Origin of the sequence: Kitasatospora sp. NPDC091276 (assembly GCF_040684355.1) — a bacterium.
GTDB lineage: Bacteria > Actinomycetota > Actinomycetes > Streptomycetales > Streptomycetaceae > Kitasatospora.
On record NZ_JBFBFU010000008.1, the window covers coordinates 1 to 115343 of the forward strand.

General features: G+C 72.6%; 88 protein-coding genes and 1 riboswitch (1 of these 89 running past the window's edge). Of the genes, 35 read left to right on the forward strand and 53 right to left on the reverse strand.

The features are described from left to right. The 15 genes from AB0O19_RS12110 to AB0O19_RS12180 form a co-directional block, all read right to left on the reverse strand. Nucleotides 1-1121, reverse strand: a 1121-nt coding sequence (locus AB0O19_RS12110) for a thiamine pyrophosphate-binding protein (RefSeq protein ID WP_363619253.1), incomplete at its 3' end; no start/stop codon positions are given. Between the two features lie 333 nt (nucleotides 1122-1454). Continuing rightward, on the reverse strand, nucleotides 1455-4388 hold the full coding sequence (locus tag AB0O19_RS12115; protein ID WP_363619371.1) for an EAL domain-containing protein: 2934 nt from the start codon (nucleotides 4386-4388) through the stop codon (nucleotides 1455-1457). Between the two features lie 549 nt (nucleotides 4389-4937). Next, nucleotides 4938-7979 (reverse strand): AAA family ATPase, encoded by a 3042-nt coding sequence (locus tag AB0O19_RS12120; protein WP_363619254.1) that lies wholly within the window; start codon nucleotides 7977-7979, stop codon nucleotides 4938-4940. A gap of 134 nt (nucleotides 7980-8113) precedes the next feature. Continuing rightward, nucleotides 8114-8272, reverse strand: coding sequence for a hypothetical protein (locus tag AB0O19_RS12125; protein WP_159398431.1), 159 nt, complete (start codon nucleotides 8270-8272; stop codon nucleotides 8114-8116). Nucleotides 8273-8529: 257 nt separating this feature from the next. Further along, nucleotides 8530-10041: an Asp-tRNA(Asn)/Glu-tRNA(Gln) amidotransferase subunit GatB gene (gatB, locus tag AB0O19_RS12130; protein ID WP_063347730.1), complete on the reverse strand. Its 1512-nt coding sequence runs from the start codon at nucleotides 10039-10041 to the stop codon at nucleotides 8530-8532. A gap of 77 nt (nucleotides 10042-10118) precedes the next feature. Next, nucleotides 10119-10394, reverse strand: coding sequence for a hypothetical protein (locus AB0O19_RS12135; RefSeq protein ID WP_350884604.1), 276 nt, complete (start codon nucleotides 10392-10394; stop codon nucleotides 10119-10121). Then, the gene (gene gatA / locus AB0O19_RS12140) at nucleotides 10391-11884 is read right to left on the reverse strand and encodes an Asp-tRNA(Asn)/Glu-tRNA(Gln) amidotransferase subunit GatA (RefSeq protein WP_363582136.1); all 1494 of its coding nucleotides are present in this window, start codon (nucleotides 11882-11884) and stop codon (nucleotides 10391-10393) included. Before gatA ends, AB0O19_RS12135 begins: the two co-directional genes overlap by 4 nt. 5 nt (nucleotides 11885-11889) lie before the next feature. After that, nucleotides 11890-12186: an Asp-tRNA(Asn)/Glu-tRNA(Gln) amidotransferase subunit GatC gene (gene gatC, locus AB0O19_RS12145; protein ID WP_030057414.1), complete on the reverse strand. Its 297-nt coding sequence runs from the start codon at nucleotides 12184-12186 to the stop codon at nucleotides 11890-11892. Nucleotides 12187-12349: 163 nt separating this feature from the next. After that, nucleotides 12350-14242 (reverse strand): bifunctional diguanylate cyclase/phosphodiesterase, encoded by a 1893-nt coding sequence (locus tag AB0O19_RS12150; protein ID WP_363619255.1) that lies wholly within the window; start codon nucleotides 14240-14242, stop codon nucleotides 12350-12352. A gap of 295 nt (nucleotides 14243-14537) precedes the next feature. After that, nucleotides 14538-16832 (reverse strand): NAD-dependent DNA ligase LigA, encoded by a 2295-nt coding sequence (gene ligA, locus AB0O19_RS12155; protein ID WP_363582162.1) that lies wholly within the window; start codon nucleotides 16830-16832, stop codon nucleotides 14538-14540. Nucleotides 16833-16854: 22 nt separating this feature from the next. Further along, complete coding sequence (locus AB0O19_RS12160) at nucleotides 16855-17865, reverse strand: methionine synthase (RefSeq protein ID WP_363619256.1); 1011 nt, start codon at nucleotides 17863-17865, stop codon at nucleotides 16855-16857. A gap of 34 nt (nucleotides 17866-17899) precedes the next feature. Then, nucleotides 17900-18589: an SDR family oxidoreductase gene (locus tag AB0O19_RS12165; protein WP_363582130.1), complete on the reverse strand. Its 690-nt coding sequence runs from the start codon at nucleotides 18587-18589 to the stop codon at nucleotides 17900-17902. Nucleotides 18590-18602: 13 nt separating this feature from the next. Continuing rightward, complete coding sequence (locus AB0O19_RS12170; RefSeq protein WP_363619257.1) at nucleotides 18603-19127, reverse strand: TIGR00730 family Rossman fold protein; 525 nt, start codon at nucleotides 19125-19127, stop codon at nucleotides 18603-18605. 288 nt (nucleotides 19128-19415) lie between these two features. Next, complete coding sequence (locus tag AB0O19_RS12175) at nucleotides 19416-20393, reverse strand: hypothetical protein (protein WP_363619258.1); 978 nt, start codon at nucleotides 20391-20393, stop codon at nucleotides 19416-19418. Nucleotides 20394-20883: 490 nt separating this feature from the next. Beyond that, on the reverse strand, nucleotides 20884-21396 hold the full coding sequence (locus AB0O19_RS12180) for an NUDIX hydrolase (protein WP_363619259.1): 513 nt from the start codon (nucleotides 21394-21396) through the stop codon (nucleotides 20884-20886). 143 nt (nucleotides 21397-21539) lie between these two features. Here AB0O19_RS12180 and AB0O19_RS12185 point away from each other — a divergent pair, with 143 nt between their 5' ends. Together AB0O19_RS12185 and AB0O19_RS12190 are read left to right on the forward strand one after the other, a co-directional pair. Continuing rightward, the gene (locus AB0O19_RS12185) at nucleotides 21540-21911 is read left to right on the forward strand and encodes a hypothetical protein (protein WP_363619260.1); all 372 of its coding nucleotides are present in this window, start codon (nucleotides 21540-21542) and stop codon (nucleotides 21909-21911) included. Between the two features lie 165 nt (nucleotides 21912-22076). Continuing rightward, on the forward strand, nucleotides 22077-22730 hold the full coding sequence (locus AB0O19_RS12190; protein ID WP_363619261.1) for a hypothetical protein: 654 nt from the start codon (nucleotides 22077-22079) through the stop codon (nucleotides 22728-22730). A gap of 46 nt (nucleotides 22731-22776) precedes the next feature. Here AB0O19_RS12190 and mnmA read toward each other — a convergent pair whose 3' ends face one another. Further along, nucleotides 22777-23913 (reverse strand): tRNA 2-thiouridine(34) synthase MnmA, encoded by a 1137-nt coding sequence (mnmA, locus tag AB0O19_RS12195; protein WP_363619262.1) that lies wholly within the window; start codon nucleotides 23911-23913, stop codon nucleotides 22777-22779. Nucleotides 23914-23964: 51 nt separating this feature from the next. Beyond that, the gene (locus AB0O19_RS12200) at nucleotides 23965-25146 is read right to left on the reverse strand and encodes a cysteine desulfurase family protein (RefSeq protein ID WP_363619263.1); all 1182 of its coding nucleotides are present in this window, start codon (nucleotides 25144-25146) and stop codon (nucleotides 23965-23967) included. A 282-nt stretch (nucleotides 25147-25428) separates the two neighbouring features. Here AB0O19_RS12200 and AB0O19_RS12205 point away from each other — a divergent pair, with 282 nt between their 5' ends. Next, entirely contained in the window at nucleotides 25429-26217 is a 789-nt protein-coding gene (locus tag AB0O19_RS12205) for an IclR family transcriptional regulator (protein WP_363619264.1), read from the forward strand. Here the strand turns inward: AB0O19_RS12205 and AB0O19_RS12210 are convergent. Continuing rightward, entirely contained in the window at nucleotides 26123-26782 is a 660-nt protein-coding gene (locus tag AB0O19_RS12210) for a trimeric intracellular cation channel family protein (RefSeq protein WP_363582106.1), read from the reverse strand. The two genes, AB0O19_RS12205 and AB0O19_RS12210, sit on opposite strands and share 95 nt — an antisense overlap. Nucleotides 26783-27408: 626 nt before the next feature. On the opposite strand from AB0O19_RS12210, the gene AB0O19_RS12215 reads away from it, so the two are divergent. Together AB0O19_RS12215 and AB0O19_RS12220 are read left to right on the forward strand one after the other, a co-directional pair. Next, nucleotides 27409-28614 (forward strand): cytochrome P450, encoded by a 1206-nt coding sequence (locus AB0O19_RS12215; RefSeq protein WP_363619265.1) that lies wholly within the window; start codon nucleotides 27409-27411, stop codon nucleotides 28612-28614. Beyond that, nucleotides 28611-29882 (forward strand): MFS transporter, encoded by a 1272-nt coding sequence (locus AB0O19_RS12220; RefSeq protein WP_363619266.1) that lies wholly within the window; start codon nucleotides 28611-28613, stop codon nucleotides 29880-29882. Before AB0O19_RS12215 ends, AB0O19_RS12220 begins: the two co-directional genes overlap by 4 nt. Nucleotides 29883-30002: 120 nt before the next feature. Here the strand turns inward: AB0O19_RS12220 and AB0O19_RS12225 are convergent, their stop codons facing one another. The 7 genes from AB0O19_RS12225 to AB0O19_RS12255 all read right to left on the reverse strand — a co-directional run bounded on the left by AB0O19_RS12225 (nucleotide 30003) and on the right by AB0O19_RS12255 (nucleotide 38401). Continuing rightward, nucleotides 30003-31046 carry a dipeptide ABC transporter ATP-binding protein gene (locus AB0O19_RS12225; RefSeq protein WP_363619267.1) on the reverse strand — a complete coding sequence of 348 codons (1044 nt, stop codon included), beginning with the start codon at nucleotides 31044-31046 and terminating at the stop codon, nucleotides 30003-30005. 34 nt (nucleotides 31047-31080) lie between these two features. Next, the gene (locus AB0O19_RS12230; RefSeq protein WP_363582098.1) at nucleotides 31081-32151 is read right to left on the reverse strand and encodes an ABC transporter ATP-binding protein; all 1071 of its coding nucleotides are present in this window, start codon (nucleotides 32149-32151) and stop codon (nucleotides 31081-31083) included. After that, nucleotides 32148-33158, reverse strand: coding sequence for an ABC transporter permease (locus AB0O19_RS12235; protein WP_363582096.1), 1011 nt, complete (start codon nucleotides 33156-33158; stop codon nucleotides 32148-32150). Before AB0O19_RS12235 ends, AB0O19_RS12230 begins: the two co-directional genes overlap by 4 nt. 100 nt (nucleotides 33159-33258) lie before the next feature. Further along, on the reverse strand, nucleotides 33259-35034 hold the full coding sequence (locus tag AB0O19_RS12240; protein WP_363619268.1) for an ABC transporter substrate-binding protein: 1776 nt from the start codon (nucleotides 35032-35034) through the stop codon (nucleotides 33259-33261). A 51-nt stretch (nucleotides 35035-35085) separates the two neighbouring features. After that, nucleotides 35086-36075: an ABC transporter permease gene (locus AB0O19_RS12245; protein WP_350884655.1), complete on the reverse strand. Its 990-nt coding sequence runs from the start codon at nucleotides 36073-36075 to the stop codon at nucleotides 35086-35088. A 442-nt stretch (nucleotides 36076-36517) separates the two neighbouring features. Continuing rightward, nucleotides 36518-37441, reverse strand: coding sequence for an enhanced serine sensitivity protein SseB C-terminal domain-containing protein (locus AB0O19_RS12250; RefSeq protein WP_363582090.1), 924 nt, complete (start codon nucleotides 37439-37441; stop codon nucleotides 36518-36520). Nucleotides 37442-37558: 117 nt separating this feature from the next. Continuing rightward, on the reverse strand, nucleotides 37559-38401 hold the full coding sequence (locus tag AB0O19_RS12255; RefSeq protein ID WP_363582088.1) for an enhanced serine sensitivity protein SseB C-terminal domain-containing protein: 843 nt from the start codon (nucleotides 38399-38401) through the stop codon (nucleotides 37559-37561). A 202-nt stretch (nucleotides 38402-38603) separates the two neighbouring features. After that, nucleotides 38604-38709, forward strand: a riboswitch (glycine riboswitch). A gap of 231 nt (nucleotides 38710-38940) precedes the next feature. Here AB0O19_RS12255 and gcvT point away from each other — a divergent pair. The 4 genes from gcvT (at nucleotide 38941) to AB0O19_RS12275 (ending at nucleotide 43500) form a co-directional block, all read left to right on the forward strand. Further along, nucleotides 38941-40062 carry a glycine cleavage system aminomethyltransferase GcvT gene (gene gcvT, locus AB0O19_RS12260; protein ID WP_363619372.1) on the forward strand — a complete coding sequence of 374 codons (1122 nt, stop codon included), beginning with the start codon at nucleotides 38941-38943 and terminating at the stop codon, nucleotides 40060-40062. Nucleotides 40063-40237: 175 nt separating this feature from the next. Beyond that, nucleotides 40238-40612 carry a glycine cleavage system protein GcvH gene (gene gcvH, locus AB0O19_RS12265; RefSeq protein ID WP_350884663.1) on the forward strand — a complete coding sequence of 125 codons (375 nt, stop codon included), beginning with the start codon at nucleotides 40238-40240 and terminating at the stop codon, nucleotides 40610-40612. Between the two features lie 94 nt (nucleotides 40613-40706). After that, on the forward strand, nucleotides 40707-41975 hold the full coding sequence (gene glyA, locus AB0O19_RS12270; protein ID WP_363582085.1) for a serine hydroxymethyltransferase: 1269 nt from the start codon (nucleotides 40707-40709) through the stop codon (nucleotides 41973-41975). Nucleotides 41976-42132: 157 nt separating this feature from the next. Further along, nucleotides 42133-43500, forward strand: a complete 1368-nt coding sequence (locus AB0O19_RS12275; protein ID WP_363619269.1) for an L-serine ammonia-lyase — start codon at nucleotides 42133-42135, stop codon at nucleotides 43498-43500. Between the two features lie 75 nt (nucleotides 43501-43575). Here the strand turns inward: AB0O19_RS12275 and AB0O19_RS12280 are convergent, their stop codons facing one another. Beyond that, entirely contained in the window at nucleotides 43576-44178 is a 603-nt protein-coding gene (locus tag AB0O19_RS12280) for an NAD(P)H-dependent oxidoreductase (RefSeq protein WP_363619270.1), read from the reverse strand. Nucleotides 44179-44317: 139 nt separating this feature from the next. Between AB0O19_RS12280 and AB0O19_RS12285 the strand changes: the two genes are divergently transcribed. Then, nucleotides 44318-45061 (forward strand): TetR/AcrR family transcriptional regulator, encoded by a 744-nt coding sequence (locus AB0O19_RS12285; RefSeq protein WP_363619271.1) that lies wholly within the window; start codon nucleotides 44318-44320, stop codon nucleotides 45059-45061. Nucleotides 45062-45235: 174 nt separating this feature from the next. Here the strand turns inward: AB0O19_RS12285 and AB0O19_RS12290 are convergent, their stop codons facing one another. The 5 genes from AB0O19_RS12290 to AB0O19_RS12310 form a co-directional block, all read right to left on the reverse strand. Further along, nucleotides 45236-46189 (reverse strand): EamA family transporter, encoded by a 954-nt coding sequence (locus AB0O19_RS12290; RefSeq protein ID WP_363582077.1) that lies wholly within the window; start codon nucleotides 46187-46189, stop codon nucleotides 45236-45238. 639 nt (nucleotides 46190-46828) lie between these two features. Then, entirely contained in the window at nucleotides 46829-47326 is a 498-nt protein-coding gene (locus AB0O19_RS12295; protein WP_244293363.1) for an ATP-binding protein, read from the reverse strand. A 290-nt stretch (nucleotides 47327-47616) separates the two neighbouring features. Beyond that, the gene (locus tag AB0O19_RS12300; protein WP_363619272.1) at nucleotides 47617-48855 is read right to left on the reverse strand and encodes an Ig-like domain-containing protein; all 1239 of its coding nucleotides are present in this window, start codon (nucleotides 48853-48855) and stop codon (nucleotides 47617-47619) included. A 296-nt stretch (nucleotides 48856-49151) separates the two neighbouring features. Then, entirely contained in the window at nucleotides 49152-50426 is a 1275-nt protein-coding gene (locus AB0O19_RS12305; protein ID WP_363619273.1) for an Ig-like domain-containing protein, read from the reverse strand. Nucleotides 50427-50602: 176 nt separating this feature from the next. Further along, nucleotides 50603-51877 carry an Ig-like domain-containing protein gene (locus AB0O19_RS12310; protein ID WP_363619274.1) on the reverse strand — a complete coding sequence of 425 codons (1275 nt, stop codon included), beginning with the start codon at nucleotides 51875-51877 and terminating at the stop codon, nucleotides 50603-50605. Nucleotides 51878-52158: 281 nt separating this feature from the next. Here AB0O19_RS12310 and glgX point away from each other — a divergent pair, with 281 nt between their 5' ends. The 3 genes from glgX (at nucleotide 52159) to AB0O19_RS12325 (ending at nucleotide 58208) form a co-directional block, all read left to right on the forward strand. Continuing rightward, nucleotides 52159-54366 (forward strand): glycogen debranching protein GlgX, encoded by a 2208-nt coding sequence (gene glgX, locus AB0O19_RS12315; protein WP_363619275.1) that lies wholly within the window; start codon nucleotides 52159-52161, stop codon nucleotides 54364-54366. Between the two features lie 168 nt (nucleotides 54367-54534). Continuing rightward, nucleotides 54535-56355 (forward strand): ABC transporter ATP-binding protein, encoded by a 1821-nt coding sequence (locus AB0O19_RS12320; RefSeq protein WP_363619276.1) that lies wholly within the window; start codon nucleotides 54535-54537, stop codon nucleotides 56353-56355. Then, a complete protein-coding gene (locus AB0O19_RS12325; protein WP_363619277.1) occupies nucleotides 56352-58208 on the forward strand; it encodes an ABC transporter ATP-binding protein in 1857 nt (618 codons plus the stop codon). Before AB0O19_RS12320 ends, AB0O19_RS12325 begins: the two co-directional genes overlap by 4 nt. A gap of 25 nt (nucleotides 58209-58233) precedes the next feature. Here the strand turns inward: AB0O19_RS12325 and glgP are convergent, their stop codons facing one another. Further along, nucleotides 58234-60915, reverse strand: a complete 2682-nt coding sequence (gene glgP / locus AB0O19_RS12330; RefSeq protein WP_363619278.1) for an alpha-glucan family phosphorylase — start codon at nucleotides 60913-60915, stop codon at nucleotides 58234-58236. Between the two features lie 1009 nt (nucleotides 60916-61924). On the opposite strand from glgP, the gene AB0O19_RS12335 reads away from it, so the two are divergent. From AB0O19_RS12335 to glgB, 4 genes are all read left to right on the forward strand, one after another. Then, complete coding sequence (locus AB0O19_RS12335) at nucleotides 61925-63880, forward strand: alpha-1,4-glucan--maltose-1-phosphate maltosyltransferase (protein WP_363619373.1); 1956 nt, start codon at nucleotides 61925-61927, stop codon at nucleotides 63878-63880. Then, nucleotides 63877-65601, forward strand: a complete 1725-nt coding sequence (gene treS / locus AB0O19_RS12340) for a maltose alpha-D-glucosyltransferase (protein WP_363619279.1) — start codon at nucleotides 63877-63879, stop codon at nucleotides 65599-65601. Before AB0O19_RS12335 ends, treS begins: the two co-directional genes overlap by 4 nt. Nucleotides 65602-65842: 241 nt before the next feature. Beyond that, nucleotides 65843-67333 carry a phosphotransferase gene (locus AB0O19_RS12345; RefSeq protein WP_363619280.1) on the forward strand — a complete coding sequence of 497 codons (1491 nt, stop codon included), beginning with the start codon at nucleotides 65843-65845 and terminating at the stop codon, nucleotides 67331-67333. A 109-nt stretch (nucleotides 67334-67442) separates the two neighbouring features. Then, nucleotides 67443-69827: a 1,4-alpha-glucan branching enzyme gene (glgB, locus tag AB0O19_RS12350; protein WP_363619281.1), complete on the forward strand. Its 2385-nt coding sequence runs from the start codon at nucleotides 67443-67445 to the stop codon at nucleotides 69825-69827. Nucleotides 69828-69875: 48 nt separating this feature from the next. On the opposite strand, the gene AB0O19_RS12355 is transcribed toward glgB, so the two are convergent. Together AB0O19_RS12355 and AB0O19_RS12360 are read right to left on the reverse strand one after the other, a co-directional pair. Beyond that, nucleotides 69876-70280: a type II toxin-antitoxin system VapC family toxin gene (locus tag AB0O19_RS12355; protein ID WP_363619282.1), complete on the reverse strand. Its 405-nt coding sequence runs from the start codon at nucleotides 70278-70280 to the stop codon at nucleotides 69876-69878. Continuing rightward, complete coding sequence (locus AB0O19_RS12360; protein ID WP_363582054.1) at nucleotides 70277-70558, reverse strand: type II toxin-antitoxin system prevent-host-death family antitoxin; 282 nt, start codon at nucleotides 70556-70558, stop codon at nucleotides 70277-70279. Before AB0O19_RS12360 ends, AB0O19_RS12355 begins: the two co-directional genes overlap by 4 nt. Nucleotides 70559-70736: 178 nt before the next feature. On the opposite strand from AB0O19_RS12360, the gene pta reads away from it, so the two are divergent. The 3 genes from pta (at nucleotide 70737) to pyk (ending at nucleotide 75623) form a co-directional block, all read left to right on the forward strand. Beyond that, entirely contained in the window at nucleotides 70737-72890 is a 2154-nt protein-coding gene (gene pta, locus AB0O19_RS12365) for a phosphate acetyltransferase (protein WP_363619283.1), read from the forward strand. Then, complete coding sequence (locus AB0O19_RS12370; protein ID WP_363619284.1) at nucleotides 72887-74101, forward strand: acetate kinase; 1215 nt, start codon at nucleotides 72887-72889, stop codon at nucleotides 74099-74101. Before pta ends, AB0O19_RS12370 begins: the two co-directional genes overlap by 4 nt. Nucleotides 74102-74195: 94 nt before the next feature. Then, nucleotides 74196-75623, forward strand: coding sequence for a pyruvate kinase (gene pyk / locus AB0O19_RS12375; RefSeq protein ID WP_363619285.1), 1428 nt, complete (start codon nucleotides 74196-74198; stop codon nucleotides 75621-75623). Between the two features lie 98 nt (nucleotides 75624-75721). On the opposite strand, the gene AB0O19_RS12380 is transcribed toward pyk, so the two are convergent. The 4 genes from AB0O19_RS12380 to AB0O19_RS12395 form a co-directional block, all read right to left on the reverse strand. Beyond that, nucleotides 75722-77170: a hypothetical protein gene (locus tag AB0O19_RS12380; RefSeq protein WP_363619286.1), complete on the reverse strand. Its 1449-nt coding sequence runs from the start codon at nucleotides 77168-77170 to the stop codon at nucleotides 75722-75724. Beyond that, complete coding sequence (locus AB0O19_RS12385) at nucleotides 77167-77808, reverse strand: DUF6114 domain-containing protein (protein WP_363619287.1); 642 nt, start codon at nucleotides 77806-77808, stop codon at nucleotides 77167-77169. Before AB0O19_RS12385 ends, AB0O19_RS12380 begins: the two co-directional genes overlap by 4 nt. A 132-nt stretch (nucleotides 77809-77940) precedes the next feature. Continuing rightward, complete coding sequence (locus tag AB0O19_RS12390; RefSeq protein WP_063347768.1) at nucleotides 77941-78603, reverse strand: DUF6230 family protein; 663 nt, start codon at nucleotides 78601-78603, stop codon at nucleotides 77941-77943. A gap of 719 nt (nucleotides 78604-79322) precedes the next feature. Further along, nucleotides 79323-80315 carry a tetratricopeptide repeat protein gene (locus AB0O19_RS12395; protein WP_363619288.1) on the reverse strand — a complete coding sequence of 331 codons (993 nt, stop codon included), beginning with the start codon at nucleotides 80313-80315 and terminating at the stop codon, nucleotides 79323-79325. A 365-nt stretch (nucleotides 80316-80680) separates the two neighbouring features. Here AB0O19_RS12395 and AB0O19_RS12400 point away from each other — a divergent pair, with 365 nt between their 5' ends. After that, nucleotides 80681-81424, forward strand: a complete 744-nt coding sequence (locus AB0O19_RS12400) for a TetR/AcrR family transcriptional regulator (protein WP_363619289.1) — start codon at nucleotides 80681-80683, stop codon at nucleotides 81422-81424. 21 nt (nucleotides 81425-81445) lie between these two features. Here AB0O19_RS12400 and AB0O19_RS12405 read toward each other — a convergent pair whose 3' ends face one another. From AB0O19_RS12405 to AB0O19_RS12415, 3 genes are all read right to left on the reverse strand, one after another. Continuing rightward, nucleotides 81446-83146, reverse strand: a complete 1701-nt coding sequence (locus AB0O19_RS12405) for a methylmalonyl-CoA mutase family protein (RefSeq protein WP_363619290.1) — start codon at nucleotides 83144-83146, stop codon at nucleotides 81446-81448. A 197-nt stretch (nucleotides 83147-83343) separates the two neighbouring features. Continuing rightward, nucleotides 83344-83685 (reverse strand): DUF3817 domain-containing protein, encoded by a 342-nt coding sequence (locus AB0O19_RS12410; RefSeq protein WP_350879572.1) that lies wholly within the window; start codon nucleotides 83683-83685, stop codon nucleotides 83344-83346. A gap of 77 nt (nucleotides 83686-83762) precedes the next feature. Continuing rightward, a complete protein-coding gene (locus AB0O19_RS12415) occupies nucleotides 83763-84302 on the reverse strand; it encodes a MarR family transcriptional regulator (RefSeq protein WP_363619291.1) in 540 nt (179 codons plus the stop codon). A gap of 493 nt (nucleotides 84303-84795) precedes the next feature. Between AB0O19_RS12415 and AB0O19_RS12420 the strand changes: the two genes are divergently transcribed. Continuing rightward, a complete protein-coding gene (locus tag AB0O19_RS12420; RefSeq protein ID WP_363582034.1) occupies nucleotides 84796-86433 on the forward strand; it encodes a M4 family metallopeptidase in 1638 nt (545 codons plus the stop codon). A gap of 443 nt (nucleotides 86434-86876) precedes the next feature. Further along, nucleotides 86877-88505 carry a M4 family metallopeptidase gene (locus AB0O19_RS12425; RefSeq protein ID WP_363619292.1) on the forward strand — a complete coding sequence of 543 codons (1629 nt, stop codon included), beginning with the start codon at nucleotides 86877-86879 and terminating at the stop codon, nucleotides 88503-88505. A gap of 116 nt (nucleotides 88506-88621) precedes the next feature. On the opposite strand, the gene AB0O19_RS12430 is transcribed toward AB0O19_RS12425, so the two are convergent. Beyond that, nucleotides 88622-89002: a DUF3817 domain-containing protein gene (locus AB0O19_RS12430; protein WP_350879576.1), complete on the reverse strand. Its 381-nt coding sequence runs from the start codon at nucleotides 89000-89002 to the stop codon at nucleotides 88622-88624. A gap of 221 nt (nucleotides 89003-89223) precedes the next feature. Between AB0O19_RS12430 and AB0O19_RS12435 the strand changes: the two genes are divergently transcribed. The 5 genes from AB0O19_RS12435 to AB0O19_RS12455 all read left to right on the forward strand — a co-directional run bounded on the left by AB0O19_RS12435 (nucleotide 89224) and on the right by AB0O19_RS12455 (nucleotide 92958). Then, nucleotides 89224-90021: a DUF2127 domain-containing protein gene (locus tag AB0O19_RS12435; RefSeq protein ID WP_363619293.1), complete on the forward strand. Its 798-nt coding sequence runs from the start codon at nucleotides 89224-89226 to the stop codon at nucleotides 90019-90021. 80 nt (nucleotides 90022-90101) lie between these two features. Continuing rightward, nucleotides 90102-90740 (forward strand): AIM24 family protein, encoded by a 639-nt coding sequence (locus tag AB0O19_RS12440; RefSeq protein WP_079135621.1) that lies wholly within the window; start codon nucleotides 90102-90104, stop codon nucleotides 90738-90740. After that, the gene (locus AB0O19_RS12445; protein WP_063347778.1) at nucleotides 90740-91390 is read left to right on the forward strand and encodes an AIM24 family protein; all 651 of its coding nucleotides are present in this window, start codon (nucleotides 90740-90742) and stop codon (nucleotides 91388-91390) included. Before AB0O19_RS12440 ends, AB0O19_RS12445 begins: the two co-directional genes overlap by 1 nt. A 203-nt stretch (nucleotides 91391-91593) precedes the next feature. Then, on the forward strand, nucleotides 91594-92403 hold the full coding sequence (locus AB0O19_RS12450) for an AIM24 family protein (protein WP_363619374.1): 810 nt from the start codon (nucleotides 91594-91596) through the stop codon (nucleotides 92401-92403). A gap of 39 nt (nucleotides 92404-92442) precedes the next feature. Next, on the forward strand, nucleotides 92443-92958 hold the full coding sequence (locus tag AB0O19_RS12455) for a MarR family transcriptional regulator (protein ID WP_350879579.1): 516 nt from the start codon (nucleotides 92443-92445) through the stop codon (nucleotides 92956-92958). 58 nt (nucleotides 92959-93016) lie between these two features. On the opposite strand, the gene meaB is transcribed toward AB0O19_RS12455, so the two are convergent. After that, nucleotides 93017-93973, reverse strand: coding sequence for a methylmalonyl Co-A mutase-associated GTPase MeaB (gene meaB / locus AB0O19_RS12460; protein ID WP_363371930.1), 957 nt, complete (start codon nucleotides 93971-93973; stop codon nucleotides 93017-93019). Nucleotides 93974-94052: 79 nt separating this feature from the next. After that, a complete protein-coding gene (locus tag AB0O19_RS12465) occupies nucleotides 94053-95261 on the reverse strand; it encodes an acetyl-CoA C-acetyltransferase (protein WP_363619294.1) in 1209 nt (402 codons plus the stop codon). A gap of 290 nt (nucleotides 95262-95551) precedes the next feature. On the opposite strand from AB0O19_RS12465, the gene mce reads away from it, so the two are divergent. The 3 genes from mce to AB0O19_RS12480 all read left to right on the forward strand — a co-directional run bounded on the left by mce (nucleotide 95552) and on the right by AB0O19_RS12480 (nucleotide 102369). Next, on the forward strand, nucleotides 95552-95995 hold the full coding sequence (mce, locus tag AB0O19_RS12470; RefSeq protein ID WP_363582154.1) for a methylmalonyl-CoA epimerase: 444 nt from the start codon (nucleotides 95552-95554) through the stop codon (nucleotides 95993-95995). 498 nt (nucleotides 95996-96493) lie between these two features. Continuing rightward, a complete protein-coding gene (locus tag AB0O19_RS12475) occupies nucleotides 96494-101332 on the forward strand; it encodes a hypothetical protein (protein ID WP_363619295.1) in 4839 nt (1612 codons plus the stop codon). Nucleotides 101333-101439: 107 nt separating this feature from the next. Next, the gene (locus AB0O19_RS12480) at nucleotides 101440-102369 is read left to right on the forward strand and encodes a hypothetical protein (protein WP_063347784.1); all 930 of its coding nucleotides are present in this window, start codon (nucleotides 101440-101442) and stop codon (nucleotides 102367-102369) included. 141 nt (nucleotides 102370-102510) lie between these two features. Here AB0O19_RS12480 and AB0O19_RS12485 read toward each other — a convergent pair whose 3' ends face one another. Next, nucleotides 102511-102822: a hypothetical protein gene (locus AB0O19_RS12485; RefSeq protein ID WP_363582022.1), complete on the reverse strand. Its 312-nt coding sequence runs from the start codon at nucleotides 102820-102822 to the stop codon at nucleotides 102511-102513. Next, entirely contained in the window at nucleotides 102819-103616 is a 798-nt protein-coding gene (locus tag AB0O19_RS12490; protein ID WP_363582020.1) for an alpha/beta hydrolase, read from the reverse strand. Before AB0O19_RS12490 ends, AB0O19_RS12485 begins: the two co-directional genes overlap by 4 nt. Before the next feature lie 92 nt (nucleotides 103617-103708). Here AB0O19_RS12490 and AB0O19_RS12495 point away from each other — a divergent pair, with 92 nt between their 5' ends. Continuing rightward, complete coding sequence (locus AB0O19_RS12495; protein ID WP_363619296.1) at nucleotides 103709-104713, forward strand: ABC transporter ATP-binding protein; 1005 nt, start codon at nucleotides 103709-103711, stop codon at nucleotides 104711-104713. Nucleotide 104714: 1 nt separating this feature from the next. Continuing rightward, complete coding sequence (locus AB0O19_RS12500) at nucleotides 104715-105482, forward strand: ABC transporter permease subunit (RefSeq protein WP_363619297.1); 768 nt, start codon at nucleotides 104715-104717, stop codon at nucleotides 105480-105482. A 5-nt stretch (nucleotides 105483-105487) separates the two neighbouring features. Here the strand turns inward: AB0O19_RS12500 and AB0O19_RS12505 are convergent, their stop codons facing one another. Continuing rightward, a complete protein-coding gene (locus AB0O19_RS12505) occupies nucleotides 105488-105811 on the reverse strand; it encodes an ATP/GTP-binding protein (protein WP_363371918.1) in 324 nt (107 codons plus the stop codon). Nucleotides 105812-106201: 390 nt separating this feature from the next. Here AB0O19_RS12505 and AB0O19_RS12510 point away from each other — a divergent pair, with 390 nt between their 5' ends. After that, nucleotides 106202-107362, forward strand: a complete 1161-nt coding sequence (locus AB0O19_RS12510) for an LLM class flavin-dependent oxidoreductase (protein ID WP_363619375.1) — start codon at nucleotides 106202-106204, stop codon at nucleotides 107360-107362. A gap of 120 nt (nucleotides 107363-107482) precedes the next feature. On the opposite strand, the gene AB0O19_RS12515 is transcribed toward AB0O19_RS12510, so the two are convergent. Then, on the reverse strand, nucleotides 107483-107875 hold the full coding sequence (locus AB0O19_RS12515; RefSeq protein ID WP_063347790.1) for an SCO5389 family protein: 393 nt from the start codon (nucleotides 107873-107875) through the stop codon (nucleotides 107483-107485). Nucleotides 107876-108355: 480 nt separating this feature from the next. Here AB0O19_RS12515 and nucS point away from each other — a divergent pair, with 480 nt between their 5' ends. After that, nucleotides 108356-109015, forward strand: coding sequence for an endonuclease NucS (gene nucS / locus AB0O19_RS12520; RefSeq protein WP_280676005.1), 660 nt, complete (start codon nucleotides 108356-108358; stop codon nucleotides 109013-109015). 4 nt (nucleotides 109016-109019) lie between these two features. On the opposite strand, the gene AB0O19_RS12525 is transcribed toward nucS, so the two are convergent. From AB0O19_RS12525 to AB0O19_RS12545, 5 genes are all read right to left on the reverse strand, one after another. Next, nucleotides 109020-111410 (reverse strand): ATP-binding protein, encoded by a 2391-nt coding sequence (locus tag AB0O19_RS12525; RefSeq protein ID WP_363619298.1) that lies wholly within the window; start codon nucleotides 111408-111410, stop codon nucleotides 109020-109022. Between the two features lie 347 nt (nucleotides 111411-111757). Further along, entirely contained in the window at nucleotides 111758-112078 is a 321-nt protein-coding gene (locus AB0O19_RS12530; RefSeq protein WP_363582008.1) for an STAS domain-containing protein, read from the reverse strand. A 388-nt stretch (nucleotides 112079-112466) separates the two neighbouring features. Next, nucleotides 112467-113336: a 3-hydroxyacyl-CoA dehydrogenase family protein gene (locus tag AB0O19_RS12535; RefSeq protein WP_350879591.1), complete on the reverse strand. Its 870-nt coding sequence runs from the start codon at nucleotides 113334-113336 to the stop codon at nucleotides 112467-112469. Between the two features lie 245 nt (nucleotides 113337-113581). Next, the gene (locus tag AB0O19_RS12540) at nucleotides 113582-114232 is read right to left on the reverse strand and encodes a response regulator transcription factor (protein ID WP_350879592.1); all 651 of its coding nucleotides are present in this window, start codon (nucleotides 114230-114232) and stop codon (nucleotides 113582-113584) included. Continuing rightward, nucleotides 114229-115343: the 3' portion of a histidine kinase gene (locus AB0O19_RS12545; protein WP_363619299.1), read on the reverse strand. 88 nt of this gene lie beyond the right edge of the window; 1115 of the gene's 1203 nt are visible here — the last part of the coding sequence; its start codon lies off the right edge, out of view; it ends in the stop codon at nucleotides 114229-114231. The genes AB0O19_RS12540 and AB0O19_RS12545 overlap by 4 nt, the downstream gene beginning before the upstream one ends.

A 115343-nucleotide genomic window follows, 5' to 3' on the forward strand; every position in this document is an offset into this window, starting at 1 on the left:
TCCCACCACTGCGAGTAGTCGCCCTTGTGTCCGGCGTCGAACTCGGCCTGGACGGCCACGATCAGATCGGCCAGCACCTCGCGGGCGTCGCCGACGATCGGCACGTCGGCGGGGCGGTTCTTGCCGATCTCGGCGGGGTCGATGTCCGCGTGGACGACCTTGGCGTGCGGGGCGAAGCTGTCCAGCTTGCCGGTGACGCGGTCGTCGAAGCGGGCGCCGAGGGTGAAGAGCAGGTCGGTCTTCTGGAGTGCGGTGACGGCCGGGACGGAGCCGTGCATGCCGGGCATGCCCAGGTGCTGCGGGTGGCTGTCGGGGAAGGCGCCGAGCGCCATCAGGGTGGTGACCACGGGTGCGCCGGTCAGCTCGGCGAGGATCCGCAGCTCGGCGGTGGCCTGCGCCTTGATCACGCCGCCGCCGACGTACAGCACCGGGCGCTTGGCGCCCACCAGCATCTTCGCGGCCTCGCGGATCTGCTTGGCGTGCGGCTTGGTGACCGGCCGGTAGCCGGGCAGCGAGAGCTCGACCGGCCAGCGGAACGTGGTGGTGGCCTGGAGCGCGTCCTTGGCGATGTCGACCAGGACGGGGCCGGGGCGTCCGGTGGCGGCGATGTGGAACGCCTCGGCGATCACCCGGGGGATCTCGGCGGGGTCGGTGACCAGGTAGTTGTGCTTGGTGATCGGCATCGTGATGCCGCAGATGTCCGCCTCCTGGAAGGCGTCGGTGCCGATCGCCTTGGAGGAGACCTGGCCGGTGATCGCGACCATCGGCACCGAGTCCATGTAGGCGTCGGCGATCGGGGTCACCAGGTTGGTCGCGCCCGGGCCGGAGGTGGCCATGCAGACCCCGACCCGGCCGGTGGCCTGGGCGTAGCCGGTGGCGGCGTGGCCGGCGCCCTGCTCGTGCCGGACCAGGATGTGGCGCACCTTGGCCGAGTCCATCAGCGGGTCGTACGCGGGAAGGATGGCCCCGCCCGGGATGCCGAAGACGGTGTCCGCGCCCACGGCCTCCAGCGAGCGGATGAGCGACTGGGCGCCGGTCATGGTTTCGACGACGTGCTGGGGAGCGGGAGCGTGGGCGGCCGTGGTGTCCCCGCGGCGGGGGGATGCGGCGTGCTCAGTCATCTGCCTGTCTCTTCTCGGAATGTGCCGGCCCGGTGGTTGCGGGCCCCGGTGGTGCGAGGGTGGGGTCCCGGTTGCGGGCCGATCGCCGGCTCTGCCCCAATCGTCCCGCTTCCTCCCCGGGAATCGGGGCGGATCGGGCGGTCGGGACCAGGGGTCTTGCGGTGGTGGAACAGCGTCAGTGCAACAAAAAACCCCTCGTGCCAAGGGCATGCGAGGGGTGGCGCGTCGGTCTGTCACAAGCGGGGCGTGTGAGCCCGCTCAGCCGACGCGCCCGCCAAGTACGAGAATTCGGGTGCGCATGGCAACGACCCTCCTCCTGTCCGGGGGCGCGTGTCAAGCAGGTGGGATGACCGTCTCGCCATGCGGACCCGACCCTGGACCGGTCGCCGCGCGGCGTTCGGGCAGGTCGGGGGCGCCGTGGTGATGCACGACACGCCCCCCGCCGCCCTCCCCGCGGCCACCCGTCCGGGCCTCCGCGGCCAGGTACGCGCGCCGGGCCGAGACCGAGCCGAGCGGCCTGGGCAGCGGGTAGCCCCGGCGCACCAGCGCCCGGCGCAGCCGGGTCTCGTCCAGCGGCGGCGCGAAGGCCGAACCCTGGCCCTGCCGGCAGCCCAGCTCCTGGAGCGCGGCGACCTGGCGGGGCAGGTCCACCCCCTCGGCGCCGGTGACCAGACCGAGGTCGTGGCCGAGCCGCAGGGCGTGCCCGGCGAGCGTGCGGCTGAGCGCGGACTCCCCGAGGTCCTGCACCAGCGTGCGGTCCAGCTTGAGGCCGTCCAGGGGCAGCCGGGCCAGCTCGCCGAGCGAGCCGCTGCCGGCGCCGTAGCCGGCCAGCACGGTGGTCACCCCGAGCCGGCGCAACGCGGCCAGCCGGCGGCCGAGTTCGTCGGCGAGCGAGTCCGGGCCCATCCGGGCCACCTCGATCACCAGCTCGCCGGCCGGCAGCCGGCTGTCGCGCAGCGCCGCGGCCACCGTCTCGTACAGACCGGGCGAGCACAGCCGCTCGGTGGAGAGCCGGACCGCGACCGGGACGGGCGCGGGGCCGCTGCGGCCGCGGCCGGACTGGCCGCGCCGGTTGGCCGCGGCCGTCACCGCCTCCTGGACCAGCCAGCGGGAGAACCGGGTGGCCGCGTCGCCGTGGTCGGCCGAGCGCAGGAACTCGGCCGGGGTGAGCAGCAGGCCGCCCGCCGAGCGCCAGCGGGCCTGCGCCTCGACGCCGGTCACCGCGCCGCTGGCGAGGTCCACCACGGGCTGGTGGAGCAGGGTGAAGCCGCCCTCGCGGACGGCGGCCCGCAGCCGTTCCTCCAGTTCGGTGCGGCGCTCCAGATCGGCCCGCATCGCGGGGTTGTAGAGCACCACCCGGCCCTTGCCCTCGGACTTGGCCCGGTACATCGCGAGGTCGGCGTTGCGCATCAGCTCGTCGGTGGCCGCCCTCGGGTCGGCGGCCGGGCCGCGTTCGGGGGTGCCGAAGGCGATGCCGATGCTGGCGGCGACACCGAGTTCGGCGCCGCCGATCCAGTACGGCTCGGAGAGCGCGACCCGCAGCCGCTCGGCGAGCTCCTGGACCTGGAGCCGGCCGAGCGGGCCGCAGACCAGCGCGGCGAACTCGTCGCCGCCGAACCGGGCGACGGTGTCCCCGCAGCGGACGGCCCCCTGGAGCCGGCGGGCCGCCTGCACCAGCAGTTCGTCGCCCACCTGGTGGCCGGCCGTGTCGTTGACCGCCTTGAAGCCGTCCAGGTCGAGGAAGAGCACCGCGACCCCGGCGCCGCCCTCGCCCTGCTGGCCGCGGGCGCCGAGGGCGGCCCGCAGCCGCTGGGCGAACAGCGCCCGGTTGGGCAGGTCGGTGAGCGGGTCGTGGAAGGCGTTGTGCTGCAACTGGGCCTGGAGTATCACGCGTTCGGTCACGTCCCGGCTGTTGAGGATCAGGCCGTCGCGGTGCCGGCTGACCGTCGACTCGACGTGCAGCCACTCGCCGCCGCCGGAGCTGATCCGGCACTCCACCCGGGCGGACGGCTCGGCGGTGCCCGGGGAGCGGTGGGCGGTGAGCCGGACCCTCGCCAGGTAGCGGCGGACCTCGGCGAGCACCCGGTCCACGTCCTCCGGGTGGACCAGGTCCAGCAGGTTGCCGCCGACCAGTTCCTCCGGGTCCCGCCCGTAGACGCCGAGCGCGGCCGGGGAGACGTAGGAGAGCACGCCGTTGGCACCGGCGATCATGATGACGTCGCTGGAGCCCTGCACCAGGGAGCGGAAGTGCGCCTCCTTGTGGGCGAGTTCCTGGGCGAGCGAGAGGTTGTCGAGCAGCATCACGCCCTGGCGCAGGATGAGCGCCAGGCCGACGGTGCAGGCCGCCGCGGCCACCACCCGGTCCAACTCCCGCCCGCCGAGGGCGTTGTAGAGGATCCCGGCGGTGCACACCGCGGCGGCCGCGTACGGGGTGAGCGCGCTGAAGGTGGTGGCCACCCGGCGGCGCGGCAGGCCTCCGGCCGAGGGGTGCTCGCGCAGCGGGCGGCGCCAGCGCGGCGACCACGGCGCCCAGGCCAGCAGCAGGCTGCCGGAGAACCAGCCGGCGTCCAGCAGTTCGCCCGAGCGGTAGCTGCTGCGCAGTTCCGGGGAGGTGAACAGGGCGTCGCACAGGACGGTGACGGCCAGCGCCACCATCGCGGTGTGCACGGCCGCCCGGTTGCCGTCGCGGCCGCCGAAGCGCAGCCCGACGACCAGGCTGACCAGCAGGATGTCCAGGACCGGGTAGGCCAGGTTGAGGGCCAGCCGCAGCGGCGAGCCGGCCTCGCCGGCGGCGATCCGGCCGAGCGCCAGGCTCCAGCTGAGGGTGAACAGCGAGCCGGCGATCAGCCAGCCGTCGAGCAGCAGGCAGAGCCAGCCGGCGGCCGACCGCGGGCGCTGGGCGAGCACCAGCACACCGGTGATGGCGAGCGGGGAGAACAGCAGGAAGGCGTACTCGGCGAGCGAGTCCTGCGGCAGCGGGCTGCGGGCGACCAGTTCGTACCAGCCCCAGGTGCCGTTGCCGCAGGCCACCATGAGCGAGGAGAGGCCGAACAGCAGCCAGGCCGGGCGGGCGCGCCCGCCGGCCGTGCAGCCGTACACCAGGCAGGACAGCGCGGCCGCGAGCGCCGCCGCGGCCAGGCCGAAGTCTCCCATGAAGATGGAGAGTTGGAATGAACCCCAGCCGGTGGCGGCACCCAGGGCGTAGGCCAGGCAGAGCGCGCCGAGGACGAGGCCGGGCAGCGTCCGACTCTCCCGGAGCCGGCACAGCGGGCCGCGCCGGCCGGGGGCGGACGCGCCGGCTGCGGCTGCGCCGGGCGTGGACGCGTCGGGCTCGGACGCGTCGGCGGGTGGCACGCCCGGCCGTCCGGCCCCGGGCAGCACCGTATCGGTGGAGCTCACTCGGCCTCTCCCCCTCCGGCCCGGGGCCTGGCGCCCCGGCCACGGGCCACCGGCCGCGCGCCTCTTGGCCGTACGCGGTGGCCTGGCGCCCCGTCAGGACGGAGGCCCAGGGGGTGGGCGGCCTTCCGGTCACCACACCGCACCGATGTTCCCGATCGGGACCCTACACCAAATCCGTCACTCAATGACACATGCACTCAACTTAGAGTAATGGCGACGGGGTGGGGAAATGCACCCGATTCCGGCGGATCGGCCCGGTTGGCGGCGGCGCGCGGCCGGGGGCTCACGCGGCGCGCACGGGAGCACGCGACGGCGCCCGGCCCCGGGCCACCCGGACCGGAGACGGTCGGGGGCCCGGCGCCGGGCGCCCGGGTCATCGGGAGGCCCGGGCCGGACACGGCCCAGGTCCTGTCCGGCCTAAGCCGGATCGTCCGGGAACAGCCGCAACCGGTGCGCCAGCGCCGCCGCCTCACCCCGGCCGGTGACCGCGAGCTTGCCCAGGATGTTGGAAACGTGCACGCTCGCGGTCTTCGGAGAGATGTACAGCTCCTCCGCGATCTGCCGGTTGCTCCAGCCGCGCGCCAGCAACCGGAGCACGTCCCGCTCACGGGGGGTGAGGCCGAAGGACTCCCCGACGGGCGGGGTCGCGGCCGGCCCGGCGGCCGGGCGCGCGGCCGCCACCGGGGTCAGCGTCAGCCCGGCCCGGTCGGCCAGGCCCGCGACCTCCGCCAGCAGCGGACGGTCGCCCCGGACGCTGGCCAGTTCCCGCGCCTCGCGCAGCAGTGCGGCCCCGGCCTCGCGCCGCCCGGCCAGCACCTCGGCCTCGCCGGCCCGCAGCAGGGCGACCGCCAGCGGGTACGGCAGCCCGGTCGGGCGCAGCGCGGCGACCGCGGCGGCCCACTGCTCCGGGGTGTCGGCGGCCTCGGCTCGGGCCAGTTCGCCCTCCAGCAGCCGGGCCCAGCCGTGGTGCACCGGCGCCCGCGGCCGCAGCCGGGCCGCCCGCGCGGCGATCGCGGCCAGCGCCTCGGCCCGGCCCGCCGCGGCCTCCGGCAGGCCCCGGCTGTCCGCCTCCACCGTGGCGGCCTCGACCAGCAGCGGGTACACGTCGGACTCGTGGCCGAGCCGCCCCTCCTCCGCCAGCGCGGCGAGCAGTTCCTCCCGGGCCTCCATCGGCCGACCGGCGAGCGCGGCGATCCGCACCGCCAGCCGGCTGATCGGCACGCTGTGCTGGAGCTGGCCGACCCGGTTGGCCGACCGGGCCTGCGCCAGCATGGTCGCCGCGCCGGCCAGGTCCCCGCGCAGCAGCGCGAGGTCGCCGCGCATCCGGTCCAGGAACTCGGCGTGGGTGCCGGTCAGGCTGGTCAGCTCGCAGGCGTCGAGCACCTCGGCGGCCTCCCGGATCCGCCCCAGGTCGGTCAGCGCCTCGGCCAGGTTGCCGGTCAGGATGGTGCCGATGTTGCGCAGCAGGCCGTTGCCGTCCGCGTAGACCAGGCCCTCGCGGGCCAGCACCACCGCCTCCTCGGCCCGGCCCACCCCGCGCTGCATGCTGGCCAGGTTGTTGACGCCGCGCAGCAGCAGGTCGGGCACGCCCAGCCGGCGGGCCGCCTCGACCGCCCCGGCCAGTTCGGCCAGCCCGCCGTCGGCGTCGCCGTGCACGTCGTAGCGCAGGCCGCCGAGCGTCATCCGGGCGTGCACCTCGACGGAGTGCGCGCCGACCTCCTGGGCGATCCGGATCGCCCGCTCGGCCAGCTCGATGTGCTCGGGGCCGGGCTTCTTGAGCATCGCCACCCCGGCGCCGAGCGCGAACACCTCGGCCTGGACGGCGGACGGCGGCAGGTGGTCGACCAGCCGGTGCGCGTGGAGGATCTCCTCGTCGTCGCCGGAGCGGCGCAGATTGCCCAGCATCCGGGCCCGGTTGATCCGGAACCAGGCCGCGCGCACCGGGTGCACGGCCTCGTCGACCAGCCGCAGCCCCCGCCTGGCGAGGCTCAGGCCGCGCTCGCGGTCGCCGCAGCGCCGGGCCGCGACCACCGCCTCGGCCAGCACGTCGACCAGCTGGATCCGGTCGCAGTCCCCGTCGGCGGTGCTGTGGTCGCAGGAGCCGGGCGGATAGGTCTCGGCCCAGTCGTACGGGCGCAGGGTGTGCGCCAGCACCTCCTCGGAGACCATGTCCCACAGTTCCAGGGCCCGTTCCAGCATGCCCAGTTGCTCGGCGAAGGCGTTGCGGCGGCGGGCCGCCCGGGCGGCGTCCAGGGCGGTCGGCAGGGCGCGGGCCGGGTCGTGCGCGTGGTACCAGTAGTTGGCCAGCCGGGCGGGCAGGGCGTCGCAGGAGACCAGTTGCGGCTTCGCCTCCACGGCGAGCGCGAACTTGCGGTTGATCCGGTGCCGTTCACCGGGCAGCAGGTCGTCCGAGACCGCCTCGCGGACCAGCGCGTGCCGGAAGCGGTAACCCTCGCCCTCGCCGTCCGGGCGCAGGATGTTGGCGCCGACGGCCGCCCGCAGCGCCTCGATCAGCGCCTCCTCGTCGTCGTGCAGGACGGCCGCCAGCAGGGCGTGCTCGACGTGCGAGCCGCCCTCGGCGGCGATCCGCACCACCCGCTGGGCCTCCTCGTCCAGGCTCTCCACCCGGACCAGCAGGATGTCGCGCAGCGAGTCGGTGAGCCCGGCGCCGCAGCCGTCCTCGAAGGCGGTGGCCAGCTCCTCGACGAAGAACGGGTTCCCCTCGGAGCGGCGGTGGATGCGGTCCACCAGCTTCCGGTCGGGGTCGGCGGTGCCGAGGATGCCGGCCAGCTGGGCGGCGACCTCGCCGCGGCCGAACCGTTCCAGCTCCAACCGCTGGACGGTGCGCAGCCGTTCGAGCTCGGCCAGGAAGGGGCGCAGCGGGTGGCGGCGGTGCAGGTCGTCGGAGCGGTAGGTGGCGACCAGCAGCACCCGGGACCGGTGCAGGGTGCGGACCAGGAAGGCGAGCAGTTCGCGGGTGGAGCGGTCGGACCAGTGCAGGTCCTCGACGGCGAACACGAGGGTACGCTCCGCGCCGAGCCGCTCGAACAGCCTCGCGGTGTGCTCGAACAGCCGGGCCCGGCCGTACTCGTCGTTGGGTTCGCCGTCGGCCTCGCCGAACTCGGGCAGCAGCCGGGCCAGGTGCCCCTCGCTGCCGGCCGCCGCGGCCTCCAGCTCGGCGCCCAGCGAGCGGTGCAGCCGGCGCAGCGCCGCGGCCAGCGGGGCGTACGGCAGGCCCTCGGCGCCGATCTCCAGGCAGCCGCCGAGCGTGGTGACCGCTCCCCCGGCGGCGGCCCGCTGCAGGAACTCCTCCAGCAGCCGGGTCTTGCCGACGCCCGCCTCGCCGCCGATCAGCACGGCCTGCGGGCTGCCGGAGCCCGCCCGGCGCAGCGCGTCGGTCAGTTCGGTGATCTCGCTGCCGCGGCCGACGAAGACGGGACTCACCGATATCTGCTGCATGGAGGCGAGCATGCCATAGCCGGAGGTGGCGGGCCGAGGGGTTATCTCCCCTGGCGAACGCCCGGAGGGGGAGGCGCTCCCCTGCTGCGCCTCCCCCTCCGAAACTCCCTCGGCACCGTCGTGGTGCCGGTCCGTCAGCATTCGCGCTGGCGCGCGGGGCGCCGCTGGAAGCGGGCGGCCACCGGACGCTGCCGCAGGCGGCGTCCCTCCTTGGCCTCCCGGACCAGGCGCTCGTGCTCGGCGCGGACGGCCAGCTCGTGGGCGTGCTGCTGGATGAGCTCGTACTCGATCACTTTCGGTTCCCCCTGTGGGTTTCACTGCGTTTCGCTGTCGAGTAAGAGCTTCCTCTCCCAGCGGGGGGTGCCGCATCGGAAGCCCTACCGATCTTCCGGGCCCCGGATGCCTTAGATCGGGGCCCCGGGAACGACCAAGGCCCGGTCTTACCTCGTTTTAGAGGTGAGACCGGGCCTTAGGCCTTACTTAGAGGGCCTTAGGCGCCTTAGATGCCTTAGGACCTCAGGCGAAGGCGCCCAGATTCTCTGGGTTGTGCTTACTGCCCCTCGACGGCGAGCCGCTCCAGGATCAGGTCCTTGACGCGGGCCGCGTCGGCCTGGCCCCGGGTGGCCTTCATGACCGCACCGACCAGCGCGCCGACCGCGGCGACCTTGCCGTCGCGGATCTTGGCGGCGATCGCCTCGTTCTCGGCGATGGCCTGGTCGACGGCCGCACCGAGCGCGGAGTCGTCCGAGACGACGGCCAGGCCGCGCTTCTCGACGACCTCGTCCGGCTCGCCCTCGCCGGCCAGCACGGCCTCGATGACCTGGCGGGCCAGCTTGTCGTTCAGCTTGCCCTCGGCGACCAGCGCGGTGACCCGGGCGACCTGCGCCGGAGTGATCGGCTGCTCGCTCAGCTCGGTGCCGGTCTCGTTGGCCCGGCGGGCCAGCTCGCCCATCCACCACTTGCGGGCCTGGTCGGCCGGGGCGCCGGCGGCGATGGTCTCCTGGATCGGCTCGACGGCGCCGGCGTTCAGCACCGACTGCATGTCCTTGTCGGACAGGCCCCACTCGGCCTGCAGCCGGGCCCGGCGCACCCGCGGCAGCTCGGGCAGGCCTGCGCGCAGCTCCTCGACCCAGGCGCGGGCGGGGGCGATCGGCACCAGGTCCGGCTCGGGGAAGTAGCGGTAGTCCTCGGCGTTGTCCTTGATCCGGCCCGAGGTGGTGCTGCCGTCCTCCTCGTGGAAGTGCCGGGTCTCCTGGATGATCGTGCCGCCGTCGGTCAGCACCGTGGCGTGCCGCTGGATCTCGAACCGGGCGGCCCGCTCCACGCTGCGCAGCGAGTTGACGTTCTTGGTCTCCGAACGGGTGCCGAAGGTCTCGGTGCCGTTGGGGCGCAGCGACAGGTTGACGTCGCAGCGCATCTGGCCCTTGTCCATCCGCGCCTCGGAGACGCCCAGCGCCTTGATCAGCTCGCGCAGCTCGGCGACGTACGCCTTGGCGACCTCGGGGGCGCGCTCACCGGCCCCGACGATCGGCTTGGTGACGATCTCGATCAGCGGGATGCCGGCCCGGTTGTAGTCGAGCAGCGAGTGGGTGGCGCCGTGGATGCGGCCGGTGGCGCCACCGACGTGGCTGGACTTGCCGGTGTCCTCCTCCATGTGGGCGCGCTCGATCTCCACGCGGAAGGTCGAGCCGTCCTCCAGCTGCACGTCGAGGTAGCCGTTGAAGGCGATCGGCTCGTCGTACTGCGAGGTCTGGAAGTTCTTGGGCATGTCCGGGTAGAAGTAGTTCTTCCGCGCGAACCGGCACCACTCGGCGATCTCGCAGTTCAGCGCCAGGCCGATCTTGACGGCCGACTCCACGCCGATCGCGTTGACCACCGGCAGCGAGCCGGGCAGGCCCAGGCAGGTCGGGCAGGTCTGGCTGTTCGGCTCGGCACCCAGCTCGGTCGAGCAACCGCAGAACATCTTGGTCTTGGTGCCCAGCTCGACGTGGACCTCAAGGCCCATCACCGGGTCGTACGACGCGAGAGCGTCCTCGTAGGAGACCAGGTTCATGACGCTCACAGCGTCCCCTTCACTAAAAGACTTGGGAGGTACGGGCCCGGCCGCCGCTCGCGCGGGGCCGGGCCGGGGCGCTCAGCTCAGCCCAGCAGGACGTCGTCGGAGCCGAGCTGGCGCAGCTCGCGCACCAGCAGGGCGGTACCGGTGATCAGCGCGGCGGCGCCGACCAGGGCGTTGACCAGCTTGAGGGTGTCGCTCTCCTCGCGGGCCTTCCGGACGTCCTTGACGACCGAGACCGCGCCGAAGGCGCTGGTGCCGATGGACAGCCACAGGCCCGGCTTGCTGTGCTTGAAGCCCTTCAGGGACGACGGTGCCTTGAGGGACGACGGGGCCTTGGCCTTCTCGATCTTGCTCACAGTGCCGGTGCCTCCTCCAGCAGGGTGTGCCCCCACTTGTCGTTGAGTGCGGCCTCGACGGCGCCGCCCACCCGGTACAGGCGGTCGTCCGCCATCGCGGGTGCGATGATCTGCAGGCCGACCGGGAGATTGTCCTCCGGGGCCAGACCGCAGGGCAGCGACATGGCCGCGTTGCCCGCGAGGTTCGACGGAATCGTGCAGAGGTCGGCCAGGTACATCGCCATCGGGTCGTCGGCGCGCTCGCCGATCGGGAAGGCGGTGGTCGGCGTGGTCGGCGAGACCAGCACGTCCACGCCCGCGAAGGCGGCGTCGAAGTCGCGCGAGATGAGCGTGCGGACCTTCTGGGCCGAGCCGTAGTAGGCGTCGTAGTAGCCCGAGGAGAGGGCGTAGGTGCCGAGGATGATGCGGCGCTTGACCTCGGGGCCGAAGCCGGCCTCGCGGGTCAGGGCGGTGACGTCCTCGGCCGAGCGGGAGCCGTCGTCGCCGACCCGCAGGCCGTAGCGCATCGCGTCGAAGCGGGCCAGGTTGGACGAGGCCTCGCTGGGCGCGATCAGGTAGTACGCGGGCAGCGCCAGGGTGAAGGACGGGCAGGAGACCTCGACGACCTCGGCGCCCAGCTCGCGCAGCAGCTCCACCGACTCGTTGAAGCGCTCCATCACGCCGGCCTGGTAGCCCTCGCCGGCGAACTCCTTGACCACACCGATCCGCATGCCGCGCACGTCGCGCAGCTTGGCGGCCTCGACCACGGCCGGGACGGGCGCGTCGATCGAGGTGGAGTCCAGCGGGTCGTGCCCGGCGATGGCCTCGTGCAGCAGCGCCGCGTCCAGCACGGTGCGGGCGCACGGGCCGCCCTGGTCCAGCGAGGACGAGAAGGCGACCAGGCCGTAGCGGGAGACCGAGCCGTAGGTCGGCTTGACGCCGACGGTGCCGGTGACGGCGCCGGGCTGGCGGATCGAGCCGCCGGTGTCGGTGCCGATCGCCAGCGGGGCCTCGAAGGCGGCCAGCGCGGCGGCCGAACCGCCGCCGGAGCCGCCGGGGATGCGGGAGAGGTCCCACGGGTTGCCGGTCGTGCCGTAGGCGGAGTTCTCGGTGGAGGAGCCCATCGCGAACTCGTCCATGTTGGTCTTGCCGAGGATGACCACGCCGGCGTCCTTGAGACGGGTGGTCAGCGTGGCGTCGTACGGCGGGATCCAGCCTTCGAGGATCTTGGAGCCGCAGGTGGTCGGCACGCCCTTGGTGGTGAAGACGTCCTTCAGCGCGAGCGGGACGCCGGCCAGCGGGCCCAGCTCCTCGCCCTTGGCGCGCTTCTCGTCGACGGCCCTGGCGGCGTTCAGCGCGCCCTCGGTGTCGACGTGCAGGAAGGCGTTGACCTTCTTGTCGACGGCGCCGATGCGGTCCAGGTGCGCCTGCGCCACCTCGACGGCGGACACCTCGCCCTTGGCGATGGCGGAGGCCGTCTCAGCGGCGGTGTACTTGATCAACTCGGTCATCTCGGTCAGTCCTCCCCGAGGATCTGCGGCACACGGAAACGCTGCTCCTCGGCGGCGGGGGCGCCGGACAGCGCCTGCTCCGGGGTGAGCGACGGCCGCACCTCGTCCGCGCGCATCACGTTGGTCAGCGGGAGCGGGTGGGAGGTCGGCGGGACGTCCTGTCCGGCGACCTCGGAAACGCGGGCGACCGCGCCGATGATCACGTCGAGCTGCTCGGCGAAGTGGTCCAGCTCTTCGGGCTTCAGCTCAAGACGCGACAGCCGGGCGAGGTGGGCGACCTCCTCGCGCGTGATGCCAGGCATGCAGCGATCCTCAGGGTGAGTTCTGGTGAGGCCCGGCGCCGCGCGAAGGCGGTGCCGGGCCCGGGCAGGAGCAACCGGTCCGGTGCTCCGTCCTCGTGGTCTTTGGACCCCATCCTATGGGGCCCGGCCCGGCCACCGGCCAACGAGTGAGCGTGCGCGCCCGTCACTGCGGCCTGGTGCGGGCCCAACTCTGCGTGCCCGGCGCCTTGATCTCGATCTGCGCGGCCGACACGGGCTGGGGCGCGGGCACGGCCTGGACCGTCTGAACGGCCTGCACGGCCTGCACGGCCTGCGGGAGGGTCGGGGGCAGCACGGGGGGCAGCACCGACGGGAGGGTCGGGGGCAGCACCGGCGCGATGGCCTGCTGGACCACCGGCTGGACGGCCTGCGGCAGCACCGGCTGGACCGGCAGGCCCTGGCCCCCCTGCACCGCGTGGAGGGCCGACGGCAGCCGGCCCGGTGGGGGGACCAGCCGCTCCACCGGCGGGGCGCCGGTGCGGTGCACCCGCAGCCAGGCGGTGGCCTGCTCGGCCGGCAGCGCCGCCGACACCAGCCAGCCCTGGACGGCGTCCACGCCCATGCAGTGCAGCCGCTCCCAGGTCTCGTCGTCCTCGACGCCCTCGGCGACCACGGTCAGGCCCAGCGAGTGGGCGAGCTCCACCGAGCAGCGCACCACCGCCGCGTCGTGGTCGTCGGCGACCATCCGGGAGACGAAGGAACGGTCGATCTTCAGCTCGCCGACCGGCAGGCTGCGCAGCCGCACCAGCGAGGAGTGGCCGGTGCCGAAGTCGTCCAGGGACATCCCGACGCCGTAGCCGCGCAGTTCGGCGAGGGTGTCGGCGGCCCGGCGGGAGTCGTCCAGCAGCAGCCGTTCGGTGATCTCCAGCTGGAGCGCGTGGGCCGGCACCTGGTGGCGGACGAGGTGGCCGGCGACGCGCTGGGCGAAGCCGGGGTTGAGCACGTCGCGCGGGGAGACGTTGACCGCGACCTGCACCTGGAGGCCCTGTTCCCGCCAGTAGGCGAGCTGCCCGACGGCGGCCTCCAGCACGTAGTCGGTGAGCCGGGGCATCAGGCCGCTGGACTCGGCGAGCCCGACGAACTCGTCCGGCGAGACCCGGCCCTGGCCGGGGCGCTCCCAGCGCAGCAGCGCCTCCAGGCCGACCACCCGGCCGTCGAAGGCCACCTTGGGCTGGTAGTGCAGCTGCACCTCGCCGGTCTCCAGGGCCCGCCGCAGGTCGCCGAGCAGCCCTATCCGGTACGGCGTGTCGGCGTCCTGGGTCTCGTCGTACTGCGCGACGCCGCTGCAACCGCGCTGGGCGTGGCCCATCGCCACGTCGGCGCGGCGCAGCAGCGCCTCGGCGTCCTGGGCGTGCTGCGGGTAGACGCAGACGCCGGCGCTGGCCTCCAGCACGAGCAGTAGCCCGTCCAGCCGGATCGGCGCGGCGAGTTCGGCGATCAGCGCCTTGGCGACCCGCTCCAGGCTGTCCGGGCAGTTGATGCCGGGCAGCAGCACGGCGAACTCGTCGCCGCCCATCCGGGCCACCATCGGACGGCCGCGTCGGTAGTTCCGGGGCAGGCCCGCGAAGACGTCGTCGATGGACTCCCGGGTGGCGCTGCCGGCCGGGCCTCCGGAACGCAGCGCGCGGTGCAGCCGGCGGGCGATGTGCACCAGCAGCCGGTCGCCGGCGGTGTGGCCGAGGGTGTCGTTGAGCGATCGGAAGCGATCGAGATCGAGCAGGATGAGACCGACGCTGTAACCTTCCGCGCGCTCCGCGATCGCCTCCTGGGCGGCCATCAACAGGGCCTGACGGTTGGGCAGATCCGTCAGCGGGTCGGTCAGCTGGTCACGGGCGCGGTCGCGGGCGATCCGCCAGGCGGCGACCAGCACCGCCAGCGGCACCGCGAACAGCGGCAGCAGTTCGGGCTCGTACCGGTAGACCAGGACGGCCAGCGGGATGAGCGGCGCGGCACCGGCCAGCAGCACGCCGAGCAGCAGGACCGCACCTGCCACCCCCTGCGGCGGGCGTGTGGGCGCACCGCCGGTCGTACGATCCATAAGCCCTGTCCTCCGTCGGGCCCGCCCCGTCAGGCCGCCTTACGGTGAGGCACCGTGCCGGTACCGACAGCTGCCGGGCATGGAGCGACCCCGCGGAGCACCGGCTCAGCCGGTGCCCCCACCCCTGCTGACACTCTGTTGCGCTCCAGGGTATGCCGGGGTCCACCCGGTGGGCAGACTTTCGGACAACCGGAAACGCGCCACCGCGCCCGGGTGTCGCACAGTGACACAATGCCCGCTTCCACGGCGCGACACCCGGTGACGTTGCATCAGGACGATAACAAGACGGGCTCGGTCACGCTCCGCTCGGGTCGGCCTCCGGAGCGGCCTCGGCGGGGGCCTCCCCGACCTCGGGCAGGCCGAGGTGGGCACGGGCCGCGGCCGGTCCGTCGGCGAGCAGCACGGCGAAGCCGGCGTCGTCCAGGACCGGCAGTCCGAGCTGAACGGCCTTGTCGTACTTGGACCCTGGGTTGTCACCGGCCACAACAAAATCTGTCTTCTTCGATACCGAACCGGTCACCTTCGCGCCGCGCGAGGTCAGCGCCTCCTTGGCCCCGTCCCGGGTGTGCCCGGCCAGGGTGCCGGTGACCACGACGGTCAGGCCCTCCAGCGGGCGCTCCGCCTCCTCCTCGTCGGCGGGCTCCTCGGTGAAGCGGACGCCGGCCGCGCGCCACTTCTCCAGGATCTCCCGGTGCCACTCCTCCTGGTACCACTCGACGACGGAGCGGGCGATGATCGGCCCGACCCCCTCGACGGCGGCCAGCTCCTCCTCGGTGGCCGAGAAGATCCGGTCGAGGTCCCGGAACTCCCGTGCCAGCTCCTGCGCCGCGACCGGCCCGACGTGCCGGATCGAGAGGCCGTTGAGGAAGCGCCACAGCGGACGTTCCTTCACCCTCTCCAGATTCTCCAGCAGCACGCCCGCCGTCTTCTTGGGCTCGCCCTTCTGGTTCGCGAAGAAGGTGGCCTTCTTCTCCTTGCCGGTGCGGTCGTCCAGCTTGGGCATGCCCGTCTTCTGGTCGCGGACCAGCACCTCGATCGGCAGCAACTGCTCCATCGTCAGGCCGAAGATGTCGCCCTCGTCCCGCACCGGCGCCTCTGCCGGCTCCAGCGGCTGGGTCAGCGCGGTCGCCGCGACATAGCCCAGGCCCTCGATGTCCAGCGAGGAACGGCCGCCCAGGAAGGCGATCCGCTCGCGGATCTGCGCCGGGCAGAACTGCGCGTTGGGGCAGCGCAGATCGATGTCCCCCTCGGACATCGGGCGCAGCTCGGCCCCGCACTCGTGGCAGTGCGAGGGCATCACGAACTCCTGCTCGGTGCCGTCCCGCAGGCTCTCCACCGGGCCGAGGATCTCCGGGATGACGTCACCGGCCTTGCGCAGCACGATGGTGTCGCCGAGCAGCACGCCCTTGGCCTTGACGACCTGCTGGTTGTGCAGCGTCGCGTACTGCACCATCGAGCCGGCCACCTTCACCGGCTCGGCCAGCACCGCGTACGGGGTGGCCCGGCCGGTGCGGCCGATGCCGACCTTGATCGCGGCCAGCTTGCCGGTGACCTCCTCCGGCGGGTACTTCCAGGCGATCGCCCAGCGCGGGGACTTGGAGGTGGAACCGAGCCGCCCCTGCAGGGCGATCTCGTCCACCTTGACCACGACGCCGTCGATCTCGTGCTCGACCGAGTGCCGCTGCTCGCCGAAGTGCTCGATGAACGCCCGCACCTCGTCGAGCGTCCCGACCACCTTGTTGTGCCGGGCCGTCGGCAGGCCCCACGCGCGCAGCAGGTCGTAGGCGTGCGACTGGCAGTCGATGTCGAAGCCGACCCGGGCGCCGATGCCGTGCACCACCATGTGCAGCGGACGGGACGCGGTGACCAGCGGGTCCTTCTGGCGCAGCGAACCGGCGGCGGCGTTGCGGGGGTTGGCGAACAGGTGGACCAGCGCCTGCGGACGCCTGCCCTCCTTGGCGCGCTCCTCGTTCTCCGCCCGGCGGCGCTCGTTCTCCGCCGCCAGCGAGGCGTTCAGCTCCTCGAAGGCCTCGGTCGGCAGGTAGACCTCGCCGCGGATCTCGACCAGCTCGGGCAGGTCGTCGCCGGTGAGCTGCTGCGGGATCTCCTTGATGGTGCGGACGTTGGCGGTGATGTCCTCGCCGACCCGGCCGGTGCCCCGGGTCGCGGCGAGGACCAACTGGCCGCGCTCGTAGGTGAGGTTGACGGCCAGGCCGTCCACCTTGAGCTCGCACAGGTAGTGGTAGTCGATGCCGTCCAGCTCGCGGGCGACCCGGTCCGCCCAGGCCGCCAGCTCCTCGTCGTCCATGGCGTTGTCGAGGCTGAGCAGCCGCTCGCGGTGCTCGACCTTGGTGAAGCCCTCCGCGACGTCGCCGCCGACCTCCTGCGTCGGCGAGTCCGGCGTCACCAGGGCCGGGTGCGCGGCCTCGATCGCCTCCAGCTCGCGCATCAGGACGTCGAACTCGGCGTCGCTGACGACCGGGGCGTCCTGCACGTAGTACCGGGCGCGGTGCTCGGTGATCTCCACGACCAGCTCGGCGTGCCGCCTGCGCACCTCCGCAGGGACGTCCTCCCAGCCCTCGACAGCCACCACCGCAAGCCCTCCTACGTTCTCATTCCGGGTTGTCCACCAGGCTCTGCGCCGCTCGCGCCGCAAGCGACAGCGCCTTGCGCGCGTACGCCGGGGACGCCCCGGCCAGCCCGCAGGTCGGCGTCACCAGCACGCGGCGGCCCAGCAGCTCCGGGGCGAACCCGAGCCTGCGCCACAAGGTCCTGACACCCTGGACACTACCGGCCGGGTCGGACACCGCCTGGTCAGTGGAGGGCACGACACCAGCGAGGATCGCCGTGCCCGCCTCGACCGCCTCGCCCAGGTCGTCGTCGTCCCGCTCGGTCAGCAATGAGAAGTCCAGCGAGACCCCGGCCACACCGGCCCGGCGCAGCAGCGGGATCGGCACGTCCGGCGCGCAGCAGTGCACGACGACGGGCGCGTCCAGGCCCCGGATGACCTCGCGCAGCACCTCCTCGGCGACCTGCCGGTCCACCGAGCGCAGCCGCTGGAAGCCGCTGGCGGTCTTCACCGAACCGGCCAGCACGGCGGGCAGCGAGGGCTCGTCGAGCTGGAGGACCAGTTGGGCGCCCGGGACCCGACTGCGGACGTCGGCGAGGTGGCGGCGCAGGCCCTCGGTGAGCGAACCGGCGATGTCCCGGCAGGCGCCGGCGTCGGAGAGCGCCTTCTCGCCGTACTTGAGCTCGATCGAGGCGGCCAGCGTCCACGGCCCGACGGCCTGCAGCTTGAGCGCGCCCTGGTAGCCCTGGGTGAACTCCTCCAGCGCGTCCAGGTCCTCGCGCAGCCAGGAGTGGGCGCGCCGGGTGTCCCGGCCGGGGCGGTCGGCGAAGCGCCAGCCGCTCGGCTCGGTCTGCGCGAACAGCTCGACCAACAGGCCGGCGCCACGGCCGATCATGTCGGCACCCGGCCCGCGGGCGGGCAGTTCGGGCAGGAACGGCAACTGCTCCAACGCCCCGGTGGAGGTCTTGGCGGCCTCCCGGGCGTCGGTGCCGGGCAGCGAACCGACGCCGGTGGCGGCGCCGCGCAGGTCGGGGAAGGGCTGTGGGGTGCTCACCCGCCCGAGCCTAGTGCGCGGCGCCGCGCGCGTTTCAGCGCCCCGGGCGGACGGTGATGTCGGTGAGCTCCGCGTCACGGGAGGCGTCGAGGGCGGCGAGGATCGCCTTGGCCACCGACTCGGGGGCGATCCAGCGGTCCTCGTCGTAGGCCTTGCCCTCCTGCTGGTGCACCTTGGCCTGCATCGCGGTGGCGGTGCGGCCCGGGTAGACCGAGGTGACCCGGACGCCGTTCGGGTGCTCCTCCTGGCGCAGCGCGTCGGCCAGCGCCTTGAGGCCGTGCTTGCTCGCCGCGTAGGCCGACCACTCGGCATGGGCGGACAGCCCGGCACCGGAGTTGACGAACACCACGTGCCCCTTGACCAGGCGCAGCGAGGGCAACAGGAGCCGGGTCAGCTCGGCGGGGGCGACCAGGTTGACGTTCAGCGTCTCCTGCCAGGCCTTGACCGACAGGTCGCCGACCGTGCCCAGCTCGACCATGCCCGCGACGTGCAGCACGGAGTCCAGCTCGACGGGCAGCGCCTGGTGGCCGAAGGCCCAGGAGAGCTTGGCCGGGTCGCCGAGGTCCCCGACCAGGGTCTTCGCCCCGGGGAAGCGCTCGCGCAGCTCGGCGGCGCGGCGGGCGTCGCGGGCCAGCAGCCAGAGGTCGTCCCCGCGCTCGGCGAGGCGTTCGGCGAGGACGGCGCCGATGCCGGAGCCGGCGCCGGTGATCAGATGAGTGGCCATGGTGGTGATCCTCTCAGGCCTTGAGCTGCGCGAAGACCTCGGCCGGGGTGTCGGCGAACCGGATCAGCTCGGCGAGCGGGCGGGGCAGGAAGCCCTCGGCGTCCATCCGCTCCATCTGCGTGCGCAGGCCCGTGTAGAAGCCCTCGGTGTCCAGGACGACCACCGGCTTGTCGAACATGCCGTGCTTCTTGAGCTCCAGCACCTCGGTCACCTCGTCGAGGGTGCCCAGCCCGCCGACCAGCACGACGATCGCGTCCGCCCGGGACGCCAGCTCCGCCTTCCGCTCGGCCAGGTCACGGGTCATGACGAGCTCGTCGGCGCCGACGTACCCCTTGTGCTTCAGCATCTCGACCAGCACCCCGACGAGCTTCCCGCCGGCCGCCTTCACCTCGTCGGCCAGCAGCCCCATCAGCCCGGCGTTGGACCCGCCCCACACCAGGGTGTGGCCACCTTCGCCGAGGAGCCGCGCGAACTCGGCGGCGGGGGCGGTGTAGCGGTCGTCGAGTGAGTACGCGGAGCAGAAGACTGTGATGTTCATAGTGCCATCTGGTCTATCACGCCCCGGCGCACTCACTCACCGGCTTTAGGCCTTGGCCAGCCTCCTCCGAGCATCATGTCGTCCTCTCCGGAGGGTGTGCCGGCGGCCGCGGCGAGTTGCCGATTCGGCCTTCGGGCTGCTGAGAGCTGGAAGCAGTCCACTCTCCCGGGCCCGGGCAGTCACGTTGTCCCGTGCGAGGAAGCCGCGCAGCCGGCACTCCGAGTATGCCAGGAGCGTTCGATCCGGCCGGGTCGACAGGACGATCGCCCCCTTGGCCGACGCTGCCGCTCACGTGCAGGAGGCCAGGATCCCCCGGCCCGGGTGGGCATGTCGGTCCGAGAGGACACCCAGGACGGCGACCAGAGCGGCGGCGAGACGATCCGCGGGGTCGGCGCCGGGTGGGTTCTCGGGCCGGTGGGACGCCAGGCGGGCGGCCAGCCAACCCGGCGACGCCCAGCCCGCCCGGACGGCCATGGCGGTGAACCGGCGCAGCAGGTCGTCCTCCGGGACGGCGCGGGCGGGCTCCTGGAGGTCGGGCGGCAGGTGCTCGGTCATCCGCTCCCAGCCCGTGGGGTCGGGCGGCGGCGGCAGCGGTGCCGGTGCGGGCTGTTCGCTCGCGCGCGGAGTGGTACCCGTCACTACAACAGCAACCATCTTCTTGTCCTGGTAAGGGACTTCCTGGTTGCGTCCGCACGTGCGGAGCGACGAGCCCGCACGTGCGGATTTGTCCGGCTCCGCACGTGCGGACTTCCGTTCGCCGCAGCGCGGCCTCGGCAGCGCCGCAGGTGCGGACTTCACCGACTCCGCACGTGCGGACTTACCGGCGGCGCAGCGGAGTTGCTCCTGCTTGACGCGCCGGGCGTCGGCGCGCAGGACGGCGAGGGCGGCGTCCCAGTCGGGGACGCCGCCCAGGGGCACGGTGACGGCGTAGCCGCGAACCCGGGTGCCGGAGGGGCCGTGGACGAGGGCCATGACCCCGGCCGCCTCGGCGGCCCGGTAGAAGCCGGGGACGGAGTCCTTGGAGACCCGGCAGGCCCGGGAGAACCAGAGGTTGGACGGCGGGCAGTGGAGGTTGGTCCCGTCCGCGTCGGCCTTCTGCGCGGCGTGCATGAGGAAGAGGACGAAGGACGGCCCGAGGGACTTCCAGGGCCCACCGGTCGGGACGCTCTGCATCCACTGCCCGATGCGGACCCGGAACTCGTTGGCGGGCGGGGTGCCGGTGGGGCGGGAGAGGGCGAGGGCTTCGGTGGTGACGGCGACGGGCACGTTCGGCCTTTCGTGGCCGATATGCGAGCCGGAGCGCGTCCGGGCTGGCATACTGGCCGAGGTGTTATGCGCGTGCGCCGGAACCGCCAAGTTTACGGGCGTACGCGGGAATGGCCACCGCCCAACTGGGCGGTGGCCATTGCAGTTTACGCCGACAGATCAGCGGATTTGACGGACAGTCATGAATTCACTGCGGCGAGTGCTCGCGCATGAGTTCGGGATGCACGCTACGCGAGGTAGGCCTGCTGCCACTCCAGCGAGGTCATCGACAGTGCCGCCTCGGCGAGTTGGCGGACGGACTCGGTCTTGAGGCTGCCGAGACTGCTGTCGATCCAAGGAGTGCTCCGCGATGGTCTCGGGATCCTTCACCCCGGCGATCCACCAGCCCGACCGCTTCGCCCGCTTGAGCATCCCCGCCTCGAAGAGGTACCCGCCGCGCCCTTTGCCTGCCGTTCTCAACCATGGCCGTCCTTCTCCTGTCCCGGATCCATCACCACGTCTCCACCCCGTCCCGCAGATACCGTGAGCCGCCATCCGCGATCGCTCTCACAGCCGCGTTCAGCCGGTTCCGCTGGCGGGTTCGCAGCCGGTCGGCGGCCTCCGGCGCGGACAGGAAGACGGCCTCGGACAGTTCGTCGTCGTGCGGCCGCACCCGCGCGGCCAGGTCGGACGAGAGGGTGCCCGCGTCGAAGATGAACGCGATCTGGTCGTCCCACGGGCCGTGCGGGGCAACCCAGTCCACGACCAGCAGGCGGTGGACCGTGATCTCCGGGCCCAGTTCCTCGCGCAGTTCCCGCACTGCGGCCTCGTCCGGCGACTCATTGGCCTCAGCCATCCCTCCGGGCAGGTCCCAACCCTCCTTGTAGGTCGGGTTGACGGTCAGGATGCGACCAGCCTGGTCGCGCAGGATCACGTCCGCAGAGACGCGCTTGCGAGCCTGCCGGGCATTGCCCTCGGCGAGGTAGGCGTGCCAGGCATCGGTGTCGGTGGGTGCGGGTCTCACGTCGAACCTCCCCGAGGCGACGGGATGATGTCGGCGAGCAGGAGCAGCCGGGCTCTGCGCGCCTCATCGAATCGTGCCAGGTATTCACGCACCGGGCCGTACTCGCGGTACCGCCCGAAGAGTTCACCGAGGCCATCCATCCGATGGACGACTCGGCATCAGCCGCCCTGATCCATCCACGGGAGCGAATCCTGATGTCTCCACTCACCGCTTTGCCGACCAAGTTGATCGGCTGCACTGGGGAAACGCTGCTGACTGCCGTCGCTACACCGGATACCGCTCGCTTCACCACACCGACGACCATCCGCCTGCCGTACCAGGCCGAGTCGGTGGGCGCCGCGCGTCGGTTCGTCGTGGCGAAGCTGCGGGAGTGGGGGTCGGACGATCTGGTGGACGATGCCTCCCTGATCGCCAGCGAGTTGGCCACCAACGCCGTCAGGACCGGCTGTCAGACACGCATGATTGTCGCCGTGCCGCCGCCCGAGCGACCGAATCATCCGCATCCTCGTCGGTGACGGCTCTTGCTCGATGCCCGTGATGATCCAGGCCGGGCCCGACGCCACGTCGGGTCGAGGCTTGGCGATGGTCCACCGGCTCACCCAGGGCCGTTGGGGCGCCAGCCCCCGCCCGTTCGGGAAGGTCGTGCACGCCGACCTCCCGACGCCCAAGCCGACCTCTCCGTGAGCCGGCAGCCGCCGGACGACACCCCCTACAGCCGGATCATCGCCACCTGCTCCCTGCTGGAGATCCCTCCCGCATGGCTGGAACAGACGGCCCCCGGCGGAATCATCGTCGCCCCGTTCGGCACCGAGTACGGCGGCGAGCAGATCATCCGTCTGACCGTGAACGACGACGGGACCAGCGCGAGCGGCCAGTTCACCCGAGGCTCCGCGTTCATGCGACTCCGCCACCAGCGCACGGACCGGCCGTCGTTCGACGCCTACCTGCACGGGAAGGAGTGGCCAGCACACGGGGTGCGGAGCACCACCAGTCTGTCCCCTCGGGCCACGGGCGGGTGGTTCGAGCAGTTCGTCATCGGATCCGGCGTACCCGGTACGTTCTGGCGGACAGAGCGCTACGACAACGACGCCTACACACTGTGGCTCTACAGCCGCGACACCCTCTCCTGGGCCTCCGCCGACTACGAGCGCGACCGCACGAGGTACGAGGTGTACCAGTCCGGCCCCCGAAACCTCTGGGATGAGCTGGAAGCGGCCTACCGGTGGTGGGCGGACCAGGGCCGCCCCGGGTACGAGCGGTTCGGCCTGACGGTCACCTTGGAGGGCCAGCACGTCTGGCTGGACTCCCCGGGCAACCCCGTCCCGCAGCACTGAGCGAGCCCGGCCGTCCGCACCGGACGGCCGGGCACTCGGAGCCGGACTACGCCCGGACTGCCGGGCGCTCGGTGGTGGCGATGGTGGCCGAGCCGACGACGCGGGTGCCGTCGTACAGCACCACGGCCTGGCCGGGGGCGATGCCGCGCACCGCACTGTCCAACTGCACCCGCAGCTCGCCGTCCACGACCGACGCACTCACCGGCACCTCCTCGCCGTGGGCGCGCAGTTGGGCGGTGTACCGGCCGTCGGCGAGCGGCTCGGTGCCGCACCAACGCGGCCGGATCGCGGTGAGCCCGGTGACGTCCAGACCCTCCAGCGGGCCGACCGTGACGGTGTTGTTCACCGGCGAGATGTCGAGGACGTAGCGGGGCTTGCCGTCCGCCGCCGGGCGGCCGATCCGCAGGCCCTTGCGCTGGCCGATGGTGAAGCCGTACGCGCCGTCGTGCTCGCCGAGCTTGGTGCCGTCGGCGTCGAGGATGTCGCCGGTGGCGGTACCGAGGTGCTTGGCCAGGAAACCCTGGGTGTCGCCGTCGGCGATGAAGCAGATGTCGTGGCTGTCCGGCTTCTTGGCGACGGCCAGGCCGCGGCGCTCGGCCTCCTCGCGGATGACGTCCTTGGTGGTGTCGCCGAGCGGGAACAGCGAGTGGGCGAGCTGGTCGGCGTCGAGCACGCCGAGGACGTACGACTGGTCCTTCGCCGCGTCGACGGCGCGGTGCAGCTGGCGCTCCCCGGACGGCAGGTCGACGATCCGGGCGTAGTGGCCGGTGCAGACCGCGTCGAAGCCGAGCGCGATCGCCTTGTCGAGCAGCGCGGCGAACTTGATCTTCTCGTTGCAGCGCAGGCAGGGATTGGGGGTGCGGCCGGCCGCGTACTCGGCGACGAAGTCGTCGATGACGTCCTCGCGGAAGCGCTCGGCGAGGTCCCAGACGTAGAACGGGATGCCGATCACGTCGGCCGCCCGCCACGCGTCCCGGGAGTCCTCGATGGTGCAGCAGCCGCGGGCCCCGGTACGGAACGACTGCGGATTGGCGGACAGCGCCAGGTGGACGCCCGTCACCTCGTGCCCCGCTTCGACGGCGCGGGCGGCGGCGACGGCGGAGTCGACGCCGCCGGACATCGCCGCGAGCACGCGCAGACGGCCGGTGGACGGAGTGGTCGGGGCACCCGGGAAGTCAGTCATGGTGACTACAAGAGTACGGGGCCACCGTCCATGCCCGGCCGCGCCAAGGAACTATCGCCGCACCGAGGCCAGCCCCGCGTTGTGGGCGCGCTGGACGGCCGGGGCGAGCGCCTCGACCAGCGCCGTCACGTCCTCGCGCACCGAGGTATGCCCGAGCGAGAACCGCAGCGAGGCCCGGGCCAGCGCCGGGTCGACGCCCATCGCGAGCAGCACGTGGCTGGGCTGCGGCACCCCGGCCGAGCAGGCCGAGCCGGTGGAGCACTCGATGCCCTGGGCGTCGAGCAGCATCAGCAGCGCGTCGCCCTCGCAGCCGGGGAAGGAGAAGTGCGCGTTGGCGGGCAGCCGCCCCTCGGCGGCCGGGTCGCCGTTGAGCACCGCGGCGGGGACGGTGGCCAGCACGGCGGCGATCAGCTCGTCGCGCAGCGCGCCGAGCACGACCGCGTGCTCCGGTTGGCGCTCGACCGCGAGGGCCGCGGCGGCGGCGAAGCCGGCGGCGGCCGGCGCGTCCAGGGTGCCGGAGCGGACGTCGCGTTCCTGGCCGCCGCCGTGCAGCAGCGGGACGGGCGCGGCGCCGCGCGAGAGCAGCAGCGCGCCGATGCCGAACGGGCCGCCGATCTTGTGTCCGGTGACGGTGAGCGCGGTGAGCCCCGACTCGGCGAAGGAGACCGGGACCTGCCCGAGCGCCTGCACCGCGTCGGCGTGCATCGGGATGCCGTACTCGGCCGCGACGGCGGCGAGTTCGCGCACCGGCTGGACGGTGCCGACCTCGTTGTTGGCCCACATCACGGTGACCAGCGCGACCGAGTACGGGTCCCGCTCGATCGCCTCGCGCAGCGCCTGCGGGTGCACCCGGCCGAGCGGGTCGACCGGCAGGTACTCGACGTCGGCGCCCTCGTGCTCGGAGAGCCAGTGCACCGCGTCCAGCACCGCGTGGTGTTCGACCGGGCTGCACAGCACCCGGGTGCGGGCCGGGTCGGCGTCCCGGCGGGCCCAGTACAGGCCCTTGACGGCGAGGTTGTCGGACTCGGTGCCCCCGCCGGTGAGCACGATCTCGCTCGGGCGGGCGCCCAGCGAGTCGGCCAGCGACTCGCGGGCCTCCTCGACCACCCGGCGGGCCCGGCGGCCGGCCGCGTGCAGGGACGAGGCGTTGCCGACCACCCCCAGGTGCGCCGACATCGCGGCGATCGCCTCGGGCAGCATCGGCGTGGTCGCCGCATGGTCCAGGTATGGCATAACCATCCGATTGTAGAGGGCACTCCCCGGGCCCCGTCCCGGTGTGCGCACCGATCCGGCCACCGGGCGTCCACCGGACGACTCCCGGGTGTCTCGCCCGGCCGGTTCCCGGACCGCGCGCCCACCGGACACCGGTGTCCGGCACCCGTTTGACCCGCCGCGCGGCCGAGCGGTTAGCCTGACGAACGCTTCCCGCGGACGGGCCCCGGCCCGGCCCGCGGGCACGGCCCGGGATCACGTCCCACTCTCACTTCCCATCGGCGCGGACAGGAGCGGTGCGCCATGTCGCAGTCGGTCGACCGCGCCCTGACCCTGCTCGGGTCGCTCGGCGACGGGCCGGTCTCCCTGGAGCAGGCCGCGACCAGCATCGGGGTGCACAAGTCCACCGCGCTGCGGCTGCTGCGCACCCTGGAGGAGCACGGCTTCGCGCAGCGCCAGCCCGACCTGCGCTACCGCCTCGGCGGCCGGGTGCTGTCACTGGCCCACCGGGCGCTGGAGGAGATCGACGTCCGGCAGGTCGCCGCGCCGTACCTGGCGGCGCTCAACGCGCGCTGCGGCTACACCGTCCAGCTGGCCGTGCTCCAGGACGGCGAGGTGCTGTACCTGGACGAGGTGGCCGGGAGCTGGGCCGGGCCGGGCACCGCCCGGGCGTCCCGGATCGGGCGGCGGGCGCCGGCCGGCGGGACGGCGATCGGCCGGGTGCTGCTGGCCGGGCTGCCCGAGGACGGCACCCCCGACGAGGAGTTGCCGGCCGAACTGGCGGCGGTGCGACTGCGGGGCTGGGCGGCGGAGTCGGCCGAGCACCGGGAGCCGGTGACGTGCGTGGCCGCGCCGGTGGCGGGCAGCGGCGGCCGGACGGTCGCGGCCTGCGCGCTGAGCGCCCCGGCGAGCCAGGTGCCGCCGGCCGAACTCGCCCGGATGGTGCCGGAACTGCTCTGCACGGCGGAGGCGATCTCGCTCGCGTACGGCGGCTCGCCTACTCCTCGCTGGTGCGAGAACCGTTGCGGTGCCAGGCCCTCGGGGCGCGCCAGCCGTACTTCAGCGCGAGCATCCGCAGCCCGAAGGCGGTGAGCGCGGCGGCGGTGCCGGTGGCGCCGGTCAGCCGGTCGACGCCGATCAGCACCGCCACCAGGGCGGCGCCGACCAGGGCCGGGACGGCGTAGATCTCCCGGTCCCAGCGCAGCAGCGAGGGGATCTCGCCGGCCAGCACGTCGCGGATCACCCCGCCGCCGGCCGCGGTGACCATGCCGAGTGCGACGGCCGACACCGCGCCGAGCCCGTAGTCGTGCGCCTTGGCGGTGCCGGTGACGCAGAACAGGCCGAGGCCGAGGGCGTCCAGGGTCTGCACCGCCCGGTTGATCCGCTCGACCTCGGGGTGCAGGAAGAACACCACCAGCGCGGCGACCAGCGGGGTGATGAAGTACCCGAGGTTGCTGAACGCCGCGACGGGCGTCGCCCCGATCACCAGGTCCCGGATCACGCCGCCCCCGAGCGCGGTGACCTCGGCCAGCACCGCGATGCCGAAGATGTCCATGTTCTTGCGGACGGCGAGCAGCCCCCCGGAGAGGGCGAAGACGAAGATGCCGACGAGGTCCAGCGACTGCTGCACGTCGGAGGGGAAGATCTGCGAGGTCACCGAACAACTATGCCCCGTACGAAACCCTCCCCCCCTCCGCGTACGGCCGCGGTCCGTGGCCCCGCCTCGGGCGCGCGGCCCGGGCGACGACCGCCGCCGGTCCGGACACTCTGCGCAGAGTTGACGTGAACACCAAATTTCGACATATTCGCGAAATACTGCGGGTCGTACGGTATGGAGAATACAATTCGCATTTCCCTCCCGAATTCGATGCACCCTTTGCCCGGGTTGGCTGGTTTGGGAAATTGATCCCGGAAATAACTCATGGACGGGGCCGAATGCCGGTGGTAGTTTCATTTCCATCGAGAGAAGCACTGGGGCTTCGAACATGAACAACCGGAGAGGAGACTTCCGTGCGCTACAACGACTGAAATCCCTGATGCCGATTGCACCGGCATCCCCGATGTCCGAACGTCGACAGTCCGCGCCAACGGCCGGGACATTTAGCTCGGGTAGGTGAATTTCCATGCGTTACAACGACTAATTATATTGCCCGAACCGCGGCAGAGCCCGGTATCGTCGGCGAGAATTGGCGCCGGACCCGGAAGCGTCCGGGTCCGGCGCACGCTCTTGGCCCAGCGGGAACATGGGCCTCATAGGCCGTTCAAGAATCCTAGGAATTGTCCATGAAACTCCCGGTCCGCTATGACCCCCTCGACAGCTCCACTCTCGCCGATCCCTATTCGGTCTACGCGGAGCTGCGCGCGTCGGAGCCTGTGCACTGGCACGAGAAGATGCAGAGCTGGGTGCTGACCCGGTACCGCGACTGCCAGATGGTGCTGCAGGACCCCGCGGTGTTCGCGACGGACTGGCGGCGTGCCGGCGAGTCGGTCTCCGAGCCGTGGCTGAGCCTGCAGACCCTCGACCCGCCGGACCACGGCCCGCTCCGCAGCCTCTTCATGAACGCCCTGCGCGCCCAGGACCTGGAGGCCGTCGGCGAGCAGGGCGAGGCCCTCGTCGGGTCGCTGCTCGACGGCCTGGAGGGCAGGGCGGAGTTCGATCTCATGTCGGAGGTCGTCGAGCCGCTCGCCCTGGCGACCATCTCGGAGCTCATGGGCATCGAGCAGCCGGACGTCAGGACCTTCGCCGCGATATCGGACGCCATCGTGCGGAGCATGGACGCCGGATTGGCGCCCGAAACCGCCGGGGAAGGAATCGAGACCGGTGCGGAACTCAGGAAACTCGGCATCGAGGCGCGCGGCCGACTGAGCGAAATGGTCGAGTCCTGGTTCACGGCCAATCCGCGCCCCGGGCTGCTGGCCCATGTCGCCGGCAACCGCGCCGAGGTGGATGTCGCCGATTCCTTCGTCCGGAACACGGTGCGGGTCGTCTTCCAGTCCGGCTACAGCTCGATCGTCGCCGGTGCCGGAAATGCCATGCTGGCGCTGCTGGAGAACCCCGACAAATTCGAGGCGATGCGCGACCCGGCGCTGCTGTCGAGTGGTTTCGACGAACTCATGCGCTACGACGCGTCGGTTCAGGGGACCAGCCGCATCGTCACCGAGCCCGTCGTCGTCGGATCCGTCCAGCTCAAGCGCGGAGACGTCGTCGTGGTGCTTTTCGGCGCGGCAAACCGCGATCCCGAAAAATTCACCCGTCCCGACGAAATCATTCTGGACCGGACACCGAATCAGCACATGGCATTCGGCCGGGGCCCGCACACCTGCGTCGGAAACCTGTTCACCCAGGTGACGCTGCAGGCGCTGATCAAGGCCATTCTGCGGCGCCCCACACGCCTGCGGATGGCCGGGGAGCCACTGCGCCAGCGCACCGCGACCATGCGCTACCTGGCGACGTTGCCGGTCGCCTTCCAGGCGGCTGCCGCCACGTGACGAAAACGGATACGACGGCTCCCCCGACCCGGACGAGCGCTGCCCGGCTGGCCCTCGCCAGGGCGGTCCCGCCGGCCGGGCCGGTGCGCGGACTGACGCTGTCCACGTTCCTGACCACCCTCGGGGACGGGCTGTTCGCCACCGTCAGCGTGCTGTTCTTCACCCGGGTGGTGGGTCTGCGGATGGTGGACGTGGGCGTCGGGCTCACGGTTGCCAGCCTGGCCGGCCTGCTGGCGGCCCTGCCGATCGGGCACCTCTCCGACCGCATCGGGCCGCGGCGGGTCCTGCTCGTCCTCACCGTCGCCGCGGGGCCGGCGGTGCTGTGCTACCTGGCCGTCGGCTCCTTCTGGCCGTTCGCCGTCACGGCGTGCGCGGTGGGCGTCGTGCAGCGGGGATGCCGCACGGTCCTGCCCGCCCTGGTGTCCCTGATCGCCTCGGCCGAGGAGCGGGTGACCGCGCGCGCGCACCAGCAGGTCGTGAGCAACATCGGGATCTCACTAGGCGCGGGAGCCGCCGGCCTGGCCCTGTACCTGGACACCCGGGCCGCGTACGAGGCGATGGTGGTCGTCGCGGCACTGGCCTACGCGGGGTCGGCCCTCGTGCTGAACCGGATGCCCGTACGGCATCCGCCTCCCGCGCACGTCGAGAAGCAGCCGCTGGGGGCAGCGCTCAAGGACCTCCGATACCTGCGGTTCACCGGGCTGAACGCCGTGCTGTCGCTGAACGGCGCCCTCATGGAGATCGCCGTTCCGCTGTGGCTGGTCACCCACACCAAGGCACCCGCCTGGCTGTTCAGCGCCCTGATCGTCCTGAACACGGTCCTGGTGGTGATCTTCCAGGTCCAGGTGAGCTCCAAGGGCAACGACACCACCCCGGGCCTGTGGGGGCGGATCTCCCGCCTCGGCGGGTTCTTCCTCGGCTGCGCCTGCCTGCTGTACGGCGTCGCAGGCTGGGGGAACGCCCTGGTCGCGACCGGCATCCTCGCCCTGGGGATGATCGCCCACACGTGGGGGGAGATGTACCAGGTCTCCGGCGAATGGGGGCTCAGCTTCCAGCTCGCTCCCGAGCACGCCACCGGCCAGTACCAGGGCGTCCTGGCCATCGGCCGCGGAGCCGCCAACGTGGCCGCGCCGGTCGCCCTGGTCGCGGTCGTCGGGGCCGGTCAGTACGGGTGGGTGGCGCTGGCGGCCGTCTTCCTCGCGGCCGGGCTCGCGATGCCTGCGGCGACCCGGCTGCCCGCCGGCAAGGGCCCCGACCCTGACGCGTGATCAACACCGCACCGCCTTCACCGGGATGAGGGCCCGGACGCCACGATGCGCCGCACCGGAACGACCGGCTGATCAAAGCCGGTGCTCCGGTGCGGCGCATCGTGCGCGTGGGCCCGCGCCCTACTTCCCCTCGCCCAGCTCGGGGAAGTGGCACGCCACCTCGTGCCCGGTCTTCAGTGCCGTCAGCGGCGGCTCCTGGCCGGCGCAGACGTCCTGGGCCTTCCAGCAGCGGGTGCGGAAGCGGCAGCCGCTGGGCGGGTTGATCGGCGAGGGGACGTCGCCCGTGAGCAGGATCCGCTCGCGGCCGGCCCGCTGGCGCCGGCGCGGGTCGGGCACCGGCACCGCGGACATCAGCGCGTTGGTGTACGGGTGCAGCGGGCTCGCGTAGAGGGAGTCGCGGTCGGCGATCTCGACGATCTTGCCGAGGTACATCACCGCGACCCGGTCCGAGACGTGCCGGACCACCGAGAGGTCGTGCGCGATGATCAGGTAGGTCAGGCCGAGTTCGCGCTGGAGGTCGTCCAGCAGGTTGACCACCTGGGCCTGGATGGAGACGTCCAGGGCGGAGACCGGCTCGTCCGCGATGATCATCTTCGGCCGGAGGGCGAGTGCCCGGGCGATGCCGATGCGCTGGCGCTGGCCGCCGGAGAACTCGTGCGGGTAGCGGTTGTAGTGCTCGGGGCTGAGCCCGCACAGTTCCAGCAGTTCCTGGACGGCCTTCTTGGTGCCGCCCTCGGGCTCCACCTTCTGCAACCGGAACGGCGCGCCGACGATGGTGCCGACGGTGTGCCGCGGGTTGAGCGAGGAGTACGGGTCCTGGAAGATCATCTGGATGTCGCGGCGCAGCGGCCGCATCGCGCCGACGCCCAGGTGGGTGATGTCGGTGCCCTCGAACTCGACCTTCCCGCCGGTCGGTTCGTCGAGCCGGGTGACCAGTCGGCCCATCGTCGACTTGCCGCAGCCGGACTCGCCGACGACCCCGAGCGTCTCACCGGCGTTGACGGTGAAGTCGATGCCGTCGACGGCCCGCACCGCACCGGTCTGGCGGCGCAGCAGTCCGCCGCGGATCGGGAAGTGCCGGGTCAGGCCGGTCACCCGGAGCAGCGGCTCGCGGTCGGGGGCGGGCGCGGGCGCGGTGGCCGTGGCTGCCTGAGTGTCCGTCATCGGTTCTCTCCAGAAAGGTGGTACGAGGCCGGGCTCACAGCCGGGGCGCGATCTCTTCGGCGAAGATGCGGTGCCGTTCGGCGGCCGGGAGGTGGCAGGCCGCGTAGTGGCCGGGCGAGGCTTCGGCCAGCACCGGGAGCTCGCTCGCGGAGCGCCCGCCGGTCCGGTCGGCGTACGGGCAGCGCGGGTGGAAGGCGCAGCCGGACGGCACGTTGATCAGGCTGGGCGGGGTGCCCTTGACCGGGACGAGGCGGTCCTGGAGTTCGCGGTCCAGGCGCGGCATGGAGCCCAGCAGGCCCCAGGTGTAGGGGTGTTCGGGCGCGTCGAAGAGGGTCTCGGCGGGACCGCGCTCGATGCACTTGCCGCCGTACATGACCAGGATGTCGTCGGCCAGTTCGGCGACCACCCCGAGGTCGTGGGTGATGATGATGACGGCCGAGCCGAACTCGTCCTGGAGGTCGCGGATGAGGTCCAGGATCTGCGCCTGGACGGTGACGTCCAGGGCGGTGGTGGGCTCGTCGGCGATCAGCAGCGAGGGGTCGTTGACCAGTGCCATGGCGATCATGGCGCGCTGGCGCATGCCGCCGGAGAACTGGTGCGGGTAGTCGTCCACCCGGCGGTCGGGCTGCGGGATGCCGACCCGGTCGAGCATCTCGACCGCGCGGGCCCGGGCCTGCTTCTTGGACGCCTGGGGGTGGTGCACCCGGTACGCCTCGACGATCTGCGCGCCGACGGTGTAGTAGGGGTGCATCGCGGTCAGCGGGTCCTGGAAGATCATCGCCATCTCGCGGCCGCGCAGTTGGCGCACCCGTTCGGGGCCGGCCGCGATCAGGTCCTCGCCGTCCAGCCGGATCTCGCCGGTGATCCGGGCCCGCTTGGTGCGGTGCAGGCCCATGATGCCGAGCGAGGTGACGGACTTGCCGGAGCCGGACTCGCCGACGATGCCGAGGGTGCGGCCCTTGTGCAGGTCGAAGCTGACCCCGTCCACCGAGCGGACCAGGCCGTCGTCGGTGTCGAAGTGGATCCGCAGGTCGCGGACGGAGAGGAAGGGGTCGCCGGACGGGGCCTGGGCGGCGACCGCCTCGGTCTTCTGGAGCTCGGTCACGAGAGCCTCACCCGGGGGTCGACGAGTGCGTACAGGAGGTCGACCACGAGGTTGCAGGCGACGATGAAGAAGGCGGCGAGCAGGGTGACGCCGAGGATCTTGGGCAGGTCGTTGTCGGCGATCGCCTGGACGGCGAAGGCGCCGACGCCCTGGAGCGAGAAGACCTGCTCGGTGATGAGGGCGCCGCCGAGGAGCAGGCCGAGGTCCATGCCGAAGATGGTGATGACGGGTGTCAGCGCGGCGCGCAGTCCGTGCCGGGCGACGACCTTGCGCTCGACCAGGCCCTTGGCCCGGGCGGTGCGGATGTAGTCCTCGCTCATGGTCTCCAGCATTCCGGCGCGGGTGAGCCGGGCGTAGAGCGCGGAGTAGAGGAAGGCCAGCGAGATCCACGGGAGGATCAGGTTGCGGGCCCACATCAGCGGGTCGTCGGCGAAGTCGACGTACTGGAGGTTGTCCAGGATCGGCCACTCGTAGCTGAACAGGGCGAGCAGCACCGCGCCGGTGAAGAAGACCGGCAGCGAGACGCCGGCGAGGGAGATGCCCATGGCGATCCGGTCGAAGACCGAGCGCGGCTTGAGCGCGGAGACGACGCCGGTGGCGACGCCGGAGACCAGCCAGAGCACGGCCGCGCCGACGGCGAGCGAGAGGGTGATCGGGACGCGCTTGATCAGCTCGGGCCAGACCTCCAGGTGGTTCTTGAAGGAGTAGCCGAAGCACGGTACGTGGCAGGTGACCGGGTCCGGGCCGAACTTGTACTCGGCGCCGCTGACCAGGCCCTTGAGGAAGTTCCAGTACTGGGTGTACAGCGGCTGGTCGAACCCGAGGTTCTTCTTGACCGCGGCGATCGCCTCGGGGGAGGGGTTCTTCCCGACGTACTGCGTGGCCAGTTGGTCGGTGGTCTCGCCGGCGATGCGCGGGAGCAGGAAGAAGATCGCGAAGGTGACAGCGCTGACCACCAGCAGCAGCACGACGGCCGCGAAGATCCTGCGGATGATGTAGGCAAACACAGTTGGGCGGCTCCGGCGGCCCGCCGCCGTCCGGGGTCTTCCGGACGGCGGCGGGCGGCCGCTGCCTTCACCTGCCTTCAGGGATGTGGAGCCAGGCTCTTTACTTGGTGGTGCCGATGTTCAGGTAGTCGTACTCACCCGAGAAGCCCGAGGTGGACGCCAGGTTGGTGGCGCTGTCCGGGCGGTACAGGAAGACCTTGAAGTAGGTCAGCGGGACGTAGACCGCCTGGTCCATGATCTTCTTGTCGATCTGGCCGTAGATCTTCTCGCGCGCCGACTGGTCGGTGTTGGTGATGGCGTCGTCGAGCAGCTTGTTGACCTCGGGGTCGTTGAGCTGGGCCAGGTTGCTGTTGCCGGAGGCCTTGATGGCGCGGCCGTCGGAGATCTGCTGCAGGAAGCCGTAGCCGGTCGGCCAGTCGGCGCTCCACTGCATCATCATCAGACCGATGTTGTGGTCCTGGGTGAACTGCGGGACACCGGCGGCGTCCGAGAAGTACTTGCCCTGCGCGTACTTCTGGATCTCGACGTTGATGTTGATCTTCTTCAGCGCGGCCTGGATCGCGGTCGCGGCCTGGACCTCCGGGTCGCGCTCGGTGCGGGCGGTGATCACCGTGCTGAACCCGTCGGGCTTGCCGCAGGCCTTGAGGGCGTCCTTGGCCTTGGCCTCGTCACCCTTGTTGCCGTTGGTCGCCCAGGTGTTGAAGTCCTGGTGGCCCGGGACGTCCGGCGGGATCACCGTGTTGGCGATCTGGCCGCGGATCGGGCCGCCGAGCGTGGTCTGCACGGAGACCTTGTCGATCGCGTACTGGACGGCCTTGCGGCACTCCAGGTTGTCGAACGGCGCGACCTTGGTGTTGATCGCGACGTACGCCAGGCGGCCGCCGTAGGCGTTGTCGGTGTTCGCCTTGAGCTTCTGGTTCTGCAGGATCTGCGCCTGGGTCTGCGGGTCGACGCCGCTGCCGACCAGGTCCACCTGGGCGTTGCCCGCGATCAGGTCCTTGTCGATGGTGGACTGCTCCATGCCCATCCGGACCACGATCTTGTCCGCGAGCTGCTTGCGGATCGGGTCGGTGCTCGGGTCCCAGTTGGTGTTCGGCACCAGGGTGAGCTGCTTGCCGTCCTCGTAGGACTCGAACTTGTAGGCGCCCGAGGCGACCACGTGCTTCACGTAGCCGGCGCCGTCGTCCTTGGCCTGCGGGACCGGGACGGTCTGCGGGGAGCCGACCAGGTAGTCGAAGTCCGCGAACGGCTGCTTCAGGTGGAAGACGATGGTCTGGTCGTCCGGTGTCTCGATCGAGTTCAGGCCGCCGGTCTTGTCCTTGTACGGGCCCTGGTACGGGGACTCGTTGTCGACCAGCAGGTCGTGGAAGTAGGTGGGGCCGTTGGAGTTCACGTCCGGCGCGAAGTTGGAGCGCTCGACGGCGTACTTGACGTCCTTCGAGCTGATCGGGGTGCCGTCGTCGAACTTCAGGCCCGCGCGCAGCTTGTACGTCCAGGTCAGGCCGTCCGCGCTGACCTTGCCCAGGCTCTCGGCGAGGTCCGGGACCAGCTTGTTGCCGTTCGAGCCGGCGCCCGGGGCGAAGGTGGTCAGCGGACGCCCGTACAGGCGCGAGAAGTTGTAGATGTAGGCGTAGTACGTGTTGCCCGGGTCGAAGGAGTCCGGGGCGCCCTTCATCTCGTAGGTGACCGTCCCGCCCTTCTTGTCCGAGGCGTTGACGATGCCCTTGGTGGCGGCGTCGGCACCGCCGCCACCGGCGCTGCTGCCGCTGGCGGAGGAGGACGAGCCGGAGCCCTTGCTGCCGGAGGTGCAGCCGGTCACGATCAGGACCGCGGCGGCTGCCGCCGCGGTCAGGGCGACGGTACGGGACCTGCGCATGGGTGAGATCAACCCCTTGAGGATGGGAAGGAGGGAGGGCCTGACGTTGCGTCAGTTGCTCTTGGGATCGAGGGCGTCACGCAGCCCGTCGCCGAGCAGGTTGAAGGCGAGCACGGTGAGGAAGATCGCCAGACCGGGGACCACCATGTACTGGGGGTCCACCTGGTAGTACTTGATCGCGTCCTGGAGGATCCCGCCCCAGGAGGCCTGCGGCGGCTGGATGCCGACGCCGAGGAAGCTGAGGCCCGCCTCGAAGAGGATGTTGGTCGGGATCAGCAGGGTCGAGTAGACCAGGATCGGACCGACCAGGTTCGGCAGCAGTTCCTTGAACAGGATGAACGGGCCGCGGGCGCCCAGGCTGCGGGCCGCGTGGACGAACTCCCGCTCGCGCAGCGACAGCGTCTGTCCGCGCACGATCCGGCCCATGTAGGGCCAGTTGAAGAAGCCGATCACGAAGATCAGCACCATGATGTGCAGCGGGAGGCCGTGCAGGCCGAACGCGCCGCCCTGCAGCGAGGTCGAGATCGCGATGGCGAAGAGCAGCAGCGGGAAGGCGAGGAAGACGTCCATGATGCGGCTGATCACGGTGTCCACCCAGCCGCCGTAGTAGCCGGCCATGACACCGAGCACGGTGCCGATCGTGTTCGACAGCAGGGTCGCGCCGAAGGCGACCAGCAGGGAGACCCAGGAGCCCTCGATCACGCGGGAGAGCAGGTCACGGCCCTGGAGCGGGTCGACGCCGAGCGGGTGGTCCCAGCTCATTCCGCCCCAGTCACCGAGCGGGATGCCGCCCAGGTTGGCGTCGAGCAGGTCCTGGTTCAGGGCGTCGGGGTCGAGGCCGAACAGGGCCTCGATGGGCTTGGCCAGTACGGCCAGCAGGATCAGCAGGATCACCACGACGCCGCCGGCGACGGCGAGTTTGTCGCGCTTGAAGCGGGTCCAGGCGATCTGGCCGAGGGAGCGGCCCTCGATCTTCTTGGCCGGGCTCGCGGGGGCGGGTGCCTCCGGTTCGTTCCCGGTGGTTGCGATGGGTGCGGTCATGGTCAGTTGGTCCCCTCGCCGACGGTGGCCGGCCCACGGGCGCCGGTCACCGGTTCGGCGGTACGGCTGCGGACGTGCGGAGGTGCTTGGAACGGGTGTTCGCGGCAGTACGTCGTGCACGGGTACTGCCCCAACGCGGGATGGGCTTCGCGTGGTTCTGGCGGTCGGCGTGCGCGTTCACCTTCGTGGGGTTCCCAGTACGCGCGGTGCGTTGCGCAGAACTCTCTGCCATCCGAACTGGCTTGCGCCAGCCCTCACAACCGACAGATGCCCAACTGTGATCTGTGCGCATGCACCTCCTCCGTCTTCGGCATATCCCTCTTCACACGGCTGTAACTGGCATGTCAAGATGATCGACGGTAACGGCCGGAAGTTCGTCCGGAAAGCACCGAAGCCGACCTGACGCAAGATCAAGTCGGCTTCTGGAAAAAGGTTTTGGTTGTCAGCGCCCCGGGTATCCGGGCCACGGCTGCTGCGGCTGCCCGGTCCAGCCCTGCGCGGGCTGCTGCGTGCCGTAGCCGTAGCCCGGCCCCTGCTGCGCGGGGTACGGCGGAGGCGGCACCGGCGGGTACGGGCCGGTCGGCGGCCGCCCCGCCTCCCGGTCGAAGAACGGGCGCGCATGCGCCCGCATCCACAGCGCCACCGGGTCGTACTCGTCCGCCATCGCCACCGTGGACACCGCCAGCCCCTCCGGGGCCACCGCGATCGCCCGCTGCATCAGCGCCCGCACGGCCTCCACCGCCGGCGGTGAACTCTCGTACAGCTCCAGGCCGATCGCCAGGTACGGCTCCCCCACGGCCGGCTGCACCCAGGCCCGGCGCAGCGCCCGCACCGCGCGCACCTCACCGGCCTGCCGCTCCAGCAGCGCGAAGAACGGCTGGGCGTTCAGCTGCGGCTCGCTCAGCTTCAACGGCCCGGCCGGCAGCCGCTCCAGGCCCGCGGCGATCCGCCGCAGGTCCGCCCAGGGCACCCCGACCCCGCCGCCGGGCGCGTGCGGGTTGAGCCACAGGCCCCAGCGGGTCCGGTACAGCGAAGCGGCGATCTCCCGCCCGGAGATGACCTCGTGGGCCCGCGCCCAGCCGGACGACGCCAGTTGCTCGGACGAGGTGACGGCCGGCGCGTAGCCGTGGCCGCTGATCTCCATGTTCCCGTACTGGGCGTCAGCGCTGCCCGGCGCGCCGTGCCACAGCAGCATCCAGACCTGGCCGTCGGCCAGTGCGTGCAGCAGTTGCTCGTACGCCTCGTAGCGCTCCGGCGCGACCTCGCGCAGGGCGCGCTCCAGCGCGCCCGGATCCGCTCCGGGGCGCCCGGCGGGTGCCTGGCCCCAGGGCCCCGGTGCACCGCCCGCTACCGCTCCCGCACTCATGCGCCCACCTCGCCGCGCCTCTTTCCTCAAGCCTGCCGACCCGTCGGCCGTCTGCACGCACCCTATGGCGCGGCACCGGCCACCGCCACGGCGACGTGCCTCCGATACGAACCCCGCTCAACCCCGCGCGTAGAAAGGGAGTACCCGGGTGAGCAGCCACTCGACCACCGGGTCATCGGCGAGATCGAGCAGTACGAGGTGGACGCCCCCCGGCAGCGGCGCGGTTCCCAGCGCGCGGCCGAGCGCCTCGTTCACCGCACCCGGGTCGGCCGGGGCCGTCTGGTCCAGCTGGACGCCCACGAACATCACGGTCGGCTCGCCCTCGATGCTGGCGAGCGCCCGGCGCGCGGTCAACACTCCGGGCAGGGCCGACAGTTCGGCCCGGCAGGCGGCCAGGAAGTGCTCCGGGTCCTCCCCCGGCACCGGCTCGCGCAGCGCCACCCGGCCACCGGTCGGCGCCTCCGGGCCCTGTCCCTGGTTCTGGTTCTGGTTCTGACTCTGGCTCTGCTCCTGGTCGGCCAGGCGCTCCTCGCGCGGGCCGCGCCGCAGCTCCGCCACACCCTGCGGTGGCACCGGGATGCCCACCGCCGCCTCCGGGTTGACCGCGATGCCCACGCCCAGCGGCAGCCCGCGGGCGAACTCCCAGACCGGCGCCACCGCGAAGGCCATCCCCGGCGCCTGCCGCAGGAACACCTCCTGCGAGGAGAACACCGGCACGTACGGCTCGCCGGCCAGCTCGATGGTCGGCAGGTCCAGCGCGGGCCCCCGCGGGTCGCCGCCGGCCGGCAGCGGGATCCACACCTGGCTGCGGGCCAGCACCTCGATCACCCGCGGCGTCGCACCCGGATCGCCCAGCGCGGCGGTCAGCACCTGCTCCAGCTCGTTGGCCGGCCACCCGCCGCCCGGCGGCGCCGACTCCGGCCCGCCCCACCCCTGCTGCTGCTCCACCGGGTACCCCATGCGCGCCTGATCCGCCCTCTGCCGGTCGGCCGCCCTCTGCTGCGCCGACGCGCAGCAGTCTAGGGCGCACGCCCCGGGGGCGCCGGTTCGCGGTGGCGCGGTGTGACCGGGTCCCCTCTCCCGTCGTCGGCGCGGACGTGCCATGATGTGCGCGTTCGACGGCGCGGCGCGCCGGCGGACCGACAACTCCATACCGGCCGCTCGAACCCGCGCGGGAGAGCCCGGAGTGCCCCGTCAGGCGGCACAGCCGGCGCCGAAGGAGCAACTCCTCCCCGGAATCTCTCAGGCCCCCTTACCGCACGGGTTAGGCACATCTGGAAAGTGGCGCACGGCCCTGTCGCGCGCCCACCCACGGTGCAAGCCACCATGCTGTCCTGGATGCTGGAAACAGCTGCGGGCAGGTGGGCGGTGAAGCTCTCAGGTTCGACGACAGATGGGGAGACCCACGCCGCCGCATGCCCGCGCGCAGGGTCGGCCCCCGAGCGGGTCCGGTTCCGGCGCGTGCACCCATGAGTGCCCAGACCGAGGAGTTCCAGGCCATGTCGTCCCTCCGCCTCACCGCGCTCGACGCGCTGCACCGCGCCCTCGGCGCGACCATGACCGACTTCGCCGGCTGGGACATGCCGCTGCGCTACGGCAGCGAGCGCGAGGAACACCTCGCCGTCCGCACCCGGGCCGGACTGTTCGACCTCTCCCACATGGGCGAGATCACCGTCACCGGCCAGCAGGCCGGCGAGATGCTGGACCACGCGCTGGTCGGCTTCGTCTCCGCGCTGGGCGTGCTGCGCGCCCGCTACACCATGATCTGCGCCGAGGACGGCGGCATCCTGGACGACCTGATCGTCTACCGCCTACGCGAGGACGCCTTCCTGGTCGTCGCCAACGCCTCCAACGCCCAGCTGGTGCTGGACGAGCTGATCGCCCGCGCCAAGGGCTTCGACGCCGTCGTCACGGACGACCGCGACACCTACGCGCTGATCGCCGTCCAGGGCCCGGAGGCCACCGCGATCCTGGCCGGAACCACCGACGCCGACCTGCCCGGCCTGAAGTACTACGCGATCCTCCCGGCCCAGGTCGCCGGCCGCGACGTGCTGCTCGCCCGGACCGGCTACACCGGCGAGGACGGCTTCGAGATCTTCTGCAACCCGGGCGACGCCGAGGGGGTCTGGCAGGCGCTGACCGCCGCCGGCGAGGGCCGCGGCCTGGTCCCGTGCGGCCTGTCGTGCCGCGACACGCTGCGCCTGGAGGCCGGCATGCCGCTGTACGGGCACGAGCTCTCCACCGACCTGACCCCGTTCGACGCGGGCCTGGGCCGGGTCGTGCGCTTCGACAAGACCACCAACGAGGGCACCTTCGTCGGCCGCAAGGCGCTGGAGAAGGCCGCCGCCGAGGCCGAGGCCAACCCGCCGCGGGTGCTGGTCGGCCTGGTCTCCGAGGGCAAGCGCGTCCCGCGCGCCGAGTACACCGTGGTCTCCGCCGACGGCGCCCCGATCGGCCGGATCACCTCGGGCGCCCCGTCCCCGACCCTGGGCCGGCCGATCGCGATCGCCTACGTGGACGCGGCCCACGCCGCCCCCGGCACCGCCGTCGCGGTGGACGTGCGCGGCAAGCACGAGCCGGTCGAGGTCGTGGCGCTGCCGTTCTACAAGCGCGCCCGCTGAGGCCCCGCCCTCCCCGTAGACCCCGTGGACCCGGACCTGCACCATGCCCGACCCGGGCTTGAGCCACGCCTGATCCAGGCCTGGCCCATGCCCGAACCACGCCTGATCCGCGTCGAAGCCGTCCGTGCGGCGGCCCGCTTCGTCGTACCCGCTTCCCATCCTGGAGAATGACGCCATGAGCAACCCCCAGCACCTGCAGTACACCAAGGAGCACGAGTGGCTGACCGCCGTCGAGGGCGGTGTCTCCACGGTCGGCATCACCGCCCACGCGGCCGACGCGCTCGGTGACATCGTCTACGTGCAGCTGCCCGAGGTCGGCGCCGACGTGACCGCGGGCGAGTCCTGTGGCGAGCTGGAGTCCACCAAGTCGGTCAGCGACCTGTTCTCCCCGGTGACCGGGAAGATCGTCGAGATCAACCAGGACGTCCTGGACGACAACAGCCTGGTCAACAGCGCCCCGTTCGAGGGCGGCTGGCTGTTCAAGGTCCAGGTGGAGTCCACCGACGAGCTGCTCAGCGCGGACGAGTACACCGCCTTCATCGGCGGCTGACCCGCTCGTGACGGGGCGGTCGCAGCGCGGCGGCCGCCCCGCCAGGCTCCCCCCTTCTCCGCTCCCGTCTCTCTCCTCCCGGGAAGACCACACCATGACGGTTCTGAACCAGTCCCTGCACTCCCTCGACCCGGAGATCGCCGCCGCGGTCGACGCCGAGCTGCACCGCCAGCAGACCACCCTGGAGATGATCGCCTCCGAGAACTTCGCCCCGGTGGCGGTCATGGAGGCCCAGGGCTCGGTGCTCACCAACAAGTACGCCGAGGGCTACCCCGGCCGCCGCTACTACGGCGGCTGCGAGCACGTCGACGTGGTCGAGCAGATCGCGATCGACCGCATCAAGGCCCTGTTCGGCGCCGAGCACGCCAACGTCCAGCCGCACTCGGGCGCGCAGGCCAACGCCGCCGCGATGTTCGCGCTGATCAAGCCGGGCGACACCATCCTGGGCCTGGACCTGGCCCACGGCGGTCACCTCACCCACGGCATGAAGATCAACTTCTCCGGCAAGCTCTACAACGTGGCCGCCTACCACGTGGACGAGAAGACCGGCCAGGTCGACATGGCCGAGGTCGAGCGCCTGGCCAAGGAGCACCAGCCGAAGCTGATCATCGCCGGCTGGTCCGCCTACCCGCGCCAGCTGGACTTCGCCGCGTTCCGCCGGGTCGCCGACGAGGTCGGCGCGCTGCTGATGGTGGACATGGCGCACTTCGCCGGCCTGGTCGCCGCCGGTCTGCACCCCAACCCGGTGCCGTACGCGGACGTGGTCACCACCACCACCCACAAGACCCTGGGCGGCCCGCGCGGCGGTGTCATCCTGTCCAAGGCCGAGTACGCCAAGAAGATCAACTCCGCGGTGTTCCCCGGCCAGCAGGGCGGCCCGCTGGAGCACGTGATCGCCGGCAAGGCCGTCGCCTTCAAGGTCGCCGCGTCCGAGGAGTTCAAGGAGCGCCAGCAGCGCACCCTGGAGGGCGCCAAGATCCTCGCCGAGCGCCTGCTCCAGGCCGACGTCGCCGAGGCCGGCGCCTCGGTGCTGTCCGGCGGCACCGACGTGCACCTGGTCCTGGTCGACCTGCGCAACAGCCAGCTCGACGGCCAGCAGGCCGAGGACCGCCTGCACGAGGTCGGCATCACGGTCAACCGCAACGCCGTCCCGAACGACCCGCGGCCGCCGATGGTCACCTCCGGCCTGCGCATCGGCACCCCCGCGCTCGCCACCCGCGGCTTCCAGGCCGAGGACTTCCGCGAGGTCGCCGACATCATCGCCGAGGCGCTCAAGCCCGCCTTCGACGAGGACGCCGCCACCGCGCTCAAGGCCCGCGTCACCGCGCTGGCCGAGAAGTACCCGCTCTACCCGAACCTCTGATCACCGCGGTGATCGTTCGGGCGGGGTGACCGGCCTCACCCCGCCACGGCACCTGGGATCCCGGGGCACCGCGCACACTGGACAGTGCGCGCGGTGCCCCGACCCGTGTCGTCCCCCGCCCGCCAGTCCTTCCACGAGACAGACAAGGACGTCCCCCGTGGCCCTCAGCGTCTTCGACCTCTTCTCCATCGGCATCGGCCCGTCGAGCTCCCACACCGTCGGCCCGATGCGCGCCGCCCGGATGTTCGCCCGGCGCCTGCGGTCCGAGGACCTGCTCGCCGAGGTGGCGAGCGTGCGCGCCGAGCTGTACGGCTCGCTGGGCGCCACCGGCCACGGCCACGGCACCCCGAAGGCCGTCCTGCTCGGCCTGGAGAACAACTCCCCCCGCACGGTCGACGTCGACCAGGCGGACAAGGACGTCGAGCGGATCACCACCGAGAAGCGGCTCAACCTCCTCGGCACCCACCCCATCGACTTCGACCCGGGCACCCAGCTGGTCCTGCACCGCCGCCGCTCGCTGCCGTACCACGCCAACGGCATGACCATCTGGGCGTACGCGGCGGACGGCTCCACGCTGCTGGAGAAGACCTACTACTCGGTCGGCGGCGGCTTCGTCGTCGACGAGGACGCCATCGGCGCGGACCGGGTCAAGCCCGACGACACCGCGCTGCGCTACCCCTTCCGCACCGGCGAGGAGCTGCTGCGGCTCACCCGGGAGACCGGGCTGTCGATCTCCGGCCTGATGCTGGAGAACGAGAAGGCCTGGCGCTCCGAGGAGGAGATCCGGACCGGGCTGCTGGAGATCTGGCAGGTCATGCAGGAGTGCGTGCGGGCCGGCATGTCCCGCGAGGGCATCCTGCCCGGTGGCCTCAAGGTCCGCCGCCGCGCCGCCGCGGCCGCCCGCGCGATGCGCGCCGAGGGCATCGGCCCGGCCAACGCGATGGAGTGGGTGACCCTCTACGCGATGGCGGTCAACGAGGAGAACGCCTCCGGCCGCCGGGTGGTCACCGCTCCGACCAACGGCGCGGCCGGGATCATCCCCGCCGTCCTGCACTACTACCTGAACTTCATCCCGGGCGCCGACGAGGACGGCATCGTCCGCTTCCTCCTCGCGGCCGGCGCCATCGGCATGCTCTTCAAGGAGAACGCCTCCATCTCCGGCGCCGAGGTCGGCTGCCAGGGCGAGGTCGGCTCCGCCTGCTCGATGGCCGCCGGCGGCCTCGCCGAGGTCCTCGGCGGCACCCCCGAACAGGTCGAGAACGCCGCCGAGATCGGCATCGAGCACAACCTCGGCCTCACCTGCGACCCGGTCGGCGGGCTCGTCCAGATCCCCTGCATCGAGCGCAACGGCATGGCCTCCGTCAAGGCCGTCACCGCCGCCCGGATGGCCCTGCGCGGCGACGGCCGGCACCACGTCTCGCTCGACAAGGCGATCAAGACGATGAAGGAGACCGGCGCCGACATGAAGATCAAGTACAAGGAGACCTCGCGCGGCGGCCTCGCCGTCAACGTCATCGAGTGCTGATCACACCCGCTGTCGTCTGAGCCCCCGGACCCGTCCGGGGGCTCTCGGCGTTCCGGGGCGTCCCGAGGCGCCTGCTCAGGCCGCGAACGGGCGGACGCGCCGGGCGTCGCGCAACGCCTCCGCCCACCAGGCGAGTTGGTCGAGCATGGTCTTGGCGGCGGCGTCGGCGGCCGGGTCGAGCGGCTTGCCGTCGGCGCCGAAGCACTGGGCGGCGCCGTGGAAGCTGACCGTGTTGCGAATCGTCATGGCGTTCAACTCGGCGAGCACCACTCGCAGTTGCTCGACGGCGCGCAGACCGCCGGAGAGGCCGCCGTAGGAGACGAAGCCGACCGGCTTGCCGTGCCACTGGCTGTTGTGCCAGTCGATGGCGTTCTTCAGCGGGGCCGGGAAGCTGTGGTTGTACTCGGGTGTGACGACCACGAAGGCGTCGGCGGCCTCCAGCCGGGGCGTGACGGCGGCGATCAACTCGGCGGCGCCCGGCTCCAGTTCACCACCGAAGGACGGGAAGGTGGTCGGCAGCGGGGTCTCGACCAGATCGATCAGGTCGGCGGTCATGTCGCCGCGCGCGCCGAGGTGGCCGAGCAGCCAGTCGGCGACGACGGGCGCGAACCGGCCGCTCCGGGTGCTGCCGACGACGACCGCGACCTTCAGGCTCTTCTCCGAAACGTCCTTGGCCATGAACATCCCCCTCCGGGACGATGTGTACAACGTATCTTCTGGATGCAACGTACACATCGACGCGTACGCCGTCTACTCCCGATACGCCGTACACGCCGGGTGGTACGGTGGGAACCCCAGCCGGAAGGAGCCCGCCGTCATGCCCGCCCAGCAGGCCCCCACCGGGGACGACGACCAGACCAAGCCCCAGGCCTCGCTCTGGGAGCGCCTCGCCCGCCCGGCCCCCGCGCCGCGCACCACCCTCACCCCGCAGCGGATCGCCGAGGCCGCGATCGCGATCGCCGACGCCGAAGGCCTCGACGCCGTCACCATGCGCCGACTCGCCACCGCCCTCGGCGTCGCCCCGATGGCCGCCTACCGGTACGTCTCCGGCAAGGACGAACTCATCGACCTGATGGTCGACTTCGTCTACGGCGAACTCTCCCTGGACACTCCCTCCAGCGGCTGGCGCGACACCATGCGCACCCTGGCGCTCCACCTGCGCGCCATGAACCTGGCCCACCCGTGGGTCGTCCGCGCCGGCGCCGTCCCCCTCACCCCCAACCAGCTCGCCATCCCCGAACGCGCCTTCGCCGCCCTCGCCGACCACGGCCTGGACGCCGACACCACCATGGCGGTCTTCCGCACCGTCACCGGCTACGTCCACGGCTCCGTCGCCGCCGAGCTCGCCCTGCGCACCCTCCAGCGCGAGCACGGCTGGTCCGACGGTGACGAGACCCGCGCCGGCCTCGCCCCCCGGATGTCCTTCCTGATGGACACCGGCCGCTACCCCACCTACCAGCGCTACCTCCACGAGGCCACCCGCAAGGACGACCCCACCTGGCAGTTCGAGACCGGCCTCGACTGCGTCCTCACCGGCATCGCCACCCACCTCGGCATCTGAGCGCGCCTGGACATCCGAGCGCGACCCGGCCCCCAGGTGGAGGAAATTATGTAGACCGGTCTACATTCCAGGTGCGGAATATGCAGACCGGTCTACCTCTTCAACGCACCCCCACGCACCTCCTGCGCAGGAAGTCGGCCCCGCCGACTTCCTGCGCGTGGGGCCACCCGCAGGTCAGCGACGGCGGGTGCCCACGGGCACGGTGAGGACGGCGAGGCCCGCGGCGAGGATGGCGAGGCCGCACCAGGAGGCGGCGGGGAGGCGTTCGCCGAGGACGGCGACGCCGAGGAGGGCGGCGACGGCGGGTTCGGCGAGGGTGAGGGTGGTGGCGGTCTGGGCGGAGGTGCGGCGCAGCCCGTGGCCGAAGAGGCGGTAGGCGAGGAAGGTGGTGATCACCGCGAGGTGGAGCACCACCGCCGCGCCGCGCGGCGAGGCGAGCCACCGCAGGTCGCCGAGGAACAGCACCGGCAGGACGAGCAGCGCGGCCGCGCCGAACATCGCCCCCATCACCCCGGCGGACGGGTGCCCGCGCGAGATGAGCCTCCCGCCGACGAGCGAGTACACCGCGTACGAGAGGCCGGAGAGCGCGGCCAGCGCCACCCCCACGGCGTCCACCGCCGCGCCGTCGCCGGTGAGTTCGGGGCCCAGCACCAGGACGGCGCAGCCGACGACCGCCGTCACCGTGGCACCGGCCCACCGGCCGCTCGGCCGCCCCTGCCGGGTGAGCCAGCCGAGCAGGCCGGCGAAGACGGGGGCACTGCCCAGTGCGATCACGGTGGCCACCGCCACCCCGGCGCGGGTCACCGCCGGGTAGAAGGTGACCGGGTAGCCGACCACCGCGACGGCGCCGACGGCGAGTTGCCACCGCTCCCGGCGACCGCAGGCCCGGGGCAGCGCGCGGGCGCTGCGGGTGGAGAGGAAGAGGAGGAGTCCGCCGAGGACCAGCGCGGCGGCGCCGATGCCCGCCGAAGGGGCGCCGTCGGGTGCGAGGGAGCTGGCCGTCCCGGTGGTGCCCCACAGCAGTGCGGCGACCAGGATCGGGACCGGCCCGCCGAGCGGGCTGGTGCGGCGGGCGGTGGGGGTGGTGGTGGGCCGGGTGGGCGCGGGCGTGGAGGTGCGGTTCGGCACAGTCGTGAACTTCCGTCGTCGAAGACCGTCAGGGGAGTTGGTTTCGCACCGGGCGCACACGGCAGCCCCCTGGCGGCCGAAGGGGGCCGCAGCAGGGAGCGCGGGGCTCGAGCCACCGGCGTGTACGCCCGATCAGACGCTGAGCGGTGGCAGTACGACGTGCCAGTACAGGTCCACGGGCCTGATGCTACCCGGCAGTTCCGGCGTGGTGGGGTGCACGGAGGAATTGGCGGCCGGGCGACGAAGCACCGGAGGCCCGACGGCAAGGATGGTGAATATTCACAGGCAACAGCGTGAACCTATGCAAAATCCAAAGGTGAACTAGGTTACAAACCTTTCAATCCAAGTCACCTGGTTTGCCCACATGCTGAGATCCGTGCGATAGTCGAAGCAGCCCAACGGCGGGCGGCACAGCACGCCGGCCTGGGCGTGGAGACTTCGGCTGGCCCGACCTGGCACGGCCGACGCCCATCGCGCGGCACGCACCCCCTTGGCCGGCGCGATGACTTGCAGGGGCCCCCATCCGCCGGACCACGGCGACTTCGGGGGCCCTGCGCGTTTTCCCGGGAAGACCCGGAAGGCCGGGAAAGACCCGGACGGCCCGGAAGGCCGAGACGGACCCGGGAAGGCCCGAAACGGTCAGTGCCGCTCGCGGACCTTCAGCTCGAACCAGACGCCCTTGCCGCGCGGCAGCAGGTCGGCGCCCCAGCGGTCGGCCAGGTCGTCGATGACCCGCAGGCCCCGCCCCCGCTCGGTCACCGGCTTCGGCTCGGCGAGGATCATGCAGGGCAGCGCCCGGGAGGAGTCGCGGACCTCGACGCGGAGCCAGCCCGGCTTGCGGATCACCTGGAGTCCGATGGTGCGTCCGGCGGCGTGCCGGACGGCGTTGGAGACCAGCTCGCTGGTGAGTAACTCACCGGCCTCCAGGTGCTGGTGGAGGTCCCAGGACTCCAGGACCGACAACACCAGCCGGCGGGCCACCGGGCCGGTCTCCGGCCGGGACGGCAGTCGCACCTCGTTCGGCACGGACTGATCGCTCAGCCTGCCGCAATACATCTCCTCCAGTTCCTCCGAGCTGAGCCGCTCCAGCGCCGCCAGCGCGCCCTGGACATCGATCCACGACGCCTCGGCGACCAATCCGGCCCCGGGAACTGATGACTGATCTGTTTCGCCCCAACCCGCCATGCGGTCCATCATTGCGGAACGCAAGCGGCCGCGTACGGACAATGAGCAAACGATCTCCTCCGAGTCGGCATATGCCGCGTGCAAGGAGACCCCGCGGAGAGTGCCAGGCGGGGGCCCGGAAGGGGCCCGGAAGGGGTCGGGAGAGGGTGGGGAGAGGGTGGGGAGCAGGCAACCCGGGGCCCGTCCGCCGTCAATCCCGGGTTGCCACGGAACCGCCCCGACCAGGGCGGCTACCGGTCGGCCTACCAGGCGCTCCAGGGCACGTTCCAGCCACTCAGGCCGTTCGCCGGGTCGAGGGTCTCCTTCTTGGTGGAGTTCTTCACGACCACCACGTCGCCGACGAGCGAGCCGGCGTAGAACTTGCCCATCGAGGTGGATTCGCCGCCGCCCTCGACGTCCTTGAGGGCGACGCAGCCGTGGCTGACGTTGTCCTCACCGATGAGCTTGCTCCAGTAATTGCCGTGCAGGTAGGTGCCGCTGTCGGTGAGCCGCATCGAGTGCGGCACCTGGAGGTCGTACGGGGAGCCGCTCATGCCGGGGAGGGTGCTGGACTGCATCCGCACCACGCCCTCCTTGGACATGACGACCATCGTGCCGTTCCAGGTCGGGTGTTCGGGCGAGCCGGAGGTGATGTCGATGTCCGACGGTTTGCCGTCGAGTTCGACGGTCATCCTGTGCGCGGCGGCGTCAACCGTCGAAATCTGAGATCGCCCGATCGTGAAGGGCTCGTCCCGGTCGGTGCCGTACACCCCAGGGGCGATCTCGACGCTCTTGAGGCGGTAGTGCACGGTCACCTTGGTGCCGGACTTCCAGTACTGCTCGGGGCGGAAGTCCAGTCGGCGGTTGCCGAACCAGTGGCCCTTGACCACGGTGCCGTTGTCGGTCTCGAAGGTGATGCCCTTCGCGACGACGTCCTTGTTCTTGACGTCCTTGCTGAAGTTCACCGAGACGATCACGCCGACGCCGTACGTCGCGCCGTTGTCCACGTTGTCGGCGGCCTTGGCGAGGGCCGTCGGCGTCAGCGTGGAGAAGTTGCTGTCCGCGCTGGCGACCACGCCGTTGGCGTCCGCGGCCATCGCGCTGACCTGGTAGGTGCTGCCCACGGCGAGGCCGGCCGACGGGGTCCAGCTGGAGCCGTCGGCGGCGATGGTGCCGGGCACCTCCGCGCCGGTCTTGTCACTGACCTTGACGGTGGTGAGCTTGCCGCCGGTCGCGCCGACCTTGAGCGCGTCGGGCGCGACGTCCACCGTGCCGGGCTTGGGCTCGATGTTCACCACGGCCTGCGACACCTTCGGCGCCGCGCTGCTCGCCGCCGCGGCGCCCGGGGAGGCCGTTCCGGCGGCCGCTCCGGCCCCCAGGTCCGCCTTGGCCGCGCTCCCGCCCCCGCTACCGCTCCCGCCACTCCCGCCGCCGCACGCGGCCGTCAGCGCCATCGCGCCGCCCACCAGACCGACGGCCACCACTCTGCGTATCGACCTCAACGTCGATCCCTCCCTCAGAAACCCCACGAACCAAACCCCACGAACCGAACCCCACGACCCGAGACCCGCAGACCGAAACCCGCGGGCCGAAACCCCACGACCCGAAACCCCGCACACAACCCCGCGCACACGACGGGCTCGACCACTACACGCGCCGGCCTCCGGAAAGGTTGCGCCATTCGGGGCCCGGTGCGCTCCGAAAACGCGAGCGGCCCGACCCCAACGGGTGAGGATCGGGCCGCTCGTCCGCACCGCGCCGACGAACCGGGACTATCCGGTCAGTCGGCGGGCAGGATCTACCAGTTCGCCCAGGCGATGTTCCAGCCGCCCAGCCCGTTGGAGGGCGCGACGGTCTTCTCCTTGCTGTTCACGACCTTGACCACGTCGCCGATCATCGAGTCGTTGAAGAACTTGCCCGCGACGGAGGTGTCGCTGCCGCCCTTCTCGTCCACCATCGCGACGCAGCCGTGGCTGGCGTTGGTCCTGCCGAACGGATTGGTCGCGTTGGACCAGTAGTTGCCGTGCACGAAGGTGCCGGAGGTGGTCAGCCGCATCGCGTGCGGCACGTCCTGGATGTCGTACTCGCCGCCGAGGCCGACGGTCTGCGAGTTCATCCGGGTGACCTTCTCCTTGGACATGATCACCATCGTCCCGCTCCAGGACGGCGTCGCCTCCGCGCCCATGGTGACCGGCACGGTGGTGCTCTTGCCGCCCCGCTCGATCGTCATCTGGTGCGACTTGGCGTCGGCGGTGGCGATCTGGGAGCGGCCGATGGTGAACGGCTCGTCCTTGTCCACGTCGCCGTAGACGCCCGGGGCGACCTCGACGCTCTTCAGCCGGTACTTGATGGTGACCTTGGTGTCCGGCTTCCAGTACTCGGCCGGGCGGAAGTCCAGCCGGTTGTCGCCGAACCAGTGGCCCTTCACCTCGGTGCCGTTGTTCGTCTCGAAGGTGATGCCCTTGAGGACGGCGTCCTTGTTCTTGACGGTCTTGCTGAAGTTCACCGAGACGATCATGCCGACGCCGTAGGTGGCGCCGTCGCTGATGTTGTCGTTGGTGGAGACCTTCTTGTCCGGCGTCAGCGTGGTGAACGTCGTGGTGGACGCGGTCACCAGGCCGTCGGCGTCCTTGGCCTGCGCGTTCACCTTGTACGCCATGCCGACGGTGAGCGCGGCGGCGGGCTTCCAGCCGATGCCGTCCGGAGTGATCGCCCCGTCTACCGGCTTGCCGTTCTTGTCGGTCACCTCGACCGTGGTGAGCTTGCCGTTCGAGACGGACACCTGCAACGCGTTGCTCGGTGCGACGTCCTGTGCGCCGTCCTTCGGCTCGACGGCCAGCACCGCGGCGGAGGCCTTCGGCTCGCCCGACGCGCCCGCCGGGGCCGCCGTCCCGCCCGCACCCGCCGTCGCCGCGGGCGCCGCGTTGTCGCCCCCGCCGCCCGTTCCGCCCTTGTCGTCGCCGCAGGCCGCGGTGAGCAGCAGCACCCCGCCCATGACCAACGCCATCGCACCCCTGCGCCCGTAACGGCTGGTGGTACGTATCGCGGCGTCGGCCGTCTTCCCCGTCTTCACGGTTTCTCCCCTCCCGGTATTCACTCTCTCGACGCGTTGAGTGCCCCCATGAGTTGCACCGGACGCCGATCTTTCGCGCCGGACCAGGGCGCGCGCCGGAGCAGGATAGCCGGGCCGTCCGAGCGGATCCCGGGGGGAGGTGGGTGGATCGGGGGTGAATCGGCGGTGAAGATCGACTACTGCGCGACGGGGCTGGAGGCGGGCCCGGCCGCGGGCCCGGCGACCGGCCCGAGGGCGCTGCCCGCCACCCACTGCTCCCACGGCATGTTCCAGCCGTTGAGGCCGTTCTGTGGCGGCACGAAGTCCCCCGCGGAGGCCTTCACCTCCAGCACGTCCCCCGGGACGGTGTGCTCGAACAGCCAGCCCGCCGGGGAGTCCTTGCTCGCTCCGCCCTTGGCGTCGGCCAGGCCGATGCAGCCGTGGCTGGTGTTGGCGGCGCCGAACACCCCGGGGTCCGCCCAGTAGTTGCCGTGCACGAAGGTGCCGGAGTCGGTCAGCCGCATCGCGTGCGGCACGTCCTTGATGTCGTACTCGTCGCCCATCCCGACGGTCTGCGAGTTCATCCGGGTCACCTTGTACTTCTCCGACACCACCATGACGCCCCGGTAGGTGGAGTGGTCACGGCTGCCGCCGGACACCTTGAGCACCCGCACCACCTTGCCGCCCTGCCCGGCCCGGACGGTCAGGGTGTGCGCGTCCAGGTCGACGGTGGAGACCTGGGCCCGGCCGACGGTGAAGTGCAGGTCCTTGGTCTGGGTCCCGAACTCGCCCGGCGCGCCCTGCACGTCCTTCAGCCGCAGCGCCACCGTCACCTTGGTGCCCGCCGCCCAGTACTGCTGCGGGCGGACGTCCAGCCGCTGGTTGCCGAACCAGTGCGCGGCCACCGGGACGGGCGGGTCGGCGCTCACCTGGACGGCCTTCTCCACCGCCGCCCGGTCCGTGATCGGCCGGCTGAAGCGCAACGACACCGGCATGCCGACACCGACGGTGGAGCCGTCCTCCGGGGTGAAGAAGGCGACGAAGGTGTGCGCCCGGGCCATCGTGGAGAACGCCGAGTGCTGGGCCGCCCGTTGGCCCTGGTCGTCCTCGGCGACGGCGTCCAGGGTGTACGCGGTGCCCAGCGGCAGCGGGCCGTCGGGCGTCCAGGCGGCGCCGTCCGGGGCGATCGTGCCGGGGACCTCGGTGCCCTTGGCGTCGGCCAGCCGGACGGTGACCAGCCGGCCCTGCGCCGCCGTCACCCGGACCGGGCCCTCCGGCGGCACGTCCTGGGCGCCGTCGGCGGGCAGCGCCGTGACGACCGCCCGGGACGGCGGCGGGGGCGGGGTGTGCGCCCCGGGCCCGGCGGCGTCCTGCGCGGGGACCGCCGGGGAGCCGCCGCACCCCGTCAGGACGGCGAGGCCCCAGGCCACCGCCGCCGCCCGCCGCGCCCACACCCGTCCTCGGCGCCGCATTCCGGGGCCTCCCACTGTCCACGTCCGGTACCGGGAAGGTCCGGTACCGGGAGCCTCCGCCACCGGTGACGCCCGGTGCCAGGAACGTCCGGTGGCGGGAACGCCCGATACCGGGAACAACGAGGGCAATCGCGGCGGGGACACGCGCGGCCGCGCGAAATCCCCCCATCCATCGGCCGCCATCCGCCGGTAAGCCCCCGTTCAGCCGCTTCCGATCTGCGCAATCCGGGAAAGAGGAAGTGAACGGGGTCCGGGACACCCCGTCCAGGGAGGGTGCGGCCATGGCGTCAGGGCAGGAGCTGGAAGCCGGAGTGCGGCTGCCCGGCGGGGACACCGCCGAGCCACCGTGGCCCGGCAGCTGGCAACCGCTCGGCGCCCGCTTCCGGACCGACCAACAGGGTCGCCAGGGAACCAACTTCGCGCTCTGGGCGGCCGGCGCCGAGGCGGTCGACCTCTGCCTGTTCGACGAGGACGGCCGGGAGGCCCGGCACCGCCTCACCGAGCAGGACTTCCAGACCTGGCACGGCTTCCTGCCCGGCGTCCGCCCCGGCAGCCGGTACGGCTTCCGCGTGCACGGCCGGTGGGACCCGTGGACGGGCGCCCGCTGGAACCCGGCGAAGCTGCTGCTCGACCCGTACGCCCGTGCCGTGGACGGCTGTTACACCAGCCACGACGCGGTCTGCGCCGCCGTCCGCAACTGGCCGGAGGCGGACGTCGCCGACACCGTCCGGGACAACCGAGACTCCGCCCGCTACGTGCCCAGATCCGTGGTCGTCCACGATGACGACGACTGGTACGACGACCACCGCCCGAAGACCCCGTGGGCCGAGACGGTGCTCTACGAACTGCACGTGCGCGGCTTCACCATGCGCCACCCCGACATCCCGCCGGAGCTCCGCGGCACCTACGCGGGCCTGGCCCACCCGGCCGCCGTCGCCCACCTGACCCGCCTCGGCGTGACCGCCGTCGAGCTGCTGCCGGTGCACCAGTACGCCAGCGAGGACCACCTCCAGTCGCGCGGCCTGGTCAACTACTGGGGCTACAACACGATCGGCTACTTCGCCCCGCACGCCGGCTACTCGGCGGCCGGCTCGCGCGGCGGCCAGGTCGGCGAGTTCAAGCGGATGGTCCGCGCCCTGCACGCCGCCGGGATCGAGGTGATCCTCGACGTGGTGTTCAACCACACCGCGGAGGGCGCCGAACTCGGCCCGATGCTCTCGCTGCGCGGCATCGACAACACCGCCTACTACCGCCCGGCCCCGCACCGCCCGCGCGGCTACGCCGACTTCACCGGCTGCGGCAACACCCTGGACACCCGCCGCCCGCAGGTGGTCCGGCTGGTCACCGACTCGCTGCGGTACTGGGTCACCGAGATGGGCGTGGACGGCTTCCGCTTCGACCTCGCCGCCGCCCTCGCCCGCGGCACCGACGGGGTCGACATGGACCACCCCTTCCTCGCCGCCGTCTCCCAGGACCCGCTGCTCAGCCGGGTGAAGCTGATCGCCGAGCCCTGGGACGTCGGCCCGGGCGGCTACCAGGTCGGCGGCTTCCCCCCGCTGTGGGCCGAGTGGAACGACAAGTACCGGGACACCGTGCGGGACTTCTGGCGCGGCGCCCGCCCGGACGTGCGCGAGCTGGGCTACCGGCTGTCCGGCTCCTCCGACCTCTACCAGCGCGGCGGCCGCCGCCCGTACGCCTCCGTCAACTACGTGACCGCGCACGACGGTTTCACGCTGCGCGACCTGGTCAGCTACGACCGCAAGCACAACGAGGCCAACGGCGAGGCCAACCGGGACGGCACCGACGACAACCGGTCCTGGAACCACGGCGTCGAGGGCGAGACCACCGACCCGGAGGTGAACGCCCTGCGGCTGCGCCAACTGCGCAACCTGCTGGCCACGCTGCTGCTCTCCACCGGCGTCCCCATGCTCACCGCCGGGGACGAGCTGGGCCGCACCCAGGGCGGCAACAACAACGCCTACTGCCAGGACAACGAGCTCGGCTGGCTGGACTGGTCGCTCCTGGCGGATCCCCGCTGGCGCGGGCTGTGCGAGCTGACCGCCCGGCTGATCCGGCTGCGCCGGGCCCACCCGGTGCTGCGGCAGCGGGCGTTCTTCTCCGGCCGGGCCGCCGCTCCGGGCGGCCAGCCGGACCTCGCCTGGTTCACGCCGCTGGGCAAGGAGATGACCGAGGCCGACTGGTTCGCCCCGACCGCCTGCCTGGGCATGCTGCTGTCCGGCACCGCGATGTCCGAACGGGACGAGGCCGGGCGGCCGACGCTGGACGACAGCTTCCTGCTGCTGCTCAACGCCGGCCACGAACCGGTGCTGTTCAGCCTCCCCGGCGAGCCCTGGGCCGCGCCGGAGGAGGCGTACGAGACGGTGGTCGACACCGCCGTCGAGGGCGGCGGCGAGCCCCGTCCGCAGGGCGCGACGCTGCTGGCCGGGCGCTCGCTGCGGCTGCTGCGCGCGCCCGCCGCCACGGCCTGAGCGGCGTCGGCCGCGCCTGCGGCGCACTCCGGCCCGTGCGGCCGGCCCCACGCGCCCCGCCGTTCACCCGCGCCCCACCCGTACGGGTGGCCGGTTCTCGCCGAAGGGTTCTGTCAGGGGTGAAAAACCTGATGAGAAATGACGCGACCTCGTCCTACCCTCACGACGATGGCCGAGAACCGACAAGACGACGACACCGCGACCGGGCACCGCTCCACGGTCCGCTCCCTCCTGCGCCTGTGGCCCTACGCCCGAGCCGTCCGCCGCCGGTTGGCCACCTCGGTGGCCGCCGCCCTGGTCGCCATGCTGAGCGTCCTCGGCGTCCCGCTGGTCCTCGGCCGGATCGTCGACGGCCCGCTCGCCGAACACGACCTGAGCGGACTCTGGCCGCTGATCGGCCTGCTGCTGGTCCTCGGGCTGGTCGAGGCCGCGCTGTTCTACACCCGCCGGGTGGTCCTGGCCCGCCCGCTGGCCGGGCTGGAGACGGCCATGCGCGGCGACCTCTTCGCCAAGCTCCAGCGGCTGCCGATCTCCTTCCACGAGCGCTGGGGATCCGGCCAGTTGCTCTCCCGGGCCACCGCCGACATGTACACCATGCGGCTGTTTCTGGCCTTCCCGCTGGTCTTCCTGGTCGTCAACTCGGTGATGTTCCTCGCCGGCACGGCGGTGATGTTCACCCAGGACTGGCGGCTCGCCCTGATCATCCTGCTGCCCGCCGTCCCGCTGTTCGTGCTCACCCGGCGGTTCGAGGCGGGCTACTCCGGCGCCTCCCGCCGCGCCCAGGACCAGAACGGCGACCTCGCCACCGTCATCGAGGAGTCCGTCCTCGGCATCCGCATCCTCAAGGCCTTCGGCCGCCACCGCTCGATGGCCGAGCGCTTCCGCGCCCAGGCCCACGACCTGCGCCGCACCGAACTGCGCAAGGCCGGGCTGCTCGCCAACCTCTGGGCGGTCATCGTCGGCCTGCCCGAGATCGCCCTCGGCTGCGCCCTCGCCGCCGGCGCCTACCTGGTCGCCCACGACGAGCTGAGCGCCGGCACCCTGGTCGCCTTCCTCTCCACCGCGCTGGCGCTGCGCTGGCCGGTCGAGTCCCTGGGCTGGCTGCTCGCCTACGCCAACGAGGCCGCCACCGCCACCGACCGCTTCTTCGAGGTGCTGGACGAGCCCGAGACCGCCGACCCGGGCACCGCCGACGGCCTCGGCGCCACCCCCGACGGCATCCGCTTCACCGGCGTCCGCTTCCGCTACCCCGACGCTCCCGCCGACACCCCCGACCTGCTGGCCGGCATCGACCTGCACATCCGCAGCGGCGAGACGATGGCCCTGGTCGGCGCCACCGGCAGCGGCAAGACCACGCTCACCGCGCTGCTCCCCCGCCTGTACGAGGCCACCGCCGGCACCATCACCCTGGACGGCCGGGACATCCGCGACCTCCCCCGGGAGCGGCTGCGCGAGCTGGTCGCGGTCGCCTTCGAGGAGCCCACCCTGTTCTCCGCCACCGTCCGGGAGAACGTCCTGATGGGCGCCCCGGGCGCGAACGACCAGCAGCTGCGCGCCGCCCTGGCCACCGCCCAGGCCTCCTTCGTGGACAAGCTCCCGGACGGCGTGGACACCGAGGTCGGCGAGCAGGGCCTGAGCCTGTCCGGCGGCCAGCGCCAGCGCCTCGCCCTGGCCCGTGCGGTGGTCGGCGACCCGGCCTTCCTGGTGCTGGACGACCCGCTCTCCGCCCTCGACGTGCACACCGAGGCCCTGGTCGAACGGGCGCTGCGCCAGGTCCTCGGCGCCACCACCGCCCTGGTGGTCGCCCACCGCCCGAGCACCGTGCTGCTCGCCGACCGGGTCGCGGTGCTCTCCGACGGCCGGATCGAGGCCGTCGGCACCCACCAGGACCTGCTGCGCGACTGCGCGCACTACCGCGAACTGATGTCGGGCGAGTCCGCCCCGATGCCCGAGGCCGTCCTGGTCTCCGAGGGGGGCACCACCCGATGACCACCACCATCTCGCCCGTCGGCCCCGCCGAACGGGAGACCGCCGAGCCGGTCGAGGAACAGCTGCCGCCGCCCCCGGCCGACGAGGAGGACATCCCCGTCCCGCCCGGCGCGCCCCGGGCGCTGCTGCGCTCGCTGCTCGGCCCGCACCGGGCCCGGATCGCCGTCGCGATGCTGGTGATCCTCATCCAGCAGGCGGCCCTGCAGTCCGGCCCGCTGCTGGTCGCCATCGCGATGGACCGCGGCATCCCAGCACTGCGCGAGAGCGACAGCGGCCCGCTGATCGCGGTGGTCTGCGCCTACCTGGGCTGCGCGCTGCTCAGCCTGCTGCTGCAGTGGGCGTTCATCAAGATCAGCGCCCGGGTCAACCAGGACATCCTGCTGGAGCTGCGCGGCCGGATCTTCCGGCACGCCCAGCGGCTGAGCCTGGACTTCCACGAGCGCTACACCTCGGGCCGGATCATCTCCCGCGCCACCAGCGACGTGGACGCGCTGCGCGAGCTGCTCTCCGAGGGCCTCCAGGAGCTGCTGACCGTCCTCCTGTCGGTCTGCTACATCTCGGTGCTGCTGCTGGTGCTGGACTGGCGGCTCGGCCTGGTCTCGCTGGCGTCGATCCTGCCGCTGGCGCTGATCGCCCGGTCCTTCCGCAGCCGCTCGCGCCGGGTCTACCGCCGCTCCCGCACCTCGGCCGCCTCACTGATCGTCCGTTTCACCGAGACCATGAACGGCATCCGCCCGGTGCAGGCCTTCCGCCGCGAGAAGGCCAACGACGAGGCCTTCGCCGTGGTCAACCGGCAGTCCGCCACCGCGACGGCGGACGGCCTGCTGGAGATCGCCCGCTACGTCGGCCTCTCCCGCGTCACCGCCAACCTGTGGACCACCGGCGTGGTGCTGCTCGGTGCCTACCTGGTCGCCGACGGCACGGTCGAGCTGGGCGTGCTCACCGCCTTCGTGCTCTACCTGCGCCGGCTCTACGACCCGATCGACCAGTTGGCGATGTTCCTGAACAGCTACCAGTCGGCCGCCGCCGCGCTGGAGAAGATCGCCGGCCTGCTCGCCCACGAGCCGACCGTCGCCGAACCGGCCGCGCCCGCCGAACTGCCGCAGGCCGCCGGCAAGGGGCGCGAGGTCCGCTTCGAGGAGACCCGTTTCGCCTACCGCACCGGCAAGCAGGTGCTGCCGCCGTTCGACCTGGTGATCCCGGCCGGGCAGACGGTGGCGGTGGTCGGCGCGACCGGCGCCGGCAAGTCGACGGTCGCCAAGTTGCTGGCCCGCTTCTACGACCCGACCGACGGCCGGATCCGGCTGGACGGCGTGGACCTGCGCGACCTCGCCACCCCCGAGCTGCGGCGCGGCGTGGTGATGGTGACCCAGGAGTCCTTCCTGTTCTCCGGCACCGTCGCCGAGAACATCGCGATCGGCCGCCCCGGCGCCGGCCGCGAGGAGGTCGAGCAGGCCGCCCGGGACATCGGCGCGTACGAGTTCATCGCCGCGCTCCCGGACGGCTTCGACACCGACGTGCGCAAGCGCGGCGGCCGGATCTCCGCCGGGCAGCGCCAGCTGGTCGCCTTCGCCCGCGCCCTGCTCGCCGACCCGTCGGTGCTGATCCTGGACGAGGCGACCAGCTCGCTGGACGTCCCCGGCGAGCAGGCCGTCCAGCGGGCCATGCGCACGGTGCTGGCCGGCCGGACGGCGGTGATCATCGCGCACCGGCTCTCCACCGTGGAGATCGCCGACCGCGTCCTGGTGATGGAGCAGGGCCGGATCGTCGAGGACGGCTCCCCGCAGGAGCTGATCGACGGATCCGGCCGCTTCGCCGCCCTCCACCAGGCCTGGCGGGACAGCCTGGTCTAGGGCCGGCGCTCCCCCCGGCAGGGCCTCAGCGCAGCACCCCCGCGTCCATCCCCGACGACTCGGCGGGCAGGGCCACCAGCCCCAGCTCCGCCGGGGAGGCCAGCCGGGGGTGGGCCGGCAGCACCCGGACGGTGTAGCCGAACGGGCCGGTCCGGCACAGCTCCAGCGAGCCCTCGTAGCGGGTCCGGCCGTCCAGGTCGGACCCGCCGACCGGCTTGAGGGCGAGCACGCAGCCATCCGAGATGCCGTCCGCCTCGTCCACCCGGCCGGACACCGCCTGCACCTCGACGTCGCCCGGCTCCAGCGCCCCGAGCGTGACCTGCACCCGCAGCGCCAGCGAGCTGCCCAGCTCCTGCGCCTCGTCCGGACAGTCCGCCTCGACGTGCTCGACCCGGACGGCCTGCCAGGCCTCCCGGACCTTCGCCTTCCAGGCCGCCAGCTCCAGGGCACCGTGGTGCTCCGCCGCCGCCAGCTCCCGCTGGGCCAGCGCCGCCGGGGTGTACAGCCGTTCGACGTACTCGCGGACCATCCGCCCGGCCAGCACCTTGGGGCCGAGGGTGACCAGGGTGTGCCGGACCATGGCGATCCAGCGGTGCGGCAGCCCGTCCGTGCCCCGGTCGTAGAACCGGCCGGCGACCTGGTCCTCGATCAGGTCGTACAGCGCGGCGGCCTCGATGTCGTCGCGGCGCTCGGCCTCGCTGCTCTCCGGGTCGAGCACGCCGCCGGTCTCGTCGGCGGTGGGGATCGCCCAGCCGTTCTGGCCGTCGTGCCACTCGTCCCACCAGCCGTCCAGGACGGACAGGTTGAGGCAGCCGTTGAGCGCGGCCTTCATCCCGGAGGTGCCGCAGGCCTCCAGCGGGCGCAGCGGGTTGTTCAGCCAGACGTCGCAGCCCGGGTAGAGGTGCCGGGCCATCGCCATGTCGTAGTCCGGCAGGAAGACGATCCGGTGCCGGACGGCCGGGTCGTCGGCGAAGGCGACCATCTGCTGGATCAGCCGCTTGCCGCCGTCGTCGGCCGGGTGGGCCTTGCCGGCGACCACGATCTGCACCGGCCGGACGGGGTGCAGCAGCAGGGCGCGCAGCCGGTCCGGGTCGCGCAGCATCAGGGTGAGCCGCTTGTACGAGGGCACCCGGCGGGCGAAGCCGATGGTGAGCACGTCGGGGTCGAGCACCGAGGAGACCCAGCCGAGTTCGGCCTCGCCGGCGCCGCGCTGGCGCCAGGAGTCGCGCAGCCGGCGGCGGGCCTCGTCGACCAGCTGGGCGCGCAGGCTGCGGCGCAGGTCCCAGATCTCGGTGTTGCCGATCCGCTCCAGGCCGGTCCAGCGCTTGGCGTCGCCGGTGGTCATGGCGTCCTCGGCGCGGTCGGCGCCGATCTCGGCGGCGCCGAGCCGCACGACCGCCGGGTCGATCCAGGTGGCGGCGTGGACGCCGTTGGTGACGGAGGTGATCGGCACCTCGGTGGCGTCGAAGCCGGGCCAGAGGCCGTTGAACATGGAGCGGCTGACCTCGCCGTGCAGGGTGGAGACCCCGTTGGCGCGCTGGGCGAGCCGCAGGCCCATGGCGGCCATGTTGAAGAGCTTCGGGTCCCCGCCGGGCCAGGTCTCGGCACCGAGCGCGAGCACCGGCTCGACCGGGACGCCCGGCAGCGCGGCGTCGCCGCTGAAGTGGCGGGCGACCAGCTCGCGGTCGAAGCGGTCGATGCCGGCCGGGACGGGTGTGTGGGTGGTGAACAGGGTGCCGGCCCGGACGGACTCCAGGGCGGCGGCGAAGTCCAGGCCGACGCTGTCGGGGCCGGGTGAGCCGGTGGAGACCAGCTCGCGGATCCGTTCGACGCCGAGGAAGCCCGCGTGGCCCTCGTTGGTGTGGAACACCTCGGGGGCGGGGTGCCCGGTGAGCCGGCAGTAGGCGCGGACGGCGCGGACGCCGCCGATGCCGAGCAGCATCTCCTGGAGCAGCCGGTGCTCGCTGCCGCCGCCGTAGAGCCGGTCGGTGACGTCGCGCTCGGCGGGCGAGTTGGCCTCGATGTCGGAGTCGAGGAGCAGCAGCGGGACCCGTCCGACCTGGGCCTTCCAGATGTGCGCGGCCAGGGTGCGGCCGCCGGGCAGCGCGAGGTCGACCCGGCCGGGGGTGCCGTCGTCCTCCCGGAGCAGGCTGACCGCGAGTTCGTCCGGGTCGAGCAGCGGGTAGCGCTCCTGCTGCCAGCCGTCCCGGTTGAGGGACTGCCGGAAGTAGCCGTGCCGGTAGAACAGGCCGACGCCGATGATCGGGACGCCGAGGTCGCTGGCGGCCTTGAGGTGGTCGCCGGCCAGGATGCCGAGCCCGCCGGAGTACTGGGGCAGCGCGGCGGCGATGCCGTACTCGGGGGAGAAGTAGGCGATGGCGGCGGGCGGCGGGGTGGCGCCGGCCTCCTGCTGGGCCTGGTACCAGCGCGGGCCGCTGAGGTACTCGCGCAGGTCGTCGGCGAGGTCGCCGAGTCTGCGCAGGAACCGCCGGTCGGCGGCGAGGGCGGCGAGCCGGGCGGCCGGGACCTCCCCGAGCAGCCGCACCGGGTCCTCGCCGGTCGCGGCCCAGACCTCCGGGTCCACGGACCGGAAGAGGTCCCTGGTCTCGGGGTGCCAGGACCAGCGCAGGTTGAGGGCCAGCTCGTGCAGCGGCTGGAGTTGTTCGGGCAGGACGGTGCGGACGGTGAATCTGCGGATTGCCTTCACGGCGTGAAGCGTAGCCGCGATGTCCGTCATGACAGTGCGTCAAGTGGGCTATTGGGCATCCGTTCGGCCTATTGATGAGATCGCATTCGGCGCATTGGTCTGCACGGGGGGCGCGCGCGGCGCACATTTCCGGGGTCCTGCGCTACCAATGCACGAACACTGCGGAACAGGTCCATTTCCGATGGCTCATCCGCTCAGGACAAAGCCCGAAACTACTGTCGTACCGCTGCAAAAGTCTTGTCCCCGGTGCGAGGATGACTCAAGGTCGTTGATGCTGCGGGGAGTGCGGCGGCGGGTGGCGTCCGCCTTGAAGCAGCACGTCCGAATCCTTTTCGCGTTGATCGTTCCCCTTCTTCTTAGCCCATTCGGCGCTCACCTCGCACCGACGCGTGTCCTCGTACTCGGCCTGCTCGTTCACGGGTCGACCGGGTCGCCCAGGGGCGTGCCCCTGGAGGCGCGCGCCGGGACGCGCGCGGCTCCAGGGCCCCCCGTCGAGGGCTCGGCGGGCGCCGGGCAGGTTGCCGGGGACGGCGGCGCGGGCAGGCTTCCGGTCGCACGTCCTCCCCACCCAGCAGTCCTCCCGGTACTCCCCTGGCCCATTCCCCGGCCCGCGGGAGCTGCCGCCGATCTCGGGCAGGAGTTTGACATGCACGGCGACACGCGGGACCAGTCCACACCGGTGGCCGACAGCCACGACGCAGCGGTCGCGGAATCCGCCGGACGGATGGATTCTGACACTCGGACGGATCCGGCGATGCCGGCGCCGCGGGCCGCCGGGGCGGTCCGCACCGAGCCGGCCGAAGCGGCCCGACAACCCGGGGCCGAGGAGGGCCGGACCGCGGCACCGCGCAGGCGCACCACCACCACGCGCCGCGCCGCAGCCACCGCGAAGGCCACCGCCGACGCCGCCGGGACCGCCGGGACCACCGCCGAGGGCGACTCCGGCGCCGCGCCGCGCAAGGCCTCCGCCCGCAAGCCCGCCGCCCGCAAGACGACAGAGAGCGACACCGTGATCGGCCGCATCCCCGTCCTGGACGTCAGCCCCCTCGTCGACTCCGGCCGCCGCCCGGCCAAGGCCGTCGTCGGCGAGACCTTCCTGGTCACCGCGACCGTGTTCCGCGAGGGCCACGACGCCGTCAACGCCAACGTGGTGCTGCGCGACCCGCGCGGCCGCGGCGGCCCGTGGACGCCGATGCGCGAGCTGGCCGAGGGCACCGACCGCTGGGGCGCGCACGTCACCCCGACCGCGCCCGGCCGCTGGTCGTACCTGGTCGAGGCGTGGAGCGACCCGGTCGCCACCTGGCGCCGGACCGCCGCCGTGAAGCTGCCCGCCGGGATCGACACCGCGCTGGTCCTGGAGGACGGCGCCCGGCTGCTGGAGCAGGCCGCGGTCGGCGTGCCGAAGAAGGAGGGCCGCGCGCACGTGCTGGCGGCCGCCGACGCGCTGCGCGACCCCGGCCTGCCGCCGCTGTCCCGGCTGGCCGCCGCGCTCGCCCCCGAGGTGCTGGACCTGCTGGCCCGGTACCCGCTGCGCGAACTGCTCAGCGCCTCCCGCCCGCTGCCGCTCCAGGTGGACCGCGAGCGCGCGCTGTACGGCTCCTGGTACGAGTTCTTCCCCCGCTCGGAGGGCGCGGTGGTGGATCCGAGCGGCGTCGAGCCACCGCGTTCGGGCACCCTGCGCACCGCCGCCGAGCGGCTGCCGGCCGTCGCCGCGATGGGCTTCGACGTGGTCTACCTGCCGCCGGTGCACCCGATCGGGCGAGCCTTCCGCAAGGGGCCGGACAACGCCCTGACGGCCGGTCCGCACGACGTCGGCTCGCCCTGGGCGATCGGCTCCCCCGAGGGCGGCCACGACGCCGTCCACCCCGACCTCGGCACGATCGAGGACTTCGACCACTTCGTCGCCGAGGCCGAGGCCCTGCGCCTGGAGGTGGCGCTGGACTTCGCCCTCCAGTGCTCCCCCGACCACCCGTGGGTGAACAAGCACCCGGAATGGTTCAGCCACCGCGCGGACGGCACCATCGCGTACGCCGAGAACCCGCCGAAGAAGTACCAGGACATCTATCCGATCAACTTCGACCAGGACATGGAAGGAATCGTCAAGGAAACCATCCGGATCCTCCGGTTCTGGATGTCCCACGGCGTTCGGATCTTCCGGGTCGACAACCCGCACACCAAACCGGTGGCGTTCTGGGAGAAGGTGCTCGCCGACATCGCCCGCACCGACCCGGACGTCGTGTTCCTGGCGGAGGCCTTCACCCGGCCCGCGATGATGCACACCCTGGGGAAGATCGGTTTCCACCAGTCGTACACGTACTTCACCTGGCGCACCACCAAGCCGGAACTCACCGAGTACCTCACCGAACTCACCGGTGACGCCGCCGCCTACATGCGGCCCAACTTCTTCGCCAACACCCCGGACATCCTGCACGGCTACCTCCAGCACGGCGGCCGCGCCGCGTTCGCGATCCGCGCCGTGCTCGCCGCCACCCTCGCCCCCAGCTACGGCGTCTACGCCGGCTTCGAGCTGTACGAGGACGAGCCGGCCCACCCCGGCTCCGAGGAGTACCTGCACTCGGAGAAGTACGAGCTGCGCCCGCGCGACTGGACCCGCACCGACTCCCTCGCCCCGCTGCTCACCGTGCTGAACCGGCTGCGCCGGCGCCACCCCGCCCTCCAGCAGTTGCGCAACCTGCGCTTCCACCCCACCGACAACGACCAGGTGCTCGCCTACTCCAAGACCGCGACCACCCCCGAGGGCCTCACCGACCAGGTCGTCACCGTGGTCAACCTCGACCCGCACCACGTCCAGGAGGCCACCGTCACCCTCGACGGCGACGGCCCGTACGCGGTGCACGACGAGCTCACCGGCGCCGTCTACACCTGGGGCCGGCACAACTACGTCCGGCTCGATCCCTCAGCCGAGCCGGCTCACCTCCTCACGGTTCGGAGGAACCCAGCGTGACTGTGAACGAGCCCGTCCCCGACACCTTCCCGGAGACCTCGAAGAAGAACCTGGACCCGGAGTGGTTCAAGCGTGCGGTCTTCTACGAGGTGCTGGTGCGGTCCTTCCAGGACAGCAACGGCGACGGGGTCGGGGACCTGAAGGGGCTCACCACCAAACTCGACTACCTGCAGTGGCTCGGGGTCGACTGCCTCTGGCTCCCGCCGTTCTTCGCCTCGCCGCTGCGCGACGGCGGGTACGACGTGGCCGACTACAAGTCGGTGCTGCCGGAGTTCGGCGACCTCGCCGACTTCATGGAGTTCGTCGACGCCGCGCACGCCCGCGGCATGCGCGTGATCATCGACTTCGTCATGAACCACACCAGCGACCAGCACCCGTGGTTCCAGGCCTCCCGGACGGACCCGGACGGCCCGTACGGCGACTTCTACATGTGGGCCGACGACGACAAGCAGTACCCGGACGCCCGGATCATCTTCGTCGACACCGAGACCTCCAACTGGACCTACGACCCGGTCCGCAAGCAGTACTTCTGGCACCGGTTCTTCTCCCACCAGCCGGACCTCAACTACGACAACCCCCGCGTCCAGCAGGAGATGATCGCCGGACTGCGGTTCTGGCTCGACCTCGGCATCGACGGCTTCCGGCTGGACGCGGTGCCGTACCTGTTCGCCAGCGAGGGCACCAACTGCGAGAACCTGCCGGAGACCCACGAGTTCCTCCAGCGGGTCCGCAAGGAGATCGACGCCGACTACCCCGACACCGTCCTGCTGGCCGAGGCCAACCAGTGGCCCGAGGACGTCGTCGACTACTTCGGCGACTTCACCGCGGGCGGCGACGAGTGCCACATGGCGTTCCACTTCCCGGTGATGCCCCGGATCTTCATGGCCGTGCGGCGGGAGTCCCGCTACCCGGTGTCGGAGATCCTCAGCAAGACCCCGCAGATCCCCGGCGGCTGCCAGTGGGGCATCTTCCTGCGCAACCACGACGAGCTGACCCTGGAGATGGTCACCGACGAGGAGCGCGACTACATGTACGCGGAGTACGCCAAGGACCCCCGGATGCGCGCCAACGTGGGCATCCGCCGCCGGCTCGCCCCGCTGCTGGAGAACGACCGCAACCAGATCGAGCTCTTCACCGCCCTGCTGTTCTCGCTGCCCGGCTCGCCGGTCCTCTACTACGGGGACGAGATCGGCATGGGCGACAACATCTGGCTGGGCGACCGGGACGGCGTGCGCACGCCGATGCAGTGGACCCCGGACCGCAACGCGGGTTTCTCCTCCGCCGACCCGGGCAGGCTCAGTCTGCCGCCCATCATGGACCCGGTGTACGGCTACCAGGTGACCAACGTCGAGGCACAGCAGAGCAGTTCGAGTTCGCTGCTGCACTGGACGCGTCGCATGATCGAGATCCGCAAGCTCAATCCGGCGTTCGGCCTCGGTACGTACACCGAACTGCCCTCCAGCAACCCCGCCGTGCTGGCCTTCGTGCGCGAACACGAGGGGGACCTGGTCATGTGCGTGAACAACTTCTCGCGGTTCGCGCAGCCGACCGAGCTGGATCTGCGGCAGTACGGCGGACGGTACCCGGTCGAGCTGATCGGCGGGGTGCGCTTCCCCTCCATCGGCGAGTGGCCCTACCTGCTCACGCTGGCCGGCCACGGCTTCTACTGGTTCCAGCTCCGGCAGCCGCCGCGGCTGAGCGGGACCAGGCGCTCGAAGTAACGATCCGCCACACCCTGCCCCACAGCACCACCAGACCCTCCGGGGGCGCGAGTTGAACCCCTGCGCCCCCGGAGTTCTCTGCACCGCCGCGTACGGAGAACAGCCCAACGGCCACCCACACGAAGGCGTGACACCTGAGCCCCGCTCGCGTGCCGCCGCCGCCGCGCCGCCGAAATCCGGAAGACTGACGGACCCGGCCAGACCCGTCGGGCAGTCCGCCCGCTTCCGGGGAAAGGGAGTCATGTCCGAAACCTCCCGTTCTCAAGCCCATGTGCAGCAGGACGCCCCCGCCGACACCGCCGCGCCGGCGGGCGCGCGGAGCACCGGGGCCCGGAGAACCGCCCTGGGGGTCAGCGAACTCGTCCAGGCCGCGCTGCCGCTGATCGCCGAGTGGCTCCCCACCCAGCGGTGGTACGCCGGAAAGGGACGGCCCATCACCGGCCTCACCCCGATGGTCGGAACCCCGCTCCAGGTCGGCGACCCCGCCCTGCTGCACCTGCTGCTGCGGGTCGAGCACGCCACCACGGCCGGCGCCCCGCACGGCGACATCTACCAACTCCTGCTCGGCATCCGCTCGGAGGGGCCCGCGGACATCGAGCCCAGCGCCGTGCTCGGCCGGCTCAGCCAGGGCCCGTACGACGGCGCGGCGCTCTACGACGCCGTCCACGACCCCGAACTCACCGGGCGGCTGCTGGAACACCTCGCCACCGGCGACCGGTTCGGCTCGCTGTCCTTCCGCCGGACCCCCGGCTCCGGGCTCCCCGCCAACCTCCCAGGCCGCGCCTCCACCGCCGAGCAGTCCAACAGCTCGGTCATCTACGGCACCTCGTACATCCTCAAGCTGTTCCGCCGCATCCACCCCGGCACCAACCCCGACCTCGAACTCTCCCTCGCCCTCTCCCGGGCCGGCTCCACCCGGATCCCCCGGGTCGCCGCCTGGTTCGAGAGCCGGCTGGAACGCGCCGAACCCGCCACCCTCGGGCTGCTCCAGCGCTACCTGCCGGACGCCGAGGACGGCTGGGAGCTCGCCCTCGACCAGGTCGGCCGGCTCAAGGGCGACCCCTCCCCCGGCAACTTCGCCATCGAGGCCCACCGGCTCGGCCGGGCCACCGCCGAAGTCCACCGGGTCCTGGCCCGCTCGATGCCGGTCGCCCGGCTCGACCGCGCCCAGACCAGCCGGCTCGCCACCACCATGGCCGACCGGCTGGACAGCGCCGTCGCCGCCGTCCCCGGCCTGCTGCGCTACCGGGCCGCACTGCGCACCGCCTTCCAGCAACTCGCCGACGCCCACCCCGACGGCCTGCCCGTCCAGCGCATCCACGGCGACCTGCACCTCGGACAGGCCATGCGCACCCCGCACGGCTGGGTGCTGCTGGACTTCGAGGGCGAACCCGCCAAGTCCGTCAACGAACGCCGCGAACCCCAGCCCGCGCTGCGCGACGTCGCCGCCATGCTCCGCTCCTTCGACTACGCGGCCGCCCACCTGCTGGCCGGCGGCCCGGTCGATCCGGAACTCGCCCACCTCGCCGCCGCCTGGGCCCAGCGCAACCGCACCGCCTTCTGCGCCGGCTACACCGCCGGCGGCGGCGCCGACCCGGCGGCCTCACCGGAGCTGATGCGGGCCCTGGAGATCGACAAGGCGGTGTACGAGGTCGTGTACGAGGCCCGGCACCGGCCGAGCTGGCTGCCGATCCCGCTCGCCGCGATCAACCGGCTCGCCCTCACCGTCTGACCGCTCCGGCCCGCCCGCACCCCCTGCCCTGCCCGCCCCCTGCCCCACCCGCACCCCCGGTTCCGCCGCCCTGGAGTTAGCCCACCCCCCGTCGCAGGAGGACCCAGCCGTGACGCCGCTCGACCCGCCCGGCCGCACCACCCGCCCCGTCCCGGCCACCTTCCTGGCCGGCCCGGACTCGCCCCGGCCCGAGCCCGTCCCGGCCGAGGAGTCCGCGCCGGCCGGCGAACCCGCCCCAACGGAGGAGTCCGTACCAGTCGCGGCGTCCGCACCGGTCACGGCTCCGCCCACGGCCTCGCTGCGCCTGCCCGAGGCGCCGCTGCCGCCGTCCGAGGTGGACCGACTGGTCGGCGGGCAGCACCACGACCCGCACGCCCTGCTCGGCGCGCACCCGGTGCACGGCGGCACCGCGATCCGGGTGCTGCGCCCGTTCGCCGAGCGGGTGGTCGTCGAGACCACCCAGGGCCCGGCCGAACTCACCCATCAGCAGGGCGGGTTGTTCACGGGGCTGGTGGCCGGCGCCGACGCCGTGGACTACCGGCTGCTGGTGACCTACCCCGGCGGCGAGCCGCTGGCCCAGCACGACGGCTACCGCACCCCGCCCACCCTCGGCGAACTCGACCTGCACCTGATCTCCGAAGGCCGGCACGAGCAGCTGTGGCAGGCCCTCGGCTCGCACGTGCGCACCGTCGACGGCGTCGCCGGCACCGCCTTCGCGGTCTGGGCGCCGAACGCCGTCGGCGTCCGGCTGATCGGCGACTTCAACCACTGGGACGGCACCGGGCACCCGATGCGCTCGCTCGGCTCGTCCGGCATCTGGGAGCTCTTCGTCCCGGGCCTCGCCGAGGGCGCCGCGTACAAGTACGAGGTCCACACCCGGCAGGGCTGGGTGCTCGACAAGGCCGACCCGCTCGCCCGGGCCGCCCAGTGCCCGCCCGCCACCGCCTCGGTGGTCACCTCCTCCGACTACCGCTGGCAGGACGGCGAGTGGATGGCCCGCCGGGCCCGCGCCGCGCACCACCGGGCGCCGATGTCCGTCTACGAGCTGCACCTGGCCTCCTGGCGGCCCGACCTCACCAGCTACCGCGCCATCGCCGAGGAACTGCCGCTCTACCTCAAGGAGTTGAACTTCACCCACGTGGAGTTCATGCCGGTCATGGAGCACCCCTTCGGCGGCTCCTGGGGCTACCAGGTGTCCGGCTACTACGCCCCCACCGCCCGGCTCGGCAGCCCCGACGACTTCCGCCACCTGGTCGACACCCTGCACCGGCACGGCATCGGCGTGATCGTCGACTGGGTGCCCGCCCACTTCCCCAAGGACGCCTTCGCGCTCGCCCGCTTCGACGGCGAGCCGCTGTACGAGCCGGCCGACCCGCTGCGCGCCGAGCACCCCGACTGGGGAACCCTGGAGTTCGACTACGGCCGCACGGAGGTGCGCAACTTCCTCGTCGCCAACGCGGTCTACTGGTGCGAGGAGTTCCACATCGACGGCCTGCGGGTGGACGCCGTCGCCTCGATGCTCTACCTCGACTACTCCCGCGAGGGCGGCGCCTGGACGCCCAACCAGCACGGCGGCCGGGAGAACCCGGACGCGGCCGCGTTCCTCCAGGAGATGAACGCCACCGTCTACCGGCGCTGCCCCGGCGTGGTCACCATCGCCGAGGAGTCCACCGCCTGGGACGGCGTCACCCGCCCGACCGACGCCGGCGGCCTCGGCTTCGGGCTCAAGTGGAACATGGGCTGGATGCACGACTCGCTGGTCTACATGTCCAAGGAGCCGGTGCACCGCAAGTTCCACCACAACGAGATCACCTTCTCGATGGTGTACGCCTACTCGGAGAACTACGTCCTGCCGATCTCGCACGACGAGGTGGTGCACGGCAAGCAGGCGCTGGTCTCCAAGATGCCCGGCGACTGGTGGCAGCAGCGCGCCAACCACCGCGCCTACCTGGGCTTCATGTGGTCCCACCCGGGCAAGCAACTGCTCTTCATGGGACAGGAGTTCGCCCAGGGAGCGGAATGGGACCACGAGCAGGGCCCGCAGTGGTGGGTGCTCGACGAGCAGTGGCCCGCCCACCAGGACCACCGCGGCGTCCGCCGGCTGGTCCGCGACCTCAACCGGCACTACCTGGACACCCCCGCCCTCTGGGAACGGGACACCACCCCGGACGGCTTCCGCTGGCTCGACGGCGGCGCCGCCGAGGACAACCTGCTCTCCTTCGTCCGGTACGCGGCCGACGGCTCGCCGCTGGTCGCGGTCTGCAACTTCTCCCCCGTCGTCCGGCACGGCCACCGGGTCGGCCTGCCCGACCTGGACGGCCGCGACCAGCTGTGGGAGGAACTGCTCAACACCGACGCCGAGGCCTACGGCGGCGGCGGCATCGGCAACTCCCACCCGGTCAAGGCCGAACCGACCCCCTGGCACGACCAGCCCCGCTCCGCCGAACTGGTCCTCCCCCCGCTCGCCACCCTCTGGCTCCGCCCGGCCCGCTGAGGGCCTGAGCACCTGAGTGTCTGAGCGCCTGCCCGGCCGGGCAGGCGCTCAGCTCGGCGCCGACACCGGGAAGCCGAGGTCCTCCGCGGCCCTGCCCAGCTCGCGGTCGTAGGTGATGAACTCGGTCAGCTCCGTGCGGAACGGGTCCGCGCCGGCCAGGTGCAACGCGCCCAGCGAGCCGAGGCGCGGAGTGCGGTAGGAGAGCGCCCGGGCGAGCACCGCGCTGCTGAGGTCGACCTGGTGGCTGCCCCGGAGCGCCTGGTCCACGTAGTAGGGGACCTGCTGGTGGGCCAGGCCCGCGCGGAGCAGGGTGCGGGTGATCTCCAGCCGGGCCAGCGCGCTGGTGATCAGCTCGGTCCCGGCGGGCAGCGCCTGCCGCCACGCCCGCAGTGCGGCCGTCTCCGGCTCCGGCTTGATGAACTTCAGCAGCGCGCAGGAGTCGAGGTAGATCAACGGTTCCGCTCCCGTTCGCGGTCTTCCACCAGGAGGTCCGAGAGGCTGCCGATCTCCGGCAACAGGTCGAGGGCCAGCTCGGGCATGCCCTCCTCGGCGGGCGGGGTGACCTCGCCGGCCGCGACCATGCGTTCGAGGACCGTCGCCGGGGGCTCCTCCGGCACGAGTCTCAGCACGGGCCGCCCGCGGTCGGTGACGACGATCGTCGCGCCGGCCCGGACCCGCGCGACCGCCTTGGACGGGTTCTGGTTCAGCTCACGCAGTCCCATGGTCTCCATGCCCTCCAATGTAACTACGTCATGTAGGTACATCAAGGGCGAGCGGCAGCGCAAACCCCACGCCCAGGACGTTCAGCCCTTGCCCCGACTCGGCCGCTCTGCTCGCGGACGCCCGTTCGCGGTGCGAAGGTATGGTCGATATGGCCATATTCCGAGACGACGGGACGGAGACACCCACGTGGCGCGCAGCGTGTACGTGACCGGTATCGACCGGGGGGACGGCCGGCAGGCGGTCGAACTCGGGGTCATGGAACTGCTCACCCGCCAGGTGGACCGGGTCGGGGTGTTCCGGCCGCTGGTGCACGCGCACGCGGGGGCGCCTGCCGGCCACCGGGCCGGGTCCGAGCCGGGCTCGGACCACGTGGTGGAGCTGCTGCGCGGCCGGTACCGGATCGACCTGCCGAGTTCCGAGCTGTACGGGCTCAGCTACGAGGAGGCCGCCGCGCTGCAGGCCGCCCGGGGGCAGGACGAGCTGGTCTCCGCCCTGGTCGACCGCTTCCGCGCGCTGGAGCGGCGCTGCCAGGCGGTGCTGGTGCTCGGCACCGACTTCGCCGACACCAACATCCCGGACGAGCTGGCCTTCAACGCCCGGCTGGCCAACGAGTTCGGCGCCGCCGTGCTGCCGGTCGTCGGCGGGCACGCCGAGGACCCGGAGGCCGTCATCGCCGAGGTCCGCAACGCCCACCGGGCGTTCACCGACCTGGGCTGCGAGACCCTGGCGATGATCGCCAACCGGGTCGCCCCGGGTGCCAAGCAGCGGATCCAGCGCAAGCTCACCGAGAAGCTGCCGATCCCCGCCTACGTCATCCCGGAGGAGCCGGCGCTGGCCGCGCCGACCGTCGCCCAGCTGGTCGAGACGACCGGCGCCGAGGTCCTGCTCGGGGACGCCGCCGGCCTGGCCCGGGACGTCCGCGGCTTCGTCTTCGGCGGCGCCATGCTGCCCACCTTCCTGGACGCCCTGACCGAGGGCGCCCTGGTCGTCACCCCCGGGGACCGCGCCGACCTGGTGATCGGCTCGCTGGCCGCGCACGCCGCCGGCGCCCCGCCGATCGCCGGCGTGCTGCTGACACTCGGCCAGCACCCCGGCCCGAACGTGATGGCGCTGGCCGCCCGGCTCGCCCCCGGCACCCCGGTCGCGGTCGTCCCGGAGGGCAGCTGGCCGACCGCCGCGACCCTCACCCACCTGGAGGGCAAGCTCACCGCGGCCAGTCCGCGGAAGGCCGAGATCGCCCTCGGGCTGTTCGAACTGCACGTCGACACGGCCGAGTTGACCAACCTGATCGAGGTCGGCCGGTCCGAGCGCGTCACCCCGATGATGTTCGAGCACGAGCTGCTGGAACGGGCCCGGGCGAGCCGGCGGCACGTCGTCCTGCCGGAGGGCACCGAGGAACGGGTGCTGCGCGCGGCCGAGATCCTGCTGCGCCGCAACATCTGCGACCTCACCCTGCTCGGCGAGGCCGACGCGGTGCGCCGCAAGGCCGCGAGCCTCGGCATCGACCTCCCGCAGGAGCAGTCGGGCACCGACCGCGCCCAGGTCCGGATCGTCGACCCGACCACCAGCCCGCTGCGCCGCCAGTTCGCCGAGCTGTACGCCCGGCTGCGCGCCCACAAGGGGATGACCGTCGAGCTGGCGCTGGACGTGGTCACCGACGTCTCGTACTTCGGCACCCTGATGGTCCAGGAGGGCATCGCGGACGGCATGGTCTCCGGCGCGGTGCACTCCACCGCCGCGACCATCCGGCCCGCCTTCGAGGTGATCAAGACCTCGCCGGGCGCGGCCATCGTGTCGAGCGTCTTCTTCATGTGCCTGGCCGACAAGGTGCTGGTGTACGGCGACTGCGCGGTCAACCCCGACCCGGACGCCCAGCAGCTGGCCGACATCGCGATCCAGTCCGCCGCCACCGCCGCCCAGTTCGGGGTGGAGCCGCGGGTCGCGATGCTCTCGTACTCGACCGGCACCTCCGGGTCCGGCGCGGACGTCGACAAGGTCCGCAAGGCCACCGAGCTGGTCCGCGAGCTGCGGCCGGACATCCTGGTCGAGGGCCCGATCCAGTACGACGCGGCGGTGGACGCCCACGTCGCGGCCACCAAGCTGCCGGGCTCCGCGGTGGCGGGCCGGGCGACCGTGCTGATCTTCCCGGACCTCAACACCGGCAACAACACCTACAAGGCGGTCCAGCGCTCGGCGGGCGCGGTGGCGGTCGGCCCCGTCCTCCAGGGCCTGCGCAAGCCCGTCAACGACCTCTCGCGCGGCGCGCTGGTCCAGGACATCGTCAACACCGTCGCGATCACCGCCATCCAGGCCCAGGACGAGAAGGAGCCGAAGGCATGAGCGAAGGAACGCGCGTTCTCGTCCTGAACGCCGGCTCCTCGTCGGTGAAGTACCAGCTGATCGACATGCTGGACGGTGCCCGGCTGGCCTCCGGCCTGGTGGAGCGGATCGGCGAGCCCGGCGGGCGGCTGGTGCACACCCCGCACTCGGGCGGGCCGCGCGAGCTGCCGCAGCTCTTCCCGGACCACTCCGCCGCCCTGAAGGCCGTCGCCGAGGAGCTGGCCGCCGACGGCCTCGGGTTGGACTCCCCCGAGCTGGCCGCGATCGGCCACCGGGTGGTGCACGGCGGCAAGCGGTTCACCGAGCCGACCGTGGTCACCGACGACGTGCTCAAGGAGATCCGCCGGCTGATCCCGGTCGCGCCGCTGCACAACCCGGCCAACATCACCGGCATCGAGGTGGCCCGCGCGCTGCGCCCGGACCTCCCCCAGGTGGCCGTCTTCGACACCGCCTTCCACGCCTCGATGCCCGAGTTCTCGGCCCGGTACGCGATCGACAAGGGCGTGGCCGACGAGCACCGGGTGCGCCGCTACGGCTTCCACGGCACCTCGCACCAGTACGTCTCGCGGGCCACCGCCCGGCTGCTCGGCAAGGACCCGGCCGAGGTGAACGTGATCGTGCTGCACCTGGGCAACGGCGCCTCCGCCTCGGCGGTCGCCGGTGGTCGCTGCCTGGACACCTCGATGGGCCTGACCCCGCTGGAGGGCCTGGTCATGGGCACCCGCTCGGGCGACATCGACGCCGGTGTGGTGTTCCACCTGCACCGGGTGGGCGGGCTGTCGATCGACGAGATCGACGATCTGCTCAACCGCCGCAGCGGTCTGCGCGGCCTGTGCGGCGACAACGACATGCGCGAGATCATGCGCCGGGCCGGGGCCGGGGACGCCGACGCGAAGCTCGCCTTCGACGCGTACATCCACCGGCTGCGCAAGTACATCGGCGGCTACTACGCCGTGCTCGGCCGGGTGGACGCGATCGCGTTCACCGCGGGCGTCGGGGAGAACGCGGCGCCGGTGCGCGCGGCGGCCACCGCCGGGCTGGACGAACTGGGCATCGCGGTCGACCCCGAGCTGAACTCGGTGCGCTCCGGCGAGGCCCGGATCATCTCGCCCGCGTACGCCCGGGTGGCGGTCGCCGTGGTGCCCACCGACGAGGAACTGGAGATCGCCCGGCAGGCCTTCGCCCTGGTGCACCGGCGGCCCGGGGAGTGACCGGCCGCCGTCTCGCCCCTCGGAATCCTTCGTCGGCGATTCCTCACGATTCGTGCCGAATGCACCTATAACACGAACGGATAGACTGATCCATATGCGCCGAGCGAAAATTGTCTGCACCCTGGGTCCGGCGACGGACTCCTACGAACAGCTGAAGGCCATCGTCGAGGCGGGCATGAACGTCGCCCGACTGAACATGAGCCACGGCAACCACGCGGACCACGAGGAGCGGTACCGCAAGGTCCGCCAGGTCTCGGAGGACACCGGCAAGGCCATCGGCGTCCTGGCCGACCTCCAGGGTCCCAAGATCCGTCTGGCGACCTTCGCCAACGGCCCGGTGACCGTCGACAACGGCGACGAGTTCACCATCACCACCGAGGACGTCCCCGGTGACCAGCACATCTGCGGCACCACCTACAAGGGCCTGCCCGGCGACGTCAAGCCCGGCGACCCGATCCTGATCAACGACGGCGTCATCGCCCTGGAGGTCGTCAGCGTCGACGGCCCGCGGGTGAAGACCGTGGTGATCGAGGGCGGCGTGCTCTCGAACAACAAGGGCATCAACCTGCCCGGCGCGGCCGTGAACGTGCCCGCCCTGTCCGAGAAGGACAAGGACGACCTGCGCTTCGCGCTGCGCCTGGGCGTCGACATGATCGCCCTGTCCTTCGTCCGCAACGCGGACGACATCAAGGACGTCCACGAGGTCATGGACGAGGTCGGCATCCGCGTGCCGGTCATCGCCAAGATCGAGAAGCCGCAGGCCGTCGAGGCCATGGAGGAGATCGTCCTCGCCTTCGACGCCATCATGGTCGCCCGCGGCGACCTGGCCGTCGAGTACCCGCTGGAGCGGGTGCCGCTGGTCCAGAAGCAGCTGATCACGCTGGCCCGCCGCAACGCCAAGCCCGTCATCGTCGCCACCCAGATGATGGAGTCGATGATCCACGCCTCGCGCCCCACCCGCGCCGAGGTCTCCGACGTCGCCAACGCCATCCTGGACGGCACCGACGCGGTCATGCTGTCCGCCGAGTCGAGCGTCGGCAAGTACCCGATCGAGACCGTCCGCACCATGAGCCGGATCGCCGAGAAGGCCGAGGAGGAGCTGCTGTCCCAGGGCCTCCAGCCGCTCAACCCGGGCCGCAAGCCGCGCACCCAGGGCGGCTCGATCGCCCGCGCCGCGTGCGAGCTGGGCGACTTCCTGAACGGCCAGGCGCTGGTCGCGTTCACCAAGTCCGGTGACACCGCCCGCCGCCTGTCCCGCTACCGTTCGCCGATCCCGGTGGTCGCGTTCACCCCGGACGTCGCCACCCGCAACCAGCTCTCGCTGAGCTGGGGCGTCGAGGCGCACGTCACCGAGCAGGTCGGGTCCACCGACGAGATGGTCGCCCAGGTCGACCGGGAGCTGCTGCGCATGGGCAAGCTCGCCGAGGGCGCGACCGTGATCGTCACCGCCGGCTCGCCCCCCGGCATCCCCGGCAACACCAACATGGTCCAGGTGCACCACCTGGGCACCCGGGGCGAGTAACACCCCGTGGTTCCGACGCCCGTGGGGCGGTCCTCCGGTGGAGGGCCGCCCCACGGGCGTTCGCGCGACGTCGCCGCCGTGGCGCGGCTGCCGGTCGCCTATTTGTCGCTGTAGGGCGCGTCGTCGTTGAACAGGCGCATGCCGGGGATGGTCAGCGTGCCGCCGAACTGGCCGGCCTGCTTGGCGGTGACCCCGGTCAGCTCCAGGTCCAGCGGGATCGGGATCGAGCCGATCAGGTCGTACAGCCAGCGAGGCAGGGTGTCCGGGGTGAGGGTGATCTCGCCCAGGTCGATCGGGATCGGCAGGCCGAGCACCTTGGAGAGGTGGCCGGACAGCCGCTCCACGTACATCGTGACCGGGCCCTTGCGCATGGTCGAGGTCGAGCCGGGGGCGCCCTTCACGTGGAAGGTCTTGCCGTTGCCCTGCAACGTCGACATGTCGAGGTTGTCGATGTCGACGCTGTCCACCACGAACTTCAGCACCCGCTTGGTGCCGGTCGGGGTCCGCACGTCGTAGACGCCGTGGAAGGCCGCGCCGTGCAGCGCCAGCCGGCTGGTCGCCAGCGTCCAGTTCTGCTGCGGGACGACGTCCCCGGTGGCGGGCGCGCCGGCGGTCAGGCCGCTGGTGTCCACCGCGCAGTTGGGGTTGGCCGTCGGCGAGGACGACGGGGTGTCGGCGGCGGCCCCGGACGGGGTGGCGGGGGCCGTCCTCGGGCTCGCCTTGCCGCTCGGCTTCCCCGTCGTGCCGCCGGCCGGGCCACCGGCGGCGGAGGCCGTCGCGGCGGGCGAGGCCTGGTCGCCCGCCGGGGCCTGCTCGCCGCTGCCGGCGGCGGGCGGCGGGGTGTCGGGCCGCGCGTCGGCCGGGGCCCCGGTCGTCGGGGCCTGCGGCTGGGCCGGCGTCCCGGCGCGCGGGGCCGGGACGGCCGGTGCGGGGGCCTGGGTGGTGGCCGGCGCGGAGGTGCCGGTCGACTTGGCGCTCGGCGTCGGGCTCGGTGAACCACCCGGGTCCAGCAGGTGGTTGACGCCGCCCAGGACGTCGTCGATCAGCCCGGCCCGGTGGACCGTGTCCGAACCGCCGGTGGCGGCGGAGCGGGCGACCGGCGGCGTGGTCGCCGGGGTGGTGGCCGCACCGGTCGGGGCACCGGTCGGCGTCGCGCCGGCGCTCGGCGTACCGGCCGGCGCGGAGGGCTGCTGGGTGGGCGCGGTGGTCGGCGTCTGGGTGGGGATCGCGCTCGGCCCCGTCGAGGGCGCCGTCGAGGGCACGGTGGGGGGCGCCGTGGACGGACCGGGCGGCGGCTCGGGCAGCTCGCTCTTGGGGACGGGCGTCTCCAGCGGTGCGACGTCCGGCACGGTGGCGGGCGCGGTCCCGCAGGGCTTGCCCGCCGTGGACTCGGCGACGGCCGGGTTGGGGGTGTACGCGGCGGCCATCAGCAGCGCCGTCGGCACCGCGGCCATCGCCAGCGCGCGGCCTCTCAGCCGGACCCGGACGGGCGTGCGCGGCGCCGCGTGTCGACCGGCGCGCTGCGGTTGGTCCTCCGACGCGCTCACCGCGCCTCCTTCGGGTCCACGGCGGCGGCCTGCTCGTTCGACGCGGCCTGTGCGGGCAGCTTCGCGGTGGGCGCTCCGGCCACCGCGGGCTCGGTGGCGACGCTCTCGACGACGACCGCGCTCTCGCCGACGGCGGCCTCGGAGGCCGGTGTCCCAGGTGCCGGGGCCTCAGGAGCAGGGGCCTCGGCGGCGACGCTCGCGGCGACGGCGGTCTTGGCCGCCTTCGGCTCCGGCAGCGGCGCCCAGGACGCCATCAGGCCGCCGCCGATCAGCCCCGGCAGCAGCGCCAGGCCGAACCCGGCCAGGTTGGAGACCGGGATCGAGACCAGCGTCAGCAGCGTGGTGGCGACTCCCGCGAAGACCCGCACGGTCGGCTGGAACCACGCGGTCAGCCCGAGCACGATCAGCAGCACGCCGATGATCAGCGATCCGGCGCCCGCCGTGGTGGCCATGGCCACCGTCATGCCGCCCAACGAGAGCTTGGCGTACGGGAAGTACATGATCGGGACGCCGGCGATCATGGCCAGCAGGCCGCCGTAGTACGGCCGCGTCCGACGGAAGGTACGGAACACCCGGCGCAGCCACTGGACGGGGTTCTCGTGCTCGGCGGGCCGGAATGAGGCAAGGGCGCTGGACACGGTGCAGCTCCTCGATGGTGTGAACGAGGGATGGACGAGACACGGGATCCGGCGACGGCGCACGCGCCGCCACCGGTCCCACAGGTGCCGTCGGGGCGGCGGACCGGGCCCGGTCCGCCGCCCGTCAACGGCCTAGTAGCACTCGCCGGTGCCGTCGGTGTGCAGCGCGAGCTTCAGGCCGGGGAGCTTGAAGGTGCCGGCCGAGGTGGCCCAGGCGGTCTGCTGCACGTTGTACAGGTCGGCCTTGTCGGCGGCCTGGGCGAAGCCGGTCGCGCCGGACGGCAGGCCGCCGAGCTTGGACTTCCAGCCCTGGGTGGCCTCGCCCTTGAGGGTCGAGGCGTCCTGGCCGATGTTGATGTTGGTGAACTCGGCGTCCGCGTTCAGCTGGTCGAGATCGATCAGCAGGTTCTTGGCGTAGACCTGCTTCTTGACGTCGTCGCTGTTGCCCGCCTCCAGGCGAAGGACGATCTTGGGCAGCTTCCACGGCAGGCCGGGGATGACGTTGGGGTCGGTCACCACCGACTGGCAGAGGCCCTTGATGGTGGCCTCGTCGAAGGCCGAGACCGCGACCGGGTGCGGAGTGCCGTTCACCTCGGCGTCGATCGAGCCGAACTGGGCGAAGTTCTTGCCGTGCAGCTCCGGCGTGGTGACCTTGAAGCTCTGGCCGGAGACGCTGAACGAAGCCGCCAGCGCGTTGTTGGCCATGGCGGCGCCGACCATCGCGGTGGCCGCGATGCTCGGCACCATCACCAGCGCGAAGCGCTTCCAGCGAGTCTTGCCGTAGGTCTGGGACATGCGAGTCCTCCTTCTAGGACGTACATCTCCGGCTCCCCGGCGGCGCGCCCGCGCCGGTGGGGGACTGGGATGGGAGAGAGCTACGTCCTCGGTAGCGGAGAGCGCCTTGGGCGTCGTCGGACGCGGGAGCGGCCGGCACACAGCGGCACTCCCGTCCCTCCACCGGCCGTCCTTGCGGGGCGGCGGGCAGGACCGACGACATCGGCGATCACCCCCGAGCGACAACCAGCGACCGCGCAGGGCCGCGCGGCCGGTCGGAGGACAGGAACCGCCGTGGGACCGCGGATACCCCCCTGCCCTCCCTACCGCCGACCGGGGCCGGCGGATCACCCGGTGGGGATCCCGTGCTCCACGTGGCCGACCGGATCGGAGGGTGTGGAGTCAGGGACCGGGCGTCGCCGATCGTGCTCGAATCCCGGGCGAAGCACAAGAGGTTCCTTACTGACGGGTAATGCAACACTCGACAGCGTTGATCATGAAATCGACGCGACATGCACCGTGCGTGACGTCTTGAAGGAAACGTGACGAAGAAATCCGCCGGAAACACGAACGAAACACCCGTGGACAGTCACCAAGTGTGACTGTCCACGGGTGTTGTCAAGATTTGGTAAACCTCTGTCCGGTTGACCGGATTGTCGCCAAATCACCCGGCGACACCGCAGGTCATCCGCCGTGCCAGGACCCGCCCGGGACCGGCCGGGCCCGGACCGGAGGCGGCGTCAGAACAGCACGCGCGCCAGCGCGGTGCGGGCCGCGGTAACCCGCGGGTCCTCCGGGCCGATCACCTCGAACAGCTCCAGCAGGCGCAGCCGGGCGGCGTCCCGGTCCTCACCGGCGGTCCGGCCGACGGTGTCCACCAGCCGGCCGAAGGCGTCCTCGACGTGACCGCCCACCAGGTCCAGGTCGGCCGCCCGCAGCTGGGCCTCGACGTCCTTCGGGTCGGCCGCGGCCGCGGCGCGGACGGCCTGCGGGTCCACGCTCTCGATCCGCTGCAGCAGTTCGGCCTGGGCGAGGCCCAGCCTGGCCTCGGTGTTGCCCGGCTGGTCGGCCAGCACGTTCCGGTAGGCCTGGACGGCGCCGCCCAGGTCGCCGCTGTCCAGCGCGTCGTGCGCGGCGGCCAGGGCCGGGTCCTCCGGCCGCTGCGGGGCGGCGTCCGACGCCTCGCCCGGGGCCCCGGCGCCGCCGACCACGCCGAAGCGCTGCTCGGCGACCAGGATCAGCTGGTCCAGCACCTTGCGGACGTTGGCCGCGCTCTCGGCGCCCTGGAACAGCGGCACCAACTGGCCGGCCACCACGGCCATCACGGCCGGGATGCCCTGGATGCCGAACTGCTGGGAGATCAGCGGGTTGGCGTCCACGTCGATCTTGGCGAGCACGAACCGGCCGGCGTACTCCTCGGCCAGGCCCTCCAGGATCGGGCTGAGCTGCTTGCAGGGGCCGCACCACTCGGCCCAGAAGTCGATGACGACCGGCACTTCGGTGGAGCGCTGGACGACCTCGGCCTCGAAGGTGTCCTCGGTGACGTCGATGACGAGCGCGTAGGCGGACTGCGCGGGGGTGACCCCGGCCGCTTCGTCGGCGGCCGCCTGGCGGGCCCGCTCGACCCGGGCCTGCTCGGCCTTCTGGGCAGCCTCGCCGGCTGCCTTCACTGCGGCGAGGTCGACCGCACCGCGCAGGGCGGAGCTGTTGAGACGCGAATTCCGTGGCTGCATGGCACCATCCTCCCCCGTCCGCGCCGCCCGCGGGCAACCAACCTCGGGAAAGTCGCCCCGCACGGGCCGCGCGGCGCGGATTCCCGGGCGCGGTGGCCCTCCCCCGGTAGCCTGAACCGTTCGGCGCGGATCCCCACCCGCGCCCGCGCCGCCCCGTCCCACGGGTGCGGCGCCTGGTTGTCACTGCTTTCGCTACGAGTCGTAGCGTAACTGGAGCCGGGGTCCCGGCCGCAAGCCCCACCGGCGGTTCCGCGACGTGACCTGCCCCACTTTCCGGGGCGGCCCGGCTGCCCGAACGGGCGAACAGCCGCTACCGTTACCAGCCCCACCCATGTTACTCACCAGTAGAGCGCAAGGAGCCCCGGTTGCCGGCCCCCCAGCCCCCCGCGAACCCGGACGTCACGGGCCCGGAGACCGCGGACGGCCCCGCCCCCTCGGCGGGTGCCACGACCAGGGCCAAGGGGCGCCCGCGCAGTGCCGCCGCCGACCGCGCCATCCTCGACGCCACCCGCGAGACCCTCGCCGAACTCGGCTGGGGCGGGCTGACCATGGGCCACGTCGCGACCCGCGCCAAGGTCGCCAAGACCACCCTCTACCGCCGCTGGCCGTCCAAGAACGAACTCGTGGTGGACGCCGTCGCCAGCCTCTTCGACGACCTGGTGATGCCCGACCTCGGCAGCCTGCGGGCCGACATCGAGGCGGTGGTCGCCCAGTTCGCCGACCTGCTGGCCCGCCCCGAGACCCAGGCCGCGCTGCTCGCGCTGTTCGCCGAGGGCACGCGTGACCCGCACCTGCGCCGCCGGATCCGGGAGGCCATCGTCGACCCGCAGAAGCGCCTGGTCCGGCAGGGCCGGGCGGCCGCCCAGGCGCGCGGCGAACTCGCCCCGGACGCCGACCCGCGGACGGCCGGCGAGGAGATCGACATCATCTTCGACACCATCGCCGGGACGGTCGAGCACCGCGTCCTGGTCAGCGGCGAGCCGATCACCGCCGACTGGACCCGCCGCTTCACCAACCTGCTGCTCGGCCCCTTCCCCAGCCTGCTGGGTGACCAGGTCCTGCCCGGCCGAGGGCACGGCGAAGCCGCCCCGCACGGAGAAGCTCCGTAGGGGGCGGCCCACCCGCACGTCCTAGAAGGACGCGTTCTCCCGGTACGTCCCCCACTCCTCGCGCAGCGCGTTGCAGATCTCGCCCAGGGTCGCCTCGGCGCGCACCGCGTCCAGCATCGGCGGGATCATCGACTCGCCCGAGCGCGCGGCCGCCAGCATGGCGTCCAGCCCGGCCCGCACCGCCGCCTCGTCCCGGGCCTCCTTGCGCTCGCGCAGCACCCGCACCTGCTCGCGTTCGACCTCGTGGCTGACCCGCAGGATCTCCAGTTCGGGGGTGACGCTGCGCGGGTGGCAGTTGACGCCGACCACGCGCTTGTCCCCCTTCTCCACCGACTGCTGGTACTGGAAGGCCGCCTCGGCGATCTCGCCGGTGAACCAGCCCTCCTCGATCCCGCGCAGGATGCCGGAGGTGATCGGGCCGATCCCGTGGTCCTCGCGGCCCTCGTCGAGACGGCTCTTGTTCAAGATCTGCTGGAAGATCGCCTCGGCCTGCTGCTCGATCCGGTCGGTGAGCGCCTCGACGTACCAGGAACCGCCCAGCGGGTCGGCCACGTTGGCGACGCCGGTCTCCTCCATCAGCACCTGCTGGGTGCGCAGGGCGATCTCCGCGGCCTGCTCGGAGGGCAGCGCCAGGGTCTCGTCCAGGGCGTTGGTGTGCAGCGAGTTGGTGCCGCCGAGCACCGCGGACAGCGCCTCCACCGCGGTGCGGACCACGTTGTTGTAGGGCTGCTGCGCGGTCAGCGAGACGCCGGCGGTTTGGGTGTGGAAGCGCAGCCACTGCGCCTTGTCGGTCTTGGCACCGAAGCGGTCGCGCATCCAGCGGGCCCAGATCCGGCGCGCGGCGCGGAACTTGGCGATCTCCTCGAAGAAGTCCAGGTGCGCGTCGAAGAAGAAGGACAGGCCGGGCGCGAAGACGTCCACGTCCAGGCCCCGGGACAGGCCCAGCTCGACGTACGCGAAGCCGTCGGCGAGGGTGTACGCGAGCTCCTGCGCGGCCGTCGCCCCGGCCTCGCGGATGTGGTAGCCGGAGACGGACAGCGGCTTGTACGCGGGGATGCCCTGGGCGCAGTACGCCATCAGGTCGCCGATCAGCCGCAGGTGCGGCTCGGGGGCGAAGAGCCACTCCTTCTGGGCGATGTACTCCTTGAAGATGTCCGTCTGCAGGGTGCCGTTGAGCACCGCCGGGTCGACGCCCTGACGCTCGGCGGCGACCAGGTACATGCAGAAGATCGGGACGGCCGGGCCGCTGATCGTCATCGAGGTGGTGACCTCGCCGAGCGGGATGCCGTTGAACAGCACCTCCATGTCGGCGGCCGAGTCGATGGCGACGCCGCAGTGGCCCACCTCACCGAGCGACTTGGCGTCGTCGGAGTCGTAGCCCATCAGGGTGGGCATGTCGAAGGCGACCGAGAGGCCTCCGCCGCCCGCCTCCAGGATCATCCGGTAGCGCTCGTTGGTCTGCTGCGCGTTGCCGAAACCGGCGAACTGGCGGATGGTCCAGGTGCGGCCCCGGTAGCCGGTGGGGTGCAGCCCGCGGGTGAAGGGGTACTCGCCAGGCCAGCCGATCCGCTCGAAGCCCTCGACGGCCTGCCCGGGGGCGGGACCGTACGCCGGCTCGACCTCGTCGCCGGACAGGGTGGTGAAGTCCGCGTCCCGCTTGCGGGCGCTGTCGTACCGCTGCTGCCAGCGCTGCCGTCCGCGCTCGATCTCCTCGGCGTCCATGACCCCGAACTCCGCTCCGTACGGCCGCCACGGCACCGGGGCGGCACAGCTATTAGGACGTCCTACTAATTTACTCGGACGTCCTAGCAGCTGTCGATGGATGCCCGGGTCGAAACGCCGCGGGCGCCCTCCCGGGGCCCGGAAACGCACGGTGCCCCTTCCCCCGCGGGGGAAGGGGCACTCGCCGGGGCGTCGGATCAGACGCCGGCGGGCTGGCGGGCGTCGGCGCCGGCCGGGAGCCGCTCGGCGGCCTCGCGGACCACCTTGCGCTCGAAGACGAAGGACGCGAACGGGATGCAGCCGGCGGCCAGGGTCAGGATCATCCGGCCGAGCGGCCACTTCAGCTTCTGCCCGAGCAGGAAGGTCACCACGAAGTACCCGATGTACAGGTAGCCGTGCAGCATCGCGACGTACGTGGTCAGGTCCTCGGCCGCGTCGAAGCCGTACTTCGCGACCATGAAGCCGCAGAACACCAGCAGGGCCACACCGGTCGCAATGGCCAGGGCCCGGTACCAGCCCAGCAGGGGGGTCGCCTTCATACTCTTCATCGCCTCGTTCGGCAGGGATCGACCGGTACGCCCGGATCCGCGCACCGCTCCCACGAGGGTAACCGTCCTCACGGCCGCTCCCGCGCAGCCCCCTCGCCGCGGTCGTCGGTGAAGTCGCCGGCGGCGATCCGCAGCGGCCTGAGCAGTTCGAACACCTGCCGACACTGCTCGGTGTCGTACTCCTCCAGCCCGAACTCCATCGCCATGAGTTCCCGGGTGGCCTCCTCGACCGTCTCGCGGCCGCGGCCGGTGATCGCGGCGAGCACGCCGCGGCCGTCCAGCGGGTTGGGGCGGCGGGCGACCAGGCCGGCCCGCTCCAGCCGGTCGACGGTGTTGGTGACGCTGGTCGGGTGGACCATGAGCCGCTCGCCGATCTTGGACAGCGAGAGCTCGCCGGTCCGGCTGAAGGTCAGCAGCACCAGCGCCTCGTACCGGGCGAAGGTCAGCCCGTACGGCTTGAGCACCGCGTCGACCCGGGAGAGCAGGATCTGGTGGGCTCGCATGATCGAGGTGATCGCCGCCATCGAGGGGACCCCGCCCCAGCGGCGGGTCCAGAGCTCGTCGGCGCGGGCGATCGGGTCGAAGTCGAGGGCTAGGGGCTTGGGCACCTCCTTACCGTACCGGCGGAGGGGGCGGGCGCTACCAGCCGTCCTGATGGTGGACAAGCGCGACGCGTGGCGGGAACCCGCCAAAAGGGCGGCCAGGTCCATACCAGGACATTGCACCGGTGTGAATGCGGGGCAACGGGACCGGGGCGCGGCGGAGTTGACGGCCGATCCGTCCGCAGCCGCACTATCAGGCCTCGGTTCGGATGGTAACCCGCTGAAAGGCCGGGTGATTCGCACCCTTTGTCCGCCCGTTCACAATCCCTCCGGCTGGCGGGACTTGGCCAATTCATGAGCAAGACCTGTCATTTGATTTGCTCGATTGTCATGCTTTCCGCCAACCCCGTCCGGTAGCCACCACCCCCACCCACCGGTGGCGCGCCGCTCGACCGCACGGGGTCCGCACGTCAGCGCCCGTCCCGCCCCTCAGGTGCCGACCCCGGCCCCCGGGACGCGGCGCGACCGCCCACACGCGGTTACCCGGAAGGACTCGTCCGTGAAGCGAAAGCTCGCAGCAGTCGCCGTACTCTCCGCCACCGCCCTGCTCACCGGCGTCGTCCAGGTGAGCACCGCCGCCCAGGCCAGCCCGATCCCCGCGGCGCAGGCGCAGGCCGCCGAGCAGCACGCGGCGGCGCTCGCCCTGGCGGGCGGCCAGTCCGGCCCGCTGGCGAAGGCCCTCGCCCTCGGCGGCCAGGAGCAACTGGTGGCGAAGGACGCCGTGGTGGACCAGGACGGCACCCGGCACCTGCGCTTCGAGCGCACCTACGCCGGCCTGCCGGTGCTCGGCGGCGACCTGGTCGTCCACCAGAGCGCCCGCGGCGCGGTGGAGTCGGTCGACAAGGCGGTCTCCGCGCAGCTGAGCCTGCCGAGCCTGGCCCCGCAGATCCCGGCCGACAAGGCCGCCGCGCAGGCCACCGGCGCCGTCCAGGCCACCGTCGGCGTCGCCGCGGACAAGGACGAGTCCCCGCTGGCGGCCGTGCACCAGACCGGCAAGGCCGAGCTGGTGGTCTGGGCGAGCGACGGCAACCCGCGCCTGGCGTACCGGACCACCGTCGAGGGCGTGCGCGCCGACGGCACCCCCAGCAGCCAGCTGCTGGTCACCGACGCCGCCACCGGCCAGGTGCTGTCCACCCACGAGCAGGTGCAGACCGCCTCCGGCACCGGCAAGGGCGTCTTCGTCGGCAACGTCCCGCTGACCACCACCCAGAGCGGCACCTCGTACCAGCTGAAGGACGCCACGCGCGGCGGCCAGTCGACCGTCAACCTGAAGAACAAGACCTCCGGCACCGGCACGCTGGTCGCCAACTCGACCAACGCCTTCGGCAACGGCCTGGCCTCCAACAGCGAGTCCGCCGCCGTGGACGCCCAGTACGGCGCGGCCGCCACCTGGGACTTCTACAAGAACACCTTCGGCCGCAACGGCATCAAGAACAACGGCGTCGGCGCGACCAGCCGCGTCCACTACGGCTCCAACTACGTGAACGCGTTCTGGAGCGACGCCTGCTTCTGCATGTCCTACGGCGACGGCAGCGGCAACACCCACCCGCTCACCGAGATCGACGTGGCCGGCCACGAGATGAGCCACGGCGTCACCTCCGCCACGGCGAACCTCAACTACTCCGGCGAGTCCGGCGGCCTCAACGAGGCCACCTCCGACATCTTCGGCACCATGGTCGAGTTCTACGCCAACCTGCCCTCCAACCCGCCGAACTACTGGATCGGCGAGCTGATCAACCTGAACGGCGACGGCACCCCGCTGCGCTACATGGACAAGCCCAGCAAGGACGGCGCCTCGGCGGACTCCTGGTACTCGGGCGTCGGCAACCTCGACGTCCACTACTCCTCGGGCATCGCCAACCACTTCTTCTACCTGCTGTCCGAGGGCAGCGGCGCGAAGAGCATCAACGGCTTCAGCTACAACAGCCCGACCTCCAACGGCTCGGCCGTCACCGGCATCGGCCGGGACAAGGCCGCGCAGATCTGGTACCGCGCGCTGACCGTCTACTTCACCTCCACCACCAACTACGCGAGTGCCCGCACCGGCACCCTGAAGGCCGCCTCCGACCTGTACGGCGCCACCAGCGCCGAGTACAAGGCGGTCGCGGCCGCGTGGAGCGGCGTCAACGTCAACTGACGCACGACGCACGGTGACAGGACGTCCGGGGCCCCGTGGAGGGCGGCCCCGGGCGTCCGCGCACCCCCTCGCACGCCCTTCCCCGCGCACGCCCTCCCCCGCGCGCCCGCCCGCTCCGCATGCCCGCCCCGCTCCCGGGGTGGCGAAGTCCCGCCAGCCGGACGAACCGCCCGTAGCGGGCACTGGGCGGCAGCCGAACCATCCGCACCGACACTGGCGGATCCCGGCCAATCCCTGTCCGTGGTCTGTCATTTCCTGCCATCGATTGTCATGCTTCTGCCCAAGCCCCGTCCGACGTCCGCCACCCCCACCCGTCGACGGATCGTCAGGTACCGCACGGGAGCAGCACGTCCGCGCCCTACCGCCCCACGGCGCCAACCCCGGCGCCCCGGTACGCGGCGCAACCGCGCGCACACGCGGTTTCGTGGAAGGAACCCCCGCACGTGAAGCGAAAGCTGACAGCCGGCGCCATACTCTCCGCCACCGCCCTGCTCGCCGGCGTGATCCAGATCGCCATCGTCCCCGCCGCCCAGGCCGCCGCCCCGTCGCCGGAGCAGCAGCGCGCCGCGCTGCTCGCGGTGGCCGCCGGGCAGAGCAGCCCGGTCGCCCAGGCCCTGGCCCTCGGCGGCCAGGAGCGGCTGGTGGTCAAGGACGTCGTCGCGGACGCCAACGGCGAACGCCACCTGCGCTACGAGCGGACCTACGCTGGCCTGCCGGTGCTCGGCGGCGACCTGGTCGTCCACCAGCGCGCCGACGGCTCGGTGGACTCGGTCGACCGGGCCTTCGACGGCAGCCTGTCACTGCCGAGCCTGGCCCCGGGCCTCGCCGCCGGGCAGGCGGCCGAGCGGGCCACCGCCGCGGTGCGGGCGACCGTCGGGACGGCCGCCGACGAGGACGAGGCGGCGCTCAGCCGGGTCGACGGCGCGGGCGCGGCCGAACTGGTGGTGTGGGCGGCCGACGGCGCGCCGCGGCTGGCCCACCGCACGGTGGTCCGCGGCGAGCGGGCCGACGGCACCCCGAGCAGCCAGCAGGTCGTCACCGACGCCGCCACCGGCGAGGTGCTGTCCACCCGCGAGCAGGTGCAGACCGCCTCCGGCACCGGCAAGGGCGTCAACGTCGGCACCGTCACGCTGACCACCACCCAGAGCGGCTCGACCTACTCGCTGAAGGACGCCACGCGCGGCGGCCAGTCCACCACCGACCTCAAGGGCGCCACCTCGGGCAACGGCACGCTGTTCGCCAAGACCAGCAACTCCTGGGGCAACGGCCTGGCCTCCAACCGCGAGTCCGCCGCCGTGGACGCCCAGTACGGCGCCGCGGCCACCTGGGACTACTACAAGAACACCTTCGGCCGCAACGGCATCAAGAACAACGGCGTCGGCGCCGCCAGCCGCGTCCACTACGGCTCCAACTACGTCAACGCGTTCTGGGACGACTCCTGCTTCTGCATGACGTACGGGGACGGCTCCGGCAACACCAACCCGCTGACCGCGATCGACGTCTCCGGCCACGAGATGACCCACGGCGTCACCTCCGCCACGGCGAACCTCAACTACTCCGGCGAGTCCGGCGGCCTCAACGAGGCCACCTCCGACATCTTCGGCACCATGGTCGAGTGGTCGGCCAACCTGCCCGCGGACCCGCCGGACTACCTGATCGGCGAGAAGCTCAACATCTTCGGCAACGGCAAGCCGCTGCGCTACATGGACAAGCCCTCCAAGGACGGCAGCTCCGCGGACTCCTGGTACTCGGGCGTCGGCAACCTCGACGTCCACTACTCCTCGGGCATCGCCAACCACTTCTTCTACCTGCTGTCCGAGGGCAGCGGCGCCAAGGTGGTCAACGGGGTCAGCTACAACAGCCCGACCTCCAACGGCTCGACGGTCACCGGGATCGGCCGGACCAAGGCGGCCGCGATCTGGTACCGCGCGCTGACCGTCTACATGACCTCCACCACCAACTACAAGGCCGCCCGCACGGCGACCCTGAAGGCCGCGACCGACCTGTACGGCGCCACCAGCACCGAGTACAAGACCGTGGCGGCCGCGTGGAGCGGCGTCAACGTCAACTAGTGCGCGCCCCAGCACCCCCCAGCCACCCCCGGTAAGAAACGGCGACAGGCTGCCGCGGCCCTTTGGGAGAGGAGGCCGCGGCAGCCTGTCGACCGTCGCGTGGCGGGCGCGCGTCCCTACGCGGTGGCCGGCTTCAGCTCGCCGCGCTCCTCCTTGGCGAGCATCCGCTCGGCGAAGAAGCCGCCGGTGGGCAGCACCGAGAGGACGAACAGCAGCACGCCGCGCTTGGCGTCCCACTTCTGCGCCTGCCAGGCCTGGATCCAGAAGACGACGTACAGGATGAACAGGATCCCGTGGACCATGCCCATCACCGGGACGCCGTCGAAGGACGTGGTCCGCTTCAGCACGGAGCAGATCAGCAGCAGGATGAACGAGACCCCTTCGGGGCCGGAGACCAGGCGCAGGCGGTGGACGGCGCTGCTGTTCACGATGGGTACCTCAATACGGGGGTCGGAGGCGTACCTGCTTGTGAAGCGACTCACAAGCCTTCCGGCCATTATCACCGAGCACCTGTCCGAAGCCCCGGCCGGGGTGGGCACCGTGCCCGACGTCACAACCGCCGTGGCCCGCCCCGGCGCCACGACCGTCGTGTCCGTGTCACAGCTGTGCGCCAGAACCCGGCTCGTCGCGCCGGCCCGTCACCCGCTGCCCCTATCCTGCTGCCCGCGCCCGACGCACCGGGCGCCGTAGACATCGGACGACCGGGGGTAGCGACCACATGTTCAAGCGGGACTGGGACCGAAGGACCTGCGCCAAGCGCGGCCACACCACCTACGCGCCGACCGAGCCCGAGCTGGCCGCCCGGCTGCACGCCGCGACCGCCCTCGGCGACGCCTGGCGCTGCCTGCGCTGCGGCGACTTCGCGCTCGGCACCCCGCACGGCTCCGGCCCGGCGCAGGACGCCCCGCTGGTGCCGCGCGGCAAGGCGCTGCGGGACCTCTTCATCCTGCGCTTCCTCGCCGTCGAGCGGGTGCTGCGCGGCCTGCTGATCATCATCGTGGCCTGGGCCGTCTGGAAGTTCTCCAACAGCCAGGACGCCGTGCACCGGGTCTTCGACGAGAACCTGTCGGTCTTCCGGCCGGTCACCGACCACTTCCACTGGGACCTCGAACACTCCCCGATCGTCGACACCATCCGCAAGACCTTCGACTACAGGAAGAGCACCCTGCTGATCGTCGCGGGCGCGCTGCTGGCCTACGCGCTGATCGAGATCGTCGAGGCGGTCGGCCTCTGGCTGGGCAGGCGCTGGGCCGAGTACCTCACCGTCGTGGCCACCGCCGCCTTCCTGCCGCTGGAGGGCTACGAGCTGAGCGAGCACGTCAGCGCCGTGAAGATCGGCACGCTGGTGCTGAACATCGCCGCGGTGCTCTGGATCATGCTGTCCAAGCGGCTGTTCGGGCTGCGCGGCGGCGTGGTGGCCTTCGAGGCGGAGCGCCACTCGGCCTCGCTGCTGGAGGTCGAGGAGGCGGCCGGCGCCGTCCCGCACGCCGCCCGGGGGGCGCACGCGCGGGCGTGACCGGCGCGTTTGTCGCAGACCGGTACCAGTTCCGCCCCCGCCCCTCCCCCCGCACCGGCCGCGCCCGCTAGATTGCGGCCGTGGCACAGTTCAGACTCCAGGGATCCCGGGTACTCGCGGTCGAGTTGGCCGGCGAGGCCGTCAAGGCCAGACACGGCTCGATGGTCGCCTACACCGGCCAGATGAGCTTCAAGAAGCTGACCGGCGGCGGGGACGGCCTGCGCGGCATGGTCGCCCGCCGGCTCACCGGCGAGCAGATGACCGTCATGGAGGTGAAGGGCCAGGGCACCTGCTACTTCGCCGACAAGGCCACCGAGATCAACCTGGTCCGGCTGAACGGCGAGACGCTGTTCGTCGAGGCGGACAACCTGCTCTGCACGGAGGGCTCGCTGCGCACCGGCACCACCTTCACCGGACTCAACGGCATGTCCTCCGGCAACGGCCTCTTCACCACCAAGGTGGAGGGCCACGGCTGGGCCGCCGTCACCTCGAACGGGCCCGCGATCATCCTGCGGGTCGGCCAGGGCCAGCCGCTGCGGGTGGACCCGGGCGCCTACGTGGCGCACACCGGCAGCCTGCACCGCAGCCTGAAGTCGGGCGCGGGCTGGACGACGGTGATCGGCGAGGGCGGCGGCGAGGCCGTCCAGGTGGAGTTCACCGGAGAGGGCCTGGTGTACGTGCAGCCGTCGGAGAAGGTCACCATCGGGGGCGACGTCTGATGGGCTTCACGAAGATCAACGGCAAGATGGTCGAGGCCGTGGTGCTGCCCGGGCAGCGGCTGTTCAGCCAGCGCGGCGCGATGCTCGCGTACACCGGGGACGTCCGCTTCACGCCGAACATCACCGGCGGGCAGGGCGGCGTGATGTCGATGATCGGCCGCCGGGTGGCCAACGAGGACACCCCGCTGATGACCGTCGAGGGCCAGGGCCGGGTGATGTTCGGCCACGGCGGCCACCACGTGCACGTGATCGACCTGGCCGGCGACACCCTGTACGTCGAGGCGGACCGGCTGCTGGCCTTCGAGGGCACGCTGCGCCAGTCCACCATGTTCATGGGCTCGCAGGGCGGGGTGATGGGCATGGTCCGCGGCCAGGTCACCGGCCAGGGCCTGTTCACCACCCAGCTGGACGGCAAGGGCTCGGTCGCGGTGATGGCGCACGGCGGCGTCTTCGAGCTGCCGATCGTCCCGGGCCAGCCGGTGCACGTCGACCCGCAGGCGTACGTGGCGCACCGCGGCCAGGTGCAGAACAAGCTGTCCACGGCGCTGGGCTGGCGCGACATGATCGGCCGCGGCTCCGGCGAGGCCTTCCAGCTGGAGCTGTCCGGACAGGGCGCGGTGTACGTCCAGGCGAGCGAGGAGAAGCTCTGATGTCCTACCCGCCGCAGCCGCCGTACGGGCAGTCGCCGTACGACCAGCCGACCCAGCCCGACTTCGCCGCCCCTCCCCCGCCGGGCTACGCGCCGCCGCCCGCGCAGGGCTACCCCCAGCAGGGCGGGTACCCGCCGCCGCCTCCCCCGCAGCAGCCCCAACAGGCCTACGCCCAGGAGCAGTTCGGCGGCCAGCAGGCCCCGCTGCCGAGCGCGCACGGCGGCTCCGGCCCGGTGGTGCACGACGCGCACAGCCTGCCGGTGAACGACAACGTCAACCCGTACGCCTTCTCGGTCGACCTGAACGGCTCGTACTTCCTGCAGAAGGGCAAGATGGTCGCCTACTACGGCGACATCACCTTCAAGGGCGTCGGCGCCGGCATGCTGGACCGGGTGATCGGCCAGCACTTCAACTCGCCGATGCACGCGGCGGACTGGGTGGTCGCCCAGGGCCGCGGCAAGCTGCTGCTGGCCGACCGGGCCTTCGACCTCAACTCCTACGACCTGGACGACGGCAACCTGACCGTCCGCTCGGGCAACCTGCTGGCCTTCGACCCGTCACTGCGGCTCAAGCAGTCGATCATCCCGGGCTTCCTGACCCTGATCGGCACCGGGAAGTTCGTCGCCGCCTCCAACGGGCCGGTGCACTTCGTCGAGCCGCCGATCCGGGTGGACCCGCAGGCGCTGGTGGGCTGGGCGGACTGCCCGGCGCCGTGCCACCACTACGACCACGACTACATGCACGGGCTGATCGGCGGCATCCGGCGGCTGACCGGGCTGGGCGGGGCCTCCGGCGAGGAGCACCAGTTCGAGTTCATCGGCGCCGGCCAGGTGCTGCTGCAGTCCAGCGAGAAACTGATGGCCGAGCGGTCGGTGGGCCAGGTGGACGCCGAGGCGGGCGTGCCGGTGGGCGGGGTGCCGTCGCAGCCGGCGGCGTCGGGCCACGGCGGGGGCAACCTCAACGTGCCGGGTCTCGGTAATCTGGGCGATCTGGGGCGACGTTTCGGCCTGTAAACTTGTACAAGATTGAACTAAATAGGGTATGCTGAGCCCATGGATACGCACACGATCAACACTGCGGACACCCCTCCGTCGCAGCCCGAGGAGGAGACTCCCTGGCTGACCGCCAGGGAGCAGCGGATGTGGCGCGCCCATCTGGAGGTCGCCAAGCTGCTGGAGTACCAGCTCAGCCGTGAACTCCAGCCGCACAACCTGGCGATCAACGACTACGAGATCCTGGTGGTGCTCTCCGAGGCCCCCGACCGCCGGATGCGGATGACCGACCTCGCCACCGCCACCCTCCAGTCCAAGAGCCGGCTCTCGCACCAGATCACCCGGATGGAGAACGCCGGCCTGGTGCTGCGCCAGGAGTGTCCCGGCGACCGCCGCGGCCTCTACGCCCACCTCACCGAGCACGGCTGGGAGACCATGCAGCGGGTCGCCCCCGACCACGTGCGCAGCGTCCGGGCCCACTTCATCGACCGCTTCACCCAGGAGCAGCTCGACGCCATGTACGAGGCCCTCGCCCCGGTCGCCGAACACCTCCGCGGCCTGCGCGGCCGCGCCTGACGCGCCGCCCCCCAGCACACCGGGGCCGGCCCCACCGGGGGCCGGCCCCGCGCCGTCCTCAGCCCCGGGTGAGGCCGGCCACGAGTTCGTCGGCCGCGCCGTACGGGTCCAGTTCGCCCGCCACCACCCGCTCGGCCAGGCCGGCCAGGTGGCGGTCCCCGCGCAGGTCGCCGATCCGGGTGCGCAGTTCGGCCAGCGCGATCGCCTCGATCTCGTCGGAGGCCCGACGGCGGCGGCGCGCCGCCAGTTCGCCGTGCTCCTCCAGCCAGGCGCGGTGCTTCTCCAGCGCCTCGACCAGCTCGTCGACGCCCTCGCCGCGGGCGGCGACGGTCTTGACGATCGGCGGGCGCCAGTCCCCCGCCCCGCGGGCCTCGCCGAGGCCGAGCATGTGGTTGAGCTCGCGCGCGGTGGCGTCGGCGCCGTCCCGGTCGGCCTTGTTGACCACGAAGACGTCGCCGATCTCCAGGATCCCGGCCTTGGCGGCCTGGATGCCGTCGCCCATGCCGGGGGCGAGCAGCACCACGGTGGTGTCGGCCTGCGCGGCGATCTCCACCTCGGACTGGCCCACCCCGACGGTCTCGACCAGGATCACGTCGCAGCCGGCCGCGTCCAGCACCCGCAGGGCCTGCGGCGCCGTCCAGGACAGCCCGCCGAGGTGGCCGCGGGTGGCCATCGAGCGGATGAACACCTCGGGGTCGGTGGCGTGGTCCTGCATCCGGACCCGGTCGCCGAGCAGCGCGCCGCCGGAGAACGGCGAGGACGGGTCGACGGCCAGCACCCCGACCCGCTTGCCGAGCCGCCGGTAGGCGGAGACCAGCGCCGAGGTGGAGGTGGACTTGCCGACCCCGGGCGAGCCGGTCAGGCCCACCGTGTAGGCCTGCCCGGTGTACGGCGCGAGCGCGGCCATCGCCTCGCGCAGTTGCGGGGCGGCGTTCTCGACCAGCGTGATCAGCCGGGCGACCGCCCGCGGCCGGCCCGCCCGGGCCTGTTCGACCAGCGTGGCGACATCGATCATCGGGAGCTCCTCGCGCGGATGCCTTCGGGGCCGCGGCGCCGCTCGTGGCGGTCCGCAGCCCCGAAGGCATGTCAGCTGATCAGGCCTTCGGGCTGGCGTCCTTGGGGACGCGCACGATCAGGGCGTCGCCCTGGCCGCCGCCGCCGCACAGCGCGGCCGCGCCGACGCCGCCGCCGCGCCGCTGGAGCTCCAGCGCCAGGTGCAGCACCACGCGGGCGCCGGACATCCCGATCGGGTGGCCGAGCGCGATCGCGCCGCCGTTGACGTTGACGATGTCCGAGGAGACGCCCAGGTCCTTGGTCGACTGGTGGGCGACGGCCGCGAACGCCTCGTTGATCTCGATCAGGTCGAGGTCGGAGACCTCCAGGCCCTCCTTGGCCAGCGCGTGCTTGATCGCGTTGGACGGCTGCGACTGGAGCGAGTTGTCCGGGCCCGCCACGTTGCCGTGCGCGCCGATCTCGGCGATCCAGCTCAGACCCAGCTCCTCGGCCTTGGCCTTGCTCATCACGACCACCGCGGCGGCGCCGTCGGAGATCTGCGAGGAGGTGCCGGCCGTGATCGTGCCGTCCTTGGCGAACGCCGGACGCAGCTTGGCCAGGCCCTCGACGGTGGTGTCCGCGCGGATGCCCTCGTCCTGGCCGAACAGCACCGGCTCGCCCTTGCGCTGCGGGATCGCGACCGGGGTGATCTCGGCGTCGAAGACGCCGTCGGCCTGCGCCTTGGCGGCCCGCTGGTGGGAGGCCGCGGCGATCTCGTCCTGCACCTCGCGGGTGATGCCCAGCCGGGTGTTGTGCTTCTCGGTCGACTCGCCCATCGGGATGTTCTCGTAGGCGTCGGTGAGGCCGTCGTGGGCCATCGAGTCGAGCATCCCGATCGCGCCGTACTTGTAGCCCTCGCGGGACTTCGGCAGCAGGTGCGGGGCGTTGGTCATCGACTCCTGGCCGCCGGCCACCACGACGTCGAACTCGCCGGCCCGGATCAGCTGGTCGGCCAGCGCGATGGCGTCCAGGCCGGAGAGGCAGACCTTGTTGATGGTGAGCGCCGGGACGCTCATCGGGATGCCGGCCCGGACGGCGGCCTGGCGGGCCGGGATCTGGCCGGCGCCGGCCTGCAGCACCTGGCCCATGATCACGTACTGGACCTGCTCACCCGTGATGCCGGCCCGCTCCAGCGCGGCCTTGATCGCGAAGCCGCCGAGGTCGGCACCGGAGAAGCCCTTGAGGGAACCGAGCAGGCGACCCATCGGGGTCCGCGCACCGGCAACGATCACAGAGGTGGTGTTGGTCATGGGACGAGCCCCTTCGCACGTCGTGGCCAGGTGAGGATGCGCTCAATGTACTGACCCGTTACCCGCCCGTCACCGGAGCGACGGTGTGATCGAGCGCACTGGCACCTTCCAGTCAACACCGTGTCAACGCGGCCCGGGTGAACCCCGGCGTCTGCCCCCGGTGTGCGGCCCGGGTGGACCCCCGGCGTGTGAGCAGACTCGCACGTCCGGCGCTGGCGCCGGTCAGCGGCGATGCGCTGCACTGGTGCCACCTGGTTCCCGAGGTACCCAACCCGCCCCCGGAGGTCGCCGTGCTGACCCGTATCGACCACATCGGCATCGCCTGCCGCGACCTCGACAAGACGGTCGAGTTCTACCGCGCCACCTACGGCTTCGAGGTGTTCCACACCGAGGTCAACGAGGAGCAGGGCGTCCGCGAGGCCATGCTCAAGATCAACGACACCGGCGACGGCGGCGCCTCCTACCTCCAACTGCTGGAGCCCACCCGGCCCGACTCGACCGTCGCCAAGTGGCTGGAGAAGAACGGCGAGGGCGTGCACCACATCGCCTTCGGCACCGCCGACGTGGACGGCGACGCCGAGGCCGTCCGGGCCAAGGGCGTGCGGGTCCTCTACGACGAGCCCCGGATCGGCTCGATGGGTTCGCGGATCACCTTCCTGCACCCCAAGGACTGCGGCGGCGTCCTGACCGAGCTGGTCACCTCCGCCGAACCGGGCGTCCACGACGCCCACTGACCCCCGCCAGGTGCCGCCCACGACCGGGCGGCACCCCCGAATCGCCGGTCATGACCCGTCAGTAACCTCGTCCGACAGCCGGAAAACCACCACGCGGCCATTCCCCCGCGGTGCGCTCCCACTACAATGCCCAGGTGCGCGAAGGCTCCGGGGGACGGAGGCGACGGGCACGGCCGATGACAGGCCCGTCCGCCCAGCGGTGGCCGGCCCGTCGCAGGGGAGTCCACAACGCGGGCACGGCTGAACAGTCGCAACACTGATCTGTCACCATTCTCCACAAGGCAAGAGTTCGCCCAGGAGTCCACCCGGACGGGGGAACGCGGCATCACCGCGCTTCCACGCCCAGGGCTCCGACGACCGCGGCGGGCGGCCCCGGCTTGACCGGCGGGCCGTCCACCGGCTGCGGATGCAAGGAGCCAGTCGGACCAGTACCCGGACAACGGGTGCCCTGGACCGGCCGGGTCGAGGACGCGACCAGGAGATGGATGGGACCGCGGAGTGCGGGGCAACGACCGCTACGAGGTTGACGATCACCTCTCCCAGTTCGAGGCCGAGATGGGTCGGACTCGAAAGGAGCGGGACAAGGCAGTCGAGCATGCCGAGGACCTCGCCTACCAGGTGGAGGTGCTCCGGGCCAAGCTGCACGAGTCCCGCCGCATGCTCGCCCAGCCGCGCGCCTTCGACGCCGTCTCCGGCCAGGCCGAGCAGATGCTCCGCACTGCCGAGATGCAGGCCCAGCAGCTGCGCGCCGACGCCGAGCGCCAGCTGCGCGACTCCCAGGCCGCCACCCAGCGGATCATGGCCGAGGCCGCCGAGCGCACCGCCCGGCTGGAGGCCGAGCTCACCGCCCGCCGCCGCCAGCTGGAGGACGAGCTCACCGAGCTGCGCCGCACCGCCGAGCAGCACGTCAACGGCTGGGCCGAGCAGACCAGGACCGGCTCCGAGCAGGAGGCCCAGCGCCTGCTCCAGGACGCCCGCGCCGAGGCCGAGCGCATGGTCGCCGCCGCCCGCGCGGAGGCCGTCGCGCTCTCCGACCAGGCCCGCGCCCAGACCGCCGCCGACGTCGACGCCGCCCGCGGCGAGGCCCAGGCCGCCGCCGAGGCCGCCCTCCAGCGGGCCCAGAGCGACGCCGAGCGCCTGCTGCGCGCCGCCTCCGAGCACGCCCAGCAGGCCGGCGCCCAGGCCGCCGCCGACGTGGACGCCGCCCGCGGCGAGGCCCAGCAGCAGCTGGCCGCCGCGCACGCCGCCGCCGAGCAGCAGCTCGCCGTCGCGAAGGCCGAGATCGGCCGGCTCAAGGAGCAGGCCTCCGCCGAGCAGATCCGGGCCGAGCAGCAGCTCGCCCACGCCCAGGCCGAGATAGAGCGGCTGCGCGCCGAGGCGATCGCCGAGGCCGAACGCACCCGCCGCGAGTCCGCCGAGCTGCGGGCCCAGGCCGAACAGGCCGCCGAACAGCTCCAGGCCGACGCCGAGGCCGCCGCCGAACGCAAGGCCGCCGACGGCGAGGCCGCCAACGAGCAGCGCTCGCAGACCGCCCGTGCCGAGGTCGCCCGGATGGTCGCCCACGCCACCAAGGAGGCCGAGGCGATCCGCGCCGAGGCCACCACCAAGCAGGCCGAGGCGGAGGCCGCCAAGGCCGCCGCCGCCGAGGAGAGCGAACGGCTGCGGGCCACCGCCGAATCGGTGGCCGGCGAGCTGCGCGCCGAGGCCGAGGCCGCGATCGCCGAACTGCGCGCCCAGGCCGACCGGGAGGTCGCCGAACTCCGCGCCCACGCCGAGGCCGAGGCCCAGCGGCTGCGCCACGCGGCCGAGGAGGAGGGCCGGGCGGCCGGCGCCAAGGAAGCCACCGTCCACCTCGCCAAGGCCGCCAAGACCGCCGAGGAGGTGCTCGGCCAGGCCGACCAGGACGCCGAGACCGCCCGCACCGAGGCCGCCACCGAGGCCGAGCGGATCCGCACCGAGGCCGCCGCCGAGGCACAGCGCCTGCGCGAGCAGGCCCAGGCCGCAGTCGAGCAGGCCCAGAACGCCGCGCTCGACGACGCCGCCGCGATCCGCGAGCGGATCGAGCAGATGCAGGACGAGGCGGCCCGGCTGCGGGCCGAGGCCGAGGAGCTGCGCGCCCAGGCCGCCGCCGAGGCCGACCGGGTGCGCGGCGAGGCCCGCCGCCAGGCCGTCGTGCAGATCGAGGAGTCGGCGAAGAACGCCGAGGAACTGCTCACCAGGGCCAAGGCCGACGCCGACGAGCTGCGCGCGGGCGCCGCCGGGGAGATCGAGCGGCTGCGCGCGCAGGCCCAGGAACAGGCCGCCGAGACCCAGGGCCGGGCCGAGCAGACCCTCGCCCGGGCCCGCACCGAGGCCGAGAAGACCACCACCGCCGCCGAGCAGCAGGGCCAGGACGCCCTCGCCGCCGCCAAGGCCGCGGCCGCCGAGAACCGCGCCGCCGCCGAGCGCGAGACCGCCGAACTCCGCCGGGACGCGACCGAGTTCGACCAGCGGGTCCGGGCCGAGGCGAACGCCGCCGCGACCGCCCTCAGCGCCGAGGCGCAGGCCGAGGCGAACGCCGTCCGGGACGCCGCGGTGGCCGACGCCGAGCGCATCCGCACCGAGGCCGACGCCGAGGCCGCCCGTACCCGCAGCGAGGCCGAGGCCGCCGCGAACGCGCTGCGGGAGGAGAGCCGGCGCGAGCACGAGGAGGCCGCCGCCGGGCTGCGCCGCGAACGCGAGGAGACCGCCGAGCAGCTGGCCGCCGCCCAGGCCGCCCACGAGCAGGCCGAGCAGACGGCGACCGAGCTGCGGGCCCTCGCCGAGCGGGAGAGCGCCGAACTGCGCGAGCTCGCCGAGCGCGAGACCACCGAACTGCGCGAGCTCGCCGAGCGCGAGACCACCGAACTGCGCGAACTCGCCGAACGCGAGACCACCGAGCAGCGCACCGCCGCCGAGGCGTACGCCGCCGACGTCCGGGCCAAGGCCGAACAGGCCGCCACCGAACTCACCGAACGCACCACCGCCGAGACCACCGAACAGCGCGAGGCGACCGAACAGCACGTCGCCGAGCTGCGCGCCCTCGCCGAGCGCGAGACCACCGAACAGCGCGAGCTCGCCGAGCGCGAGACCACCGAACAGCGCGAGCTCGCCGAGCGCGAGACCACCGAACTGCGCGAACTCGCCGAACGCGAGACCACCGAGCAGCGCACCGCCGCCGAGGCGTACGCCGCCGACGTCCGGGCCAAGGCCGAACAGGCCGCCACCGAACTCACCGAACGCACCACCGCCGAGACCACCGAACAGCGCGAGGCGACCGAACAGCACGTCGCCGCCCAGCGTGCCGAAGCCGAGGAACTGCTGGAGGGCGCCCGGAGCGCCGCCGAGCAGCGCCAGGCCGAGGCCGCCCGGGACGCCAAGGCCGTCCGGGAGAAGGCCGCCGCCGAGCTGGCGTTCGCCGCCGAGCAGGCCGAGACGGTCCGCGCCGAGGCCGGCCGCGAGCTGTCCGAGGCCCGCGCCACCGCCGACAGCATCCGGGCCGAGGCCACCGCCGTCCTGGAGCAGGCCCGGGTCGACGGCGAGGAGCTGGTCGCCGCCGCCCGCGTCGAGGGCGCCGCCCTGGTCGAGGCCGCCGAGGAGGAGGCCGCCGAGGTCCGCCAGTCGGTGGCCGGCATGCACGAGGCCGCCGCCGAGCAGATCGCCGAGCGGAAGGCCGCCGCCGAGCGGGAGGCCGCCGAGGTCCGCGACCGGGCCGAGCAGGCCGCCGCCGAACTGCGCGAGCTGGCCGAGCGCGAGACCGCCGAGCAGCGGGCCCTCGCCGACGCCGAGACCACCGCCCTGCGCGAACTCGCCGACGCCGAGACCGCCGAGCAGCGGGCCCTCGCCGACCACGAGACCGCCGAACTGCGCGCCCGTACCGACGCCGAGACCACCGCCCTGCGCGAGCTGACCGAACGCGAGCTGGCCGCCGAACGCGAGGCCCACGAGGCCGAGTTGGGCCGTCAGCGCGCCGAGGCCCAGGCCTACGACGAGCACCTGCGGGCGGAGGCCGACGCCGTACTGCACGCGGCCCGGGAGGCCGCCGGGCAGTTGCGCGCGGACGCCGAGGCCCAGGCCGTCCGGACGATGGCCGCCGCCGACGAGCGCTCGGCCGGCCTGGTCGCCGACGCCGAGGAGCTGGCCGCCGCCCTGCGCGCCGAGGCCGAGGAGTACGCGCTCGCCACCCGGACCCTCGCCGACGAGTACGACGCCGCCGCCCACGGCCGCGCCGACGCGTACGACGCGGAGACCCGGGAGGCCGCCGAGCAGTTCGACAAGGCCACCCGCGAGCAGGCCAACTCCGTCCTGGAGAAGGCCTTCGCGGACGCCGAGTCGCTCGGCGAGGACGCCCAGACCACCGCACTGGCCACCACCGCCGCCGCCGAGGAGCAGGCGGACGCGATGGTCGCCGCCGCCCGCAAGGAGGCCGACCGGCTGGTCGCCGCCGGCGAGGCGGCCGGCCAGGCCGCGGTGGAGAAGGGCCGGTCCGACGCCGACACGCTGCTCGCCGAGGCCCGCCGGGACTCCACCGCGATCCGCGAGCGCGCCGAGGAGTTGCGCGAGCGCACCGACGCCGAGGTGGAGGCGCTGCACGAGCGCGCCCGCAAGGAGAACGCGGCGGCCATGAAGTCGGCCGGCGAGCGGGTCGACGCCCTGGTGACGGCCGCTCAGGAGCAGCTGACCGAGGCCGAGGAGCAGGCGGTGGCCACCGTCGCCGAGGCCGAGGACCGGGCGGCGGCGCTGGTCGCGGCCGCCGAGGACCGCGCGGGCGAGCTCACCTCGGAGGCGTCCGCGGAGGCCAGCAAGGTCCGGATCTCGGCCGTCCGCAAGGCCGAGGGGCTGCTGAAGGAGGCGGAGACCAAACTCGCCGACTCCACCAGCCGCGCCGAGGCGCTCATCGTCAAGGCCGAGGCCAAGCTCCAGTCGGCCGAGGCCGAGGCCGAGGAGCGGCTGGAGAACGCCGCCACCGAGGCGGAGAAGCGGCTGCGGGACGCCGACCGCAGCGCGGACGAGCAGGTCGAACTGGCCAAGGCGGAGGCCGAACGGCTGCTCGCCGAAGCGCAGGCCGAGGCGAAGCGGGTCACCGACGAGGGCCGGCGCGAGCTGGACGAACTGGTGCGGCGACGCAAGGACATCAACACCGAGATCTCCAGGGTGCAGGACGTGCTGTCCGCGCTGGAGGCGTTCGAGGCACCGGCACCGGTCGCCCAGACCAACGGGGGAAGCAGCACCAAGAAGGACGGGGGTGCCAAGGCGGGTGCCGGAATTGGTTCCCCCCGGTCGGGCGGCAATCGTTCCAAGAACGCACCACCCGATTGAGCGGACATTGTCCGCGGGACGACGGCATCTCGCCGTCGACACTCCGGTACCGTGTCAGGATTCCCTCAACCACCTCAGCGGTTTGACGACAGGAAGCCCAGAACCCCATGAGCGACAGTCACTCCCCTCACGGCTTCGACCTGGTGCGCCGTGGGTACGAGCGCGCCCAGGTCGACGAGCGGATCACCAAGCTGGTGGCCGACCGTGACAGTGCCCTGACCCGGATCAGCGCGCTCGAGAAGCGCATCGAGGAACTCCACCTGGAGACCCAGACCGCGCAGGCGGCGGTCACCGAGGCGGAGCCCTCGTACGCCGGTCTCGGCGCCCGGGTCGAGAAGATCCTGCGACTGGCCGAGGAGGAGGCCAAGGACCTGCGCGACGAGGCGCACCGCGCCTCCGAGCAGCACCGCGAGCTCGCCGAGGCCGCTGCCCAGCAGGTCCGCACCGAGGCCGAGAACTACGCCAAGGACCGCAAGGCCAAGGCGGAGGACGAGGGTCTGCGGATCGTCGACAAGGCCAAGAGCGACAGCGCCCAGCTGCGCGCCGAGGCCAACAAGGACGCCCAGAACAAGCGCGAGGAGGCGGACGCCCTCTTCGAGGAGACCCGCACCAAGGCCGCCCAGGCCGCGCTGGAGTTCGAGACCAACCTGGCCAAGCGCCGCGAGCAGTCCGAGCGTGACCTGGCCGCCCGTCAGGCCAAGGCCGAGAAGCGCCTGGCCGAGATCGAGCACCGGGCCGAGCAGCTGCGCCTGGAGGCCGAGAAGCTGCGCACCGACGCCGAGCGCCGCGCCCGCCAGACCGTCGAGACGGCGCAGCGCCAGTCCGAGGACATCGTGGCGGACGCCAACGCCAAGGCCGACCGGATCCGCAGCGAGTCCGAGCGCGAGCTGGCGGCGCTCACCAACCGCCGCGACAGCATCAACGCCCAGCTGACCAACGTCCGCGAGATGCTGGCGACGCTGACCGGCGCGGCCGTGGCCGCCGCCTCGCTGCCGGGCGACGACACCATGGGCGTGCCCGCCCAGCAGTCGCGCTGACGCCGCCGCCGGGCGCCGGCGCCCGGCGGTACGTGCGGAACGGACGGCACGTGCGGAACAGCAGGCAGGCCCTCACCCACCCGGGTGAGGGCCTGCCGTCTTTCCACCGTCATCATCTCGGGTGACCTGGGTGAGCGGGCGTCACCTGGGGTAGGCCCCGTCGGGCCGCTGGTGCCCGCTGCTGAGCTGGTTGCCCTCGTCGTCGGAGACGGTGCCGAACCACGAGGTGCACCAGACCGACACCGAGTCCGGCCAGTACTGCACCTCGAACGGGTGGCCGGAACCGTGGTCGCCGTACGAGGTGACGATGAAGGTCTCGCCGGGGCGCAGCCAGTAGTCCTCGCCGAGCGGTTCCAGGGTCAGTTCGACCAGGCCCTCGCCGCGGTTGGTCACGGGCATCCGGCCGGTCACCTCCAGCGCCGAGAAGTCCCAGCCGGTCGCTTCCTCCCTCATCCCGCCGTCACCCGGGCCAGCAGGTCGCGGACGGCGGTGTTGAACGCCTCCGGTGCCTCCAGGGCGCTCAGATGGCCCGCCCCGGGAATGACGGTCAGTTCGGCGTCCGGCCTGGCCCGGAGCATCGGTTCGGCCTCCTCCGGCGCCACCAGGCCGTCCTGCGCGCCCGCGACGACGGCGGTGGGCACCCGCAGCCCGGCCAGCACGTCCAGCGCGTCCGGCCGGGCCGCCATGGCCCGCTGGGCCCAGGCGACGGCGGCCGGCGACGCGGCCGCGACCAGCGACCGCACCCGCTCCACCAGGTGCAGCGAGTCCGGCCCGAGCTGCCCGGCGGCGACCTCCTCGTCGAGCAGCAGCTGGACGCTGCCCCGGGCGGTGACGGCGGCCGCGATCCGCTCCCGGTTGGCCCGGACGGCGTCGGTGTCGGCCGTGGCGCGGGTGCTGGCCAGCAGCAGTCCGGCCAACCGGTCCGGGTGGCGGCGGGCGAAGGCCAGCGCCACGTAGCCGCCCATGGAGAGCCCGCCGACCACCGCGCGCTCGATCCCGGCCGCGTCCAGCAGCAGGGCGAGGTCGTCGGCGACCAGGTCCAGCGAGGGTTCGTCGGCCCCCAGCTCGGTGCCGCCGAAGCCGCGCTGGTCCGGGGCGAGCACCCGGGCCTCGTCGCCGGTCAGACCGGGCAGCGCGTCCAGTTGGGCGGACCACATCGAGGCGTTCAACGGAAAGGCGTGCAGCAGCACGAGGGGTGTTCCGGTGCCGCTCTCGCGGACCGACACTGCGGAGGGGGGCTGGGTCATGGGCCCACCGTATTCCGGCACGCCCGGCGGGCCCACTCAGCGGGCCGCGATATCCGCTTTGTCCTAGCCTTACCAAAAGTAAGGGAGCGCGAATGATCGAGTTGCACGACCTGACAAAACGTTACGGCAGGACCCTCGCGGTGGACCGGCTCAGCTTCCAGGTCCCCCAGGGCGTGGTCACCGGCTTCCTCGGCCCCAACGGCGCGGGCAAGTCCACCACGATGCGCATGATCCTCGACCTCGACCGCCCCACCAGCGGCCGGGTCACCATCGACGGCAAGCGCTACGGGCAGCTCAGCGAACCGCTCAAGTACATCGGCGCGCTGCTGGAGGCCAAGGCCGTCCACCCCGGCCGCACCGCCCGCGACCACCTGCTCTGGCTCGCCCAGAGCAACCGCATCCCGACCCGCCGGGTGGACGAGGTGCTCAACCTGGTGGGCCTCGCCCCGGTCGCCCGCAAGCGGGCCCGCGGCTTCTCGCTCGGCATGGGCCAGCGCCTGGGCATCGCCTCCGCACTGCTCGGCGACCCGGAGATCGTCATGTTCGACGAGCCGGTCAACGGACTGGACCCGGAGGGCATCCTCTGGATCCGCAACCTGATGAAGCGGCTCGCCACCGAGGGCCGGACCGTCTTCGTCTCCTCCCACCTGATGAGCGAGATGGCCGTCACCGCCGACCACCTGGTGGTCATCGGCAAGGGCCGGCTGCTCGCCGACCTGCCGATGCCGGAGTTCATCCGGCGCAACTCCCGCTCCGCCGTCCGGCTTCGCACCCCGCACCCCGAGCGCCTGCTCGACGCCCTGTCCGGCGCCGGTCTCCGGTCCGAACCCGGGCCCGGCGGCTCCTACGAGGTGGTCGACGGCGATCTCGCCCGGCTCGGCGACCTGGCCTCGGCCCACGGCGTCGTCCTGCACGAACTCAGCCCGCAACAGGCCTCGTTGGAGGAGGCGTTCATGCAGATGACGGCCGACTCGGTGGAGTACCACGCGGGCGACGGCCCGGGCCGGGACGCGGCCGGCGCACCCGGCGTCTGGGGCGCCGGCTGGAAGGCGGACGGCGCCCCGCGGACCGCGACGGCCCGGCAGGAGGAGAACTGAGATGACGTCCTTCCCGGCGATCCTGCGCTCCGAGTGGACGAAGATCCGCAGCGTCCGCTCGACGATCTGGACGCTCGCGCTGACCTTCGTCGTCACCGTCGGCATCGGCGCGCTGCTGTCCCTGCTCACCAACAGCAACTTCGGCGAGTTCCGGCGGGGCGACCAGTCCGTCTTCGACGCCACCGGCACGGCCTTCTCCGGCATCATGCTCGGCGAGCTCGCCATCATCGTGTTCGGCGTGCTGGCCATCGGCAACGAGTACAGCACCGGCATGATCCGGGTCACCCTGGCCGCCGTCCCGCAGCGCGGCACCCTGCTCACCGGCAAGGCGGTGGTGCTCGGCACGATGGCCCTGGCGGTCTCGGTGGTGACGGCCTTCGTCACCTTCTTCACCGGCCAGGCGCTGCTCGGCTCGCACTCCACCAGCCTCGACCAACCGCACGTGCTGCGCGCGGTGTTCGGCGCCGCGCTGTACCTGACGATGCTCTGCCTGTTCTCGGCCGGCGTCACCACGATGCTGCACAGCCAGACGCTGGCACTGGGCGTACTGGTCCCGTTCTTCTTCCTGCTCTCGCCGATCCTCTCGGCGGTGCCGAAGGTCAAGACCCTGGCCCACTACTTCCCGGACTACGCGGGGTCGCGGATGCTGCTGGTGTACGAGCAGCACGGCCAGCCGTACGGGCCGTGGGCGGGCTTCGTGATCTGCCTGGCCTGGACGCTCGCCGCCCTGCTCGGCGGCGCGCTGGTGCTCAAGAACCGGGACGCCTGACCGGCTCAGTACCGCGGAGCGCCGCGGCCCCGCAGGACGTTGGAGGCCCGGCGCTCCCGCGCGCCCCAGCAGGCGCGGTGCCAGTGCCGCCGGTCGTCCACGCCCGCGCCGTGCATCGGCCAGGCCACCACGTGGCCCATCCCGGGCGGGATCTCCTGGTCGCAGCCCGGGCACCGGTAGTGCCGCCCGGCCGTCCCGGCGACCGTCTGGACCACCCAGTCGTCGCCCTGGTGGCTCTCGGTGCGGCGCAGCGATCCGCCGAGCGGGGAGGCCTGCTCGGCGCTCCCGCCCGGGTCGGCGCTCTTGATCCGGTTGCGGCGCGGCGACACGTCGGACTACCTCTCTTCCGGGATTTCGGGTCGTTCCAGCCTACGGCCGGCCGCCCCTCCGGCAGGCCACTATCACGGCATCGTCCGACGCTCCCGCGTTTTTGCCGAGATCCACCCGATCTTCGACGAAATCCGGGTTTCCGCGTGCCATTGGCACATGACATCGGATACCCACAAGGGGAACAGGCGGGGCCCGCAGACCCTGCGCGCACCCGAGGAGGCCCCACCATGACCAAGACCAGCGCCCGTGCCGAGACCCGTCGGCCCGTCGGAGTCCGGCCGCCCGCCCCCGGGCCGGTGCTGACCTCGCCCCTCCCGGTCACGGCCGCGGCGGGCGAGCCGCTGCCCGTGCCGCAGCGGGCGGGCGCGCTCCCGCCGGACACCGCGCCGGTGCGGGTCGGCGCGTTCCTGCTGTCCGCGCAGTTCCCCGGGCAGAGCCACCGCGAGGCGCTGGACCGCACCGTCCGGGCCGCCGTCGAGGCCGAACGCGCGGGCCTGGACAGCGTCTGGCTGGCCGAGCACCACTTCGTCCCGTACGGGGTCTGCCCCAACGCCGCCACGCTGGCCGCGCTGCTGCTCGGCCGCACCCGCCGGATCGGCGTCGGCACGGCGGTCAGCGTGCTCTCCACCGCCCACCCGGTGGCGCTCGGCGAGCAGGCCGCGCTGCTGCACCTCACCTCGGACGGGCGCTTCACGCTCGGGGTGGGCCGCGGCGGCCCCTGGATCGACCTGGACGTGTTCGGCGGCGGCGTGGACGCCTTCGAGAACGGCTTCCCGGAGCGGCTGGACCTGCTGCTGCGCTGGCTGCGCGGCTCCCGGGTCGGCGCGGACGGCCCGCAGTTCGCCTTCCCCGAGGTGGCGGTGGTGCCGCGCGCCACCGAACCGGTGCGCCGGTCCGGACTGGGCAGCTGGCTCGGTCTCGGCGAGCGGTCCGGTCCGGTGCGCTTCCCGCGCCAGCGCCAGGACGTCGAGGGCCTCGGCGAGGGCGTCGGTGAGGAACTCGACCCGTCCGGGCGGCCGGTGGCCGGCCCGCCGATGGTGGTCGCGTGCACCTCTCCGAGCGGGGTGCGGCTGGCCGCCGAACGCGGCCTGCCGATGCTGCTCGGCATGCACTCCGGCGACGACGACAAGCTGCGCATGCTGGAGCTGTACCGCAGCGCCTGGCTGGCCGCCGGGCGCGGCGAGGAGCAGCTGCGCCGGGTGAACCGACGGCACGTCGCGGCCGGGGTGGCCCAGGTCGACGACCGCACCTCGGCGGCCCGCGCCACCCTGCTGAACGCCATGCCGGGCTGGTTCGAGTACGGGCTCGGCGCCCACCGCACCGTGGACGGCCGGGAGCGCAAGATGCGCGACCCGCGCGAGTACACCGAACTCCTCTGCGACCTGCACGCGGTGGGCACGCCGCGACAGTGCGCCGACCGGCTGCTGGCCACCGCCGAGCGGACCGGCATCCGCCGCTTCGCGCTGCTCGCGGAGGGCAGCGGCGACCGCGAGGCGACCCTGCACAACATCGCCCGGCTCGGCTCCGAGGTGCTGCCGCAGCTGGGGTGAGCCCGGGGGTGGAGCGGCCGGGCCCGGTCCGGGCCGCCGCCCCTCCCCCCGCACCGGGGGACGGGGGCGGCCCGACGACCTTCCGGACCGTTACGGCCCGGCATCGGCGGTGCTGCCGGGTCAGCAGTCCCGCAGTTCCTCGGACTGGTTGAGCAGCTGCTCCCGGACCGAGGTGAAGCGTGCGTGCCGTGCCTCGTTGGCGTCCGACGGCAGGAAGACCGCCACCCGGTGACAGTTCTGGAAGGCCAGCCGCACCCCGAAGTGCCGCTGCAGGGCCCCCCGGATGGCGTCGCTGGCGAGGGCCCGCAGGAGCTGGCCGCGGGCCTGCTCGCTGGGCGGCGGTACCTGGTTGTCGGCGAAGTCGGTACCGTCGACCTTCGCCTGGGCGACCAGCGAGCTGATCAGGTCCCAGGCGTACGGCAGCGAGACGCGGACGCAGTCGACGAATTCCCGCTCGTCGACCTCGCCCCGCTCGGCCTTTTCCAGCAGGGCCGGTGAGACGTCGAGCGACATGGATTCTCCTCTCGCGGTCCACCCGCGCGGCGCCCGGGTGGTCGTGCGTAGTCCAAGCTCACAGTGAGGGTGGGCGGATCGCGCGTGGTGTCCGGAACGCCGTGGAACGGGCGTTTTTGACACCCTGCGAAGGCGGCGGCACCACGGGACGTGACGTCCCGGACACCGACCGCGCTCGGAACAGCGTGGCAGTCAACGGCGGGACGGGCCGGTCATTCCTGTGGATTGCTTCGGAAATACGCGGCGGTGCACCACATTGGCCGGATCCCGTCGGATCGTTCATCTGAAGTCTCCGTCCCCGTTGACAGCGATCCCGCACGCGTGCCGTCACGTACGGTAGCGACCCCAGGACGTGGGCGCCAGACCGCGACGGGCGGTGAGCGGAATTGCCGAGCCTCCATGTTCGCGGGGTTCCCGGTTTCTTCACCCGGTCGTCGTGGAATCGCATCAACTGGCCCCGGTGGGCTAGCGTGGTCGACCGTGCGTCTCGTAATTGCCCGCTGCTCAGTCGACTATGCCGGTCGGCTCTCCGCCCATCTGCCCTCCGCCACCAGGCTCATCCTGGTCAAGGCCGACGGCAGCGTCAGCATCCACGCCGACGACCGCGCCTACAAGCCGCTCAACTGGATGTCCCCACCGTGCGCGCTCAAGGAGGCGGACGGGGTCTGGACGGTGGAGAACAAGGCCGGCGAGAAGCTCATCATCACGCTGGAGGAGGTGCTGCACGACTCCTCCCACGAACTCGGGGTGGACCCGGGCCTGATCAAGGACGGCGTCGAGGCGCACCTCCAGGAGCTGCTCGCGGACCGGATGGAGGTGCTCGGCGCCGGCTGGTCCCTGATCCGCCGCGAGTACCCCACCGCGATCGGCCCGGTCGACATCCTCTGTCGCGACTCGGACGGCGCCACGGTGGCCGTCGAGATCAAGCGCCGCGGCGAGATCGACGGCGTCGAGCAGCTCACCCGCTACCTCGAACTCCTCAACCGGGACCCGCTGTTGGCCCCGGTCAAGGGCATCTTCGCCGCCCAGGAGATCAAGCCCCAGGCCCGCGTGCTGGCCACCGACCGGGGCATCGGCTGCGTGGTGCTGGACTACGACGAGTTGCGCGGCATCGACGACGACAAGCTCAAGCTGTTCTGACCGGTCAGCTCGCGGACGGCGAGGGCGTCGTCGGCGGAGGACTGGACGTCCCGGTCGCGGGGCCCGTGGCGGGCGGCTGGGTGGTCGCGGTCGCCGAGGGCGACGTGGTCGACGGCTTCGGCGGGGGCGGCGTGCTGGCGCCTCCGCCGGGCTGAGTGCCCCCGGAGTTGCCACCGCCACCGCTGCCACCGCCGGTGCCGCCACCACTACCGCCGCCGCTGCCACCCTGCGGCGGGCCGGACTGCTGGGCCGGCGGCTGCGACTGTCCCGGTGCGGGCGGCTGCGACTGCTGCGACTGCTCGGTGGCCCCCGCGGTCTCGCTCGGCCCACGGCTCGGCTTCTTCGACGCGCTCGGCGAGTGCGAGGCGCCACCGCTCGCCGACGGTTCCGGGCTGGTCCCGCCCGCCGCCGCACCGCCCCCCGCGTCCGTCCCCGGCGCCCCCGTGCCCGGCGCCCCCGTACCGGTGGCACCGGCGCCGGCGGTCGGGCCACCGACGTGCGGGGACGGGAGCGGCCCGCCCTGCCCGCCGTCGGGGTCGTCGAGCCGGGTGTGCGGGTCGTTGCCCGGGTGCTGCTCCGGACCGGTGGCGCTCATCGCCACCGCCGTCCCGAGCGCCCCGAGCGCGAGGACGGCCGCCGACGCGGCGATCACCCGACGCCTGGTCCCGGAGCGCAGGCTGGACGGCACCTTGGCTATCGCGCGGATGACGGGCCGCCGCACGGGCGCCGGCCCGGGGGACGCCGCGGGCGGCAGCTGCCGCCCGTCGGCGCGCAGCAGGTCCAGCATCCGGCCGGCTGCCGCGACGCCGCGCTGCTCGCCGGCGGCGGACCGCAGGGTGAGCGCCGTCTCCAGCTCGGCCATCGCCCGGGACGGCTCCCGGACGCAGAACGCGTGCACGCCCGCCTCGTGGTGGAACCAGGCCTGGTCGGTGCCGGAGCCCGTCCGGCGGGCCGCCTCCAGCCCCAGCTCCAGGACCCTCTCCCAGGCGCCCCAGCGCAGCGCCAGCGCCAGCGCGGGTGCGGCCGCCCGGGCCAGGCGCACGACGGCGTCGTGCCGGCCGGCCGCCCGGTCCGCGACCAGCACGCCGACCACCACCTCCGCCTCGGCCGCGACCTGTTCCAGCGACACCGAGCTGTGCCCGACCCACCAGGCGAAGTGCTGGGCGGCGCCGTCCAGGCAGCCGCGGGCCGGCCAGTGCGGGGCGAGCAGGTCCAGCACCCCGGCGGTCAGCCGGTGGTGCCCGCCGATGGACACCGCCAGCCCGGCGTCGGCGAGCTCGGCGAGGGCGCTCTCGCCCTGGCCGACGTCGATCAGCGCGGGCAGGTGCGGCGCGGTGGGACACTCGCCGCCGAGCGCGACGGCGAGCCTCAGGACGGCCTGGGCGGGCTCGCTCAGCCCCTCCGCGAGCCGGACGGCGGGTGAGGCGGTCTCGGCGACGGACGGCAGCGGGACGGTGCGGCGCAGCGCGTTCTCACGGACGGCCGGATCGGGGTCGTGGACGGGCTCCTCGACCGCGCCGAAGACCCCCATCCGGTCCTCCTCGGCGGCGACCAGCGCGTCCACCGCCACGTCCCGCTGGCGCAGCAGCGCGGCGGCCTGGACGAAGCGCAGCGGCAGTCCCTCTGACTCGAACCAGAGGTCGACCGCCCAGGCCTTCTCCTCGACGTCCAGCGGCCGCCCGGCCTGGCGGGCGGCGAGGGCGAGGCAGGCGGAGCGGGAGAGACCGGCGACCAGGTGGTCCTGCAAGCGGGAGCCGGGTGGCGGCGCCGGGCTCCCGGGGGCGGCGGAGATCAGGAAGGCGCAGCCGGGGGCGAGGGCGAGCAGGTCCTCCAGCTCGGCGCCGGACTGCTCCGCGCCGTCGACGACCACGATCGCGCCGACCTCGGCGAGGTGCACGGCCAGCTGACCCGGATCGGGCCGGTAGCCGGGGGCGTGGTGGGTGGCCGCGAAGAGGTCCTGGAGCAGGTCGGCGGCGGTGCGGCGGTGCCCGCAGAGCTGGACGACGCCACCGGGGGCGAGGTCGGCGGCGGCCTCGGCGACGGCCGACAGCAGCGCGCTGCGGCCCGAGCCGGCCTGGCCGACCAGGCGTATCGAGCGGCCCTCGGCGAGCAGGCCGAGGAGTTCGGCGACGTCGGCCTCGCGGTCGAGCAGCGGCAGGTCGGCGGGCCCGGCACCGAGGGCGAGCGGGCCGACCGCGCGGCCGACGCCGCCGACCGGGCCCCGGGCGGGCTCGCTGCGCTCGATCCGGCGCGGCCGGGGCCGCCACTCCTCGGGGCAGGGCCTGACCTCGGAGCCGTCCGGGGCGCCGACGCCGACCAGCAGGGCGCCGGAGACGAGCTCGCCGCCTCGGGTGCGGGCGGCCTCCTGCCGGAACTCCCCGGTTGGCTGTGCCACGTTCTGCTCCGCATCCTGCTTGGCCGCCGGCGTCCCGCGCCGACCGGCTGACGTCTCGGTCGCGGCCGCGCGCGGGCTGGGGGCAGCTGGCTGGGGCGGCCGTCATCTGACGGGCAGACTCTTGCACATCCGGGCCCGCCCGCGCAGGGGCGGCCCGGTCGGGGGCCGGGCGACGGCTGATCAGAGCCAGCTCAGGGCCCGGGCGACGGCCGATCAGAACCAGGTCGGAGCCGGACGAAGAGCGGGCGGGGACCGAACGAAGGCAGGGATCGAACGAGCACCGGGGCCGGACGGGGGCAGGGACCGGACGGGGGCAGGGACCGGACGGGGGCAGGAGCGGCCAGGCCCTAGAGGGCGATCCCGTGGGCCTCGGTGACGCCGTCCACGGCCAGGATGCGGTGCAGCTTGGTGGCCACCAGCAGCCGCTGGAGCTGGGCCGGGACGGAGCGCAGCACCAGCCGCCGGCCGATCCGGCCAGCCCTGCGGTGGGTGCCCATGATCACGCCGAGGCCGGTGGCGTCCCAGAACTCCAGCCGGGCGAGGTCGAGCACGAGGTCGCCGAGGCCGCCGTCCACGGCCTGGTGCAGCCGGGCGCGCGCATCGGCGGCGGTGCGCACGTCGAGGCGGCCTTCGATGGCCAGCGCCCTGTGGTCGCCGGTGATGCGCATGCTCTCCTCCTTCGCCTGACCGGTCCGGTACGGGGGTGGTCCGACCCGGCCGTGCCGGGGCGGGGGGTGGGGGTGTCCATCCGGGCGGGCCGTGGCCCCTCGCCCGGGTCCGGTCGCAGCCTCGTCGTGCTGGGCCGGGTCTCCCTCTTCTGACGGCGAACCAGCAGCGCAGGTTGCTGGTTCCGGCCAGATCTGAAGCAACTTCACTCGTCCGAGGGAATATACGCAGTCAGTCTCCACACCTACGCTCGATTACCGCCCAAATCACCCGTCTGCGGCACCTGGCGTGAGGAAACTCACCCGCCCCCGAGCGGGCGGGCCGTACGGTGTTCCGCCGCACGGCCCGCCCGGTCGCCGGGCGTCGTCGTTCACCCGTTCCGGCGGGGGCTCACTTGCCCTCGTACGGGTAGAAGCCGCGGCCGCTCTTGCGGCCGAGGTCGCCGGCGGTGACCATGCGCGCCATGATCTCCGGGGCGGCGAACTTCTCGTCCTGGGTCTCGTCGTAGATGTTGCGGGCGGCGTGCAGCAGGATGTCCACGCCGGTCAGGTCGGCGGTCTCCAGCGGGCCCATCGGGTGGCCGAAGCCGAGGCGGCAGGCGGTGTCGATGTCCTCGGCGGTGGCGACGCCCGACTCGTACAGCTTGGCGGCCTCGACGACCAGCGCGGTGATCAGGCGGGTGGTGACGAAGCCGGCCACGTCCCGGTTGACCACCACGACGTCCTTGCCGACACCCTCGGCGAAGGCGCGGGCGGCGGCCAGGGTCTCGTCGCTGGTCTTGTAGCCGCGGACCAGCTCGACGAGCTTCATCAGCGGCACCGGCGAGAAGAAGTGCACGCCGACGACCGACTCGGGGCGCCGGGTGGCGGCGGCGATCCGGGTGATCGGGATGGCGGAGGTATTGGAGGCCAGCACCGCGCCGTCCTTGGCGAGCTTGTCGAGCTCCCGGAAGACGCCCTCCTTGACCTCGAACTGCTCGAACACGGCCTCGACCACGATGTCGGCCTCGGCGACGGCGCCCAGGTCGGTGGTGGTGGTGATCCGGCCCAGCGCGGCCTCGGCGTCCTCGGCGCTCAGCCGGCCCTTGGCGACGAACTTCGCGTAGGAGGCGCGGATGCCCGCGAGACCGCGCTGCAGGGCCTCCTCCGTGACGTCCCGCAGCACCACCGGGTGGCCGGCCTGCGCGGACACCTGGGCGATGCCGGCGCCCATCAGGCCGGCACCGATCACGGCGATCTGCTTGCTGGACGCATTGCTCATGGCTGGGTCTCCCGATGCCGTCGCCGCCCTGGGGCGGGCCCTGAAGGCGGCTCAGGGCAGGGGTCACCGCCGGAGAGCCGCGTCGCTCGTTGCCGGGACTCTAATGCCCAATCCGGCCCCGTGGTGTCAATCGGGAGTGTGATCTGCGCCCGACCTGGTCGGGCGACCCAGACCCGCCGTGACCAGCCGATCGGACCGGCCGACCGGACCATCTGACCGGACCGGCCGACCGGACCGTCAGACGCTCAGACGGTCAGCCCGAGGTCCTGCGCCAGGATCGCCGCCTGCACCCGGTTGCGCAGCCGCAGCTTCGCCAGGATCCGGCTGACGTGCGTCTTGGTGGTCGCCTCCGCCATCTCCAGCCGGGCCGCGATCTCCCCGTTGGACAGCCCGGCCCCGATGCAGGCCAGCACCTCCCGCTCACGCGGGGTCAGTCCGGCCACCGCCTCCCTGGCTTCCGGCCCGACCGCCCGGTCCGGCCGGGCGAAGGCGCCGATCAGCCGCCTGGTCACCGAGGGCGCCAGCATGCCGTCCCCGCGCGCCACCGTCCGGACGCCCTCGACCAGGGTGTCCGCCTCCAGGTCCTTGAGCAGGAACCCGGCCGCGCCGGCCCGCAGCGCGCCGTAGACGTACTCGTCCAGGTCGAAGGTGGTCAGCACGAGCACCTGGCCGGCCCCGGCGGCGACCACCTGCCGGGTCGCCGAGACGCCGTCCAGCCGGGGCATCTGCACGTCCATCAGCACCACGTCGGGCCGCAGCTCCAGTGCCAGCCGGACGGCCTCCTCGCCGTCGGCGGCCTGCCCGACCACCTCGATGTCCGGCTCGGCCCGCAGGATCATCACCAGCGCCGCCCGTACCGCCGCCTGGTCCTCGGCCACCAGCACCCGGATCGTCATGCCCCTGCCCCGCTCTCCCGCCCGCGCGGCAGTACCGCGCGCACGCTCCAGTAGTCGTTCCGCGGCCCCGCCTCGAAGCTGCCGCCGAGCAGCCCGGCCCGCTCCGCCATGCCGACCAGCCCGGCCCGGGCGCCGGGCAGTTCGCGGCCCGGTCCGTGCCGGTACGGGCTGTCGACGGCGATCCGCAGTTCCTCGGGGCCGAACTCCATCCGCACGCTGACCAGTCCGGGCCCGGCGTGCTTGAGCGCGTTGGTCAGCGACTCCTGGACGATCCGGTACGCGGCCAGCCGGACCGGCACCGGGACCTCCCCGCGCTCGCCCCGCTCGGCGAGTTCGAAGTCCAGCCCGACGTCCTGGCCGGCCGCCCGGGCCTTGGCCAGCAGGGCGTCCACGGCGGCCAGGTCGGGCGCCGCGTACGACTCGTCCGCCTCTCCCCCGCCGCTGTCGCGCAACAGTCCGATCATGCGGCGCATTTCGGCCAAACCCTGGACGCTGCTCTCCCGGATCACCGCCAGCACCTCCACCAGCGGGTCGTCCCCGGCCAGCCGACGGCGCCGGGCGACAGACTGCGCGCCGGTCGCGTGGATCGCGATCGCCGACAGGTGGTTGGCCACCACGTCGTGCAACTCCCTTGCCATCCTCGCGCGTTCGGCGACGACGGCCTCACGCCGGTCCATCTCCGAGAGCAGCGCGGTCTGTTCGGCCCGCAGCCGCTCGCTCACCGCCCGGTCGCGGTGCTTGCGGACCACGTCCCCGGTCCAGACCGGCGCCAGGTAGATCAGGACGGTGAGCACCACCACCGCCACCGCGTTCGAGGCGTCGCTGTAGATCAGCACCAGGGTGGACAGCACCAGCACCGAACCCGTGCCGGTCAGGTGCAGGATCCGGGACATTCTCGGGGTCCCGTAGAGCACCGCCGCGTAGAGCAGGTCGGTGTACATCAGGCTGGTCGCCAGCAGGGCGCCGGTGAAGATGCTGTACCCGAAGGCGAGCCCGCCCAGCGTCGCGGTGAGCACCGGCCTGGTCCGGCGGAACAGCTCCAGCACCGCCATGACCAGCAGCGCCGGCACCACCGCCGCGCGCGGGATCCGCGAGGAGTTGTCGTAGACCT

Coding starts and splice junctions, on each gene's coding strand:
- AB0O19_RS12535 (WP_350879591.1), bottom strand. CDS start 113,336: ATGAGCAATGCGTCCAGCAAGCAGATCGCCGTGATCGGTGCCGGCCTG.
- AB0O19_RS12405 (WP_363619290.1), bottom strand. CDS start 83,146: ATGGACGCCGAGGAGATCGAGCGCGGACGGCAGCGCTGGCAGCAGCGG.
- AB0O19_RS12255 (WP_363582088.1), bottom strand. CDS start 38,401: ATGGGGTACCCGGTGGAGCAGCAGCAGGGGTGGGGCGGGCCGGAGTCG.
- gcvH (WP_350884663.1), top strand. CDS start 40,238: ATGAGCAACCCCCAGCACCTGCAGTACACCAAGGAGCACGAGTGGCTG.
- gatA (WP_363582136.1), bottom strand. CDS start 11,884: ATGACCGAGTTGATCAAGTACACCGCCGCTGAGACGGCCTCCGCCATC.
- AB0O19_RS12215 (WP_363619265.1), top strand. CDS start 27,409: ATGAAACTCCCGGTCCGCTATGACCCCCTCGACAGCTCCACTCTCGCC.
- AB0O19_RS12495 (WP_363619296.1), top strand. CDS start 103,709: ATGATCGAGTTGCACGACCTGACAAAACGTTACGGCAGGACCCTCGCG.
- AB0O19_RS12200 (WP_363619263.1), bottom strand. CDS start 25,146: ATGCCATACCTGGACCATGCGGCGACCACGCCGATGCTGCCCGAGGCG.
- AB0O19_RS12120 (WP_363619254.1), bottom strand. CDS start 7,979: ATGCAGCAGATATCGGTGAGTCCCGTCTTCGTCGGCCGCGGCAGCGAG.
- AB0O19_RS12500 (WP_363619297.1), top strand. CDS start 104,715: ATGACGTCCTTCCCGGCGATCCTGCGCTCCGAGTGGACGAAGATCCGC.
- AB0O19_RS12490 (WP_363582020.1), bottom strand. CDS start 103,616: ATGACCCAGCCCCCCTCCGCAGTGTCGGTCCGCGAGAGCGGCACCGGA.
- glgX (WP_363619275.1), top strand. CDS start 52,159: ATGGCGTCAGGGCAGGAGCTGGAAGCCGGAGTGCGGCTGCCCGGCGGG.
- AB0O19_RS12395 (WP_363619288.1), bottom strand. CDS start 80,315: ATGCAGCCACGGAATTCGCGTCTCAACAGCTCCGCCCTGCGCGGTGCG.
- AB0O19_RS12480 (WP_063347784.1), top strand. CDS start 101,440: ATGAGCGACAGTCACTCCCCTCACGGCTTCGACCTGGTGCGCCGTGGG.
- AB0O19_RS12410 (WP_350879572.1), bottom strand. CDS start 83,685: ATGAAGGCGACCCCCCTGCTGGGCTGGTACCGGGCCCTGGCCATTGCG.
- AB0O19_RS12530 (WP_363582008.1), bottom strand. CDS start 112,078: ATGCGCATCACCGGCGACCACAGGGCGCTGGCCATCGAAGGCCGCCTC.
- gcvT (WP_363619372.1), top strand. CDS start 38,941: ATGTCGTCCCTCCGCCTCACCGCGCTCGACGCGCTGCACCGCGCCCTC.
- AB0O19_RS12245 (WP_350884655.1), bottom strand. CDS start 36,075: ATGACCGCACCCATCGCAACCACCGGGAACGAACCGGAGGCACCCGCC.
- AB0O19_RS12485 (WP_363582022.1), bottom strand. CDS start 102,822: ATGAGGGAGGAAGCGACCGGCTGGGACTTCTCGGCGCTGGAGGTGACC.
- AB0O19_RS12390 (WP_063347768.1), bottom strand. CDS start 78,603: ATGTCCCAGACCTACGGCAAGACTCGCTGGAAGCGCTTCGCGCTGGTG.
- AB0O19_RS12225 (WP_363619267.1), bottom strand. CDS start 31,046: ATGACGGACACTCAGGCAGCCACGGCCACCGCGCCCGCGCCCGCCCCC.
- AB0O19_RS12185 (WP_363619260.1), top strand. CDS start 21,540: ATGGACGACTCGGCATCAGCCGCCCTGATCCATCCACGGGAGCGAATC.
- gatC (WP_030057414.1), bottom strand. CDS start 12,186: ATGCCTGGCATCACGCGCGAGGAGGTCGCCCACCTCGCCCGGCTGTCG.
- AB0O19_RS12455 (WP_350879579.1), top strand. CDS start 92,443: ATGGATACGCACACGATCAACACTGCGGACACCCCTCCGTCGCAGCCC.
- AB0O19_RS12280 (WP_363619270.1), bottom strand. CDS start 44,178: ATGGCCAAGGACGTTTCGGAGAAGAGCCTGAAGGTCGCGGTCGTCGTC.
- mnmA (WP_363619262.1), bottom strand. CDS start 23,913: ATGACTGACTTCCCGGGTGCCCCGACCACTCCGTCCACCGGCCGTCTG.
- meaB (WP_363371930.1), bottom strand. CDS start 93,973: ATGATCGATGTCGCCACGCTGGTCGAACAGGCCCGGGCGGGCCGGCCG.
- AB0O19_RS12165 (WP_363582130.1), bottom strand. CDS start 18,589: ATGGCCACTCATCTGATCACCGGCGCCGGCTCCGGCATCGGCGCCGTC.
- AB0O19_RS12430 (WP_350879576.1), bottom strand. CDS start 89,002: ATGGCCGGAAGGCTTGTGAGTCGCTTCACAAGCAGGTACGCCTCCGAC.
- AB0O19_RS12325 (WP_363619277.1), top strand. CDS start 56,352: ATGACCACCACCATCTCGCCCGTCGGCCCCGCCGAACGGGAGACCGCC.
- AB0O19_RS12310 (WP_363619274.1), bottom strand. CDS start 51,877: ATGCGGCGCCGAGGACGGGTGTGGGCGCGGCGGGCGGCGGCGGTGGCC.
- AB0O19_RS12540 (WP_350879592.1), bottom strand. CDS start 114,232: ATGACGATCCGGGTGCTGGTGGCCGAGGACCAGGCGGCGGTACGGGCG.
- AB0O19_RS12285 (WP_363619271.1), top strand. CDS start 44,318: ATGCCCGCCCAGCAGGCCCCCACCGGGGACGACGACCAGACCAAGCCC.
- AB0O19_RS12515 (WP_063347790.1), bottom strand. CDS start 107,875: ATGTCGCTCGACGTCTCACCGGCCCTGCTGGAAAAGGCCGAGCGGGGC.
- pyk (WP_363619285.1), top strand. CDS start 74,196: ATGCGCCGAGCGAAAATTGTCTGCACCCTGGGTCCGGCGACGGACTCC.
- AB0O19_RS12250 (WP_363582090.1), bottom strand. CDS start 37,441: ATGAGTGCGGGAGCGGTAGCGGGCGGTGCACCGGGGCCCTGGGGCCAG.
- AB0O19_RS12435 (WP_363619293.1), top strand. CDS start 89,224: ATGTTCAAGCGGGACTGGGACCGAAGGACCTGCGCCAAGCGCGGCCAC.
- AB0O19_RS12150 (WP_363619255.1), bottom strand. CDS start 14,242: ATGGATCGTACGACCGGCGGTGCGCCCACACGCCCGCCGCAGGGGGTG.
- AB0O19_RS12360 (WP_363582054.1), bottom strand. CDS start 70,558: ATGGAGACCATGGGACTGCGTGAGCTGAACCAGAACCCGTCCAAGGCG.
- AB0O19_RS12205 (WP_363619264.1), top strand. CDS start 25,429: ATGTCGCAGTCGGTCGACCGCGCCCTGACCCTGCTCGGGTCGCTCGGC.
- AB0O19_RS12445 (WP_063347778.1), top strand. CDS start 90,740: ATGGGCTTCACGAAGATCAACGGCAAGATGGTCGAGGCCGTGGTGCTG.
- AB0O19_RS12370 (WP_363619284.1), top strand. CDS start 72,887: ATGAGCGAAGGAACGCGCGTTCTCGTCCTGAACGCCGGCTCCTCGTCG.
- AB0O19_RS12240 (WP_363619268.1), bottom strand. CDS start 35,034: ATGCGCAGGTCCCGTACCGTCGCCCTGACCGCGGCGGCAGCCGCCGCG.
- AB0O19_RS12465 (WP_363619294.1), bottom strand. CDS start 95,261: ATGACCAACACCACCTCTGTGATCGTTGCCGGTGCGCGGACCCCGATG.
- AB0O19_RS12170 (WP_363619257.1), bottom strand. CDS start 19,127: ATGAACATCACAGTCTTCTGCTCCGCGTACTCACTCGACGACCGCTAC.
- AB0O19_RS12345 (WP_363619280.1), top strand. CDS start 65,843: ATGTCCGAAACCTCCCGTTCTCAAGCCCATGTGCAGCAGGACGCCCCC.
- glyA (WP_363582085.1), top strand. CDS start 40,707: ATGACGGTTCTGAACCAGTCCCTGCACTCCCTCGACCCGGAGATCGCC.
- AB0O19_RS12320 (WP_363619276.1), top strand. CDS start 54,535: ATGGCCGAGAACCGACAAGACGACGACACCGCGACCGGGCACCGCTCC.